This window comes from Bradyrhizobium sp. 197 (assembly GCF_023073375.1).
In the GTDB taxonomy this organism is placed as follows: Bacteria; Pseudomonadota; Alphaproteobacteria; order Rhizobiales; family Xanthobacteraceae; genus Bradyrhizobium.
Genome location: NZ_JADPJJ010000165.1, coordinates 111,044 through 195,251 on the forward strand (window position 1 = coordinate 111,044; position 84,208 = coordinate 195,251).

General features: G+C 62.3%; 85 protein-coding genes, 1 tRNA gene and 2 pseudogenes (1 of these 88 only partly in view). 52 read left to right on the forward strand and 36 right to left on the reverse strand.

Going from position 1 to position 84,208, the window contains the following annotated elements:
- Positions 1-26 carry the 5' end (the start) of an AsmA family protein gene (locus IVB27_RS36725; RefSeq protein WP_247447520.1) on the reverse strand. 1,903 nt of this gene lie to the left of the window's left edge, so only the first 26 of its 1,929 coding nucleotides appear in the window; its start codon is at positions 24-26; its stop codon lies beyond the left edge, outside the window.
- Positions 27-299: 273 nt separating this feature from the next.
- On the opposite strand from IVB27_RS36725, the gene IVB27_RS36730 reads away from it, so the two are divergent.
- The 3 genes from IVB27_RS36730 to IVB27_RS36740 are packed head-to-tail and all read left to right on the forward strand — an operon-like array spanning position 300 to position 2,335.
- The gene (locus IVB27_RS36730; protein ID WP_247447521.1) at positions 300-1,007 is read left to right on the forward strand and encodes a CoA transferase subunit A; all 708 of its coding nucleotides are present in this window, start codon (positions 300-302) and stop codon (positions 1,005-1,007) included.
- 18 nt (positions 1,008-1,025) lie between these two features.
- Positions 1,026-1,676: a CoA transferase subunit B gene (locus tag IVB27_RS36735; protein WP_247343187.1), complete on the forward strand. Its 651-nt coding sequence runs from the start codon at positions 1,026-1,028 to the stop codon at positions 1,674-1,676.
- A 23-nt stretch (positions 1,677-1,699) separates the two neighbouring features.
- Positions 1,700-2,335 (forward strand): GNAT family N-acetyltransferase, encoded by a 636-nt coding sequence (locus IVB27_RS36740; protein WP_247447522.1) that lies wholly within the window; start codon positions 1,700-1,702, stop codon positions 2,333-2,335.
- Between the two features lie 13 nt (positions 2,336-2,348).
- Here the strand turns inward: IVB27_RS36740 and IVB27_RS36745 are convergent, their stop codons facing one another.
- Positions 2,349-3,365: an AraC family transcriptional regulator gene (locus IVB27_RS36745; RefSeq protein WP_247447523.1), complete on the reverse strand. Its 1,017-nt coding sequence runs from the start codon at positions 3,363-3,365 to the stop codon at positions 2,349-2,351.
- Between the two features lie 200 nt (positions 3,366-3,565).
- Here IVB27_RS36745 and IVB27_RS36750 point away from each other — a divergent pair, with 200 nt between their 5' ends.
- Positions 3,566-4,186 (forward strand): response regulator transcription factor, encoded by a 621-nt coding sequence (locus IVB27_RS36750; RefSeq protein WP_247447524.1) that lies wholly within the window; start codon positions 3,566-3,568, stop codon positions 4,184-4,186.
- Positions 4,187-4,365: 179 nt separating this feature from the next.
- The gene (locus tag IVB27_RS36755) at positions 4,366-6,048 is read left to right on the forward strand and encodes a mucoidy inhibitor MuiA family protein (RefSeq protein WP_247447525.1); all 1,683 of its coding nucleotides are present in this window, start codon (positions 4,366-4,368) and stop codon (positions 6,046-6,048) included.
- A gap of 244 nt (positions 6,049-6,292) precedes the next feature.
- On the opposite strand, the gene IVB27_RS36760 is transcribed toward IVB27_RS36755, so the two are convergent.
- From IVB27_RS36760 to IVB27_RS36775, 4 genes are all read right to left on the reverse strand, one after another.
- Positions 6,293-7,192 carry a carbohydrate ABC transporter permease gene (locus IVB27_RS36760; RefSeq protein WP_456648463.1) on the reverse strand — a complete coding sequence of 300 codons (900 nt, stop codon included), beginning with the start codon at positions 7,190-7,192 and terminating at the stop codon, positions 6,293-6,295.
- Positions 7,185-8,141 (reverse strand): carbohydrate ABC transporter permease, encoded by a 957-nt coding sequence (locus IVB27_RS36765; RefSeq protein WP_247343201.1) that lies wholly within the window; start codon positions 8,139-8,141, stop codon positions 7,185-7,187. The genes IVB27_RS36760 and IVB27_RS36765 overlap by 8 nt, the downstream gene beginning before the upstream one ends.
- 139 nt (positions 8,142-8,280) lie before the next feature.
- Entirely contained in the window at positions 8,281-9,624 is a 1,344-nt protein-coding gene (locus IVB27_RS36770) for an ABC transporter substrate-binding protein (protein ID WP_247447526.1), read from the reverse strand.
- Between the two features lie 86 nt (positions 9,625-9,710).
- Entirely contained in the window at positions 9,711-10,754 is a 1,044-nt protein-coding gene (locus IVB27_RS36775) for a C-terminal binding protein (protein ID WP_247447527.1), read from the reverse strand.
- A gap of 251 nt (positions 10,755-11,005) precedes the next feature.
- Here IVB27_RS36775 and IVB27_RS36780 point away from each other — a divergent pair, with 251 nt between their 5' ends.
- The gene (locus IVB27_RS36780; protein WP_247447528.1) at positions 11,006-12,691 is read left to right on the forward strand and encodes a methyl-accepting chemotaxis protein; all 1,686 of its coding nucleotides are present in this window, start codon (positions 11,006-11,008) and stop codon (positions 12,689-12,691) included.
- A gap of 142 nt (positions 12,692-12,833) precedes the next feature.
- On the opposite strand, the gene IVB27_RS36785 is transcribed toward IVB27_RS36780, so the two are convergent.
- Complete coding sequence (locus IVB27_RS36785; RefSeq protein ID WP_247447529.1) at positions 12,834-13,811, reverse strand: Bug family tripartite tricarboxylate transporter substrate binding protein; 978 nt, start codon at positions 13,809-13,811, stop codon at positions 12,834-12,836.
- Between the two features lie 98 nt (positions 13,812-13,909).
- Positions 13,910-14,845, reverse strand: a complete 936-nt coding sequence (locus IVB27_RS36790; RefSeq protein ID WP_247447530.1) for a DMT family transporter — start codon at positions 14,843-14,845, stop codon at positions 13,910-13,912.
- Between the two features lie 105 nt (positions 14,846-14,950).
- Between IVB27_RS36790 and IVB27_RS36795 the strand changes: the two genes are divergently transcribed.
- Entirely contained in the window at positions 14,951-15,340 is a 390-nt protein-coding gene (locus IVB27_RS36795; RefSeq protein WP_524536545.1) for a DUF1330 domain-containing protein, read from the forward strand.
- Positions 15,341-15,353: 13 nt separating this feature from the next.
- Here IVB27_RS36795 and IVB27_RS36800 read toward each other — a convergent pair whose 3' ends face one another.
- A complete protein-coding gene (locus IVB27_RS36800) occupies positions 15,354-16,286 on the reverse strand; it encodes a DMT family transporter (RefSeq protein WP_247447532.1) in 933 nt (310 codons plus the stop codon).
- 426 nt (positions 16,287-16,712) lie between these two features.
- Between IVB27_RS36800 and IVB27_RS36805 the strand changes: the two genes are divergently transcribed.
- Positions 16,713-18,005, forward strand: a complete 1,293-nt coding sequence (locus IVB27_RS36805; RefSeq protein WP_247343225.1) for an adenylosuccinate synthase — start codon at positions 16,713-16,715, stop codon at positions 18,003-18,005.
- Between the two features lie 36 nt (positions 18,006-18,041).
- The gene (locus IVB27_RS36810) at positions 18,042-19,655 is read left to right on the forward strand and encodes a hypothetical protein (RefSeq protein WP_247447533.1); all 1,614 of its coding nucleotides are present in this window, start codon (positions 18,042-18,044) and stop codon (positions 19,653-19,655) included.
- A gap of 81 nt (positions 19,656-19,736) precedes the next feature.
- Here IVB27_RS36810 and IVB27_RS36815 read toward each other — a convergent pair whose 3' ends face one another.
- From IVB27_RS36815 to IVB27_RS36825, 3 genes are all read right to left on the reverse strand, one after another.
- Positions 19,737-20,012, reverse strand: coding sequence for a hypothetical protein (locus IVB27_RS36815; protein ID WP_247447534.1), 276 nt, complete (start codon positions 20,010-20,012; stop codon positions 19,737-19,739).
- 260 nt (positions 20,013-20,272) lie between these two features.
- Positions 20,273-20,503 carry a hypothetical protein gene (locus IVB27_RS36820; RefSeq protein ID WP_247447535.1) on the reverse strand — a complete coding sequence of 77 codons (231 nt, stop codon included), beginning with the start codon at positions 20,501-20,503 and terminating at the stop codon, positions 20,273-20,275.
- Between the two features lie 37 nt (positions 20,504-20,540).
- Positions 20,541-20,786 (reverse strand): hypothetical protein, encoded by a 246-nt coding sequence (locus IVB27_RS36825; RefSeq protein WP_247343234.1) that lies wholly within the window; start codon positions 20,784-20,786, stop codon positions 20,541-20,543.
- Positions 20,787-20,929: 143 nt separating this feature from the next.
- On the opposite strand from IVB27_RS36825, the gene IVB27_RS36830 reads away from it, so the two are divergent.
- Together IVB27_RS36830 and IVB27_RS36835 are read left to right on the forward strand one after the other, a co-directional pair.
- The gene (locus IVB27_RS36830; protein WP_247447536.1) at positions 20,930-21,355 is read left to right on the forward strand and encodes a DUF5413 family protein; all 426 of its coding nucleotides are present in this window, start codon (positions 20,930-20,932) and stop codon (positions 21,353-21,355) included.
- A 63-nt stretch (positions 21,356-21,418) separates the two neighbouring features.
- Entirely contained in the window at positions 21,419-21,976 is a 558-nt protein-coding gene (locus IVB27_RS36835) for a DUF4112 domain-containing protein (protein WP_247343238.1), read from the forward strand.
- 109 nt (positions 21,977-22,085) lie between these two features.
- Here IVB27_RS36835 and IVB27_RS36840 read toward each other — a convergent pair whose 3' ends face one another.
- The 4 genes from IVB27_RS36840 to msrA form a co-directional block, all read right to left on the reverse strand.
- Positions 22,086-22,379, reverse strand: a complete 294-nt coding sequence (locus tag IVB27_RS36840; RefSeq protein WP_247343240.1) for a hypothetical protein — start codon at positions 22,377-22,379, stop codon at positions 22,086-22,088.
- A 213-nt stretch (positions 22,380-22,592) separates the two neighbouring features.
- The gene (locus IVB27_RS36845) at positions 22,593-22,757 is read right to left on the reverse strand and encodes a DUF3309 family protein (RefSeq protein WP_211394774.1); all 165 of its coding nucleotides are present in this window, start codon (positions 22,755-22,757) and stop codon (positions 22,593-22,595) included.
- Positions 22,758-22,865: 108 nt separating this feature from the next.
- Positions 22,866-23,285, reverse strand: a complete 420-nt coding sequence (gene msrB / locus IVB27_RS36850; protein ID WP_247447537.1) for a peptide-methionine (R)-S-oxide reductase MsrB — start codon at positions 23,283-23,285, stop codon at positions 22,866-22,868.
- Between the two features lie 31 nt (positions 23,286-23,316).
- Entirely contained in the window at positions 23,317-24,021 is a 705-nt protein-coding gene (gene msrA / locus IVB27_RS36855; protein WP_247447538.1) for a peptide-methionine (S)-S-oxide reductase MsrA, read from the reverse strand.
- 244 nt (positions 24,022-24,265) lie between these two features.
- Between msrA and IVB27_RS36860 the strand changes: the two genes are divergently transcribed.
- Positions 24,266-25,963: a tetratricopeptide repeat protein gene (locus IVB27_RS36860; protein WP_247447539.1), complete on the forward strand. Its 1,698-nt coding sequence runs from the start codon at positions 24,266-24,268 to the stop codon at positions 25,961-25,963.
- 110 nt (positions 25,964-26,073) lie between these two features.
- On the opposite strand, the gene IVB27_RS36865 is transcribed toward IVB27_RS36860, so the two are convergent.
- Entirely contained in the window at positions 26,074-27,189 is a 1,116-nt protein-coding gene (locus IVB27_RS36865; protein ID WP_247343252.1) for an ATP-dependent DNA helicase, read from the reverse strand.
- Positions 27,190-27,608: 419 nt separating this feature from the next.
- Between IVB27_RS36865 and IVB27_RS36870 the strand changes: the two genes are divergently transcribed.
- From IVB27_RS36870 to IVB27_RS36920, 11 genes are all read left to right on the forward strand, one after another.
- Positions 27,609-28,814 (forward strand): LLM class flavin-dependent oxidoreductase, encoded by a 1,206-nt coding sequence (locus IVB27_RS36870; protein ID WP_247447540.1) that lies wholly within the window; start codon positions 27,609-27,611, stop codon positions 28,812-28,814.
- Between the two features lie 62 nt (positions 28,815-28,876).
- Complete coding sequence (locus tag IVB27_RS36875) at positions 28,877-29,668, forward strand: helix-turn-helix transcriptional regulator (RefSeq protein WP_247447541.1); 792 nt, start codon at positions 28,877-28,879, stop codon at positions 29,666-29,668.
- A 127-nt stretch (positions 29,669-29,795) separates the two neighbouring features.
- A complete protein-coding gene (locus IVB27_RS36880; RefSeq protein WP_247447542.1) occupies positions 29,796-30,656 on the forward strand; it encodes a L,D-transpeptidase in 861 nt (286 codons plus the stop codon).
- A 95-nt stretch (positions 30,657-30,751) separates the two neighbouring features.
- Positions 30,752-31,921 carry a cytochrome P450 gene (locus IVB27_RS36885; RefSeq protein WP_247447543.1) on the forward strand — a complete coding sequence of 390 codons (1,170 nt, stop codon included), beginning with the start codon at positions 30,752-30,754 and terminating at the stop codon, positions 31,919-31,921.
- 370 nt (positions 31,922-32,291) lie between these two features.
- Entirely contained in the window at positions 32,292-33,254 is a 963-nt protein-coding gene (locus tag IVB27_RS36890; RefSeq protein ID WP_247343266.1) for a sulfonate ABC transporter substrate-binding protein, read from the forward strand.
- A gap of 38 nt (positions 33,255-33,292) precedes the next feature.
- Entirely contained in the window at positions 33,293-34,246 is a 954-nt protein-coding gene (locus tag IVB27_RS36895; protein WP_247343269.1) for a sulfonate ABC transporter substrate-binding protein, read from the forward strand.
- A gap of 8 nt (positions 34,247-34,254) precedes the next feature.
- On the forward strand, positions 34,255-35,421 hold the full coding sequence (ssuD, locus tag IVB27_RS36900; protein ID WP_247447544.1) for an FMNH2-dependent alkanesulfonate monooxygenase: 1,167 nt from the start codon (positions 34,255-34,257) through the stop codon (positions 35,419-35,421).
- Positions 35,418-36,224 (forward strand): aliphatic sulfonate ABC transporter permease SsuC, encoded by an 807-nt coding sequence (gene ssuC, locus IVB27_RS36905; protein WP_247447545.1) that lies wholly within the window; start codon positions 35,418-35,420, stop codon positions 36,222-36,224. Before ssuD ends, ssuC begins: the two co-directional genes overlap by 4 nt.
- A 7-nt stretch (positions 36,225-36,231) precedes the next feature.
- Positions 36,232-37,068 (forward strand): ATP-binding cassette domain-containing protein, encoded by an 837-nt coding sequence (locus IVB27_RS36910; RefSeq protein WP_247447546.1) that lies wholly within the window; start codon positions 36,232-36,234, stop codon positions 37,066-37,068.
- Positions 37,069-37,099: 31 nt separating this feature from the next.
- Positions 37,100-37,681, forward strand: coding sequence for a flavin reductase family protein (locus IVB27_RS36915; protein ID WP_247447547.1), 582 nt, complete (start codon positions 37,100-37,102; stop codon positions 37,679-37,681).
- 96 nt (positions 37,682-37,777) lie between these two features.
- Entirely contained in the window at positions 37,778-37,933 is a 156-nt protein-coding gene (locus IVB27_RS36920; protein ID WP_008131268.1) for a hypothetical protein, read from the forward strand.
- A 115-nt stretch (positions 37,934-38,048) separates the two neighbouring features.
- On the opposite strand, the gene IVB27_RS36925 is transcribed toward IVB27_RS36920, so the two are convergent.
- The 9 genes from IVB27_RS36925 to IVB27_RS36965 form a co-directional block, all read right to left on the reverse strand.
- A complete protein-coding gene (locus tag IVB27_RS36925; protein ID WP_247447548.1) occupies positions 38,049-39,197 on the reverse strand; it encodes a M20 family metallopeptidase in 1,149 nt (382 codons plus the stop codon).
- A gap of 259 nt (positions 39,198-39,456) precedes the next feature.
- Positions 39,457-40,842 (reverse strand): sigma-54-dependent transcriptional regulator FlbD, encoded by a 1,386-nt coding sequence (gene flbD, locus IVB27_RS36930; RefSeq protein ID WP_247343288.1) that lies wholly within the window; start codon positions 40,840-40,842, stop codon positions 39,457-39,459.
- Positions 40,843-40,886: 44 nt separating this feature from the next.
- Positions 40,887-41,237 carry a flagellar motor switch protein FliN gene (gene fliN, locus IVB27_RS36935; RefSeq protein ID WP_247447549.1) on the reverse strand — a complete coding sequence of 117 codons (351 nt, stop codon included), beginning with the start codon at positions 41,235-41,237 and terminating at the stop codon, positions 40,887-40,889.
- Positions 41,238-41,240: 3 nt separating this feature from the next.
- Entirely contained in the window at positions 41,241-41,861 is a 621-nt protein-coding gene (locus tag IVB27_RS36940; RefSeq protein ID WP_247447550.1) for a FliH/SctL family protein, read from the reverse strand.
- Positions 41,861-42,952: a flagellar motor switch protein FliG gene (gene fliG, locus IVB27_RS36945; RefSeq protein WP_106942059.1), complete on the reverse strand. Its 1,092-nt coding sequence runs from the start codon at positions 42,950-42,952 to the stop codon at positions 41,861-41,863. Before fliG ends, IVB27_RS36940 begins: the two co-directional genes overlap by 1 nt.
- 32 nt (positions 42,953-42,984) lie before the next feature.
- Entirely contained in the window at positions 42,985-44,595 is a 1,611-nt protein-coding gene (fliF, locus tag IVB27_RS36950; protein WP_247343301.1) for a flagellar basal-body MS-ring/collar protein FliF, read from the reverse strand.
- Positions 44,596-44,777: 182 nt separating this feature from the next.
- Positions 44,778-45,053, reverse strand: a complete 276-nt coding sequence (gene sciP / locus IVB27_RS36955) for a CtrA inhibitor SciP (protein WP_002714638.1) — start codon at positions 45,051-45,053, stop codon at positions 44,778-44,780.
- 236 nt (positions 45,054-45,289) lie between these two features.
- A complete protein-coding gene (locus IVB27_RS36960; RefSeq protein WP_247343304.1) occupies positions 45,290-46,000 on the reverse strand; it encodes a flagellar hook assembly protein FlgD in 711 nt (236 codons plus the stop codon).
- 13 nt (positions 46,001-46,013) lie between these two features.
- Positions 46,014-47,603 carry a flagellar hook-length control protein FliK gene (locus IVB27_RS36965; protein WP_247447551.1) on the reverse strand — a complete coding sequence of 530 codons (1,590 nt, stop codon included), beginning with the start codon at positions 47,601-47,603 and terminating at the stop codon, positions 46,014-46,016.
- A gap of 342 nt (positions 47,604-47,945) precedes the next feature.
- Here IVB27_RS36965 and mnmA point away from each other — a divergent pair, with 342 nt between their 5' ends.
- From mnmA to IVB27_RS36985, 4 genes are all read left to right on the forward strand, one after another.
- Positions 47,946-49,127, forward strand: a complete 1,182-nt coding sequence (mnmA, locus tag IVB27_RS36970) for a tRNA 2-thiouridine(34) synthase MnmA (RefSeq protein ID WP_247447552.1) — start codon at positions 47,946-47,948, stop codon at positions 49,125-49,127.
- A gap of 238 nt (positions 49,128-49,365) precedes the next feature.
- Positions 49,366-50,004 carry a class I SAM-dependent methyltransferase gene (locus tag IVB27_RS36975; RefSeq protein WP_247343313.1) on the forward strand — a complete coding sequence of 213 codons (639 nt, stop codon included), beginning with the start codon at positions 49,366-49,368 and terminating at the stop codon, positions 50,002-50,004.
- A gap of 45 nt (positions 50,005-50,049) precedes the next feature.
- Positions 50,050-50,406, forward strand: a complete 357-nt coding sequence (locus IVB27_RS36980; protein ID WP_247447553.1) for a hypothetical protein — start codon at positions 50,050-50,052, stop codon at positions 50,404-50,406.
- 239 nt (positions 50,407-50,645) lie between these two features.
- Positions 50,646-50,722: transfer RNA gene (locus IVB27_RS36985), tRNA-Met, on the forward strand.
- Here the strand turns inward: IVB27_RS36985 and IVB27_RS36990 are convergent.
- Positions 50,679-52,337 carry a recombinase family protein gene (locus IVB27_RS36990; RefSeq protein ID WP_247447585.1) on the reverse strand — a complete coding sequence of 553 codons (1,659 nt, stop codon included), beginning with the start codon at positions 52,335-52,337 and terminating at the stop codon, positions 50,679-50,681. The genes IVB27_RS36985 and IVB27_RS36990 overlap by 44 nt on opposite strands.
- Before the next feature lie 12 nt (positions 52,338-52,349).
- Entirely contained in the window at positions 52,350-52,562 is a 213-nt protein-coding gene (locus IVB27_RS36995; protein ID WP_247447554.1) for a hypothetical protein, read from the reverse strand.
- Between the two features lie 279 nt (positions 52,563-52,841).
- Here IVB27_RS36995 and IVB27_RS37000 point away from each other — a divergent pair, with 279 nt between their 5' ends.
- The 10 genes from IVB27_RS37000 to IVB27_RS37045 all read left to right on the forward strand — a co-directional run bounded on the left by IVB27_RS37000 (position 52,842) and on the right by IVB27_RS37045 (position 61,827).
- On the forward strand, positions 52,842-53,030 hold the full coding sequence (locus IVB27_RS37000; protein ID WP_247447555.1) for a helix-turn-helix transcriptional regulator: 189 nt from the start codon (positions 52,842-52,844) through the stop codon (positions 53,028-53,030).
- 104 nt (positions 53,031-53,134) lie between these two features.
- Positions 53,135-53,389 (forward strand): hypothetical protein, encoded by a 255-nt coding sequence (locus IVB27_RS37005; protein WP_247447556.1) that lies wholly within the window; start codon positions 53,135-53,137, stop codon positions 53,387-53,389.
- The gene (locus tag IVB27_RS37010; protein ID WP_247447557.1) at positions 53,386-56,547 is read left to right on the forward strand and encodes a hypothetical protein; all 3,162 of its coding nucleotides are present in this window, start codon (positions 53,386-53,388) and stop codon (positions 56,545-56,547) included. Before IVB27_RS37005 ends, IVB27_RS37010 begins: the two co-directional genes overlap by 4 nt.
- 277 nt (positions 56,548-56,824) lie before the next feature.
- The gene (locus IVB27_RS37015) at positions 56,825-57,028 is read left to right on the forward strand and encodes a hypothetical protein (RefSeq protein WP_247447558.1); all 204 of its coding nucleotides are present in this window, start codon (positions 56,825-56,827) and stop codon (positions 57,026-57,028) included.
- A 227-nt stretch (positions 57,029-57,255) separates the two neighbouring features.
- Positions 57,256-57,633: a hypothetical protein gene (locus IVB27_RS37020; protein ID WP_247447559.1), complete on the forward strand. Its 378-nt coding sequence runs from the start codon at positions 57,256-57,258 to the stop codon at positions 57,631-57,633.
- Positions 57,634-57,665: 32 nt separating this feature from the next.
- Complete coding sequence (locus tag IVB27_RS37025; protein WP_247447560.1) at positions 57,666-58,169, forward strand: hypothetical protein; 504 nt, start codon at positions 57,666-57,668, stop codon at positions 58,167-58,169.
- Positions 58,166-58,390 carry a hypothetical protein gene (locus IVB27_RS37030; protein ID WP_247447561.1) on the forward strand — a complete coding sequence of 75 codons (225 nt, stop codon included), beginning with the start codon at positions 58,166-58,168 and terminating at the stop codon, positions 58,388-58,390. Before IVB27_RS37025 ends, IVB27_RS37030 begins: the two co-directional genes overlap by 4 nt.
- Before the next feature lie 680 nt (positions 58,391-59,070).
- Positions 59,071-59,520: a hypothetical protein gene (locus IVB27_RS37035; protein ID WP_247447562.1), complete on the forward strand. Its 450-nt coding sequence runs from the start codon at positions 59,071-59,073 to the stop codon at positions 59,518-59,520.
- 196 nt (positions 59,521-59,716) lie between these two features.
- On the forward strand, positions 59,717-60,661 hold the full coding sequence (locus IVB27_RS37040) for a lysozyme inhibitor LprI family protein (RefSeq protein WP_247447563.1): 945 nt from the start codon (positions 59,717-59,719) through the stop codon (positions 60,659-60,661).
- Positions 60,662-61,470: 809 nt separating this feature from the next.
- Positions 61,471-61,827 carry a hypothetical protein gene (locus IVB27_RS37045; protein WP_247447564.1) on the forward strand — a complete coding sequence of 119 codons (357 nt, stop codon included), beginning with the start codon at positions 61,471-61,473 and terminating at the stop codon, positions 61,825-61,827.
- Positions 61,828-61,981: 154 nt separating this feature from the next.
- On the opposite strand, the gene IVB27_RS37050 is transcribed toward IVB27_RS37045, so the two are convergent.
- Positions 61,982-62,179 carry a hypothetical protein gene (locus tag IVB27_RS37050; protein ID WP_247447565.1) on the reverse strand — a complete coding sequence of 66 codons (198 nt, stop codon included), beginning with the start codon at positions 62,177-62,179 and terminating at the stop codon, positions 61,982-61,984.
- Positions 62,180-62,276: 97 nt separating this feature from the next.
- On the opposite strand from IVB27_RS37050, the gene IVB27_RS37055 reads away from it, so the two are divergent.
- Together IVB27_RS37055 and IVB27_RS43070 are read left to right on the forward strand one after the other, a co-directional pair.
- Positions 62,277-62,447, forward strand: coding sequence for a hypothetical protein (locus IVB27_RS37055; RefSeq protein WP_247447566.1), 171 nt, complete (start codon positions 62,277-62,279; stop codon positions 62,445-62,447).
- A gap of 832 nt (positions 62,448-63,279) precedes the next feature.
- Entirely contained in the window at positions 63,280-63,414 is a 135-nt protein-coding gene (locus IVB27_RS43070; RefSeq protein ID WP_256468492.1) for a hypothetical protein, read from the forward strand.
- A 359-nt stretch (positions 63,415-63,773) separates the two neighbouring features.
- Here the strand turns inward: IVB27_RS43070 and hyoA are convergent.
- The 5 genes and pseudogenes from hyoA to IVB27_RS37080 form a co-directional block, all read right to left on the reverse strand.
- Positions 63,774-67,022: pseudogene (hyoA, locus tag IVB27_RS37060) on the reverse strand (NACHT domain-containing antiphage protein HyoA); the annotation flags it as partial.
- 12 nt (positions 67,023-67,034) lie between these two features.
- Positions 67,035-68,099, reverse strand: coding sequence for a hypothetical protein (locus tag IVB27_RS37065; protein WP_247447568.1), 1,065 nt, complete (start codon positions 68,097-68,099; stop codon positions 67,035-67,037).
- 174 nt (positions 68,100-68,273) lie between these two features.
- Positions 68,274-69,932 (reverse strand): recombinase family protein, encoded by a 1,659-nt coding sequence (locus IVB27_RS37070; RefSeq protein WP_247447569.1) that lies wholly within the window; start codon positions 69,930-69,932, stop codon positions 68,274-68,276.
- A complete protein-coding gene (locus tag IVB27_RS37075; RefSeq protein ID WP_247447570.1) occupies positions 69,871-70,134 on the reverse strand; it encodes a hypothetical protein in 264 nt (87 codons plus the stop codon). Before IVB27_RS37075 ends, IVB27_RS37070 begins: the two co-directional genes overlap by 62 nt.
- Before the next feature lie 447 nt (positions 70,135-70,581).
- Positions 70,582-70,839 carry a hypothetical protein gene (locus tag IVB27_RS37080; protein ID WP_247447571.1) on the reverse strand — a complete coding sequence of 86 codons (258 nt, stop codon included), beginning with the start codon at positions 70,837-70,839 and terminating at the stop codon, positions 70,582-70,584.
- 127 nt (positions 70,840-70,966) lie between these two features.
- Here IVB27_RS37080 and IVB27_RS43910 point away from each other — a divergent pair, with 127 nt between their 5' ends.
- The 4 genes and pseudogenes from IVB27_RS43910 to IVB27_RS37095 all read left to right on the forward strand — a co-directional run bounded on the left by IVB27_RS43910 (position 70,967) and on the right by IVB27_RS37095 (position 76,557).
- Positions 70,967-71,164, forward strand: coding sequence for a helix-turn-helix domain-containing protein (locus tag IVB27_RS43910; RefSeq protein ID WP_354045089.1), 198 nt, complete (start codon positions 70,967-70,969; stop codon positions 71,162-71,164).
- 834 nt (positions 71,165-71,998) lie between these two features.
- Positions 71,999-73,996: pseudogene (locus tag IVB27_RS37085) on the forward strand (ParB/Srx family N-terminal domain-containing protein).
- Between the two features lie 687 nt (positions 73,997-74,683).
- A complete protein-coding gene (locus IVB27_RS37090; protein WP_247407056.1) occupies positions 74,684-74,995 on the forward strand; it encodes a DUF736 domain-containing protein in 312 nt (103 codons plus the stop codon).
- Between the two features lie 371 nt (positions 74,996-75,366).
- On the forward strand, positions 75,367-76,557 hold the full coding sequence (locus tag IVB27_RS37095; protein ID WP_247447586.1) for a DUF932 domain-containing protein: 1,191 nt from the start codon (positions 75,367-75,369) through the stop codon (positions 76,555-76,557).
- A gap of 214 nt (positions 76,558-76,771) precedes the next feature.
- On the opposite strand, the gene relB is transcribed toward IVB27_RS37095, so the two are convergent.
- Positions 76,772-77,053, reverse strand: a complete 282-nt coding sequence (gene relB / locus IVB27_RS37100; RefSeq protein WP_247447572.1) for a type II toxin-antitoxin system RelB family anti-toxin — start codon at positions 77,051-77,053, stop codon at positions 76,772-76,774.
- A gap of 110 nt (positions 77,054-77,163) precedes the next feature.
- Here relB and IVB27_RS37105 point away from each other — a divergent pair, with 110 nt between their 5' ends.
- From IVB27_RS37105 to IVB27_RS37145, 9 genes are all read left to right on the forward strand, one after another.
- On the forward strand, positions 77,164-77,436 hold the full coding sequence (locus tag IVB27_RS37105) for a DUF2285 domain-containing protein (protein ID WP_247447573.1): 273 nt from the start codon (positions 77,164-77,166) through the stop codon (positions 77,434-77,436).
- Between the two features lie 165 nt (positions 77,437-77,601).
- Complete coding sequence (locus tag IVB27_RS37110) at positions 77,602-77,796, forward strand: transcriptional regulator domain-containing protein (protein WP_247447574.1); 195 nt, start codon at positions 77,602-77,604, stop codon at positions 77,794-77,796.
- 307 nt (positions 77,797-78,103) lie between these two features.
- Positions 78,104-78,376, forward strand: coding sequence for a DUF2285 domain-containing protein (locus tag IVB27_RS43445; protein ID WP_345946974.1), 273 nt, complete (start codon positions 78,104-78,106; stop codon positions 78,374-78,376).
- 128 nt (positions 78,377-78,504) lie between these two features.
- Complete coding sequence (locus IVB27_RS37120; protein ID WP_247447575.1) at positions 78,505-78,786, forward strand: helix-turn-helix transcriptional regulator; 282 nt, start codon at positions 78,505-78,507, stop codon at positions 78,784-78,786.
- Positions 78,787-78,808: 22 nt separating this feature from the next.
- Complete coding sequence (locus tag IVB27_RS37125; protein WP_247447576.1) at positions 78,809-79,690, forward strand: replication initiator protein A; 882 nt, start codon at positions 78,809-78,811, stop codon at positions 79,688-79,690.
- 289 nt (positions 79,691-79,979) lie between these two features.
- Entirely contained in the window at positions 79,980-80,444 is a 465-nt protein-coding gene (locus IVB27_RS37130; protein ID WP_247447577.1) for a DUF2840 domain-containing protein, read from the forward strand.
- On the forward strand, positions 80,441-80,953 hold the full coding sequence (locus IVB27_RS37135) for a S26 family signal peptidase (protein WP_247447578.1): 513 nt from the start codon (positions 80,441-80,443) through the stop codon (positions 80,951-80,953). The genes IVB27_RS37130 and IVB27_RS37135 overlap by 4 nt, the downstream gene beginning before the upstream one ends.
- Positions 80,950-81,876, forward strand: a complete 927-nt coding sequence (locus IVB27_RS37140) for a lytic transglycosylase domain-containing protein (protein ID WP_247447579.1) — start codon at positions 80,950-80,952, stop codon at positions 81,874-81,876. Before IVB27_RS37135 ends, IVB27_RS37140 begins: the two co-directional genes overlap by 4 nt.
- A 223-nt stretch (positions 81,877-82,099) precedes the next feature.
- Complete coding sequence (locus IVB27_RS37145; RefSeq protein WP_247447588.1) at positions 82,100-83,863, forward strand: relaxase/mobilization nuclease domain-containing protein; 1,764 nt, start codon at positions 82,100-82,102, stop codon at positions 83,861-83,863.
- Between the two features lie 122 nt (positions 83,864-83,985).
- On the opposite strand, the gene IVB27_RS37150 is transcribed toward IVB27_RS37145, so the two are convergent.
- Positions 83,986-84,208, reverse strand: a 223-nt coding sequence (locus tag IVB27_RS37150) for a transposase (protein WP_247447580.1), incomplete at its 5' end; no start/stop codon positions are given.

Below are 84,208 nucleotides of genomic sequence, written 5' to 3' on the forward strand. Positions count from 1 at the left end.
CCGAGGCGCTTTATTCCTTGGGCCATGGTCAATGGCATGTCCTGATCGGGTTGGTCGTTGGAGCCAGAAGGGCGGGCCGGTAAACCTGCGTGCCCACACCCAACCCCCGCAACTTGATGGGTTTTCTTGTCGCTTTCAAGGCCGCGGACGGTTCTGCCCACGGCGTGGGCAAGCTTCTACCACCAGGCTACCGGGCGGAGAACCCCGTATCATTGACGGCTTCGGACGATTTCGCCTAATAATCGCCGCCAATAAGGCGCGACGCCTGCAAGCCGAAGGTTCACTCGAAGGTTATTTGCATGAACAAGGTCTATCCCGACGCCAGGTCGGCTCTCGAGGGCGTTCTGAAAGACGGCATGATGATCATGTCGGGCGGCTTCGGCCTCTGCGGCATTGCCGAGACGCTGTCGGACGCGATCCGCGAGTCCGGCGTCAAGGGCCTGACGGTCGTCTCCAACAATGCCGGCGTCGACGGCATCGGGCTTAGCCGCCTGCTGGAAACACGCCAGATCAAGAAGATGATCTCGTCCTATGTCGGCGAGAACAAGCTGTTCGCCCAGCAATTCCTCGCCGGTGAGCTGGAACTCGAATTCAACCCGCAGGGCACGCTGGCCGAGCGCATCCGCGCGGGCGGCGCCGGCATTCCGGCCTTCTACACCAAGACCGGCGTCGGCACGCTGATCGCCGAAGGCAAGGAAGTGAAGGAATTCGACGGACAGAAATACCTGATGGAGCGCGGCTTGTTCGCCGACCTCGCCATCGTCCACGCCTGGAAGGGCGACACCGCCGGCAACCTCATCTACCGCAAAACCGCGCGCAACTTTAACCCGATGATGGCAACCGCCGCCAAAGTCACGGTGGCCGAGGTCGAGCATCTGGTTCCGGCCGGCGAACTCAATCCCGACCACATCCACACGCCCGGTCTTTTCGTAAAGCGCATCGTCGAGGTCGGAACGGCCAAGAAGCGCATCGAATTCCGCAACACCCGCCCGCGCACCGCCGCTTAAGCGTATCAGGAGATACACATGGCCTGGACCCGTGAACAGATGGCTGCGCGCGCCGCGAAGGAATTGCGTGACGGCTATTACGTCAATCTCGGCATCGGCATCCCGACGCTGGTCTCGAACTACATCCCGGATGGCGTCGATGTCAGCCTGCAGAGCGAGAACGGCATGCTCGGCATGGGGCCGTTCCCGTACGAGGGCGAAGAGGACGCCGATCTCATCAACGCCGGCAAGCAGACCGTGAGCGAGCTGCCCTCGACCTCGTATTTCTCGAGCGCTGACTCTTTCGGCATGATCCGCGGCGGCCACATGGACCTGTCGATCCTCGGCGCAATGCAGGTGGCCCAGAACGGCGATCTCGCCAACTGGATGATCCCCGGCAAGATGGTCAAGGGCATGGGCGGCGCGATGGATCTCGTCGCCGGCGTCAAGCGCGTCGTCGTGGTGATGGAGCATTCGGCCAAGGACGGCTCGAAGCTTCTGAAGCAGTGCAATCTGCCGCTGACCGGCGAGCGCGTGGTCGACATGGTGGTGACTGACCTGGCCGTCTTCACCATCGACAAGCATGGCAACGGCGGCATGGCGTTGATCGAGCTCGCCGACGGCGTCTCCCTCGACGAGGTCAAGGCCAAGACCGAAGCCGAATTCCGCGTCGCGCTGAAGAACACGTAAGATCTTGGCAAAAGGGGGCGCGCATGACGATAAGGTCTGCGCGTCCTGAAGACGCCGATTTTATCGCACAAACCATCCTGTCATCGCAGCGCGGCTACCGGCCGCGCGGCTGGTTCGACGTTGCGCTCGGCTGGCCTGAAACACAGTGCCGCGATTTCATCGCCCGCGTCGCGGTCGCGCGCGCGGTGTCGATGTGGCACGTGTCGCAATTTCTGGTCGCCGAGATCGACGGGCAGCCGGGCGCCGCGCTCTGCGCCGTGCCTGCGGCGGGCACGGGACCCGCGGCGTGGCGTGCGATCGAGGAGGTCGGTGCTGCGACCGGGCTCCCCGCTTCGGACCTGGACGCCATCCGCCAACGCGGCGCCTACACGCGCGCCTGCTGGGTTCAGGGCGGCGAGGGCGATTGGATGATCGAGTATGTCGCGACCGAGCCCGCCTATCGCGGCCGCGGCCTGGTGCAGGCGTTGATTACGCATGCGCTGGAGAAGGGCCGTGCGGCTGGATTTGCCCGGGCGACAATCTCCTTCCTGATTGGCAACGAGGCCGCCGAGCGCGCCTACGCCAAGGCCGGATTTGTCTTTGCGGAAGAGAAGCGCGATCCCGCCTTCGAGGCGATCATCGGCGCGCCGGGCTTTCGCATGTTCGTGCGGACGATGTGATCGGCCTTGAAATTCAGGCTGCGGCCGCCGCCGGTGGCCGGACGCCTTTGCGCCATGCGGTGATGGTGCAGCCGAAGCGGCCGCGGAACCAGCGGGCCATGGCGCTCTGTGCGGAGAAGCCGAGCTGCACGGCGATGTCGGCCAGCGGCCGGTCAGGGTCGTCGATCAGCTGGACCACGAGATCGGCGCGCTGCGTGTCGTGAATGGCCGAGAAGCTGGTGCCGGCTTCGGCGAGGTGGCGGTGGATGGTGCGGCGGGTGCAGGCGAGGTGCTCGGCCACGCGCTCGACCGTGCAGTCGCCGCTGGCGAGCAGGAGGCGCACGACCTCGTCGACCTTCTCCTCCCAGCTTGCCGGCCGTGTCTCGATCGCCTCGATCCGCTTGCGCAGATAGCTCGCGATCAGCGGATGCGCGCTCGGGATCCGGCGCTCCATGTCGTGTGCCGACAACAGGATCGAATCGTTCTCCGCATTGAAAGTCACACGGCAGCCGTAGAACTCGCGGTAGCGCTTGCGGTCGTGCGGCGGTGGATAATGCAGGTGGACTTCCTGCGGCCGCCAATCGCTGCCGAACAGCGACTGAATGATGCGGTGGACGCTCCCGAGCGCCATGTCGATCGACTGCCGCGGCGCCGTCGGTTGGCGGCCACGCAGATGCAGCGTAACGGTCACGGTCTGCTTGTTGCGGGTGACGTCCAGCTTCATGCCGTCGTGATGGATGGGGATGAAGCGCGAGAAGGCTTCGATGGCTTCGCCGACGGTCGCCTGTTCGCGCACGATCAGGCCAACCGCGCCGAAATTGGTCAGCCCGCCGCGCTCGGCGAGCCGCAAGCCGAAATCTTCGGCCCCGGAAGCTTCTGCCGACAATTCGAGCAGGCGGCGGAGACCGGTGACGGCAATGGGCGTGTCGGGCTTTTCAAGGCAGGCCAGCGGCAGTCTGACCTTGCGCATCATCTGTTTGGGGTCGAGCCCGACCGACCGGGCGACCTCCGGGTAATAGCTCAAGCCTGCGCTGCGAATGAGGTCGGTCATGCGACCCGTTCCTGTCAGCCATTCCCGCAGATGTCCCGAAATGTAAAGTTTCTGTCCCGATCCGTCAAATCCGGAAACAGGGTGGAACATACATAAGTGAAACCGAAGCACTGGCGCGGATGCCGTGCTCACGACGCGGGGCGCTATGAGGCCCTCGGCCGTCTCGGATCATTTGAGCAAGACATTATTGGATCGGGATCATGCCGGGAAACATGCTTTCCAAGGGTGAGGTATTCGTCATCGACACCGACGCCGCCTCCCGAGAACAACTTTCCACCGCGCTCCAACAGAGCGCCTATGACGTGATTTGCTTTGCCGACGGTGCGTCTCTGCTCTCGGAAGCCAAGGCGCGGATGCCGGCTTGCGTGCTGCTGGAAATGCCGCCCGATCGCTCCGGCCTCGACGTGCTCAAGCGCCTGCGTGAGGAAAACTGCATGGCGCCGGTGCTGGTGACTGCGGCTAACGGCAGCATCGCCATGGCGGTTGACGCGATCAAGAGCGGCGCGGCCGATTTCATCGAAAAACCGTTCCGCACCCACGATATCGTCGACCGGATCGATGCCGCCATCGACGAATTCGCACAGCCCGGCTCTCACCGACAGCGCTGGCTGCCCGGCTGCGAACCCCTGGCCGGGCGTGAAGGCGACGTGCTCGAACATCTCGCCGCCGGCCTCACCAACAAGGAGATCGCCCGACGCATGCATTTGAGCGCACGAACGGTCGAGGGCTATCGCGCCGGCATCCTGAAAAAGGCCGGAGCCAAGAACGTCACCGATCTGCTCCGCCGCATCTTCGGCCAGGGTTCGCCCACCCAAGTCTAAAGTCTCAAGTCAAAAGCTTCGCCGCGGGACGCCACGTTCCGCGGCCTTGGTGCCGCCGCGGCCGCGCCCCACGGAAACCCCAATCGAACCAGTTCCTTCGCTGCCGCGTCTCATCACATGGCGCGGCATCTTTTCGCGCGTCCGGCTGCGGCGCGGCGATATCGGCAGGGAGGAAATTTATGCGCATCATCGCAAAATATCTGGCGACGACGAGTCTGGTCCTGGTGACCAGTGCGGCCGCGTTGCCGTCATGGGCCGCAGACGTCGACGCCACATCGGCGATCGACACCGTCACCGTCTATCCCGATGGCGCCACCGTCACCCGTATCATCGCGCTGGACGTTGCCTCCGGCGACAGCACGCTGGTCGCCAAGGATTTTCCGCTCTCGCTCGATCCGTCCTCCCTCCGCGTCGAAGGCGAGGCGGGCGCAAAACTCACCATCGGCACGATCGATGCGCGGCCGCCGCGTGCGGCGCCGCCGGTCAACCTGTCCGAACTCGACAAGCGGATCGAAACGCTCAAGGACGAGCGCTCCGACTTGCAAGGAGCAATCGATGCGGCGGTTGCGCGGCGCAAATTCGCCCAGCGGTTTGCCGAAGCGTCCCCCGCCGGCCTCGGTGAAAAGGGCGAAGCGCGCCCGATCACCGAATGGCGGGCGGCGTTTGGCGCGGTCGGTGAGGAGATCGCGACCGCCGACACTGCGATCCGAGATGCCACGCGGAAACAGCGCGAGATCGATCGCCAGATCGTGCAACTCGAAGCCGAGCGCTCGGCCAAACCGCCGAGCAAGCTCGAGGTGCGGATCGACGTCGCCTCGGCGGCCGCGACCAAGGCAACGCTGCGTGTGACCTATGCCGTGCGTAACGCGCGCTGGCTGCCGCTCTACGACGCCCGGCTCGACACCGGCGCCAAGGACCGCAAGCCGCAACTCGAGCTGGTCCGCCGCGCCGAGGTCACGCAATCGACCGGCGAGGATTGGTCGAACGTGACGCTCGGCGTCTCCACGGTTCGCCTCGGTCGCGGCGGCAGCGCGCCGGAGCTGAACTCGCTTGTCGCGCAGTATTTGCAAGTCCCGAAGCCGCGCGCGTTGGGTTCAGTCTCCGATACGGCGATGCCTGCGGCGGCACCGATGCAGCGAAAGGTGGAAGCCCCCGCCTACGCTGGCAGATCCAGGGAAGATCTTGCGGAGCGCGCCGACGAACAGCAGGCGGTTGCCGAAATCGGCGATTTCCAGGCCACCTTCAGGATTCCGGGCCGTGTCAGCCTCGGCGCCGCCGAGGGCGCCAAGAGCCTGCGCATCGCTTCGATGAACGTGCCGGCCGATCTCATGGTACGCGCGGCACCGGTGATGGACCCGATCGCCTTCCTCGAAGCCAGCTTCAAGCAGACCGACGATACTACGCTGCTGCCGGGCAAGGTCGCGATCTATCGCGACGGCGTCTTCGTCGGCCGCGGCAAGCTCTTGGCCTCCGCCAAAGACGACATCGTGCGGCTCGGCTTCGGCGCCGACGACAAGGTCAAGGTCGAGCGCGCCGTGCTCAAGCGCAACGAAGGTTCGGCCGGTCTCTTGGTCACGACGTCGAAGACCGACGAGCGCGCATTCAAGACCACCGTCCGCAACGGCCACGACTTCCCGATCAGGGTTGCGATCGAGGATCAGCTGCCGGTCAGCGAGAACGAGGACATCGTGGTGGAGATGCTGCCGGCGACCACGCCGCCGACCGCAAGCAATATCCGCGACCGGCGCGGCGTGCTGGAATGGTCGTTCGACGCCAAACCCGCCGAGGTCAAGGACATCAACTTTGTCTGGCGCATCCGCTGGCCGAAGGACAAGAGCATGGTGATCGTGCCGGCTGGCTAGAGTCCGGCCACTGGCGGCGCCGCGCGCATCGACAGGTCACGTCCAGCCGGCTCGGTTTCGAGAGAACCGAGCCCTACTTCGCCTTCAGGAAATCCGCGACGTCGAGCAGCATGAACTCGTCGTCGTCGGCCTCGTTGGGATCGCGGCTGGACGAGAACGGCAGATTGTTATGCGTCTCCTGTTAGCGAAGGCCGTCTTATGCGGATCGCGTGTTGTGAAACCGGGCCCAACGCTGCAGCCGCGGTTACTCCTTTACCGCGCCGGTCAGTGACGACACGTAATAATCCACGAACAGCGAGTAGAAGATCGCGACCGGCAGCGAGCCGAGCAGCGATCCCGCCATCAACGCCCCCCACTGGTAGACGTCGCCGGTGACGAGTTCGGTCAGGATCGCGACCGGCACGGTCTTGTTGGCGCCGCTCTGGATGAAGGCGAGCGCGTAGATGAACTCGTTCCAGGACAGCGTGAAAGAGAAGATGCCGGCTGAAATCAGACCAGGTACCGCCAGTGGCAGCGTGATCCGGCGCAGGATCTGCAGCCGCGTGGCGCCGTCCACCAGCGCGCATTCCTCGAGCTCGTAGGGGATCGACTTGAAATAGCCGATCAGCAGCCAGGTGCAGAACGGCACCAGAAAGGTCGGATAGACCAGGATCAGGGCAAGCGGGCTGTCGAACAGGCCGAACTGCACGACCACGGTTGCGAGAGGAATGAACAGGATCGACGGCGGCACGAGATAAGCGAGATAGATGCCGAGACCGACATAGGCGCTGCCGCGAAAGCGCAGGCGTTCGATTGCATAGGCGGCAAGCGTGCTCGCGATCAGCGACAGCGTGGTCGAGCCGATCGCGACCAGCATCGTCGTCCACAGCCAGCGTGGATAGGCGGTGTCGAACAAGAGATGCTTGATATGGGCAAGCGTCGGCGAGGAGATCCAGAACGGATTGTGCTCCTTGTAGTTCATCAGTTCGGCGTTCGGCTTGAACGACGTGATCGCCATCCAGTAGAACGGAAACAGCAGGATCAGTACGAAGCAGCCGAGCGGCAGGTAGATCATCATCAGCCGCCGCAGCCCGGAATCCCAGGCCATGGTGTCGGGCGCGGCCTTCGCGTCGGCGGTGGCCGGTTGAGCGACAAGATCAGTCATTGTTCTCTCCCTGCTGCCATTTGCGGCGCGCGAGGCCGAAATATGAGAACAGCGTCGCGAACACCAGGAACGGGATCATCGAGACCGCGATCGCCGCACCTTCACCGAGCTCGCCGCCGGCAATGCCGCGCTGGAAGGCCAGCGTTGCCAGCAAATGGGTCGAGTTGCCGGGGCCGCCACGGGTGATGGCGTAGACGAGCTGGAAGTCGGTGAAGGTGAAGATGATGGAGAAAGTCATGACGATGGCGAGGATCGGCATCATCATCGGGAAGGTGATATAGCGGAAGCGCTGCCAGGCGGTGGCGCCATCGAGCATCGCCGCCTCGTAGAGCGAGGGCGAGATGGTCTGCAGCCCCGCCAGCAGCGAGATCGCGACGAATGGAATACCGCGCCAGATGTTGGCGGCGATCAGCGAGAAGCGCGCCGGCCAGGGCGAGCCGAGGAAGTCGATATTGGTCGTGCGCCAATGCAGCACGTCGACCAGGAGGTAGGAGATGATCGAGAACTGCGGATCGTAGATCCACCAGAACGCCAGCGCCGACAGCACCGTCGGCACGATCCAGGGCATCAGGATGATCGCACGCAACAGGCTCTTGAGCGGAAAATGGTTGTTGAGCAGCAGCGCGAGCCAGAAGCCGAGCGCGAACTTCCCGAACGTCGCGATCGCCGTGTACACCACGCTGTAGAACACCGCGTTCCACCACAGGGAATCGGTGAGCAGATACTGGAAGTTCTCCAGGCCGACGTAGACGCCTTTTCTGCCGATCGTTGTGTCGGTGAAGGCGAGCCAGATGCCGAGGCCCAGCGGATAGGTCAGGAACACCGCGAGCAGCCCGATCGCGGGTGCGAGGCACATCACGATCAGGAACGGCTTGTAGTCGAACAGGCGTACCAGCCAGGATGGCTGCCGCTGTGCGAGTACGGGGGAGGAGAGGGTGGTCACGGACATCGGTCAGGCGTCCTGTTCTAGGCTGTCACCATATCCGTCATTGCGAGCGAAGCGAAGCAATCCAGTCTGTCTGCGCAGTTACAGTCTGGATTGCTTAGTCGCTTCGCTCTCGCAATGACGGTCGCTTTATCGTCGGGCGTTATTTCTGGCGCCGGAAGTACCGCTTGCTGCGCTGCTCGGCTTCCGCGGCCGCGGCTTCCGGCGTGGCAGCGCCGGTCGCAACGGACGCGAACATCTGAATCAGCACGTAGTCGGCGCTGACGGCACCGGTCGCCGTCGAGATCGGGCCGGCGTAGCCGTCATAGTAGGTGCTGTTCATTGTGTCCTTGAACAGCTTCACCTTGGGATCCTGCGCCCACACGCCGGCCTCGCCATAGGCGGCGAGCGGCTGGGACCAGTAACCGGAGTTGGCGTTGAGCCAAGGCTCGTACTGGTCCTTTTCCAGCATGTATTGCAGGAAGGCCTTTGCGGCGTTGGGGTACTGGCTGTGCTTGAACACCATGGCGTTCAGGGTCAGGCCCGCCATCGGAGAGACCTTGGCCAAGCCCTTCGGCAGCAACTGATGCTCGCTGTCGTCGGCGATCGCCTTGGTCGCGGGATCGTTCTTCAGCGAGAAATACAGCGAGACGCCGTTGGCGGTCAGCGCGATCTCCTGCGCGGCGTAGGCGCGGTTGTTGCTGACGTCATTCCATGACGTCGTGCCGGCGATGAAGGTCGGGTAGAGCTGCTTGACCCAGTTCAGTGCGGCGATCGTCTCCTTGCTGTTGATGACGACGTTGCCCTCTTCGTCGAGCAGGGCCGCGTTGTGCGACCACAGCGCCCAGCTCGCGAAGCCGTTGCCGTCGCCCTTGGCATTGCCGAGCGCGAAGCCTGCCGGCTTGCCGGCCTTCTGGAGCTTCCGGCACAGGTCGAGGATCCCGGCATGGTCTTCCGGCACCTTGTCGAAGCCCACCGATTGCAGGATCGATTTGCGGTAGATCAGAGGCCCCGCGGTGGCGCCAAACGGCAGCCCGATCCAGGTGGGGCTCTTGTTCTTCTTGCCGTAGCGCTGCGCCAGCGGCAGCCAGCCGCCGTAGCGCTTGCCGAGATAGTCGGCGACGTCGGTCAGCTCGACCAGCTTGTCGACATAGATGTGCGGTGCGTCGGAGAAGCCGATGATGATGTCGGGACCGGCGCCGGAATTCGAGGTCACCGCAGTCTGCTGGTTGATGTCTTCCCAGCCGACGAAATCGACCTTGACCTCGACACCGGTCTCCTTGGTGAATTTTGCCGCATTGGCGCGGAACACGTCTTCGTCGGCCTGGACGAAGCGTACCGGTCGCAGCATGCGCAGGGTTGCGCCTTTCTCGATCGGCAGTTTCGGTGCGGGGACGTCGGCGGCCTTGATCGCGGATTGGGCGTTCGCCGGAGCACCGGTTGCCGCGATCGCGGCAGCGGACAGGCCCAGCGCCAAGGCATCACGACGTGTGATGTCGTTCCTCATCGATTTCTCCCTATATGTTTCCCTTCCCGGCGTTGATCGCCGGTGAAGGGTCTTTTCGGTTTCCGGCGCGCCTGGCGGCCGGCCGCCTAGCTGTTCGGACCGCGGTCCATGCTGACAGGCTGCCAGCGGCGGAGCGCGGTGTCTTGCAGCACCGACGGATTGACGCAGCTTACCGGCCACATGCCCTGAAGCACCAGTGACAATTCGTAGCCCACCCGGCGCTTGCGCGCCTCGTCGAACCGTGCCGAGGCCGAGGCGACATGGGCGGTCAGGGTCACGTTCTCCATGCCGAGCAGCGGATTGTTGTGCGAGGGCGGTTCCTTCTCCAGCACGTCGAGGCCGGCATGGGCGATCCAGCCCTCCTGGAGCGCCTTGATCAGGCTTTCCTCGTCCACGGTGGCGCCGCGGCCGGTGTTGATGAAGACCGAACCCTTCTTCATCTGCCGGAAGTGCTTCTCGGTGAGCATATGATGCACCTCCGGCCGGGCGGGGGCATGCATTGAGACGAAATCGGATTGCGACAACACCTCGTTCAGCGTTGCCGGGATCACGCCGTGGTCGGACATCAGCGTTTCCTGGATGAACGGATCGTAGGCTATCATGCGCAGGCCGAACGGCGCCGCGCGCTTCGCAACCGCACGCGCGACGCGGCCGAACGAGACGAAGCCGAGCGTCTGGCCCATCAGCCGCGGAATCTTCGACAGCGCCGGCCGGCCCTCGGCCCAGCGGCCGCTGCGCACCATCCGGTCCTGCTCGACCAGCCGGCGGAAGCCGGCGAGCAGCAGCATCATGGCATGGTCGGCGACCTCCTCGATGAAGGTGTCGGGGATGTTGGTGACGGGAATGCCGCGCGCCGTCGCGGCCTTGATGTCGACGCTGTCGACGCCGACGGAGCCGAGCGTGATGACCTTGCAGGTCTCCAGCGCATCGATGATGGTCTTGGTGATCGGGATGCCCTTGGCGTAGATGGCGTCGGCGGTCTTCGCGGCGGCGATGAACCCGGCCTCGTCGGCAGGAGCCTCGACGATCTCGGCATCGATCGGATCGAGCGCCTCGCGCTCGTAGGAATAATCGCTGCTCGCGACGGTGAAGCTCGCGCCTTTCGGCGTCACCACCCTGTATTTCGGCATGTCCTGCTCCCGATTTGGTTTCTTGTTGGGACCCGGCCTTCGCGCGGGCCTTTGCGCCTTTTACGCGAAATCGGGCAAGTCGCGTACAATTCCCAGTTGTCGTTGAGGTGATTTATACGACCGGTTCGACGCCTTCTCCGGGCTTCTACGGGGCGTCCCGTAACAGGTTGCTAAGGGGTCCCCACTAAAACTTGATTTAATTTCGACCGACTCACTCGCGCGTCCTTATCCCTTTGTTGCCGGAGCCTCCCGTGAAATTGAGCAATCTGAAGATCGCCCCCAAGCTCGGCATTCTTGTCGGCGTCACCTTGTTTGGCCTGTGTATTTCCGGGGTTCTTGCCGGCTATCTGATGAAGCGCGAGATGGTGAATGCGCGCATCGACCAGGCCAAGGCCATCGTCGAGATGGGTCGCAACTATGCGATTACGCTGAAGAAGCGCATCGACGCCGGCGAGCTGACGAAGGACGCCGCGATGACGGAGCTTCGGCGCTATGGCAACGCGATGACCTACGACAAGGGCGCCGGCTATCTGTTCGGCACCTCCTATGATGGCATCACGCAGCTCGCGCCCGATCCCAAGCAGATCGGTATCGATCGCATGGACGTCGAAACCAACGGCCGCAAGCTGAACCGCGAATTGATGGCAGGCGTGAAGGCCAACGGCGACACGATGCTGTATTATGAATATGTGAAGCTCGGTCAGGACACGCTGATCCGCAAGATCGGCTATGCGATGGCAGTCCCCGGTCTCGACATGTTCATCGGCACGGGCGCCTATCTCGACGATATCGACGCCAAGATGGGCCCGGTCTACTGGCTGCTTGGCTTCGCCATGCTCGGCATCATGATCGTCGCCGGCAGCGTTGCCTGGCTGATCGGCCGCAGCATCAGCCGTCCGCTCGCGCTGCTCGGTACCCGCATGAAGGATCTCGCCGACGGCAAGCTCGAGGGCGACATCCCCGGTGTCGGCCGCAGCGATGAGGTCGGCGCGATGGCTTCGACCGTCCAGATATTCAAGGACAACGCTGTTCGCATTCGCGGTCTGGAAAGGACCGAAGCGGATGCCAAGGATCGCTCCGCGGCGGAACGTCGCAGCACGATGGAGGGCATTGCCAGCGACTTCGAACGCAGCGTCAACGGCATCGTCCGCTCGGTCTCCTCGGCCGCGACGGGCATGCAAGCCACGGCGCAGTCGATGACCGCGACCGCCAGCGACGCCTCTACGCGTGCGGCGACTGTCGGCGCGGCCTCACAGAGAGCGTCGGGCAATGTCGGCACGGTTGCTGCGGCCGCGGAAGAGCTGTCGAGCTCGGTTGCGGAAATCTCCCGCCAGGTGACGCGCTCGACCGAGGTGGCGAGCCGCGCCGTCAACGACGCCGAACGCACCAACGCCACGGTGCAGGGGCTCTCCACCGGAGCCGAGAAGATCGGCGAGGTGGTCAAGCTGATCCACTCGATCGCCGCGCAGACCAATTTGCTCGCCCTCAACGCTACCATCGAGGCGGCCCGTGCCGGTGAATCCGGTCGCGGTTTCGCCGTCGTCGCCTCCGAGGTCAAGGCGCTTGCCAACCAGACCGCCAAGGCGACCGAGGAAATCTCCGCCCAGGTCGCGGCGATGCAGACCTCGACCAGCGATGCGGTCGCAGCCATCGGCGGTATCACCCAGACCATCGCCGAGATGAGCGAGATCACCGCGGGCATTTCCGCGTCGATCGAGCAGCAGGGCGAGGCCACCCGCGAGATCGCCCGCAACATCCAGTCGGTCGCGGCCGGCTCGAGCGAGATCAACACCCATATCGGCAGCGTCGCCTCGGCCGCGGAAGCCACCGGTACGGCCGCCTCCGACGTGCTGACCAATGCCCGCGAGCTGGACAACCAGTCCGGCGCGCTGCGCAGCGCGGTGGATGGCTTCCTCGCCAAGGTGCGCGCAGCGTAAGACAGATTCTCGTGCCCCGGACGCAGCGCAGCGCTTCTTCAGCGGTGCGCTGCAGAGCCGGGGCCCATGCCTGTCGCATTCTGGGTCCCGGCTCTGCGTCGCACCGCTTCGCGCTGCGCCGTGTCCGGGACACGAGACCGTCCTACTGCTTCTCGATCCCCGCTTCCCGGATCAGTTTCTCCCACAACACCAGCTGTTCGTTCACGAACGTGCCGAGCTGCTCCGGCGTGCCCGAAAATGCGTCCATGCCGAGGGTGGCGAGCTGGGTCTTGATTTCCGGCTTCTCGACGATCTTCCGGATCTCGGCGTTGAGCCGCGTCACGATGTCCTTGGGCATACCGGCGGGACCAAAATAGCCCTGCCACGACGAGATGTCGAAGTCCGGCACGCCGGCCTCCTGCATCGAGGGCAGGGTCGGCACCAGCGATGAGCGGTCCTTCGTCGTCACGGCGAGCGCACGTAGCGCGTTGCCCTGGACGTGGGGCAGGCCGGTTAGGATATCCACGAACATCATCGACACGCGGCCGCCCATGACGTCGTTGAGCGCCGGCGGCGAGCTCTTGTAGGGCACGTGCAGGAGGTCGAGCCCGGCATTGTGCGCAAAGGTCGCGCCTGACACGATCGCCGAGGACGAGCCCGAGGCGTAGCTCAGCTTGCCGGGATTGGCCTTGCCGTAGGCGACCAGCTCGCCGACGGTCTTGGCCGGTACTTCCGGGTGGATCACCAGCATGAAGGGCAGGTCGCCGGTGCGCGCGATCGGGGTGAAGTCCTTGACCGGATCGTAGGTCAGGCTTTTGAGCAGATAGGGATTGGCCGAATGCGTGGTGTTGGTGGTCACCAGCAGCGTGTAGCCGTCGGGGGCGGCACGCGCGACATAGGTCGCGGCGATCATGCCGTTGGCTCCCGCCTTGTTCTCGATGACGATGCCGACGCCCAGCGCCTGCGACAAATGCTGCGAGATCAGCCGCGTCGTGGTGTCGGTGCCGCTGCCGGCAGCAAACGGCAGCACCAGCGTGATGTTGCGGCTCGGATAATTGTCGGCCTGCGCAGCGGATGCGGCGGCGAGACAAAGAGCGGCGGTGCCGACGGCACGCAGGTTTCGGATCAACGCTGAAAGCATGTCTGGTCGTTCCCTCTTTTTTCGTTGGCGGGGAACCTAGCGTCTCCTCGTTGAAATCGGAAGGCGCGAGTTTGTCGCCTTGTCTCCGCACCGCGGAATTACTTCACCGCAGAGCCCTGGCGCGAGGCGATCACGACGCCGGCGAGCACCAGCAGGTAGCCGATCAAATGGAAAGGCTGGAGCTTTTCGCCGAGCAGCAGGATCGCCATCGCTGAGCCGAACACCGGCACCAGATGGAAGAACGGCGCGGCGCGATTCGGGCCGATCAGCGCCACGCCGCGGTTGAAGAAGAGATAGGCCAGCGTCGAGGGAAAGATCAGGATGTAACCCAGCGTCCCCAGCGTCACCGTGTCGAATTGCATGACATGGCCGCTCCAGGCCTCCCAGATCGCGGTCGGGAGCAGCATCGTCGCGCCGCAGCAGGTGGTGAAGGAGAGAAACGAGAGCTGGTGGATCTTCGGTCGCCGCGGAATGAAGGCGGAGTAGATCCCGAACGCGACCAGCGAGGAGGCGAACATGATGTCACCCCGGTTGAAGCTGATGCTTGCGAGCGCCGCGAAATCGCCGTGCAGGATGATGACGAGCACGCCGAGCAGCGAGATCGCGATGCCGGCGAGCTGCGCACCCGTCAGCCGGACGCCGAACAGCACCAGCGACCATAGCGCCACGAACAGCGGTCCGGCCGACTGGATCAGCAGCGCGTTCAGCGCTTCCGTATATTGCATCGCCCAGTACGAAACCGCGTTGTTGAAGGCAAAGCCCACCAGCGACAGGAACAGCATCAGCGGCAGGCTTTTGCGCAAATTCGGCCAATCGCGCTTCAGATGCGGCCAGGCGAACGGCAACAGGATCAGGAATACGCCGAACCAGCGGATCGTGGTCACCGTCAGCGGCGGCACATGCGCGCCGACATGGCGCGCGAGCACGATGTTGCCGGCCCAGAACAGTGAGCTCAGGCTGAGCAGCAGATAAGGCTGGTTGTTGAGCCAACTGGCCGGATTGGGGGGCTTTGGCGCGGGCGAAGCGATCGTCATTGGCGTTGGATACAAGCTTGCGCCGGATTTGCGTAGTGACACAAGTCACGTCGCCGCAATGCTACAATGCAGGCATGACCAGAGGAGGCGGCATTGGCGGTTAATATGTTGAACATCGACGGCCTGGGGCGGCTCGATCAGGATGCCCCGGTGGTGATGCTGAATCTGATGCGCTTCCACGAGCGTTCGTGCGACGGCGACGGATCCGGTTGGGACGCATACTTGCGCTACAGCGCCGTCACAGTGCCCATGATCAAGGCGCGCGGCGGCACGCTGCTCTGGACCGGCGACGCCAAGGCGGTCGCGCTCGGCGCGCAGCAGGGAAACGATTGGGATTTCGCGGCGCTGGTCTATTATCCCACCGTCGCGGCTTTCCTCGCCATGATGACGTCAGAAGCCTATGAGACGGAGGCCGACCCGCATCGCGTCAACGGCTGCGCGGAGCACGTCATCATTGCGACGAGCGAGGCGTACAGCAAGTTCAAGATCGGCTGACGTTGGGCGTCAGTTATGTCGCCTGCTTCCGCGACGCCACGAACACGCCGGCCAGCACCAGCGCGAACCCGAGGAAGTGGAACGCCTGCGGGTTTTCGCCGAGGAACGCCATCGCCATGATCGAGCCGAACACCGGCACGACGTGGAAGAACGGTGCGGCGCGGTTGGCGCCGATCAGGCGGACACCACGGTTGAAGCAGAGATAGGCGAGCGTTGACGGAAACACCGCGACATAGAACAGGGTCAGGAGGTTGGGTCCGTCGAGTTTCATCAGGGGACGCGCGGACAGCTCCCAGATCTCCAGCGGAATGAGACAGGCAGCACCGCAGCCGAAAGTGAAGGCGAGGAACGACAGGCCGTGCATCGGCGGCCGCTTCAGTGTCAGCACCGAATACAGCGCGAAGATGATGAGCGCGACGATGAAGATGAGGTCGCCCTTGTTGAAATCGATGTTCGACAGCGTGGTGAAATCGCCATGCAACAGGATGATCAGCACGCCGCACATCGACAGAAGCACGCCAAAAGCCTGCGCCGCGGTGAGCCTGATACCGAGGATGGCCAGCGACCACAGCGCCACGACCAGCGGTGCGGCCGATTGCAACAGGAGAGTATTGAGCGCCTGCGTATGCTCCAGCGCCCAATATTGCAGAGTGTTGAAGGCGCCGATGCCCGTGATCGAGAGCGTGACCATCAGGCCGAGCTTGCCGCGGATCGCGGGCCAGTCCTGCGCCAGATGTTTCCAGGCGAACGGCAGCACCAGCAGGAAGGCGAAGAACCAGCGCAGGAAGGACAGCGTGACCGGCGGGATGTGGCCGGCGGCGAGCCGCCCGACGACGGCATTGCCGGCCCAGCACAGCGCGGTGATGCTGAGCAGCAGGTAAGGCTGGTTGGCGATCCAGCCGTGACCGGATGTCTCCGCGCTTGTGGTCTGGCCGGTGGCGGACATTGTGATTGTTATGGCCCCGCGTCATGCGCCGAAGCCTTCCGGCCCGGCGTTGTCCGGGCCGGCGCGTGGCCCGGCTCCTCTCAAAGACACGGAAATCGAGGCTGCATCAACGGGGGGCGGATGCATCGCGACCATGCAGCGGCAGATGCGGTGCCTTACGCTTTGGTCGAAGCTATCGCACGGCCTCGGAATATTTCTGGATTTTCAGGGGATATCAAAGGCTTGGGATGGGCCTCGGGCCTCGAAAAAGCCCCGTTCTTGCTTGCCTAGAGAGGCTGCTTCCTTTATCCGGTTGGGCTGCCTCGCGTGCGAACGGCCTCTGGCCGGGAATCAGGCTGGGCGCAGGCATGGTCCCGGAAAAGTGGGTACCGGTTTTCCGTTTGGATCATGCCGCTTACAGAGAAATCTTCGAAGGATTACCCGCGAATGGCCAATGTTGTCGTCGTCGGCGCCCAATGGGGCGACGAGGGAAAGGGCAAGATCGTCGACTGGTTGTCGGAGCAGGCGGACATCGTGGTCCGCTTCCAGGGCGGCCATAACGCCGGCCATACCCTGGTGATCAACGGCGAGACCTACAAGCTGGCGCTGCTGCCGTCCGGCGTGCTGCGGCCGTCGAAACTCGCCGTCATCGGTAATGGCGTGGTGTTCGATCCGCAGGCTTTCCTCGACGAAGTTGCAAAACTGAAGGGACAGGGCGTCGCCATCAGCCCGGACAACCTGCGCATCGCGGAGAACGTCACACTGATCCTGCCGTTGCATCGCGAGCTCGATGCGCTGCGCGAATCCTCCAACGCCGCGACCGCGATCGGCACCACCCGTCGCGGCATCGGGCCGGCTTACGAAGACAAGGTCGGCCGCCGTGCCATCCGCTTGATGGACCTCGCCGATCTCGACACGCTCCCGCACAAGATCGACCGGTTGCTTGCTCACCACAATGCATTACGCCGCGGCCTCAATCTGCCGGAGTTCGACGGCAAGGCCATCCAGGACGAATTGACCGCGTTCGCGCCGCAGCTGCTGCCCTATGCCGAGACGGTGTGGCGGCTGCTCGACATCAAGCGGCGCGAGGGCAAACGCATCCTGTTCGAGGGTGCGCAGGGCGCGCTGCTCGACGTCGACCACGGCACCTATCCCTATGTGACGTCGTCCAACACGGTGGCGGCGCAAGCGGCGACCGGCACCGGCATGGGCCCGGGCGCGGTCGGCTATGTGCTCGGCATCTGCAAAGCCTACACGACGCGCGTCGGCCAGGGTCCGTTCCCGACCGAACTCAACAACGAGATCGGCGAGGAGATCGGTCGCCGCGGCAAGGAATTCGGCGTCAACACCGGCCGCAAGCGCCGCTGCGGCTGGTTCGATGCCGTCTTGGTCCGGCAGACTGTCCGCACCTGCGGCATCACCGGTCTGGCGCTGACGAAACTCGACATTCTCGACGGCTTCGATTCGATCGACGTCTGCACCGGCTACATGCTGGACGGCAAGGAAATCGACCATCTGCCAGCGGGCGAGGGCGCCCAGGCCCGGGTCGAGCCGATCTACGAGACCATCGAAGGCTGGAAGGAGCCGACCGCAAACGGCCGTTCCTGGGCCGACCTGCCGGCCCAGGCCATCAAATATGTCCGCCGGATCGAGGAATTGGTGGGGTGCCCCGTCGCGCTGCTTTCCACCAGCCCCGAACGCGAGGATACTATTCTGGTGCAAAATCCGTTTGAGGCTTAACGATATCTTACCGGGACGTGCGCTAGTTGAGTTGAAATGGCTGATTACTATCCGCTGATCGCCCGCGCTATTGCAGCCCTGGACCCCAACGCTCCCGGCGAGAGCCGTCGCGCGCTCTACGAGCGGGCGCGCACGGCGCTGATCGCGCAGCTCCGCAGCGTGCAGCCGCCGCTCTCCGAATCCGAGATCACCCGCGAACGGCTGTCCCTGGAAGAGGCCGTCCGCAAGGTCGAATCGGAAGCTGCCCAGCGTGCCCGCGAGGCCTCGCGCCCCGGTGGCGGCGCCCGCAGCAGCGGCAGCGGCGATGCCTTCCGCCGCGCCAGCACCCGCGCCACCGAGGGCAACTCGCCCGCGCCCCAAACCGCTGCCCCGCCGCGCACCCGTCCGGCTCCGCCGCCGCGCGCCGACCGGCCGTCCTTCAACGTCGATGACCAGGGCGACGCCCCGCGTGGGCCGCGGGCCCCGCGTTTCGACGCGCCGCGCCAGCCGGGTCCGTCGGCACCGCCGCCGATGCCGGAGCCTCCGCCGGCCGGACGTGATCGCGCCAGTGGGCGCCGTCAGCCGGACGTCGGGCCGCCGTTGCCGCCTGCACCGGGCGTACGCGGCTTCCGTGACATCACGGCCGACGCCAATGATCTCGGCGGCGCCGCCGCGCAGGCCAACCGTGCTGCGCGCCGCACCTACGCCAACGTGCCCTCGCCCTCGCCGGAATTCGACCGGCTCGAGCCGAGCCTGGAGAATCGCGCCGCCGGGGAGGCGCCTTATTCCTACGACGAATCGATCGAGGAAGCCGAGCGCTACGCGCCGCAGTCGCAGTCGCCATCGCAGCGTCCGCACATCCCGGTTCTCGACCGCAATACCAAGAAGAAGCGCGCCCGCACCGGCTCCGTGTTTCCGTTCAAGAGCGCAATCGCCGTCGGCATCGTGCTGATCCTGGTCGGTGCCGGCATCCTCTGGGGCAAGCAACTGGTCCAGACCGCGAGCGGCCTGTTCAAGTCTTCGCCGACGCAGGTGGTGGAGGCGCCGAGGGATTCGTCGCAGCCGCAGAGCAAGCCGAAGATTCCGGATCGCGTCGGCCAGCCTTCAGCCAGCGACCAGCCGGTCGCGCCGGTGGCGCAGAAGGTGGTGCTCTATGACGAGGATCCGTCCGACCCCAAGGGCAAGCAATATGTCGGCTCGGTGGTGTGGCGGCTCGAGCCGATCAAGGCGTCCGGCAACCAGAAGGCCGACGTCGCCGTGCGCGCCGACATCGAGATCCCCGATCGCAAGTTCAAGATGACGATGTCGTTCCGCCGCAACACCGACTCGTCGCTGCCGGCGAGTCACACCGCGGAATTGACCTTCATCCTGCCGCCGGATTTCCCGGGCGGCAGCGTCTCCAACGTGCCCGGCATTTTGATGAAGTCGAACGAGCAAGCCCGCGGCACGCCGCTCGCAGGTCTCGCGGTCAAGGTCACCGACGGCTTCTTCCTGGTCGGCCTCTCCAACGTCGATGCCGACCGCAGCCGCAACGTCCAACTCCTGAAGGAGCGCTCCTGGTTCGACGTGCCCCTGGTCTACGCCAACCAGCGCCGCGCCATCATCGCCATCGAGAAGGGCGCTCCCGGCGAGCGCGCCTTCAACGACGCCTTCGCGCAGTGGGGCGACTGAGGTCGCGCCTGACTGTCGTTCACCTTTCCCTCCGGAGAGGTGAACCGGGCATTCAACGATCCAACCGAAATTGAACCGGCGCTATTGCGCAGCAGCTTCTCGTTTGCGCGATCCCGTCGCGGCTGCGTGCTCGCGGTCCATCACGGCACGACAGCCGGGGCTGACCTGCGCCTTTTTGTGAACCATGCAGGCCCTGATCCTGGGGATGTCGGGGATTTCACTCGAGCAGAGCCGCATGGCATCGCCGGAGCACATCTGTTGCGCTTCGGACGAGAAGGCGAGGCCGGGCGATGTCTGGAATGCGACGGCGGTGGTGGCGATGGCGAAGAGAGTTGCGATTGTCTGATAGTGTGTCATGCAGAATGCGTCCCCGAGTTCCGTGGGCTTGAGCCACTTGGTTTTTGGGGCGCCGCACGCGGCTTGATCTGCCGCATGTCACAGCCTTCACGCCGGGACCTCAATCCCGCATGTGGTCGCTCGATCTCTCGTGATGTGCGAATCGAAAAGTGCTGCGCCGCCCGAGCCAAGTATGCGCCATTGTCACGCGGCCGCAATGGGACGCAAAAAGGAATTCGCAATTGTTGCGTACACGTCACGCACAAAAACGGCGCGCGCGATCAGATCAACCGATCGGAGGATACGCTCGCTTGTTCCGCGTCACCCGCGCCAAGCCCTGCGGCGTGTTCCTCGACGGCGGTGACGCCTCTTGCTGTGAGTTCGAACAGATCGCCGTCTTTCATCACGTAACCGTCGGCGATCAGCTGTCCCACCTTGCCTTGCCGATCGTCGGCGAAGGCAACGGACTGACTGATGTCCCTGAGGATCGAGAGCTGTTCGTCGCGCAACATGGCTTCACTCTCCGTTCGAGCGGAATGGTTCCGGTCCTTACATGCCGTGGCTCTGAAACACCTTTTTGCAAGAGCGCGACAGCTTGGCTCTGTTGGCCTGCAAGCAGCCTTGTACCGCCGTGTCGTTGCCGAGCTCTTTTCGGCACAGCCGCGAAGCATCGCGCGAGCAGGCCTGCTGTTCCTGCGGGGTGCCGCCATGACCTTGCGCGCGCGCAGGCAGGCTCGACAGGCCGGTCAGGACCGTCAACGCGATCGTCGTCAGAAAGAACAGTTCGCGGGACATCGGCGGCTCCAAATCTGACAGGTGAGTTTCAAGTCCTGTCTGAACTCGTCGCTATGCCGCTTGTTCCCAAAGGCAGAGCCCGCACGCCGCTATTCAAGGTTCCCGCGGCACTGCTATAACAGGGGGAAGGATGGGGGTGGTTGATGAAACGCTATCTGGTGTTTGCGCTGGTCGGCCCGTTCGTGGGCGGGTTCCTGCTGCTGCTGACGACGACTTATCAGTCCGGCTATTGGGCCCAGACCAACCTCGGCGAGGTCGGCAAGCTGTTCGCAGTGTTCTTCAAATCGCTGCAATACAGCTATCTGTTCGGCTTCCTGCCCTCGCTGATGCTCGGCGCGGTCGACGATATTCTGGTCCACGTCCGCCGGATCGGCCCGGTGCTGCGGATGCTGCTGGTCGGCGTGTTCGCTTTCATCCTGGCTTCCCTGACTTACAGTTCGCGTGGGCCGGATTCGGGCGCGGTGCAGTTCATCCTGTACGGCCTCGTCGGGTTCGTGCCGGCGGTGATTTCATCTTGGCTCGTGCATAAATATGTCGAGGAGCCGCTGCCGGCGGCGGCGCGGAGCTGAGCGCACGACCCCTTGATCAGGGCCGCAGCAACCTCGGCCGCCCTGGCGCGTTGCCTTGAGATCATGACCATGTCCGATGACGATATTCTTGCTCCACGCCGATCCCGTTCGGGAAGCCGCTCGGGCGCGGCTTCTTCGGGCGCCGAGGGGCGTGGGCCGATCATCGACCAGGACGGTCGCGAAATCCGGCCCGAAACGCTGGAGCAAGGCTTTCGCGAATTTCGCTTCGAATTCGGCAAAGATAATCCATTTGCTGGCAGCCCGTTCGGCAATCTGACGCGCGAGCAGCGGATCGCGCGGATCGAGGCGATCGCAAAGCTGCTCGACGTCGCTTTCGTCCTGCCCGGCACCAATATCCGCTACGGCATCGACGGGCTGATCGGACTGATCCCCATCGTCGGCGACATCATCACGACCGCGATCTCGCTGTGGCTGGTGCGTGAGGCCCGCGCGCTCGGCGCGCCCTGGTACCTCACCGCGCGCATGCTCGGAAATGTCGCCGTCGACGGCGTGGTCGGCATCGTCCCGTTCGCAGGCGACGCCTTCGACGTCATGTTCCGCGCCAATATGCGCAACGTGCGCCTGTTGCGCCGCTGGCTCGACAAGCAGCCGCGCACCTGACACTCCCCAAAACGCAAAAAGCGCGACGGCTTATGGCCATCGCGCCTTCAGCGCACATCGGAGACTTACGATAAAGCAGACTTGCGATAAAGCAGGCTTGCGAGAAAGCTTACGCCGCGTCGGCGTCGGCGTTCTCGACGGGCTCAGGCTTGCGGTGACGGGGCAGCGGGAAGGCTTCGCTCTCGTAAAGCGAGCGGATCCCGTTCTGGTCGAAGCGCGCTTCCTCGACCTGGAGATAGGCGCCGTTCAGCGAATCCGTCGGCAGCTGCTCCATTGCGAACTGCACGGCTTCGGCCGCGGTACCAAACCGCCGATAGGTGAAGCCCGCGCGCTTCTTCTTGCGGATCGCGGCGGGAAAGAGTTCGGCGGAGGTGTTGAAGTTGAACGGACGCAGTGGACGCATGGTCAAAGACCTCGTGATCGCTCTGGGGCTTTAAGCGCGTGGGATTTGGACGGGCGGAGGCCACGATCAGGTGGGCCCGCCGCACATGTCATTTTCGTCCTCTAATATAGGCCGTTTTGACAAAATTGCGACCCCTGCGATGAGAGATGATGAATCCACGCATGGCAGGTCCGCGACTTGGAAAGTCGCAATAACATCAATGGCTTGATTGGTTTATAGCTTACCGAGGAGCAGCAGCACGAGCAGCACCACCAGCACGAGGCCGCCGATCCCCATGCCGGAATGGCCCATCCCGTAGCCGTAGCCACCGAAGCGGCCCGACAGACCGCCGAGCAGATAAATGATCACCAGGATGATCAGGATGGTCCCAAGCGTCATGGCATCCTCCCTGGCGGCCGCCGAAACACGATGGTCGGCCGCACCGCCAAAGAAGAAAAGCACATCGTGTCCCCCGGTTCCATGACGGAACCGGGGGACACGCAACGATTATTTCGGCTCGAGCTTCAGCGCCGCCGAGTTGATGCAATAGCGCAGGCCGGTCGGTCCGGGGCCGTCAGGGAAGACATGGCCGAGATGGCCGCTGCACTTGGAGCACAGCACCTCGGTGCGGATCATGCCGTGGGTGACGTCCTGCTCCTCGTCGACATGGCTCTCGACGGCGGGCTGGGTGAAGCTCGGCCAGCCGCAGCCGGAATCGAATTTCGCATCGGATTCGAACAGCTCGTTGCCGCAGCCGGCGCAGGTATAGGTGCCGGCGCGGTGGTCGTGCTCATATTCGCCGGAGAAGGGACGCTCGGTCGCCTTTTCGCGCAGCACCGCGTACTGCATCGGCGACAACTCGCTGCGCCATTGCTCTTCGCTCTTGATGACCTTGTCGTCTGTGGTTTTCGTCTTGGTGTCGGGCATGGGTCTCCCGTCTTTTTTGGTGATCTCGCGATCAGTTGGTAGCCTTGCTGGCACTCACCAGCGTCGGCTTCTCAATGTAGTTATCCGCGAACAGCTTTTTCAGGTTCTCTACCTTCGGGAGATCGTTGTAGGCGATATAGGGCTGGTTCGGGTGCAGCGTCAGATAGTCCTGATGATAGGCCTCCGCCGGATAGAACGCCTCCAGCGCGCCGACCTTGGTCGCGATCGGCTTGCTGAAGACCTTGGCGCCGTTGAGTTGGGCGATATAGGCTTCGGCCACCTTCTTCTGCTCGTCGGAGGTGGTGAAGATCGCCGAGCGATATTGCGTGCCGCTGTCGGGTCCCTGCCGGTTGAGCTGGGTTGGGTCGTGCGCCACCGAGAAGTAGATCTGCAGGATCTTGCCGTAGGAGATCTTCTTCGGATCGTATTTGATCTCGACCGCTTCCGCATGGCCGGTTCGGCCGCTCGAGACAGTCTGGTAGTCGGCCGTCGCCTTGGTGCCGCCAGCATAGCCGGAAACCGCGTTGAGGACGCCCGCAGTGTGCTGGAACACGCCCTGCACGCCCCAGAAGCAGCCTCCGGCGATCACGGCGGTTTGGGTCCCGCTTGCGGGTGCCGCATCCACTGCGGGAGTTGGGATCACGACCGCGTCCTCGGCGGCCCGGGTCGGCGCGGCAAAAGCCAGCGTCAGGGCGGTGGTTGCGGCGAGCAGGGACAGGATGGCAGGTCGGCGCATGGCAATCCTCTTTCGGAAGGTCTGACAGTCTAGGGCGGTTGGAGCCGGGCGAACAGCCTGCCCGGCATTTACAGACATTCGAGATACGGGACGGCCGGACGATTGTTACGGCCGGACGGACACGAGTCTGTGAAAAACGCGGCCTGGGACAGTCCGGCTTGGCGAGGACCGGAACTCCGCGCTAGATGAACCCGCGCGATCGATGATCGACCTAAAGATTGATGGCTGGAGCTGACCTGACAACATGCTGCGCGTCATATCCCTGACCTTTGTCGCCGTGCTCGCCGGCTTGGCCGTCTGGAGCTCGATCGCGGCGGCCGGTTCGCAATCCGGCGACGACCTCGCGATTTGCCGCGACCGCCAGGCGGATGCGCAGGCCAGGGCGCAGGCCTGCGACAATCTGCTCAACGCCGACCGTGTCGCCGGCAAGGACAAGGGCATCGCGCTCTCCGTGCGCGGCAATACGCTGATCAACAAGCGCGACTACCTCCACGCGATCGAGACCTTGTCCATGGCCGTCGATCTCGATCCCGACAACGTCGTCACGCTCAATTTGCGCGGCCTTGCCCATGAGCGGACGGGCCAGGACGACCTTGCGATGGCGGACTACAACCTCGCGCTCCAGAAGCGTCCGACCTACGGTGTCCCCTACAACAACCGCGGAATCATACAGCTGCGCCGGGGTGCGCTGCAAAGCGCGCTCGACGATTTCAACCTGTCGATCAAATACGCGCCCAAGTTCCTGCTCGGCTACACCAACCGCGCCCGCGTCCGCACGCTGATGAAGGATTTTGACGGTGCGATCGCCGATTTCGCGGAGGCCGAGAAGATCGAGCCGGCCGCGCAGCAGATCACCAGCAACCGCTGCATCACCTACGGCATGATGGGCAAGTTCGACCAGGCCTTCGCCGACTGCAGCCGCCTGATCGAGAAGCAGCCGAAGAACACTTACGCGATCAACAATCGCGCCGACGTCAACATGTTGAAGGGCGATTTCGACGCCGCGCTGAAGGACTACAACACGGCCATCCAGATCAACCCGAACAACGTCCGCGCACATTCAGGCCGCGGCCAGATCTACGAGCGCAGGAAGGATCTCGCCCAGGCCCGCGCCGACTATCGCGCGGCAGCCTATTCGCTGACGAAGTTCGACGAGCTCGACGTCGCGCGCGCCCGCGCGATCGCGCGGGAACGGCTCGCCGCGCTGACACCGCAGGCGCCGGCCGGATCAACGGGGCGCCGTGTGGCGCTTGTGATCGGCAACGGCGCCTACAAGAACGTCCACGCCTTGCCCAACCCGCCCCGCGACTCGAAAATGATCGCAAGCGTGCTGCGCGATGTCGGCTTCCAGACCGTGATATCCGTCAGCGACCTGACCCGCGACAAATTCTTCGAAGCGTTGCAGACGTTTGCCGCCGAGGCGGAGAAGGCGGATTGGGCGGTGGTCTATTACGCCGGCCACGGGTTCGAGATCGGCGGCGTCAACTATCTCGTTCCTGTCGACGCCAAGCTCGCTGCGGACAGGGACGCCGAGACCCAGGCGGTTGCGCTGGAGCAGGTGATTGCCGCCGTCGGCGCCGCGCGAAAGGTGCGTCTGGTGATGCTGGATGCCTGCCGTGACAATCCGTTCGCGCCGACCATGCAGCGCACGCTGTCGCTCAAGTTGGTCGACAAGGGCTTTTCCAACATCGAGCCCGGCGCCGGCTTCATGGTGGTCTACGCCGCCAAGCACGGCGAGACCGCGATGGACGGCGATGGCGGCGCCGACAGCCCCTTCGCCACCGCGCTCGCCCGCGAGATCAAGGTGCCGCGCGTCGAGATCCGAAAACTGTTCGACATCGTCCGCGACGACGTCTGGGTTGTGACCAAGCACGAGCAGCAGCCGTTTTCGTACGGCTCGCCGCCGGGGCGGGAGGATTTTTATTTCGTCGCGGGGAAGTGAGAGATCTTAGGTGCGTACGGCGGATTAGCGAAGCGTAACCCGCAAACTTCGTTCCGCATTCGCTGAAGCATGGTGGTGGGTTACGCCTCCGGCTAACCCACCCCACGGTCTCACACCACAATGCTCAGCCGCTTCGCCGCCCGCGTGATCCCCGTGTACAGCCACCGTGCCCGGCTCTCCTGAAACGCAAAGCTCTCGTCGAACAGCACGACGTCGTCCCATTGCGAGCCCTGCGACTTGTGCACGGTCAGCACATAGCCGTAGTCGAACTCGTCATAGGGCTTGCGCTGCTCCCAGGCGATCGCCTCGACGCCGCCCTCGAAGCAGTCGGCGCGCACCGAGACCTTCGTCACCTTGTGGCCAAGATCCTCGTCCGGCGACAGCCGCATGCTCAGGATTCTCGATTTCGAGCGCGTGGTGTTGCGCGACTTCACGCGCCACAGGCCGCCGTTGAACAGGCCCTTCTTGCGGTTGTTGCGCAGGCACACCAGCTTGTCGCCGGCGACCGGAAAGGTGTCCTCGATGTTCTGGCGCTGACGCACCCGCATATTGTACGCGCGCCGCGTGTTGTTGCGGCCGACCAGGACCTGGTCGGCGGCCATGACGCGATCGGGATCGAGCTCCTTGCGCGACACCACCTCGCTCTCGCCGTAGCGGCCGATGTCGAGCTCACGTCCCTCGCGGACGTCCATCGACATCCGCACGATCGGGTCGTCCTGGGCCTGGCGGTGCACCTCGGTCAGCATCGCGTCGGGCTCGGTATTGGTGAAGAAGCCGGCGCCCTGGATCGGCGGCAGCTGCGCGGGATCGCCCAGCACCAGCAGCGGGCAGTCGAACGACATCAGGTCGCGGCCCAATTCGGCATCGACCATCGAGCATTCGTCGATCACGATCAGCTTGGCCTTCGAGGCCGGGGCGTCGTCCCACAGCTCGAAGCTCGGCTGCTCCTCGCCGGATTCGCGGGTGCGGTAGATCAGCGAATGGATGGTGGAGGCCTCGTCGCAACCCTTGTTGCGCATGACCAGCGCCGCCTTGCCGGTGAAGGCAGCGAATTTCACCTCGCCGTCGACGCCGTCGGCGATGTGACGCGCCAGCGTGGTCTTGCCGGTGCCGGCAAAGCCGAACAGGCGGAACACCGGCGGCGTGCCGTTGCGGCCGGGTTTTGCCTTCAGCCAATCGCCAACGGCTTTGAGCGCGGCATCCTGATGCGGGGTGAATGTGGCCATGTCTGTCTTGAGGAGGGGCGAAACGGAGCGATTCGCAATCCCCAAAACTAACCATTCGCACCGCCGGTTCAAGCGCGGGACGATCGCATTTAACTGCCGTTTCCCTGCCGCCCATCCTTCGAGACGCCCGCCTTTGGCGGGCCCTCAGGATGAGGACGGAGTGCGCGGCAGCGCTTTCGACAGGCAAAGATGCCGCTCAGCCTCGTCCTGAGGAGACCGCAAAGCGATGGTCTCGAGGGACGAGGCGCTCGCTCAGGCCAAGCGGCCCAAACATGCGCTTATGGCGCACACTGCTACGTGCGGTCGAGGAATCGTTCTCCCGCACGACGGAATTGCTGCTCCGTAGACAGCGCCGCCTCGCGCATTAAGATGAGCGCAAGAACAATAAGCGGGCAAGAAAACTTGGGAGAGACGTCGTCATGAAGTTCGGCATCTTCTATGAGCTGCAACTGCCAAGGCCCTGGGTGGCCGGCGACGAGCTCAGGCTCTACCAGAATGCGCTGTCGCAGATGGAACTCGCCGACCGGCTCGGCTACGACCATGCGTGGGTTGTCGAGCATCACTTCCTCGAAGAATACTCGCATTCGCCCTCGCCGGAATCCTTCCTCGCGGCGGCCAGCCAGCGCACCAGGAACATCAGGCTTGGCCACGGCATCCTTCAGCTCACCACCAACCATCCCGCCCGCGTTGCCGAGCGCGTCGCCGTGCTCGACCTGCTCTCCAACGGCCGCTGCGAGTTCGGCATGGGCGAGAGCGCGTCCATTACCGAACTCACGCCGTTCGGACGCGACATGGAAACGAAGAAAGAAGTTTTCGAGGAAGCGGTCAGTGCGATCTTCCCGATGTTCAAGGACGCGGGCTCCGAGCATCACGGCAAGTACTTCGACATCCCATTGCGCAATGTCGTGCCGAAACCGGTGCAGAAGCCGCATCCGCCGTTGTGGATGGCCTGCTCGCAGCTGCCGACCATCGAACGTGCCGGCCGTTACGGCTTTGGCGCGCTCGGCTTCCAGTTCGTCAGCGCGGACGCCGCGCACGCTTGGGTGCACGCCTATTACAACGCCATGACCAAGCGTCTGGCAAAGCTCGCCGACTATGAGATCAACCCGAACATGGCGTTGGTATCGTTCTTCATGTGTGCCAAGACGGACGAGGAGGCCCGCGCCCGCGCCGACGGCGCCACCTTCTTCCAGTTCGCGCTGCGCTTCTACGGCGCCTCGCAGAACCGCCAGCGTCCCGCGCCCTACACCGTCAACATGTGGGACGAGTACAACAAGTGGAAGCGCGACAATCCCGAGGCGCAGGAGGCCGCGCTGCGCGGCGGCCTGATCGGCTCGCCCGAGACCATCCGCAGGAAGCTGAAGCGCTTCCAGAGCTCGCATATCGACCAGGTGATCCTGCTTAATCAAGCGGGCAAGAACAGTCACGAGCATATCTGCGAATCGCTCGAGCTGTTCGGCCGCGAGGTGATGCCGGAGTTCCAGAACGATCCCGCGCAGGAAACCTGGAAGCAGGGCGTGATGAGCGGTGAGATCAAGCTGGAAGAGATCGACACGGAGGCCTTCACCGACCGCTACGGCAAGCTCGCCGTCACCGTCGCGCCAGCGAAGGCGGCGGCGGGGTAGGGCGTCTTCCGGCCCGCGATCTTTGCTGATAGGCTTCGGCAAAACGCGGCAGGGAGAGAACGATGCGGTCCCGCGGGACAGGCTCAGGCTCAAGCTTGGCGGCCGGCGACATCGCGCCCGCGGTGCTCGCGATCGGCCGCCCCGACTTTCCAAATGTCTTGATCGACACGCTGCGTCGGCAGGCCGATGTCGGCCATTGCATGGTGTTCGCGTTGAGCCGTGCCGGCGCCGCACACTGCCTGCTCGATGCCGGCAACATCCCGATCGGCGGCGATCTCGGCGCGGCCTATGCCGGGCAGTTCCACGAATCCGACCCCAACCGCGATGCGCTGTTCGAAGGGAAGGGGCGCGCGCCGATCGTACTGCCGGCCTTCGCGCCCCGCATGTACGGCGCGCGCTACCGAAAAATGTTCTTTGTGGATTCCGGCATCGTGGACAAATGCGCGACCGCGATCTGGGTCGACGACACCTGCTTCTACGTCAATTTCTATCGGATCGCCGCCCAGGGCCGCTTCAGCGCCGAGCAGCATGAGCGGCTCCGAACCATTGCACCAGCAATTGGCGCGAGCGTGGCGCGCCATTTCCAGCAAGGCGCGGCGACCACCGATCAGACTCTCGCCACGCTGTTTGCGACGCGCACGCCGCTCGCCAGCCTCACCTCGCGCGAGCAGGACGTTTGTCGTCGCATCCTCTCCGGCTTCAGCTCCGAGGCGATCTCGCAAGCACTCGGCATCAGCCTGCATTCGACGCTGACCTACCGCAAACGCGCCTATGAGCGGCTTGGCATCTCCTCGCAGAGCGAGCTGTTTGCCATCGTGCTGCGCCTGCTGGCTGGCCCCCGCAGCCTGAATTGAGGGTGCTTCAGGTCCGCGAAGAGTTCGGCGTTAACCATCTCCACGGTTCCAGTCTGAGCGAGATCGCTTCGAAGTTTCTTAAATTTTGCCGCGTACCTCTCTTGGGCATGGTGACCTGGGGAGAGAGATGAGTAAGCGGGCCAAACGTGGAAAGGCAGAGACGTTCGCGCTGCCTATGGCCGGGAGAGTTGCGATTGGCGCCGTGGCCATCGCGGCATTGGGGTACAGTTTGCTGTCTCGCCCGGCGAGCGTGCAACCGATCCGAAAACCGTCTGCAAACCAAGCCATGGCGTCGTCAACTCCGGTTTACGTGTCAACTCCAGTTCATGCATCAGCGCCGGCTCCGGCTCCGATTCCGGCCCGGACGCCTCAAGTCGAACCACCAAAAGCTGCTGACGGTCCCGGAGCATTTGTTCGGCAGGTCATTGACTACACCAGCCACCAGGCGCCGGGCACCGTGATCATCGATACCGGAAACACGTTCCTTTATTTCGTTCTGAACGACAGGCAAGCGATGCGCTACGGCATCGGTGTTGGCCGCGAAGGTTTCACGTGGTCCGGTGAACAGACTGTGGCCCGTAAAACAGAATGGCCGGATTGGCGTCCGCCTGCGGAGATGGTTGTGCGTCAGCCTTATCTGCCGCGGTTTATGGCGGGCGGCCCCGGCAACCCGCTCGGCGCTCGGGCGATGTATCTGGGCGAGACCGAGTATAGAATTCACGGCACCAACAAGCCCGATACGATCGGGAAGCGGGTTTCGTCTGGCTGCATCCGCCTGACCAATGAAGACGTCGTGGACCTTTTTGAGCGGGTGAAAATCGGAGCGAAAGTGATCGTGCTTCCGACAACCGCTGCCCGTCGACCATCCGAGGGAGCACCGCCCGACGCCGCTTCCCGATCGCCGGACCCGGCATTGCTGTCGAACCGACCCTCGGCAACTAACGCGCAGATGCAGTCATCTGGACCGAAGATTGCCGAGGCCCAGTAACTCCAACTCCGTCCGTCCCTATCGCTAGGGACAGACCCGGGTCGCGGAGTTCGCTAGTCTGTCCTGAAGCACAGGAGAATTCAGGGGAGGCCGTCTTGAGCACCGCGCCGCGCATCGACATCGACCCTGTCGCGTTCTGGGCCGACCCCTACCCGATGCTCGCGACAATGCGTAAAGAGGCGCCGATCGCCTTCGTACCGCAACTCGGCTCGACGCTGCTGACGCGCCGCGACGACATCTCGATCTCCGAGAAGCAGATCGACGTGTTCTCCTCGCACCAGCCGGCCGGCCTGATGAATCGGCTGATGGGCCACAACATGATGCGCAAGGACGGCGAGGCGCACCAGGTCGAGCGCCGCGCGATGTTTCCGACGGTGTCGCCGAAGACGGTGAAGGCGCACTGGACCGCGCAATTCCAGGCGCATGCTGACCGCATCATCGATGCAATCGTTCCGGGCAGCCGGATCGACTTCATGCGCGACTTCGCGCTGCCGTTCTCCGGCGAATGCCTGAAGTCCATTACCGGCCTCACCAATATCGGCTTTGGGGACATGGATGCATGGTCGCAGGGCATGATCGAGGGCATCGCCAACTACACCGGCGACGCGACCGTCGAGGCGCGCTGCCATGCGGCGACATCAGGCATCGATGCGGCGATCGACGACATCCTGCCGGTGATGCGCAAGCATCCTGACCGGAGCATCCTTGGCGTGCTGCTCGCTTCGGGCATGTCGATGGAGAGCGTGCGCGCCAACGTCAAACTCGCGATATCAGGCGGCCAGAACGAACCGCGCAAGGCGATCGCCGGCACGGTGTGGGCGCTGCTGTCCCATCCCGAGCAGCTCGATCTCGTGCGCAAGGGCGAGGTGACCTGGCTCCAGGCCTTCGAGGAATATGCCCGCTGGATCTCGCCGATCGGCATGTCGCCGCGGCGCATCGCAAAGCCGTGGAGCATCCGCGACGTCTCGTTCGAACTTGATGAGCGTGTGTTCCTGATGTTCGGCTCGGCCAACCGTGACGAGAAGCATTTTGAGCGCGCCGACCAGTTCGACGTGCGGCGTGATACCGCCAAGAGCATCGCGTTCGGCGCCGGTCCGCATTTTTGCGCCGGCGCCTGGGCCTCGCGCGCCATGATCGCCGATGTCGCGCTGCCGACTTTGTTTGCACGTGCCCAAAAGCTCGAGCTTGCCGACGACGAGCCGGTGCGGATCGGCGGCTGGGCGTTCCGCGGGCTGCAGAATTTGCCGGTGAGGTGGCTGCATTAGCCCGCCAGAGGCGGGTCCATCCCGAACGCCGCCACGATCTCATCTTGCCCCCGTTTTGCCCGACGAGTCAAACGAATTTCGGATATACGTAAGTCATTGTTTTCGCACGCCCCGGCTACTGTGCATGGGGTTGTTTTCGCGGTTTTTGGTCCGGTCACGAGTCGTGAGACCCAACGCGCTCGGCATTCACATCCGCGTGCAGAAAAATTCCATCTTCATTCGCTCCACCGCTTGAAAGATTAATCGTGCGCGCGGCACCGGGCGCAGTGCTCGCATCGCTATTTTCTCGCGCGTCTCGACACCTCCGATAAGTCGCACCATCATTTGGGCAAGATGAATGATGACGGCCACGTGCGGCCGGGAGTGCGGAATGCAGCGTCGGGACTTTCTCAAATTATCCGTCGGAACTGCGGCAGTCGCTGCATTCGCCTCGCGCGCCAAAGCGCAAGGAACGTCACAAAGCGCGGTGAAGGAAATTCGGGTCGGCTACCAGAAGACCGGCGTGCTCGTCATCACGCGCCAGCAGGCGTCCTTGGAAAAACATTTCAATCCGCAAGGCATCGAGGTGAAATGGGTCGAGTTTTCCTCGGGGCCTCCGATGATGGAGGCGATGAATGTCGGCAGCGTCGATTTCGGCTCGGTCGGCGATTCCCCGCCGGTGTTCGCCCAGGCCGCGGGCGCGGCAATCGTCTATGCCGCCGGCCAGCCCATCACCAACGGCCAGGGCATTTTGGTGCCGAAGGGCTCGCCGATCCGCACCATCGCTGACTTGAAGGGCAAGCGCATCGGCTTCACCAAGGGCTCCAGTGCCCACAACATCGTGGTGCAGACGCTGGAAAGGGCCGGTCTCACCTACGCCGACATCACGCCGGTCTATTTGACGCCGCCGGATGCCGGGCCTGCCTTTGCCAATGGCAGCATCGAGGCCTGGGCGATCTGGGATCCGTATTTTGCGATCGGCGAGACCAAGCAGGGCGGCCGCATCCTGATCAATGCACGCGAAGTCACCAAGACCAATTCCTTCTACATCGCCAACCGCGATTTCGCGAAGAACCACGGTGCGATCCTGCAACAGATCGTCGACGTGACGACGGCGGCCGGCAAATGGGCCGAACAGAACCGCGACGAGGTCGCGAGATCGCTCGCCGCGATCACCGGCGTCCCGCTGGATATCCAGACCGTCGCAGCCAATCGCGCGAACTTCGTGGTCGGCCCCGTCACCGACGACATCGTCGTCACCCAGCAGGGCGTTGCCGACCGCTTCTACAAGCTCGGCCTGATCCCAAAGCCGATCGTCGTTCGCGACATCGTCTGGCGCAACCCGGCAGCCTGATCGTGCCGACCGATCTTCCCATCCAGAAGGGTTTGAACATGAGACGTATCATTCAGCGTCTGATCGCGGCCATCGTGCTGTCGATCGGCATCGTCGCCGCCGCGGTCGGCACCTCCTACGGTCAAGACAAGGTGGTTCGCATCGGCTATCAGAAATACGGCAAGCTGGTGCTGCTCAAGAGCAAGGGCACGCTGGAGCCGAAGCTCGCGGCCAACGGCTACAAGGTGGTGTGGACCGAATTCCCCTCCGGCCCGCCGCTGCTCGAGGCGCTCAATGTCGGCGCGATCGATTTCGGCAACACCGGCGAAGCCCCGCCGATCTTCGCGCAAGCCGCCGGCGCCCCGATCCAGTATGTCGCCTACGAGCCGCCGGCCCCGAAGGGCGAGGCGATCCTGGTGCCGAAAGACAGCCCGCTGAAGTCTGTCACCGATCTCAAGGGCAAGAAGGTCGCGCTCAACAAGGGCTCCAACGTCCACTATCTCCTGGTCAAGGCACTCGAGAAGGCCGGCGTCAAATATTCCGAGATCGAGCCGGTATTTCTGGCGCCTGCCGATGCGCGCGCCGCCTTCGAGCGCGGCGCGGTCGATGCCTGGGTGATCTGGGATCCGTTCCAGGCCGCCGCGGAAGCGGCGACCGGCGCACGTACGCTCGCTGACGGTACCGACATCGTGGCGAACTACCAGTTCTATTTCTCCTCGAAGAAATTCCTCGAAGCCAATCCTGAGATCGTCGACGCCGTGCTGGCCGAGCTGAGCGCGGTCGACGATTGGGCCGAGGGCGACATTCACGCGGTCGCCGAGCAGCTGGCGCCCGCGATCGGCCTGCCGGTCCCCGTGGTCGAGGTGGCGCTGAAGCGGCAGGCCTACGGCATCAAGCCGATCACCGACGCCGTCGTCGCCGATCAGCAGCAGGTTGCCGACGCGTTCTTCGCGCTCAACCTGATTCCCAAATCCATCAAGATTTCCGACGTGGCGCGGAAGCCAGGATCATGAGCAAGCACATGAGCAAGCAAGCAAACGCCAACATCCTCTGGTTCCTGCCGACCCACGGTGACGGCCGCTATCTCGGCACCGGCTTCGGCGGCCGCGAAGTCAATTTCAACTATCTACGCCAGATCGCGCAGGCCGCCGACCAGCTCGGCTATTTCGGCGTGCTGCTGCCGACCGGGCGATCTTGCGAGGATTCCTGGATCGTCGCCTCTTCGGTCGCGCCGTTCACCGAGCGGCTGCGCTATCTCGTGGCCGTCAGGCCCGGCCTGCAATCGCCGAGCGTGGCCGCGCGCATGACCGCGACGCTCGATCGCATCACCAACGGCCGGCTTCTCGTCAACGTCGTCACCGGTGGCGATCCCGTCGAGAATAAGGGCGACGGCATCTTCCTCGGCCATGACGAGCGCTACGAGGTCACCCGCGAGTTTCTCAACGTCTATAGCGACCTGCTCGCCGGCAAGACCGTCAATGTCGAGGGCAGGCACATCCATGTCGAAGGCGGCAAGCTGCTGTTTCCGCCGGTGCAGTCGCCGCGGCCGCCGCTCTATTTCGGCGGCTCGTCGGATGCCGGTATCGACATCGCCGTCGACGCCGTCGACAAATATCTCACCTGGGGTGAGCCGCCGGCGCTGGTCGCGGAGAAGATCGCCAAGGTGAGGGAGGTCGCCGCAGCACGTGGCCGAAAATTGTCCTTCGGCATCCGGCTCCACGTGATTGTCCGCGAGACCAATGAAGCGGCCTGGCAGGCTGCCAACGAGCTGATCAAGCATGTCAGCGACGAGACCATAGCCACGGCACAGAAGAACTTTGAGCGGATGGATTCCGTCGGCCAGCAGCGCATGGCACAGCTGCATGGCGGCAAGCGCGACAAGCTCGAGATCGCTCCGAACCTGTGGGCCGGTGTCGGCCTCGTGCGCGGCGGCGCCGGCACGGCACTGGTCGGCGACGCCCAGACCGTCGCGGCCCGTATCAAGGAGTATCAGGACATCGGCATCGATACCTTCATCATGTCGGGCTACCCGCATCTGGAGGAAGCCTATCGCTTCGCCGAGCTGGTGTTCCCGCTGCTTTCGCTGGAGCAGCCCAGCAACGTGACCAAGCTTCACTTCAACGGCGGCCCCTTTGGTGAGACGGTCGGCAGCGACTTCCGTCCGCAGCACAAGGTGTCGCAGTCATGAGCCTGATCGACAGCGTTTCGTTCCCGCGCAGTTTTCGCCTGCCGCGCCTCGACGGCCTGATTCAGTGGATCGTGCCGCTCGCCATCATCGCGATCTGGCAGGTTGCCAGCGTCACTGGCTTTGTGCCGACGCGGGTGCTGCCGGCGCCGACCGACGTCGTGCTCGCAGGCTGGAAGCTGCTGCTCTCCGGCGAGCTCGTGCGCAACATCTGGGTCTCGTTCTGGCGCGCCTCGATCGGCTTTTTGATCGGCGGCAGCATCGGCTTCGCGTTCGGTCTCGCCAACGGCCTGTCGCAGCTCTCCTCAAAGCTCACCGACACCACGCTCCAGATGGTGCGCAACGTGCCGCATCTGGCACTGATCCCCCTGGTCATCTTGTGGTTCGGCATCGACGAGAGCGCGAAGTTGTTCCTGGTGGCGCTCGGCGTGTTCTTCCCGATCTACCTCAACACGCTGCACGGCATCCGCACCGTCGATCCCCAGTTGATCGAGATGGGCCGCATCTACGGCATGAACGATGGCGAGCTGTTCCGACGCGTGATCTTCCCGGGCGCGCTGCCCTCGATCTTCGTCGGCATCCGCTTCGCGCTCGGCATCATGTGGCTGACCCTGATCGTCGCCGAGACCATCGCGGCGTCTTCGGGCCTCGGCTACATGGCGATGCAGGCGCGCGAGTTCATGCTGATCGACGTCGTCGTGCTCTCGATCCTGATCTACGCGCTGCTCGGCAAGCTCGCCGACAGCGCCTCCCGCGCGCTGGAGCGCCTGACGCTCTCCTGGCACCCCGCTTATTGGAAACGTTGAGAGTGACATGCAGACAGCCCTTCGTAGCTCCCTTCCGGAAACCGATCTCGCCAGCCGCGCCAATTTCGCGCCTCAGGTCCATGTGCTGCGCGAGGAACGGCCGGCGCAGACCAGCGGCTTGCCGCTCAGCATCCGGGCTTTGCGCAAATCCTACGGCGACAATGAGGTGCTGCGCGGCATCGATTTGCACATCCCGGCCGGCCAGTTCGTTGCGATCGTGGGCAAGAGCGGCTGCGGCAAGAGCACGTTGCTGCGCCTGATCGCCGGCCTGGAAAAGTTTGACGCCGGCAGTATCTCGCTCGGCGACGCGGTGAAACCCGAGGATATCCGCGTGATGTTCCAGGAGCCCCGGCTGTTGCCCTGGGCTCGCGTTCTCTCCAATGTCGAGGTCGGTCTCGGTCGCGATCGTTCATCCAGTGACGCGCACACGCGCGCCGAGAAGGCGCTGACCGAGGTCGGGCTGACCGACAAGCGCGACCAGTGGCCCTCGGTGCTGTCGGGCGGCCAGAAGCAGCGCGTAGCCCTTGCCCGCGCGCTGGTCTCGCGTCCGCGGGTGCTCGCTTTCGACGAGCCGCTTGGCGCGCTGGACGCGCTGACCCGCATCTCGATGCAGCGGCTGCTGGAGCGCGTCTGGCGCGACCAGGGCTTTACCGCGATCCTGGTGACCCACGACGTCGCCGAGGCGGTCGCGCTGGCCGACCGGGTGCTGGTGATCGAGGACGGGCGGATCGCCCATGACGTCGTGGTTAACACGGCCCGGCCCCGCGAACGCGGCTCGGCCGAGCTCGCGGGTCTCGAAGGCTCGATCCTGAGCCACCTTTTGTCGGCGGACGATCGTACCTAAATAGAGAGGGGCCCCGTTTGGGGGCGATGCCATGAATGTAGTGCCCCGCGATCTCATGACCGAAATTGCCGTCACGTCCGCCGATTTCCGCGGCGCCATGCGCCACCTCACCGGCGGCGTCAGCGTCATCACCGCCGGGCGAGGCAAAGACATTACCGGCATGACGGTCACTTCCGTCGCCTCGCTGTCGGTCGAGCCGCCGACGCTGATCGTCAGCATCAATCGCGATGCCTCGTCCTTGCCGCTGATCCGGCGCCACGGCGCTTTCGGCGTGAACATCCTCGCGGCCGATCAGCTCGACGTCGCCGAGCGCTTTGCCGGCAAGGGAGGGCTCAAGGGTGCCGATCGTTTCGCGGGCGCCCGATGGGTAACGGCGGTTTCGGGTGTTCCGCTGCTGGTCGGCGCATTGTCCGCCGTCGATTGCGAGGTCGAGGAGATCGTCGAGCGCCATTCGCATGGCATCGTCATCGGCCGTGTCCGGGATGTCAGGAATTCGACCCGCAACGCTGCGCTGGCCTATTGGCACGGCCAGTACGTGGCGGTCGATCAGGACGAAGACGCGGCCAGGCTTGCGGACGTCAGCGTTCCCACCCACCTCCGGCGCAGCATTTGATCGCCGCCGGACGAGGGGCGCACAGGCTGGCCTTTTCGCTTTCATCGCTCTAGAAGCACCTCGGCCTCCCGCCGGGGGCGGCAATGGAGCGCAATGATGAAACGCGTCGCGACCTGGGCCTTCTACGCCATCGGCGCGCTCGCGATCGCCTATCTCGCGCTCTACGCCTATGCCATGTTCAGCGGCCAACCGATCGTGCCGGGCGACCCCATCCACATCTTCCGCAAGCCGGACGCGCCGAGTTATTCATAGAATACGGCAGGTCTCGTAGGGTGGGCAAAGCGAAGCGTGCCCACCACTTCTATCCAACGAAAACCAATGGCGGGCACGGCGCAAGTGCGCCTTAGCCCACCCTGCGGCACCTACATCACCCCCGCAAAATCGCCAGCGCCAGCGCCTGTGCGCGAGGCACGATGCTGTCGAGCTCGAGATATTCCTCCGGCGTGTGCGCGAGCCCGCCGACGGGGCCGAGGCCACAGATGGTCGACGTGCCGACCGCGGCGGTGAAGCCGGAATCGGCGCAGCCGCCAGAGAACTCACCCTGGAGCGTCGTGAGGCCGGCCTGCTTTGCGGCGGCCTGATAAGTTTCGAACAGCGCTTTCGAATCCGCGCTCTGCACCACCGGGACGAACTCGCCTTTGACCGTCAGCGTCGCACTCGTGCCCGGCACGTAAGACGTCGCGATGATCGCCTCGATCGCGGCCATCACCCTCGCACGATCCGCGGGATCGACGTAGCGCATGTCGATCTGCCCCTCCGCGTAAGGCGCCGTCGTGTTGACGGACTGCCCGCCCGAGACGAGGCCGACGTTCAGCGTGATGCCCTTGTCGAGATCGGTCAGCGCGTGGATCTGCACGATCTTGTGCGCGAGTTCGCCGATCGCGCTGACGCCGGCGGCGAAATTGGCGCCGGAATGCGCGGCTTTGCCAGCGATGGCGACATGCATGAAGATGCCGCCCTTGCGCCCCGTCACGATATTGCCGGTCGGGCGGCCCGGCTCGGAATTGAACACGGCGCGCGCGGCGCGTCCTTCGCGCTCGATCACCGGCCGGGAGGAGGGCGAGCCGATCTCCTCGTCCGAGGTGATCAGCACCTTGATCGGGTGCGGGCTGCCGCCGAATTTATGGAAGGCGGTCGCCACGAATATGTTCATGACGACGCCCGACTTCATGTCGGCAACGCCCGGACCATAGGCGCGCTTGTCTTGAATCGTGAACGGACGCCGCCCGGCCTCGCCCTTGCCGAACACGGTGTCGCGATGTCCCATCAACAGCACCGGCTTCTCGTTGCTGCCGGGCTTTGCGACGTCGGCATGGATCGCATCGCCGAAGGTGGCGTTGTTTTCACGCCGGAACGGGATGCCGTGCTCGGCAAAATGCCGCTCGAACCGCGCCCCGACCGCATCGACGCCTTCCTTGTCATAGGACCCGGAATCGATGTTCACGACATCGCGCAGCAGGTCGATCATCGCCTGCCGCTGCGTCGCCAGCCAGTCCGTGATTTGAGCTTCAGACATGTTTACCCTCGCGTGGTTTTCATGCGGGGTTATAGGGCGTTGCCTGCGGATGGCCTAGTCACGTAGCGCGGTCCCGTTATGCGAGAACCGCCCTCAACGCCGTCATTGCGAGCGACGCGAAGCAATCCAGTCTGTCACCGCGGAAAGATCCTGGATTGCTTTACTGCGCTCGCAATGACGAGGGCGGTAGCCTGCATTCAAACAAAAATGCCCGGGACTTGGCCCGGGCATTCGCATTCTCTCGATCAGCGTAGAGCGCCTACGCCCCCACCATCGGCATGCGCGGATATTCACCCGGCGTGCCGGCGGGCGTAATCGGGATGCCGCCGTCGGAATATTCGTTGAGCTTGTTGCGCAGCGTGCGGATCGAGATGCCGAGGATGTTGGCGGCATGGGTCCGGTTGCCGAGGCAGTGCTTCAGCGTCTCCAGGATCAGGTCGCGTTCGACATCGGCGACGGTGCGGCCGACCAGGGCCCGCGTTACCTGCTCGGCGGCCATGGTGGCATGCGCCACGGCCGGCGCGGTCTTGGCGAGGTCGAGGCGGTCGCCGTCCGGCGTGAGGATGGCGTCGGCGCCGATCTCGTCGCCCTGCGCCATCAGGACCGAACGGTGCATGGTGTTTTCGAGTTCGCGGACGTTGCCCTGCCAGCGGTTGGCGGAAAGCACGCGTCGCGCTTCCGCCGAGATCGGGCGCATCGGCACGCCGTTGGCTTCGGCGTATTTCTTGACGAAGTGCTGGGCGAGCTCGAGAATGTCGGCGGGACGCTCGCGCAGTGGCGGGATCTTCAGATTCACGACGTTGAGCCGGAACAGGAGGTCCTCGCGGAACGTACCTTCGCGTACGGCCTCAACCAGATTGCGGTTCGAGGTCGCGATGATGCGAATGTCCACCGGGACAGGCTTGGTGCCGCCGACGCGGTCGATCACGCGCTCCTGGATGGCGCGGAGCAGTTTCGATTGCAGGCGGACGTCCATCTCCGAGATTTCGTCGAGCAGCAGCGTGCCGCCGGTTGCCTCCTCGAACTTGCCGATGCGGCGGGCGATCGCGCCGGTGAAGGCGCCCTTTTCGTGGCCGAACAGTTCGGACTCCAGCAGATGCTCGGGGATCGCGGCGCAGTTGATCGAGATGAACGGGCGCTTGGCGCGGGCCGAGCGGGTATGGACGTAGCGGGCCAGCACTTCCTTGCCGGTGCCGGATTCGCCGGTGACCATCACGGAAGCGTCCGAGCCCGCGATCTGCTGGGCGAGCTTGATCACCTTGGCCATCGCCTCGTCGCGGTAGACCAGCTCGCGGGAATCGTTGGCGACCGCGGCCAGCACGGCTGCGATCAGCTCCGGGTCCGGCGGCAGCGGGATGTATTCCTTGGCGCCGGCGTGGATCGCGGCAACCGCGGCGCGGGCGTCGTTGGTGATGCCGCAGGCGACGATCGGAGCATGGATGTGCTCGGCTTCGAGCCGCATCACGAGGTCGCGGATGTCGAGGGCGACGTCGACCAGCAGCAGGTCGGCGCCTTTGCCGCCACGCAGCACGCGCATTGCCTGCTCGTGATCCTCGGCGTGGGTCACGGTGGCACCGTTCGCCATCGCGATCTTGGTGGCGGTGGTGAGCTGGCCCTTCAATGTGCCAACGATGAGAAGCCGCATATCAGTCTCCTGTCCGTCTGGTCGCGCTGCCGCGCGTCATCGCTTTAAGCGCGTTCAGTCTTGATGATTTCGGTCATGGTCACGCCGAGCTTGTCCTCCACCAGGACCACTTCGCCGCGGGCGACCAGCTTGTTGTTGACGTAGATGTCGATGGCTTCGCCGACGCGCCGGTCGAGCTCGAGTACGGTCCCGGGCCCGAGCTTCAACAGCTCGCTGACGTCCATCTTGGAGCGGCCGAGCACGGCCGAGACCTGCACCGGTACGTCGAACACGGCCTCGAGGTCGGCGGCGGCGCGCATCGCATATTCGTCCTCGTTGTAGCCGACGTCGGTGCCGGCAGGCGGCATCGGGCCGTTGAGATCGGGCAGCGGGACCTGTCCGTCAGTGTCGCTCATGGCTTAGCTCCCCCTGCGGGACGCAACATAGCGTCCCACCATTTCGTCGATCTTGGCTGTGATGGCGCCGCGCTCCAGCACGACGCCGCCATCGGCCCATTCGATCCGGCAATCACCGGTCGCAATCTCGGGCTCGGCCAGAATCACCAGCCGGCCTTCGAAGCCGCTCTGCTTGGCCAGCCGCTCCATGTTCTCGCGGGCCGCGTCGTAGAGCGCGTCGTTGATGCGGATGACGAGATGCGGCGTCGCGACCAGATGCGAGAAGCAGTCCTTGATCAGCGCGACGATCTCGCCGAGCGGCTCGGCGGCGACCAGATCGGCGCACAGCTTGCGCGCCACCGCCACCGCCACGTCGACCGCCTCGGTCTCCATCTTGGTTTCGATGTTGCCGATGCCCGAGGCAATGCCCCGGATTCCGATGTTGATCTCTTCCATCGCGAGCGCGACGCGGCGGTCGCTCTCGGCCTTGGCCTCGCGCTGGCCGGCGGCAAAGCCGTCTTGATAGGCGCGCGCCTCGGCTTCCGCGATCTTCTGGGCGATCTCGGCCGCAGTTGCGGCCTTCTCGCGCGTCCGGTCGGGCGCGGCGAAGTCGTTGTCGAACAGGAATTTTGCCGGAGCGCCCATCAATACACCAGCTCGTCGTCGGCGCGGTTCTTGGTCAGCATGATCTCGCCCTTGGCGGCGAGGTCCTTGGCGAGGTTGACCAGCAGCGCCTGGGCCTCGTCGACGTCGCGCAGGCGGACCGGACCCATCGCCGCCATGTCGTCCTGGAGCATTTTGGCCGCACGCGAGGACATGTTGCCGAAGAAGAAATTGCGGACGTCCTCGTTGGCGCTCTTGAGCGCGACGCCGAGCTTGTCCTTGTCGACGTTGCGCATCAAGGTCTGGGCCGAGCCGGAATCCAGCTTCACGAGGTCGTCGAAGGTGAACATCAGCGCCTTGATGCGCTCGGCCGATTCGCGATTGTCCTCTTCCAGCGAGGTGATGAAGCGGGTTTCGGTCTGGCGGTCGAAATTGTTGAAGATTTCCGCCATCACCTCGTGGGCGTCACGGCGGCGGGTCTGTGACAGGTTGGACATGAATTCGGTGCGCAGCGTCTTCTCCACGCTCTCGATCACCTCCTTCTGAACCGCCTCCATCTTCAGCATGCGGTTGACGACGTCGAGCGCCAGATCCTCGGGGAAGATGCCGAGCACGCGCGCGGCGTGTTCCGGCTTCAGCTTCGACAGCACGACCGCGATGGTCTGCGGATATTCGTTCTTGAGATAGTTGGCGAGCACCTCTTCCTGCACGTTGGAGAGCTTCTCCCACATGTTGCGGCCGGCCGGACCGCGGATTTCGTCCATGATGCCGTTGACGCGCTCGGGTGCAAGATATTGCTGGAGCAGCCGCTCGGTGGCGTCGAAATTGCCCATCAGCGCGCCGGAGGCCGACATCCGCGAGACGAATTCGAGCAGCATGTCCTCAACAGTGTCGACCTCGACGGTTCCGAGCGTCGACATCTCCAGCGAGAGCTGGCGCACTTCGTCGTCGTCGAGCAGCGACCAGATCTTGCCGCCATATTGCTCGCCCAACGCCAGCATCAGGATTGCGGCACGCTTCGGCCCCGCCACGGCTTCGACCTTCGCACCTCCACGGCTGCCGGCACGCTGACCAAGCGTGGAGATCACGCTGGTGATGTCGTTGGAGTTGGCATTTTGCAGGGCAGCGGCCATGTCAGATCACTTCTTGATTCACTTGACGCGGATTATTTGGCTGGTTCGGTCAGCCACTGGCGGATGATGGCGACGGTTTCGTTGGGGTTGCGCTCGGCGAGCTCGCCGACGCGATGGACGGACTGGGCATGGACCTGGCCCTGGATGGTAGCGACGTCGATCGCGCTTGCGGCGGCGCCGGGCAGAAGCGGCTGGCTGCTGGGCGCTGCATCGTCGCTCGCGGCGGGGCCGGTCAGAACGCCGGAGATGGCGGCTGCGACTTCGTCGGATGCCAGGATGCGCTTGACCAGCGGGCGGATCACCAGGAACAGCACGATCAGGCCGAGCAGCATCATCACGCCGAGCTCGACGAAGTACATGACGTCGTCCTTGGTGAACTGGAGCATGCCGAGGAGGCCGGAGGGTTCGGCGATCGGGGTGGTCGAGGGGGCGTCGGCAAAGCGCAAATTGACGACCTCGACCTGGTCGCCGCGCTTCTGGTCGAAGCCGATCGCCGAACGCACCAGCGTGGCGATGCGGTCGAGCTGATCCTTGGTGCGGTCCTGGTAGGCCAGATCGCCCTTGTCGTTCTTGGAGTAGATGCCGTCGACCAGCACCGCGACCGAGATCCGGTTGACCCGGCCGGCCTCGGTCACTTCGGTCTTGGTGGTGCGGGAGATCTCGTAATTGTTGGTCTCTTCGCTCTTCTTGCTCTGGTCTTTGGCCGCGACGCCGCTGTTCTGCTGGTTGCCCGGCAACTCGTTGTTGACGGTGACCTGGCCGTTGTTGTCGGCGGTCATGCTCTGCTCTTCGCGGGTCTGGCTCGAGCGCAGCACGCGGCCTTCGGGATCGAACTTGTCCGAGGTCTGGGTGATCTTGTTGAAGTCGAAATCGGCGGAGAGCTGGACCCGGGCGCGCCCCGTCCCCACCACGGAGGAGACGATGTCCTCGACCTGCTTGCGCATCCGCTTCTCGAAGGCGGTGCGGCGCTCGTCGCCGATCTGCTGGTCCGGATCGGTCTGGGCGCCGTCGGCGAGCAGCTGCCCGGTCTCGTCGACGATCGAGACCCGCTGCGGCTTCAGGCCGTTCACGGCCGAGGCGACCAGGTGGCGGATGGCGCGGATCTGCTGGGCTTCGAGCGCGCCGCGGACCCGGACCACGATCGAGGCAGACGGCTCCGGCGCCTCGCGCGAGAATAGCGGACGCTCGGGCAGCACCAGATGGACGCGGGCGGCCTGGATGCGGTCGATGGCGCGGATGGTGCGGGCGAGCTCACCTTCCAGCGCGCGGAGATGGTTGATGTTCTGGACGAAAGAGGTGGTGCCGAGCGCGTCCGACTTGTCGAACACCTCGTAGCCGACCCCGCCGCCCTTGGGCAGGCCGCCCTCGGCGAGCTTCATCCGCAGGCGGGTGACCTTGTCCTTGGGCACCATGATGATGGTGCCCTCGTTGCGCAGCTCGAACTGGATGCCCTGGCGCTCCAGGTCCTTGATAATGCCCGAGGAGTCCTCGACGCTGAGGTCGGTGAACAGGGTCGTCATCTGCGGCGTGGTGACGCGCATGATGACGAACGCGAAAAATCCGACAAGCGCGGCGGTAACCGCGATCATCGCCCCGAACCGGGCGGCTCCGATACCCTTCAGAAAGTCCGCAAGACCTTGCAAGCAACCGCCCCGATAGATTCGGCTGCTTTCACAGGAAAGGCCGACTGGGCAATTATTGCCTAGGTGATGGTTTCGATATGGTTAACGAAGGTTAAGAGCTGCGACAAAAGTAGCGCCATGAAAAAAATCGGCCTCGCGAGGCGAGCCCGATTTTCGTCAAAAGCCGCAGATTTCCGGATTGCCTACTGGCGGTATTGCTGGATGCGGGTGGTGCGAAGCCCCGCCAGACCGTGCTGGTCGATGGAAAACTGCCAGGAAAGGAATTCGTCTACCGTCAGGGTATAACGGCTGCAAGCCTCCTCAAGGGAGAGAAGCCCGCCACGCACAGCGGCGACGACTTCGGCCTTGCGGCGGATAACCCAGCGTTTGGTGCCGGGTGCGGGCAGATCTGCAATCGTCAGCGGACTGCCGTCCGGCCCGATGACGTATTTTACCCTCGGGCGATGGGGTTCTGTCATGGCGTACTCACAAACTCTCAACCACTGAACTCACGCCACAACCATAGGCATCGCGGCTTAAAAATCCGCTAAGCCTAAGGCTTCAATACAATTCTCGTTGAAAATGGCTGGAACGCAGCCGTCTCGACCGGCGGGAAGGGTGCATCCAGGCGGGCCGAGGGGGTATTTTAAATACTTTACTAACGAACGAGGCCTGCGCGGGGCGTCGCAAGGCCTCTCAACCGTGCACCCAGGCCTTAATTGCTGGCCGTGGCGATGATGCTCTTCACCTGGCTCAGGGTGTAGCTGGCGCCGTCGATGGTGAGCAGCGGCGGCGACTGGGTCAGGTCGACGGACGAGACCGTGCCCTGCACCTGCGCGGCGATACCGACATTGTTGTTGGCGACATCCTTGCCCGTGGCCGAGATCGTGTACTTGCCGTCGGGCCATTGCGTGCCGTCGTTGCCCATGCCGCTCCAGGTGAACGGAACGTCGGCGCCGGCGCCGGCGGTATATTTGCCGGTGAACACGGTCTGGCCGCTGGCATTGGCGACGGTGATGTCGACCGTCGCGTCGCTGGGCACGTTGAGATGCCAGGTCGCCGACGAATTCGTCATGGACGCCGTAGTGCCGTCAACCAGGGCGGTTTTGCCGACGAAGCCGAGCGCCTGGGTCGCCTGCGTGGTCTGTTGCAGGGTGACCAGCTGGGACAGCGAGTCGTTGGTCTTGAGCTGCTGCTCGACGCCGGCGAACTGCACCAGCTGCTGGGTGAACTGGTTGGTGTCGAGCGGATCGAGCGGGTTCTGGTTCTGCAGCTGCGTCGTCAGCAGCGTCAGGAAGGTCTGGAAGTTGCCCGCCAGCGTCGCGCCGGTGGTCGAGCCCAGGCTCGAGCTCGACGTGGAGGATTTCGTCAGATCGGTCGTGCCGGAGACGACCGAAGGAGCGGTGGCGCCAGTCGTGGTGGTCATGTCTCGATACTCCTCACACTCTGATGTCGACGCCGCTGCTCGATCCGAGCATGCGGCCGTAGCTGCGCCCGACCGGGGCTGTGGGAACTGCTTCCTCGTCGCTGATGATCAGCCGGCGGGCATTACCGCCATTGTCGTTGTTCTGGCCGGAGTTCTGGCCGGACGAATTCTGGTCGCGCAGGCTGAAGGACAGCCCGTTGCTGCCGGTCTTGAGGCCGGCATCGTCGAGCGCGCGCTGCAATTGCGGCGCGTCCTGCCGCAGCATCTGCAGCGTCTCCGGTTTCTCGACGGTGAGATGCGAGGTGACCTGGCCGTTGCGGTCGACATTGATGCGGACGTCGATGCGGCCGAGGTCGAGCGGATCGAGGCTGATGTCGAACCGGGTCTTGCCGGCGCGTGCGGCGGCGGCAATTTCGATCGGCACGCCGCTGATCGGAATGGCGTTGGCATTCGCCGCGGTCGCGGTGAGCGTCGCGGTCGTGGCCGATGTCGTATTGGTCAGCGGCGCCTGCACGGCAAAGGCCGCCTGCGCGCTGGTGTCGGTCGTGGGGACAGCGGCCTGCGTGCCCGCATGGGCATGCGGTGTTGCCGTCGCCGGTGTCGCATCGGCCGTGCGGTCGGAAGTCCCAGCCTTGGCGTCGGCCGCGTTCGCATCGATTGGCGGCTTGTCGGCTTGCGGATGCACCGCGTTGGCGGACGCTGCCGTCGCCGGAGTCTGCGCGGCGTTCGCCTTGCCGGTGTCCTGGCCGATATTGGAGACGTCGCTCCCACCTTGCGCGGTCACGACGGCCTTGAACGAAGTTTTTGGCGTGCCCTGGTCGACGGCGGCGATCAGGCCGCCATTGGTCTTCGCATCGGTCGCGGTCGCGTCGGTCGTCCCGGTTGCGGCATCGGCCAGCGTCGCCGAGGTAGCGGCATCGACCTTGGCGCCCGCGGTCTTGGCGCTCTTGTCGCCCGGCGTCGCGGTATCGGTCTTGGCGCCGGCGATCTGCGCCGCGGTGGATGCGCTGGCGGCGATGCCGGCGGCGGCGATCGTCAGCGGCGAGGAGGCGGTGCTGGCGGCCTGGTTCGCGGCCGCGTTCGGATCGATCGCCACGACCGGCGCGGCCACTACGACGCTGGGATCGGGCACGGCGGCCAGCGTCGCGTCGACTTGCGCGGTTGCGGCGGCATTGACAAGGCCATCGGTGCCGTCGGTCTTCTTATCCTTGGTGTCGCCGGACTTGTCGGCCGATTTGGCGTCGGAGGTCTCGGACTTGTCCTTGGTCTTGCTATCCGCCTTGGCGGGATCGGCCGTTGTGTCGTTCTTGGTATCGTTCTTGGCCGGCGCGGAATTGTCGGTGTCGTCACTGGCCTTGCTCTGCGAGGACGGGTCGGTCGCCGAATGATCGCGCGGGCTGTTGTCCGAGGACGACGAGGAATTGGTCCGGCGCGGTGCGGTGTCCGGGGACGACGCGCTGTCGCTGATAGCTTGAGTGTTGCTGTCGACCAGCGAACCGAAGGAGTCGTTGGACGTGTCTTTCGACGCCTGCGACCGGGCAGGCTTTTGCTGCGCGCTCTGGACTTGCGCGCTTGCCGCTACATCTGACGTACGACCGACCACAGGTGCCCCCTCGGAAACATCTTCGGCATAAGAGGTAGCAAGGAGCGGGCCAGCCCCGCGCCTCGGTGTTTTGTCAAGATAAATCAATGATTTGAGGAATCGTCCCCGCTGCCGCAAGGCCTTTCAAAGCCCCGTCATTTCTGCCTCCCCGGCAAGAATTGCCCTAACTTGCCGCGCCCATGATTGCTTCACCGGAAGGCCGCCTATATTAAAGAGACAGCTCTCAGCCGCTTTCGACCGGGCAAGCCGCCCTTCGGGAACCAAAGTTCCCGAGGATCGTCGATGTCCCGCCGGAAGCATCAGCGGATCGCCCAACGCCGCCGTCACAACGCTTTAAGGCCCATGCTCAACAGTCTGGATCTCGAAGGCCGTCCTGAGGATACCAGGGTCGTCGTTGCCATGTCGGGCGGCGTCGATTCTTCGACGACGGCTGCGCTTTTGAAGGCGGAAGGCTACGACGTCGTCGGCATCACGCTGCAGCTCTACGACCATGGTGCGGCGACCCATCGCAAGGGCGCCTGCTGCGCCGGCCAGGACATCCACGACGCCCGCGACGTCGCGGCCAAGCTCGGCATTCCCCATTACGTGCTCGACTACGAGGACCGCTTTCGCGAGTCCGTCATCGACAATTTCGCCGACAGCTACGCGCTCGGCGAGACGCCGGTGCCGTGCATCGAGTGCAACCGCTCGGTCAAGTTCCGCGACCTGCTCAAGACCGCGCGCGAGTTAGGGGCGACCGCGCTCGCCACCGGCCATTACGTCGCCTCGCGCCGCCGCTCCGACGGCTCGCGCGCTCTGGTGTGTGCCGCCGATGCCGATCGCGACCAGAGCTACTTCCTGTTCGCGACCACGCAGGAGCAGCTCGATTACTTGCGCTTTCCGCTCGGCGACATGACCAAGCCCGAGACGCGCGAGCTGGCGCGGCGCTTCGGCCTCGCGGTCGCCGACAAGCACGACAGCCAGGACATCTGCTTCGTGCCCACGGGGCGCTACACCGACATCATCACCCGCTTGCGGCCGAACGCGATGGACCCCGGTGAGATCGTCGATCTCGATGGCCGCGTGCTCGGCCGGCATAACGGCATTGCCAATTTCACCATCGGCCAGCGCCGCGGCCTCGGCATCGCCGCCGCCGCGCCGCTGTTCGTGGTGCGGCTGGAGGCCGCCAACCGCCGCGTCGTTGTCGGCCCGCGCGAGGCGCTGAAGATGCACCGCATCGTGCTGCGCGACGTCAACTGGATCGGCGACGGCGACATCGACCGCGCGATCGGCGCCGGCCTCGAAATGTTCGTGCGCGTGCGCTCGACCCGCAGCCCCCAGCCGGCATGGCTGCGTGGCGCGAACGGCCATTACGAGGTCGAGCTCGTCGCAGGCGAAGAGGGTGTCTCGCCGGGCCAGGCCTGCGTGTTTTACGACGCGCCCTCGGGCCAGGCGCGTGTGCTCGGCGGCGGCTTTATTCAAAGCGCCGCCGCGAAGGCTGCGACCGGCACGGCACGTCCGCTCGCCGAAGCCGTGCGCGGCTAATCCATGAAATCGGACCGCACTCTCGCGACACCGGAAGTGCGCCCCCTCTCCCGCCTGCGGGAGAGGGTTGGGGAGTGGGCTCTCTCCACCCGCGATATATCGCGAGCGGATAAAGCCCTCACCCGGCGCTACGCGCCGACCTCTTCCGCAAGCGGGAGAGGTGCCAGACCGCGCGCGGGGCTGACTTCGATCTCACCAATAATCAATTCTCGATAGAGTTTGGCGTAAGGGCAGGGGCATGGCAGCAGACATCTCGCGGGCCGGGGTCGAGAAGGCCTATGGCCGCTGGGCGCCGGTCTACGATCTCGTGTTCGGCAAGGTCTTTGACGCTGGCCGGCAGTCGACCATCATCGAGGCCGACCGCATCGGCGGCCGCATCCTCGACGTCGGCGTCGGCACCGGGCTTTCGCTATCGGACTATGCGCGCACCACAAAGATCTGCGGAGTCGACATTTCCGAGCCGATGCTGCGCAAGGCGCAATCGCGCGTGCGTGCGCTGCGCTTGAGCAATGTCGAGGTGCTCTCGGTGATGGATGCGAAGAATCTCGCCTTCCCCGAAAACTTCTTCGACGCGGTGGTCGCGCAATATGTCATTACCGCCGTGCCCGATCCCGAAGGCACGCTCGACGAGTTCGTGCGCGTCTTGAAGCCCGGCGGCGAGCTGATCCTCGTCAACCACATCGGGGCGGAAACGGGTTTTCGCAAACTCTCCGAACTCGCGTTTGCCCCGCTCGCCCGCCGTCTCGGCTGGCGTCCGGAATTTCCGTGGCAGCGACTGGTCGACTGGGCCGCAAAACACGGCGGCGTTACGCTGGCCGAGCGCCGCCCGATGCCGCCGATGGGACACTTTTCGCTGATCCGCTACCTCAAATCGTAATGTTCGGGGTGGGAACAGGGCGTACACCCCGCGCGTTCTCCGCCCATGCGCACAAGATCAAACATCATTCTGGCCAGCCTCCTGATCGCCGCCTCCGGCAGCGCGATCGCGCAGGCCCCGCCCGCCCCGGCGACGCCGCCGCAAGCGACCGCGCCGCCATCCCCGCAGCACGCCACCAGCTGCACGCCGCAGGATCGCCCCAACCGCCAGGCCGACGGCACCACCACGGGCCAGTCCCGGGAACCGCTCGGCGACAAGCTCGCCAAATCGGACGGCGTGCTCTGCCCGCCCTCCGGCGTCGATCCCGAGATGCACGCGCCGGCGCCCAGCACGAACGGCGCCATGCCTGTCATCCCGCCCCCCGGCAGCCCCGGCGGTGACCCGACGGTAAGGCCGAAATAGGCCAATTCTGTCTCCCGATCTCGTCATGGCCGGGCTTGTCCGGACCAGTCCGGCCATCACGGGTGTGGCTGGAAATCTGGTCCCGAAATAGGTCCAATTCGCTCCCCGAAGCGGACTTGTCCCGCCGTAGCTTCAGCAAAGGCGGAAGCTTACGCAAACGCGGATTGACAGCCCGCCGCCCCCTTCCTTATATGCCGCGCGTTCGCGAGATCGGCCGTATCAGGCCCTCGCGACCCTGTGGCGGGGTAGCTCAGCTGGTTAGAGCACGGGAATCATAATCCTGGGGTCGGGGGTTCGAGTCCCTCTCCCGCTACCAACGTTCCCCCCGACATGGCCATATTTGGAAACAGGCCCGAATTGCCGCAAAGGACGGCAAGGCGGCCCTTGATGTCGATCCGCACACTCCGATCATCCTCAGCGTTGGCTTTGGTTCCAGCACCGCCCGGTCGGCTCGGGCCGGCATGCACGATGATCGCCATCACCAGCTCTCGCAGAGTCGCGAACTCCATCGGCGTGCCCTGCTCCAAATGATCGGCTAGTTCCACAACAGCGCGCTTGTAACGGTCGAGCGCCTTGGGGTGCAGGGCGATGACGTTGTCGATTTCCTTGGCGGCATCGAGCCCGGCGATGACCTTGGTCTTGTCAGCCTCAAGCTCCTGCATGCGGGCGACGAACTGTTCAGGCGGCATGCCGGTGACAACGATAGAGTCAACGATCCGCTTCATCTCGCGCTCGATCTCGCCGAGCCGCCGTTCCAGCCGGGAGCGTTCGGTGCTCGCCTCTTTCTTGAGCCGCTTGCGCTCGGCGTTATAGGCATCGACAAATGCAGTGATCACCTCGGGATGCGCGAGGTGCCGGCGGAGCCCCCTGACGGCGAGCGCCTCGATGTCGTCGAGATAAACGCGGCGACCATTTCCGCACGATCCGCTTTCCCTATGGGTTGAGCACTGCAAGCGGAGACCTTTCGCGTCGCTACCGATTGACGCCATGCCGCCGCCGCACGAACCGCACCTGATCAAACCAGAAAAGACCCGCTTCGGCGCGCGCGCCTTTTGCGCGGTCGCCGGTGTGGCGTCACGGCGGCGCTCGGCCTTGATAGCTTGCGCGCCCCTGAATGTCGCATCATCAACGATGCGCAGATGCGGCGCCTCAACGATCTTGTACTGGTCCTTTGGATTGGGACGCGAGAGACGCTTGCGCGTCACCGGGTCCTTGATCATGCGGACCTTGTTCCAGACGATCCGGCCGGCATACAGATCGTTCAGAATCAGCCCGCCGCCGCGCGACACGTTGCCGTTAATCGTTGATGCGTTCCATTGGCGCCCACGCGGCGGCCGCACACCGCGCTTGTTGAGGTCGTTCGCGATTATGCGCGGCGTCTTGCCCGAGATGTAATCGGCGAAAATCTCGCGCACGATCTCGGCCTCGGCTTCGACGATCTCCAACTCGCCCGGCGTGCCCCGCACCGCGCGATAGCCATAGGCTCGGCCGCCGGCGTGCCGGCCATCGCGGATCACCCCCTCAAGTCCGCGCCGCGTGTGGATCACGAGATTTTCGATGAACATCTCGCTCATCAGCGCACGCAACGCGCCGTCGAGCTTGCCGACCTTGCCGGATACGGTGTGCAGTGACACGCCAAGGTGATCGAGATGCTTGCGGGCAGTGTGATAGTCGGCCTGATCGCGAAAAACGCGATCCAAATCTTCGGCGACGATCACGTCGAATAGCCGTGCCTCGGCGGCGCGCATCAAGGCTTGGAAGCCGGGACGGTTGATCGCGCCGGTGCCTGAGATGGCCCTATCCTCAAACGTCGAGATCACCGCCATGCCCTCGCGACTGCAAAGGTCGCGGCACGATGCAACTTGATCGTCGATCGACTTCTCGCTTTGCAGGTCGGAGGAGAAGCGGGCGTAAATGGCGGCGCGGATCATCGTCTTCGCTCGTCACAGGTTGGATGCTTGGCGGGTCGCGATCTCGACCTGATGATCCTCTCGTGCCAGCCGTTTGGCAAGCTCCCGCACATAGCGGAGAATAGCCTCGTCGGGCCGATCCAGCGGTATTATAGGAGTCATGCTGCCGTCAGACGCAGTCGCGGCCGGCGCCCGCAACGGGCGATCCAGCGTCAACGACTCATCATCCTGATGATTGCGCTCCACCAGGAAGCATCAAGCAAAGTGCACTGCTTCGCACAATCCACTTATGAACCAGAACATGCTGCTCGCCGCTGCTGCCTGTTCAAAACACACCTTTCGGCGCGATGATCCCGCCGTTCAGCCGAAGATGAGTTATGAACCAGCACGTCGCCTCATGACGACGTGCTTGTTCATAACTCACTTCTCAAATCGCGAATTAGGCCTAGTGAGGATGCGTCCTGACGTAACAGGGCGCACGTCCAAATGAATTGGCGTGCTTACTCTAGAAACAGGAGCACGACCATGTCAGTTCGCAAGCTGTTGTTATTTCCTGAACTGCACGACCACGGCGTTCCCTTCGGTCGCCGGTACATCGATCGTCTCGAAGCTGAGGGAAAATTCCCGAGACGCGTTCCGATCGGCGCCAAGCGCGTGGGTTGGGTTGCCACCGAGATTGAGGGTTGGGTCAGTGCCGCGATTGCACGGCGCTAGCGCAAAGTTTGCGACGCAGGTCGCGGTCGACAGCGTGGCCTAGTCGCGGAAAGAAAAGGCGGCCTGCCAGCCGCCTCTCAATCGTCCTCTCAGGAATTTTTAGAATGTTTGTCAATGATACAAGGGCGCCCGCGCACTCACAACCATTGAAGCAACAGCGCCAGGCAGCCGCCTACGTGGCCTCGGCGCTGAAGGTCATTCCGCTCGCCAAGAGTGCGGATGATCTCCGGACTTGGTGGAACGAGGAGCAGCAGCACAGGGATAAATATGGTCTCACCGAGGCTCAAGCTAACATCCTGATCGGAGCCTGTAGGGAGCACGTCCGCAGCCTCGGCGAAACGCGTGGGGTGCAGCCGTGAACGCAAACGCTCCCAATCGGCCCGTCGGTGAGCCGGTCGATGCCACTCACGACACGGCGCGCGCACCCCTGATCACGCTGATCGTCAAGCACGATGAGCCGGACCTGATGTCGAAGCGTATTTCGCTCGATGCCGACGGTAAGCTCAAGAGCGATGGATCGGAATGCCGAATGGTCACCGGCGAAGCCTTCCGCATGCTTGTTAAAACTTCAAACGACCTGGCGATCTTGATCCAAAGCTGCACCTCTGACGTGGCTATTGCACTTGGTGATTTGAAAGACGGCATCCGGTCGCGCGTCCGCATCACCACGAAGAACTCGCTCGACAAGAACCCGGGCGCCATCGCCCGGGCGCGAGGCTTCATCGACTATCGGCCGGGACAGCCGGCTTATGCACTGATCGACTTCGATACCAAAGGCATGCCAAACGAAGTCAAAGCTAAGATCGACGATGCAGGCGGCATGTGGAAGGCGCTGCTGGCGGTCGCACCCGCTCTCGCCAACGCCGCGCGGGTTGCTCGTGCCAGCACCAGCGCCGGCCTGTATCGGAGCGACACCGGCGAGCCGATCCCCGGCTCGGACGGCGCACATCATTATGTCCTTGTCCACGATGGGGCCGACATTGAGCGTTTCCTGACAGACCTGCATGATAGGTGTTGGCTGCACGGGTTCGGCTGGCACATGATCGGCAAGGCGGGGCAACTGCTCGACCGCTCCATCGTTGACCGCATGGTAGGCAAGGGCGAGCGCCTTTGCTTTGAAGGCGCGCCGGAGATCGTCCCGCCACTCGCGCAGGATCAGACGAGGCGCGCGCCTGTCGCATTCGAGGGTGAGGCCATCCGCTCGGATCGGGCTGTGCCCCGGCTGACTGAATACGAGCGGCACTGCGTCTATGACGCCAAAGCCAAAAGCGCGAAGGCTCTGGGCAAATCTGCGGCCGAGGTTCGGAACAAGCATGACAAAGAGCTGGCCGAAAAGCATTCGGCCAAGACCGGCACACCCATCCCGACCGCGCTTCGCCTGATCAAGGCACGCCATCGCGGCGTGCTCTATCCTGATGTCGATCTGGAGTTTGATCATCTGAGCGTCGTCACGGTCGGTGCCGTGTTGGCCGACCCGGATCGCTACGTTGGTGAGACGCTTGCCGATCCCATGGAAGGCGTCGATTACGGTCGCGGCAAGGCCATCGTCATGAAGAGCGACGACGGCAACCTGTTGATCCACTCCTTCGCACATGGCCGTAGCATCTACTTTCTCCGACATGATCTGAAATCTGCGAAGGCCGCCTTCGCGCAGGCCGCCGGCGATGGCAAAGTCGATTACGCGATGGCGATCCTCGGCCAGGCCGAATTCGAAGAAGATGAACTTGAGGAGTTCGTTGCGCTGGTGTCGGAGTCCACGGGCATGGGTGTCCGCGCCCTGAGAGCGAGAATTAAGAGAGAGCACAAGGAACGCAAGGCTGAGGCGTGCAAAGTCTCCATGGAGGCTGAGGCGAAAGCCGACGGCCGCATTGTTCGTCTTCGCCCCGAAGTCGATGGCGAGCTGGTGCCAACGGTCACGTTCCTCGATGGGGTTCTTGTGAATGATCCGAGCGAGGAGCCGCCGATGCGTAATGCGTCGCGCGCCTTGGTACGAGTGGAAGAGAAAGAGCCTTGGGCGCTGCATCAGTTCACGTCTGGTACCGCGAATGCGGCGGGGGAAGACACGGAGACCATGCGGCCGCCTGCCGAGCCGGTGCTGGTGGAACTCACGACGACCGGTGTCGAGCTGCTGCTTGAAAATTACGTGCGGTGGGTTGCGCAGAAGCAGAATGGAACGACCTATTTTGCTGCGTTACCCAAGCCGTTCATCATTGCCCTCATGGAGTATGCGAACAGTGCGATCCCTGTTGTCAGAGCGATCAACACGTCCCCGCTCGTCACGATCCCGGGGCGTGTGATCGACGGCGTTGGGCTCGACCGGCGCACCGGTCTGGTGCATCGCATCGATCCCGTCCTGCGCGCATGTTTGCCGGCCCGCAAGCCGACGGATGAGGAGATCAAACAGTCTTTGAGCTTCCTTCTGGATGAATGGCTCGTCGATGTCGCGCTGGACCGTGCGGGCAAATGCATCGCAATCATGCTGGCGCTCACCTTACTCCAGCGTGCGCTCTTGCCCGAGCGTCCGGCGTTCTTTGTGACCGCCGGCCAGCGTGGTGGTGGCAAGACGACGCTGATCATGATGATCATTTCAGCCGTATTGGGGCGGCGGCCCGCAGCAGCGGCATGGTCCGATAGTGTCGAGGAACGTAAGAAGGCGCTGTTTTCATATCTCCGACAAGGCGTTGCAACGTTGGTCTGGGACAACATCGCTCGCGGATCAACCATCAGCTGCCCGCACATCGAGGCGGCGCTTACCGCCACGGAAATCTCCGACCGCGTGCTCGGGGTTTCCGATTTTGAGACGGTGCCGGCGTCAACGGTCCAAATCTTCACCGGCAACTCGATTGCACCGCGCGGCGACATGGCAAGCCGGTCGTTCGTCCTGCCGCTGGATGTGGATCGGCCGGACCCCGAAAACCGCGACTTCAAGCACGCGGACCCCTTGGCATGGACGCAAGCGAACCGGACGAGAATTCTGAGCGCGTTGTACACGATCTTGATCGGCGGCGCCTTGCAGCGCCCGGATGGTCAGGTGCCCAAGACCCGCTTCAAGTTCTGGTGGGGGCTGATCGGCTGGCCCGTGGAGTATGCGGCGGGTCTGCTCGGCATGAATCTGGACTGCACGGAGCTGCTGCGCTCCGGAGAGGCCGGCGAGGAGGAGGCGAGCGCCACTGCCAGGGTACTAACTGTCCTCGGTCAGGAATGGCGAGGCAAATGGTTCACGACCCGAGACGTCGTGAGCTTCATCAAGGACCGCCACTCGCTTCTCGATGAGGACAAGGGAACCCGCGCCGAGGCGTTGTTCGATGCGCTCTCCGAACTGATTGGGAAGCCGCTCGAAAATCCGACAGCCCGCAGCATCGGCAAGCTGTTTCAAAAGCACGTAACCAACCGAGCTGCGTGGATCGAGGGTGAGAACCGAGTGGCGGTGTTGCGCAAGGTGCCGCTCGGCTTGAACAAGGACGGCAACAAGTACGAGGTCGTTGTCCAAACGTCTGGTGGCACACCCGATGAGTAGTGGGGGCGGGAAAGACGGGAAAGACGGGAAAGTTTACAGCCTCGTTTTTTGGGAGATCGGTGAATTTGGAGGTTGGTTTGCCAAATGACATCATCGCCGGGCAGCGAGCGGCTAGAGCTTTCCCGTCTTTCCCGTCTTTCCCGACACATGGTCCGCAAGCATTAGGTTCCTCCCAGCGCCCCGGCCAATGCGGGTCGCGCGGCCGCCCCTGGCGTGGCTAGGATGGATGGCTTTTCTAGGGAACCACAACAACAAGGCGTCGGAGATCAAAGGACCCATGAAGAACCTGTTCTCGGTCAACAAAGCCGCTGATCTGCTGGAACGCGACCGGGCGACTCTGGTCCGCGCCCGGGGGGGTGGACTCGAAACCGGCCTGCAAAGACCCCAGAACCGCACCGGCTCGTCCTTATGCGATGCGATCAAAATTCCGAGAAGGGGGTTCCCCATTCGACGGCATTTAGCCCGGGAGGTCCAAAAATGAGAGCCAACCTTTCATCCACGGCCGCCGCTCAGCGTATGCGCCGGTACCGCGACCGCCTTAAGCGCGGCAAGTGCATTCTGCCGGTTGAAGCCGACAGGGGCCAAGTTGCCGACCAACTCGTGGATCTAGGGAGCCTTCGAGAGTGGGATGCCGAAAGCTTGACCGAAATCGGACGCGCCTTCTTGTCGCTCGCAGCGAAGAAGCAGTTCCGAGCGTGAGTTTGCGGCGTGACACGTAACGTCGTCGGCGAAACCTATCTGCTAAATTCGAGGTTGGTTTTGTGTTCTCTTGAAAGGCACCGAATGGCAAGACAGAGAGTTGTTTTCGCGGGGCCAACAGATGCCGATCTCTGGAGTTGGGAGATTAGCCTGGGCAGGGCGCTTGCCGTCGGACACACGAGCAACGTTGATTTTTATCGAGACAAGATCAACGCATTGAAAGCGGCAGGTCCGCGCCGGTCTGGCACGGGACGGAAATTCACCCACGTTGAACTCATTGAGATGAAGATCGCGCGGGCGTTCATGGCATCGCACGCCGACAACACCCGATATCTCATCGGCGAGCGTGCGCACCAAATCGCCCTTGAATTGCGATCAGGAGGCTGAAGTTAGCCATGCACCCACGACTTCCACCTTCCTTGATTTCTGACGAGCATCGTCAAGGATACAAGGCGTTCTGCGAGGGGCAAGTCCACGCCGTGCCCGACGAAGACCAGCGGCGCATGTACGATCTCGACGTTCAGTTTCGCAGCGCGGCCATTGGCTACATCGACGCGATCATGTCCCAATTCTCGGACGGTCTGGGCGAAACGAAGGATTTGCAGGTCTCGTACACCTTTGGCCAGTACCTCCGATCGATGGGCATGTTTGCCGCGCTTTGGACGGAGATGCGAACGGCGATCGCCTTCAATCGCGAAGAGCGGATAAAGCTTGAGAAGCGCATCGCGGAATTGGAGCAGGCACCGCAGATTTCCTACAACGGCATATTCGCGCCGGACAAGCAGTACAAGCCAGGGGACCTCACGACATTTCGAGGCTCGCTCTGGCACTGCATCGTCGCCACAATAGGCGTGACGCCGGGTGACGGCTGTTGTTGGACTTTGGTCGTGAAGCGGGGGCGGAATGCAAGGAACTCAACATGACAACAATTGAAGCAGCCCTGGAGTTTGCACGCAGGGAATTCGATCGAGCAATTCGCAACGAGCAAGAGAAGTTTCGGAACTTTCAGACGATGTCGGGGACTGATCCCGCGCGCATCGAGATGATCCTCAAGGAGCATCTGGTGGAATGCGAAGTCCATCGCGAAAAGTCGCTTGTCGAAATCGAGCGAAGCATTCGTGTTGCTGCGCGGACACTGCACTGAAGGGATGCGTTAGAGGCGCGGGGTGAACTGGACTGCGAAACTCCAGTACGTCCGCTTCCGGGGGACTGAGAGACATTCTCCGGCCGTGGCGCTAGGGCAGCTTTTGACCTGACCCAGAGCGGACTTTCCGGGCCGCCGCTTTGAGCTACAAGGCGACCTCGACCACTACTCCGTGAGACTAGCTTACCTATTCTTGTGTTGCGCTTGAACGAAGTGCGAGCGATCTTCAGAACGACAAGTTTTGCTTGCATCAATTTCGTGGGGCGATTGGCATGAGTCACGTCAACTTGTCCATCGCATGTTTATGCGGCCTGATTGCACTCCATCTAGCATCTGTTGAGCCGGCGCGCGCTCAGCAAGACACCAGTGCTTTGGAGGCAGTCGTAAGAAGCCGAATTTGTCCGGCTGACAAGACACGGTATGACGAACTCACCTATCGAGGGTATGGCTGTAGCACCGTATGCACGAAGCCGGAGCTGAATGGCACTCCGAATTGCGGGGGGCAACCTGGCAGCCTTGTTGGATATGACTCTCAATGCCAACGAATAGTTGACCAGAACAATAAAGTCATCAGAGCCTATAACCAGTTCGTCAGTTCGTGCAGCAGGACACGCTCGGACGGAGCTGACAACACAAAGCCGGCCGACAAGTCATCTCCATGGGCGAAACGTGCCGAAGATATGAAGGCCAAGGCGGAGGGAGCGGATGCAAGAAATCAGCAGAACGCAAGGGCCGCAAATCAACGCGTGCGCGAGATCGAAGAGAAGGAGAGGCTAAGGCTTGAGAGTGAGAGAACGAAGCTTCAGGAGGACCTCCGCAGACAGCAGGAGCAAAAGGAACAAATTGCTAGAGAGGAAGCTGAACGGCGCAACAAAGAGCAACCGAGTGCCTATCCCCCGGAAGTTCGCCTTCGTCACTTGGCGGACAGGTGCAGCAGGGCGATGGGAGGAATTGGAAATACCTTGGACTATTACCTGAGAGCACCTCACGAAAAGGGACAACGATGGAGCGTCTATGTAACACTGTGCGACCACTGCGAACATTACATTACCGGTGCTTGCGCCGAACTCGAGTCCGCAACAGGCATTAACAAACAGAACTGCTCCAACTACGACGAATGCCGAAAGTGACGAGAGCAATTCAAATGGAACTCATCGCGATTGCGTCTAAATGCCCGGTGTCAGTCCATGCATGGACCATGGACGAACAGCAAGTCATAATCCTTCACACGGGCGGCGCGACGGTCTTGAGTTTCGAAACAAATCCACCAGTGCTGGCGCAGCAGCACATTCACTTTGTGACATGCTGCATGCTTGGAGCCCGGCAATGCTTAGACTTCCGGTGTTAATGAATTTGGCGTTGCTGGCGTTGTCATCTTCCGTGGGCGCCGCAAGTTTCGACTGCAAAACGAACCGAAAGCCTGATGAAGTGGCAATATGTAATGACTCCACTCTTTCAAGCTTGGATAGCGAGCTAGCGGCAATCTATGTACGGCTGCGCGCGAGCTTCGCACCAGAGCAGGCGTCGGCTCTAAGAGAAACTCAACTCTCTTGGTTGCGGTCGCGGCGAGCGTGCGGAAACGACCGGGGATGTCTGGTAGGCCTTTACAGAGATCGCATCGACTCTCTCAATGCGCACGCTTCGCCACAGCAGCATACGAATCCTAATCCTCAAGCGATACCCGCAGAGGTGCCGCCAGCGCCAACGCTGGAAGGTATAGCCGCTTCATCGCAAGATCCCGATCGGGAAGAAACCCAACTCATATTGGAAGTCATCGCGAATGCGTTCAAATGCCCGGTACCGGTAACCACATGGGGTGGCCTAAGGAACGATAAATTGCAGTACACTGAACACTTTGTGCATACGTTTACTGGCAACGCAACGGTTCTGAGCTTCGAGACGAGATCTACCTATGTCGCAGAGTCGAGAAGGGAGACGTTGCAACGGCGTTCGCTTCCCATTAGCGAACTCGGCAAAGTAAAAATCGTTATGAACTACAGCCGGGACCCGACCTTGCCGCTGATAGGGATAGAGTGCCGAGATCGACCCGGCTGCATGGAAGAATGGGTGGAGGTGCTCTGCCAAGTTGATGTGGGGCCGGGCATCGATGCATCTAGGTCGTGCCGGACCACCAAGCGGCAGCCGATGCGTAAGTTGAGCGACAGGGACAGCGGTACTGACAACATATATATTTGCGACAAAGAGACCGCCTCAACTTTAGCGGAGGCGCTGACAGCCTTACGTGACAAGGCGGGGCAGCAACACAAGTAAGTTAAACGATTTGGTGCAGTTCGGCGTTTAAAGGCCGAGTACTGACGCGCACGCTGTGATCCTCGCTAATTGGCGACTTCCGCTTATGGCCCATCTCTGACCTTCGCGCCGTCCCCGCGTTGGGCTGCTCTCGGCCGCATACCGGACATACGGCTAACGGGATAAGAAGCACCAAGCAGCTCACGGGGCGGGATGTGAACGCCTCGATGTCGTGCAACTGCCATCATGTGCACGAGATTGGGTGCAGTAATCGCCGGATCGGAAGGCGCGGCGGACGTACCCGTGCCTGATGATCTTGAAAGGCCCCGACGTGCACGCGTCGGGGCCTTTGTTTTGCTGGCCGTTCTCAATCGCTAAAGTTATCCAGGTGATAACTTCGTTTGCTACCGGCAGTTCGTTAGAAACAGCGATCATGCTCCTATGCTAGTTACAGTAACCAGCTTAGCCAACTTTCTGCAATCTCTCCTCAGAAGCAAAAAAATTTAAGACGCCAAGATCAAACGGTTGCATCGAAAAAAACCAACCTACATACGTCGTTACCTCGTTACTCCTCTATCGGTTGGTGGACGATTGGGCTGCATTGAGGCTATTCATTCGATCAGGTTGATCGAGCAGGTTTCTCGCACCATCCCGCGCCGATATAGACCAGCGCCAATAGCGACGAGCGTCCGCATGCGGACAAACGTCCATAACGGCCAGCGTCTAAAGGCCAGCGTAAAGCGAGCATCAACCGAAGGTGCGGCCCGCATAATTTGCGGGCCGCACTGGCAACGTCAGGAGCTGGGCTTAACTCCTTCGGAGGCGGCAGGATGGACCAATACGAATGGGAGAGGCTGGCTAAGCAGCAGGAGCGACTGCATCCTGATCTAGATGCCCATCTAATGGAGACGCCGCACGGTCTCATGCTGAACCACCCGCTGGTGCAGGAATGCCACGGTTTTGTTGACCTGGAGCACGCGGCCATTCTCAACCAGCGCTATCGCGAAAAACTCCAGGATGTGGATGAAGCCCTTGCGGGACGCAAATGGATACTTTCATTCACCTGCACGAGCGACCCTATCGAATTACTGCATTCATGGAGGTCGCCCACGAACTCTCAAACAAGGACTATTGGTTTCTGCTTTCCGATGTTTGGACCGACAGCGAGAATATCTGGCAGAACCTAGACGACTGGCGCGAGCTATGGAATGAACCCCCGCGCTCGCAAGAAATACGCTAGCGGCTGGTCCAATTGTAGCCCCCGCGCGTGATCAGGCGCACGCGGTCACCATCGCGCTCCAGGCGGAGGCGATAGCCATATTCGGCCGGCCCATCTGCGGCTCAACGGCGACGTTTATTCCAATGCTCCGCATCGGGAACGATTGATGGTGTGCGCTCCAATTCGCGAAGCCGGTCGATTTGCGTTTTGAGGCGCGCCGGTAGTTCCGGCTCTGGTTTCAGCAACGCGCGTAGCCTCTCGCCGATCTCTCGAACGATGGCCCGGCTGTGTACGTAGTCAATGTCGATATGGTTGCGCATGACGGAGCCTTCGGTTGGCAAAAACGCCGTCCGGCTGGCCGATATCGGCCTAACACTGCTCCCCGCGACCCAATCGGGGCGCGGCTGACGCTTTTGAATGAAACTGGAGACCGCCACTTTTGGCTATCTGCGCGAGCGCTTGTATTCAGAGCAGCGGGTCGCTGGCAACGACCTTTGGCTATCCGCGACATGCGCCGTGTTACTACCGGCGAGCGACGGCCTCAGTTTTTCTAAAGCCTGGCGGACGCTTTCGTTCCTTGATTTCTGATTGCGACCGCGATGTTCCATTCCGAAGGAGGAACCTGCCCCAGCGGCTAGTCGCTGGCGCCATGGAAGCAACTTCCGATGCGGCCGAAAACATTGGGCCGCAGCGTTCGGGAACCATTTCTGAGAGTGCCCGGTTAGTTCATGGGGCGATAAAGGGGACCATCGTCATGAGGACCAAATATCTCGCTGCGATTGCAATAGCTGTTTTTGCTTGTAGTGGGCTGGTCGTGAATTCCGTCGGCTCGCTTCATCGCGAAAAGCAGTCCACGCTGGCCGCCATACAAGTGGCGGACCGATTAGCTGGGTCCTTGGATCCGTATTTGATACGGTCTGGTGGCTAAAACGGCCGGTGTAACTCAGAAATGTATTGGCGGCGCTGCCTTGAGTCATGGGGCATCGCGCCCGTTCGGCAAGCAAGGCTGTAACGCCTTTGCCTCACATCCCATCCCGCGCGCATCCATACGTCGCATTCCTCGTCTGTCGGATTGAACGCTGCCTCTGCCTACGCCGCAACTTCGTGTCCGTTACTTCCGATGTTGGCCCTTAGCAGAACGGCGTACAAGCCGCTGCTATGTCTGTTCTCCGGCCGACATCGGACGTGACCGCGCATGTCCGCATCCGGTTCATGCATGGCGATGTTCAGCGCGCAATCTGGCAACCGCCATTGCAACGCCCCACGGCGCGCGCATCCAGACATCGTGCTCGTTAAGGAAACGGTTACTGGTCACTGTCACCATTTACATATAGGTGTCGCCAAATGCGGCAGCGCATTCTGAGAACGGTTTAATACTTCGACACGCCCGGTTGGCGGTCTCTTGCAGGAGACGCCCCCAATGTTTAAGGGCTTCACGGTCTTCGTTGTTGCGCTGATCAGTACAGCGCAGGTGGATCAATATCTAACCCACGGTCAGTACACCGACGCCGCCATGGCTATGCTGCGGCAAATCAGGCATGCGTTCGGTTTTTGAGGTGTCCCTCCGGGATAACTTTGAGGCGCGTGATGGAAGGCATCGCGTCGGCTGATCTCGACGCGGATGAGCAACGCGCCCTTGCGATATTGGGAGCCGGACTTTCTATCGAGCTGTGTGACCCCGTTGCACTCCTGACCCTAAGGCGGCTCGGTCTGACCATAGGATCATCTCATTTGACCGCTGCTGCGCACGAGTTGCGGAGAGCCGTCGTTTTAGGCAAACTCGGGAAGTGTGATCTCTGCTTGAAGGTATGAATGAGCCTCGGGAGGTATTGCAGATGTCAGGGGCTATTGAGCGGATCGTGGAGGGTTCGTCCCGACCACAGCGCCATCGCAGATGTTCTTAAAGCCGGAATTTCACTCGAACCTTTTTGAAAGATCGATGCCCATGACGGTGAGGTCTTCGACATGCGGGTACCTATCAGCGATAGACGCCCAGTGATCTTGGAGTGCTGCGAGCAATTGGGCGAAATCCACCAAGTCTCCGGACGGAAGCTGCCATCGCCGCCCCTTTTTGCGGTTCACCAATACGAAGATGCCACGCGCTGATCGATTGTCACGCAGGTAATCGCCTGATAGTTGGACTTCCAGTCGCTCGAATAGGTGTGGCCCCGTCCAACGCTCAGCTAACTTAAGTTCAGCAGGCACGGGGGCGTCAAAACCTGCTCCGTGAAAACGCAAGTCCGGCCGCTTGGCGTCCGCAAATTCTTCTTCCTGCGTGATTGTATATCGACCTCGGGCTTTTTCGCGGAGTGCGTGCGCGAGAAAGTTGCGCATCTCGGGTTCTTCCTCGACCCGTTGGAGAATTCTCGCCACACTGTCATCGCCGTTCTCAAGGTCATCCTGGAGGTCAAGCAGCCGCGCTATCGCTAGGTCAGCAAGCTCGCGATGGTTTGTCGGCGTGCGATCCAGATGTTGGTGAAAGTCTCGTACTTGGGCAGGCAACCAAGGAGCTAAGTCCGCATCCTGTTCTGCCTTACTGCGTGCAAATGATGTGAGCCACGGCCGGGAGTCGGCGTTAGGATGTTGGATCGCAATTTCCGATAGCGAGACAAATGCTTCTTTTCCCGGGATCTGCTTAAGCTGATTGAAGAGCGCGTTTCGTGCGCTTTGAGCGTTGTCACGCAAACCCGGCGAATAGACCCCGCCGCCTATTCGGTTGATATCCTCATCTTCGCGAATATAGGTTTGCATCAGTAAGAACAATTCCTTTAGATGCTTAGGCGTAGCGAACCTTTGACGTACGCGTCTGGTCTCCGACCGTTCTGTTCCTGCCAATCTCGTAACGAAGTTCATTGCGAAGTGTGTTTGGTCAGCGGGGGATGCTATGTTTGACAGCCGAGCCGTTAGCCGTGGAATGGATTGCTCCGGGGCAACGCCGGTCCAAGCAGCGAACCATATCGCAGCAATCTCGTCACTTGCTGAGCGCTGAGCGTTGGCTTTCGCGAGTGCGGCCAAGTTCTCGTCCGATACCGAACTGCTCCCTTGAACGATGGTTAGCAGCTTCCCCAAATTGAACAGATTCTCAACTTTGGTTGTTCGCAGGAGATCCAGTATCGCAGGAGCAATCCAGTCCCAAGCCCATTGTCCGGACCAGCTCACGTCACTGAGTAGATAGTTAGATTCTTCGCGAGGCCGTTCTGACAATATCTCCTCCGTTATTTCGGCGAGAAGGAAATCGCCGACAATTTCGGGATAGGTCGCGAATAGCTTGGGAAACCACGGAGGGAAACCGTTCAACTCATGAGCAGCATAGCGGCAAGCGAGTACTACCTCCTCCTTCGCCAAGTTCGAAGGCCAGTTTGAAGTTTCAGCCGCCTCGATAGCCAGTCCGGCCAGGCCGAATATAATGAATATCGGGGTGGAGTTCGCCGGAGCGCCTTCAGAGCGCAGTATGGGCCGGTACTTGCGCCAGTATTTTGTTACGCCTTCTCGATACGCCTGCGCTATCTCTTCTCCAAATTCGGGCGCTAGTTCGCGCCACCGACCAGCCGTCCATCGATTGCTCTGGTCGGCCGTCTCGCGAAGGTGTTCGTGCAGATACCATTGGGCGGCTGAGATGTCGGACTGAGCCTTGAGCTGGGGCGCCCGAACAAGCTCAATATTGGAGAGAATGAATTCTCTGGACTTTGCGCGATTGTTACGTTCCCGTCTATCTCTGTCGGCAGCGCGTTTCTTCCATTTCTTTTCTTCGCGCTCGTGCTCGCTTACCGGGGGAGCGAGCATTAGCTGTAGCCGCTCTTCGAGTTCGCTGTTGCTGTGCACGAGTTCGCGAAGTCGATCTCGCCACGACTGCGGCCTGCTCGCTTTCGCGTAGATGTCGAATGCAAGAGTAAGGGCAACTAGCCTATCGTCTTGTTGGTCCGACGTGCGAATAGCATCAGCAGCATAGTCGAAATCATCCGCGCCGAACTTCCAATGAGCGATCCCGGATGCCTGCCAGAAGCTGGTCAGTCGGTGTTCCTGCTTGATGAAGAAAGCACTCTGGCGCGTCTTGCGCACATCATACCAAAACGCTGCCCGGTTGAGCTCAGTCCAGGCAGGGATCAAATTGCCAAACTCGACTTTGACCTCGCGGAGGTCGTCATCCCATCTCCTGACCGCCCCAAATTTATAAAGGATGCCAAGGGCAGCTTCACCCGTTGCTTCTGCTCGTCTTTCCGTAATCAGTCTCTCTGCCGCGACTGAAGCGGGATTTATTAACCATGAGTGCTTCTTCGAGGCATCGCAGTAGCCTCGTTCGATGAACGGAGGTTCTTCCAGAAGGTGGTTCAATCCCTCCGCGAGCTTCGGAAGAAGCTCGATTGGTGTTGTTTTCACAAAGCTCATCACAGCGTCCGTCAGCGAATCCACCGTAAATGGCCTCTTTGGCGCTGCTTTAGCTAGAGACGCAAGGAGCCACGCCATTGTGTCCGGTGTGGGATTCGATGCAGTGACAATCTCGCTGAGCCAGTCGCGATTCAAAGCTGGCGCTTCGCCCAAAAAGTTTATTCGCAAGTCATGCAGGTCTTCGGTCGTTCCAGTAGCGCGAAGAGCGCGTATGGCAGCGATGCGCGCGTGCTCCGCTGTGGTGGGAGAGAGGGCTAGAAGTTTCACTTCCTCCTTGAGCGAACCGACACGTCCTAACCACACCATCCTTATGAGGAAGCTGACCAGTTCCCAGTTTGAAGCATACGTTTTTAATAGGGCGCGAATGTCTTCCGACAAGTCTGGATTGGCGAATCGCTGCGCGGCGGCGTACTCAAGAGCATTCCGACCCGCTTTCCCGGAGGCGAGTTCCTTGCATACCTCAGCTAGTGTGGCCTTCTGAATTGCTAGCGGTAGGGCGCCAGGATCGCCACCTTCAAACAGCACCTCTGGCGCGATGCGAAGAACTCGCTCGCGAATACGGTCATCAAGGATGGCGAGCCATGGCAATACTGGACGCATGGTGGGTACGACAACTTCGAGGCCGTACTGAACGCGGAAAAGCAGGGCCTCGACCTGACGTCTGGACGCAGATCTCTCAAGCAACTGCGCTAGCCATTCGGCAGCCAGAAACTCCCGAACTGAGCGATGATGGAAACGGACAGTCCCGTAAATCGCCTCATCGAATATGGGACGAGAAAGGAGCGTCTGCTAGTCGCGGTCGTTCCAGTCGGACAAAACCATCCGAACAGGGATGCCCTTGTTATTATGAGAGCCATCCGGCACCTGGATAGTCGGCTCCTTCCCTAAGATGCAGGCTGCTGCGAGCAACCGTGCGCCTTCCCGCGCACGCACGGCCGAAAGTGGCTGTGCCTCACGATGGTTTTGATCTCGCTCTTCCAGGCGGCGCAGAACGCTGTTGTGCATCAGTTCGATCCGCGTGCCGATGCGGTGCTCTTTTTTCCAAAACTCAATTAACTCCTCAAGGTCTTGCGGTCTGGTCGTGAATGATTCGGCGTCAGCGCGCTCGATCTCTTCCAAAAATGCTTGCGTATCAGTCACCCCGCGCGCTTGCGAGAACACCTTTATTTGTGATGCCGAGAGGTCGTCGAGAGTGACGATGCGTAAAGCTGACGGCGTGTCCTGCTCGCCTGAATTCTCTGTGATGAACGTCTCGACGTCGAGAGCATCCTCGTCGAGCGAATCCTCTTGCTGCGGCTTGTTCGTTGCGAGCCTTGTGGTCTCCGGAGCGAATGGAAGATGACTTTCACACAATTTGGCGTCTGTCCTAGCGCGCCAAGCACTCGTGCGACCGGCGAGAACGATGTGCGCACGGGCGGCGGCGGTCTGCACGCGGCGGCCAAGTTTGCGGATAGCTAGTTCGAAGTCGCCGGGATTCCGAAGCCGCGCTTCATCAACCGAGTCGAGCAGTAGCCATCCCTCATCGGTTGACGCGAGCCACTCGTTGAATTCTTCGAACGTTCCAACCTCAAATGCATCTTCAAAGTCGTTCGGAATATGCTCAAGGCGCATGAAGAATGCCTTTTTCTGCTCGGCGCGGAGGGATTTGGCCGTTTGGCGTAATTCCTCTGTCTTGCCGGTGCCAGCCTCGGACAAGATGACCGTGCGAAAACCCTTGAGGAGGTCGTCCCAATTGAGACTTGGTCCGATGGAGAGTGCTCGGTCTAAATCGAACGCATCGCTGTCACGCGCATGTTTTGCGAGTTCGTGAAACGAACGTTCCAACTGGACAAAATCATTTGGCAGTTTGAGCATGGCCCGAACTCTATCAGAGTCGCGAGCCGAGGGAGCGAGGCGCCGACTGGGGTTGAGCCGCTAGTACACTATAAGGACACTAGACCAAGTTCCTCTTTTTGTATCAACTGGTTAAGTGGATCCACCTTCTCCCACAAAGGGGAGAAGGAAGGGCATACCAGCTACCGCCAACCGTTAGGCCACGGAGACCAAGAACTCGGCCGAAAACGGTCGGGGGGAACGTAGGTAGCGCTCTCCCGCTACCACGTATCCCCCACTATTGTGGTGGGCCTCCGGAAAGACCTCCCCGCCTATCAGGCTGGCCAGTCTACCTTTGACTTCGACCTCGAAGCCCTTCCAAGGTCCCTTTGGATGGACCGTGACGCTGTGCACGAGGGTCCGAAAATCTTCCACTAGGGAACCGCGGTCGTCCTCTGCCTTCGAATGGCCAGACATTGTCTCGGCAAGCGCGTTCACTGAACTGATGTAGCGATCCAAGGCAGATGGGTGGAGCGCGACGGGAACGGGGACTTCTTCGAGCGCGGCCATTTCGGCCTCGACGCGCAGCCGCTCTTCCTTGAGCTCCCCGATCCGCTGCTTGGCGTCCTCCTCAGATATGACGTACTTGATCACAAGATCAATGTTGCGTTGCCGCTCACCTTCGATCCGGTCACGTTTCGCCGCCAGTCGCGCACGCACCGCGACCGCGTCCCCCGCAAGCCGCTCTCGTTCGCTGTTATAGCCGCGCACATAAGCCTCGATCAGCCGCGGATCTTTTAATTCCTCGGCCATGCCACGAAGCACAAGCCTTTCGATATCGCGCAGATAGATGATCCTGCGATTTGAACAAATGCCGCCCTCGCGAACCGCAGAACAACGAATCCTAGTCTTTCCAGTCTTGTCACGGTCATGAACCGACATTCCGGACCCACAACAACCGCAGCGAAGAAGACCGGAGAGGAGATGCGGCGCCCGTCGCTTCACGTGGCTGGCCAAGTGGCTCTTCTTGGTCTTTAAAGCGTGAGCCTGCTCCCAAATCGACTGTTCGACGATGCGTACCTGAGGCGCCTCGATGCTCTGCCACTCATCACGAGGGTTCGGGCGAGATAATCGCTTGCCCGTATCAGGATCTTTGACCATCCGGACTTTGTTCCAGACGATACGGCCGGCATAGAGTTCGTTGAATATGAGCCCGGCACCACGCTGGGCGTTGCCATTGATCGTCGACGCGTTCCATCGCTGGCCTCGCGGTGGACGAACGTTTTCTCGGTTGAGATCGTGTGCAATGTCCCGGGGCGTTCGTCCCGCGGCATATGACGTGAAAATGCGCCGTACGATCTTAGCTTCGTCTTCGACTATTTCAAGTTCACCGGGTTTGCCGGGAACGGCTCGATATCCGTAGGCACGCCCACCGGCGTGTCGACCGTCTCGTATCACACCGGCCATGCCGCGACGGACCTTCTTCGCTCCGTCTTCGCGCTGCATCTGTCCAACGAGGCCGCGAATTCCAATCAAAATCGAGTCCGCAGTGCCATCATGAACGGCTTGGATTTCGATCCCTTGGAAAGATAGCCTTTTGTGGATGCCGGCCAGGTCTTCCATATCACGTGAAAGCCGATCCAGCGCTTCCACAATGACAACGGTGAAACGTTGTTGGCGCGCCGCATCCATAAGCTGCATCAAGCCATCGCGCCCGAATACAGAGGCCCCAGAACGAGCCTTGTCCGCGAAAGTCGCAACGACGTCGAGTTGATGACGGGCCGCATAGCCCCTGCACAGAGCAATCTGATCTTCAGTCGACTTTTCGTTCTGAAGCTCGGTCGAGAACCGAGCATAAACTGCTGCGGGCTTCATATTGAACACCACCGCTGATGCGCTTCTCGCCGGCGGCATCAAGATGATCTTTCATCAGCCGCTCACTCTCAAACACATGATCGCGCCTCGCGTCGGCTATTGCAAGAGCTTCAACAAACTTGACCAGAGCAGGATCAATGTCACGTGGGGTTACACATCGTGGTGCATGATGAAACACTTCCCTCGTCTTCGTACGTTTCATCCCGCAAGATGCTGCGTGGAGTCCACGAATGGCAGGCCGCTTACACGTCGGTCGTAGAATTGGATACGATTGAAAGCGGAACGGACACACTCTCAGAAGCGGAAAAATCAGGAGCGGAGCTTTTGTTCTGGCAGCGGTCAGGTCGGGAATTCACTGGCGTCACTTTGTGCAAAGCCCCGCAACCAGACCGATATGAGCGGCGGGCTAAGCGATCGGCTTCGTTGATGTGGCTGTCTTTTGTTTCAATCCGATCGCGTTCGTTGCGCTGCGGTTGGGTCGTTTCTGGTGCGAAACTGGTGCGGTCACCTGCTCGTGCAGATGAGTCGGGATTGACATCGATAGCTCTCTATCGCTGAACTCTCTTCAGGATGATCATCAAGCGGATCGATTTGGCTCCCTCTCAAGGCTGAAACAGGGGTTCGATTCCCCTAGGGAGCGCCAGCAAACTCAGGCACTTAGGTAGCCATCAGCCGCGTTCGTTGAATAACGGTTGAATAAGACGCTGGTGATCAGCGGCGAACGCTTGCGGAATTTGCTGCCGACATTCGCCAAATAGCCTCGGCGCGATGCCTCACAGTGGCTGGCGCATTCGCGAAAAATTTTCGCGTCGCTCTTTGATGTCCGGAAATAGTCAAACCGCCGCTGACGTGCGCTGTCGTACGCGAGCGCCCTCGGCTGTTCGCATTGACGTTGCTCGTCGCACAATCAACTCTTGTCCCGTCGAGCTTTCTGCGAATAGGAGGTCCACGTGAGCTACAATCGACGAGAGAAAACTGGCGGACACCAGTCACACGTCAGTCTATCCGCCCCGAAAGCCGCAGAACGGAGCACGATGCCATTCGCCCAGCGGCTCACCTGCACGATTGACGATGCATGCGAAGTTACCGGCTTGGGACGCACGAAGCTTTACGAGTTGATAGGAACTGGGCGTATCGCCACGACAACGATCGGACGTCGGCGACTAGTAGTGGTGCGCTCACTTCTGGCGCTGCTTGACACCAGCATGTCGAACCAATGGTCGTGCGACTGAAGGGAGCGCCCACTTTGAACGCACTTTTCCTCAGGCGCTCATTTTGATAACACGACCGTGTTCACTTAGCCGGTCGAGCGCCCAGCATAGGAACAGCTCCTGATACGGCGAATCGCTTTGTCCGTTATTCGTTCCGGCTGCTAGCACATGGCTGGGATTCGCAATGGCAGGAACTCAGGGTTTGGAGTGCTACCGCCCGCGAACCCGCGAGAAAATCCAAAGCCTCAGCTAGCGCTTCATTTCCGTTTGTACGCGTCCGGCAAGTGCCGGACCGGGCTCTCGTGAACCGAGCCGCGTCGCGTCTCGGCCGTGCGGCTTCGATCCCTCGCGCAGAATAATGTGTCGCTCGCCGGAGGCACTCGCTCTCGGTCCCGCCGTCATTTCATTCCGGCGTCGCTATCACTGCCCTTCGTTCGGGCGCCTTCTTAACCGGTCTCGCGACTGCACTCGGTCCCGGGTCCCGCCGCTACGCGTCGGCGCTATGCTGACCCTCCTGCGGGTGCCTTTTTCTCTGCCGGGCATGGCTTGCACCAGCCAACATGCCCCATCTTCTAGATCTAAGGGGCTCCGCCCCTCGCGCGCGCCAGGGTAAAGCGCCGGCTCGTGCCGGCGCCGATCCGAGCGGTCTCCCCAGTCTTCCGCGCTTTCTCAGATTCTCAACACTGGAAATCCTGGCACGCGCTTGTGCAGACCCGCTCTTCGAGCGGCCCTCTCGGGCGGGCGATCCCCCTCCGCTCGGGTCGCCCTGGCACTTGCTACCCCTGGTCTCGCCGACGGGCAGGGGCGCAGGCGCGGAGTGCGCCCTGCACCCATGAAAGCAAAAGGAGATCGATCATGTCGGCCAAGCACGTTGAACAACTCCCCGAGAACGGAACGCAAGTTCTCATTCCGCTCAACAAGCTCAAGAAGTCCCCGAAGAATGCACGCAAGACGCCGCACAGCGATGCGGCGATCGAGGCCTATGCGGCGAGCATCGCCGCCAAGGGTATTCTGCAAAATCTGGTCGTCGAGCCGGAGGTCGATGGAGAGGGGACCGCTACGGGTTTCTATTTTGTGACCATCGGCGAGGGCAGGCGGCTTGCCCAGCTTCTGCGGGTGAAGCGGAAGGAAATCAAGAAGACCGAGCCGATTCGGTGCATCGTCGATACCGCGAACGATCCGCACGAAATCAGCTTGGACGAGAATGTCACCCGGGAAAACATGCATCCGGCCGATCAGTTCGAGGCGTTCAAGAAGCTGGCGGAAGAGCGCGGCTTCGGTGCCGAAGAAATCGCCGCCCGCTTCGGTGTGACGCCGCATGTGGTACGGAAGCGCCTGCGGTTGGGCGCAGTCTCTCCGAAGCTGATGCAGGTCTATCGCGAGGGCGATCTGGCCCTTGAGCAGTTGATGGCCTTTGCCATCACCGATGATCACGCCCGGCAGGAAAGTGTTTATGAGCGGCTATCCTATAACCGGGATGCCAGCACCATCCGTCGCATGCTCACCGAAACCCATGTGGTCGCAACCGACCGCCGCGCGCGCTTTGTCGGTATCGAAGCGTACACCGAAGCAGGCGGCTCGATCCTTCGGGACCTCTTCACCGAGGATCGCGGCGGCTATCTGGAAGACGTGGCGCTGCTTGATTTGCTGGTCACGGCAAAGCTTGGTCGCGAAGCCGGCGGTCCGGGCGGCCGAGGGATGGAAATGGACGGAAGCCCATCTCGATTTCCCACACGCCCACGGCATGCGGCGGACCTATCCGCATCCGGTCGAGCTTTCGGTGGATGATCAGGCCGCTCTTGCAACGGTACAAAAAGAATTCGACGGCCTCACCGAAAAGCACCAGACCGCCGACGAACTTCCCGATGAAGTGGATGCCCGGTTCGGCGAACTTGAGGCCGAGATCGAGCGGCTGGAGGCCAAGCGGCAGGCGTACGACCGCGACGACGTTGCGCGCGGCGGTGCATTCGTGATCCTCAATCACGATGGTGCCGTGCGGATCGAGCGCGGTTTCATCCGGCCCGCGGACGAAAAGCCGCAATCCGAAGCGGAGCAAACCGCAGAAGCTTCAGCGACAGGCGATCCGGAGCTAGATGATCAGGCAGTACAAGATGAAAGCGGGGAGGGTGCAGGTGCAGCCAACGAGGAAGAAGACGACCGCCCATTGGCTGACGTTCTCGTTCGCGACCTCACCCCGCATCGAACCTTGGCCTCCGGCTTAATCTGAGTGAACAGCCGGAAGTCGCCATCGTTGCGGTTACCCATGCACTCGCTGCGCAAATCTTCTATCTCGGCGCGGACGCCCATGTCGTCGGTATCCAACCAATCAAGACGGATTTGGCAGGCCATGCGGACGGGATCGAGGACACGCCCGCCGGCAAGGCTTGGGCGGACCGCCACGCCAATTGGGCAAGGCAGATACCGCGCGAAGTCACGAGCCTCTGGGCGTTCGTCGCCGAGCTTGATCCCGACAGCCGCATGGCCTTGTTCGCCCATTGTGTCGCGCTGACCGTCAACGCGGTCAAACTGCCGTGGGAGCGAAGGCCCCGCGCTTTGGCAACAGCCGACCGCCTGGCGGAAGTCGTTTCCCTCGACATGACCGGCTACTGGCGGCCGACCGTGCGCAGCTATCTCGGTCGCGTCACCAAGGCACGCATTCTGGAGGCTGTCTGCGACGGTGTGAGCGGCGAGGCTGCCGAGCGGATGGCAGATATGAAGAAGGTCGATATGGCGGAAGCAGCCGAGCAGTTGCTGAGCGCGACAGACCGGCTGCCTCCTCTGCTGAGGACAGCAAAGCCGCAAGAGCGCACCGATGTACAAGGCGGTGACGCTTATTCGGAGGCTGCCGAGTGATTTTTTGGCCGGGGCCGCGCATGCGGCCCCGGCCATCTGCGGCCAATTCAATTGAGGCAAAGCAGCGACTCAGAGACGCAAGCGCGCACCTGGACGACGGAGCACGGGCCGTTCCGATCAGTGCCGATCGTAGCGAGCCGCTGACACAGGATCGTCGTCTAGCCCCCTTCATCAGCAGCGATGGGCCCTTCGCCGGGTCCTTGATCAATCGACTGCCGCCGTCCGGATTGTATTTCGGCGGGGGCCATCTACCAGCGGCGCTCCGATGCGCCACGACCGCATGCGAAATTGGTCGCTCATCGTTCTCTTTGGCGCGTCTTTACCGCCGTTGATGCTTGGGCGTCAGCGTGTGTTCGACCGATCAAGCCGCGTCCTTGTGCTGCTTGATTGCCGGCAGCCATGGTGGTCTCCGCCAGTTCTTTCACGGGCGGCGTCCAACGCAACCTCGAATGGGCTGATCAAGCCCGAGGGACGGCAAGAGCCTCGATCGCCTTCCCGCAACGGCTACGCCTGCTTTTTTCCCCTGCCGCAAAAGAGGCGGCATTCCTCGCGGAAAGCAAAAAAGCAGGCTTACCGCCGTCCTCCGCTGCGCTGCGGGCCTGACGGCTGCGGGCCGATCGCTCCCCGGGCCAAGGATCGCCATCGAGGCCGCGATGGGCGCGGCCCGAGCAACCAACGGAGACCACCATGGCTACCATCGGCACTTTCACCGCTTCGGACAACGGCTACGTCGGCTCGATCAAGACGCTGACGCTCAACATCAAGGCAAGGTTCGCCCCGTCCGAAAAGGACAACGACAAGGCGCCCGACTTCCGAATCTTCGCCGGTACCACCGAATTCGGTGCCGCCTGGAAAAAGACCGCCCGCGAGACCGAACGCGAATACCTCTCGGTCAAGCTCGATGATCCGAGCTTCCCGGCGCCGATCTACGCCTCGCTGGTGAAGGTCGAGGGCGACGAGGGCTTCACCCTGATCTGGTCTCGCCGCAACGGCGACTGATCCATCCGGATCATCCGCCCCGCCTCTTCGGAGGCGGGGCTTTTTGCGTTTTTGTTACCGCCTGGCAGGGAGGAGGAAGAGCAATTTTTTGGAAGTGAATCGCTAAGGGCTCCGCCCTCGCGCGGGCAAGGGTAAAGCACGCTGTGCGTGCCGGCCGGAGCGGTATCCCCGGTCTTCCGCGCCATGATTCATGACGACCAAAGTCGTCAAGGCGCGTGCAGACGCGCGCTTATCAAGCGCGCCCTTATCAGGCGGGTGATCCCCCTCCGCTTCGGCCGCCCTTGCCCTTGCTACCCCAGGTCTCGCCGACGGGCAGGGTTGCAGCGCAGCGCTGCGCTTCAACTCAGCCCATAGGAGAAACGACCATGAGCATGATGACTTTATCGCAAAGCGAACAACCGGTGTCCGGCGGCTTTCGTGTGGACGTGTCGCGCGGCCAACGGATTGGCCGTGTGTCGTCGGAATGGTTCTCACGACCGGATGACGAACGTTATTTGAACCTGCCCGACCTCTATAACGCCGTGCGCAGCCGCGCCGAGTGCGCGCAAGCGCGGACGGTGGAAAGCCGGGCCATCCGGGTGGAGGCCAACAGCAACAATTCCGAGCGACTGGCCTTAATGGTACCGGGACGTGACGAGCCCGTTGTGCCCACCCATTGGAGCTTTGGCCAGTTGTGCACGCTGGTCGGCGCGCCAACGTCCTATTTGCGGCAGCTTCCCGCAGCTCTGTCAGGCATCAACCTGCAACATGGCTTGCTGTCACACCGCGCCGAGCTCGTGAAAACCCTCGAGGCCGATAACGGGCGGATCGAGCTTCGTGCTGTTACCGGACCGGACTACGGCCGTATCTGGGACCATGAACTTGTCGCCGCTGTGACGAGGATAGCAGGCAACGGCACCGGCGATACCCGGTGGAAAGTGCCGGGCGTGCTGGATTGGTCCACGATGACCCACAATCCCTTTGTGGAAGTGACCAAGGACACGACGACGCTTTACGCCAGCGACCGCGACGTATTCCTGTTTCTGGTCGATGACACCAATCCGATCGAGGCGGGGCGACTGCGAGACGGATCGCCGGATTTGTATTTCCGGGGATTCTACTGCTGGAACAGCGAAGTCGGCAGCAAGACGCTGGGCATTGCGAGCTTCTACCTCCGGGCCGTCTGCATGAACCGCAATCTATGGGGTGTGGAGAATTTCGAGCAAATCACGATCCGGCATTCGAAATTCGCCGCACAACGTTTCGCACATGAGGCGGCGCCAGCGCTGACGAGCTTTGCCAATTCCTCGCCCGCGCCATTCGTGGCCGGGATCAAGGCCGCGCGAGAGCGAATCGTTGCTCGCACGGACGAGGACCGAGAAAACTTTCTCCGCAAGGGCGGATTTTCCAAGTCGGAGACGACGAAGATCATCGAGACCGTTCTAGGCGAGGAGAACCGCAAGCCGGAAAGCATCTTTGATTTCGTGCAGGGGATTACGGCGCTGGCCCGCACCAAATCGCACCAGGATGCAAGGCTTGAACTCGAAGGGAAGGCAAAGCGCTTGATGGAGCGCGCCATCTGAGGGGACGAGCCGCGCAATCGGAACCGGTTGCGCGGCTACTTCCCGATAGCCTATGCGTTGCCGCCGGTCCGGCAGGCCGGACCGGCGGCAACGACGCGTGTCCGCGTCCGGCGCTCGCCGGGCCTTCGGCCCGGCTCGCGATAACAAAGGAACAAACTAGAAAAGTGAGACAGTCGGCATCCAGCCACTGCCAAGGTGGAAGAGCCGGTAACAGTTACTTCTTTTTGCGATCCGGTCGGATCGGTTTGCGACCCTTGGGTAATGTCTTGGGCGTCGTCGCTCCTTTAGGCGGCTGGAGGAAGAATTCCGATAACTGAACACCAAGCGTTTCCGCCAATCGGTCCAGCAGATCAATCGTCGGGTTCTCCGATTGCCGTTCGAGACCGCTCATGTATGAGCGATCGATCCCGGCATCGTATGCCAATTGCTCTTGCGGAATGCCGCGATCGACGCGTATCCGGCGGACATTCCAGGCCACGAGCGCACGAGCTTTCATGCGCAAAAGCAGCCATTTGGTAGGCCATCAAACCACTGGCTATAACCGATCTATTTCGATAGTTTAGTCCATAAGATAGGCTCAGGCTTCAATGAAGTGCCGTATGCTACATGAATAGACCGCCAGTGGACCCCGACGTTGCAGATGCGGCGCCAAATGAATCGGCGATGACGACCTATGACGAACAGCATGTCGTCACGTACATTCGCCTTCTGCAGGCGGAGGGTGAGGGAGCGGACTGGCGGGAGGTGGCTCGTATCGTCCTACATATCGATCCGGAGCGAGAGCCTGATCGTGCGCGTACTGCATATCAGAGTCATCTTGCGCGCGCCAAATGGGTGACCGAGCAGGGGCGCCTCTTGCGTGGCGCCGGCTCAAAATAGAAGAAAATCGCTGACTGAAGACTTGCAGCCAGAACTATTTTCTTCCGCTAACCGGTGGTCATTCTTATGCACCACGTGGTGCCAAACTAGGGGCTTCCTACAACCGCTTCGTTCATAACTATTGCGCCGCAATCCTTGTTAGCTGCGTGCAATGGGGCGGAAACAATGCCTGAATTCGACTGGCGATCGCCGGATTCATTTAAGAGCCTAGAGAACGCTGAGATCACTGAAATCGCCTGGGTAGGCCTTCGTATGAACGTGGACTATCAGCGTGACTACGATGCGATCATCGCTAGCAGCTCAGATGGCGGGGTGACCGAGGAATTCAGGAGGAGGTGGGGCCTCTGCTTTCGCGCATGACCCGCAGAGGTCATTCCGCGAGCAGACAATCTTTTGGGCGCCCGAGGTTCTGCCGACCGTCGTTCCGGTCGCTGTAACCACTTCAACGCTTGGTCACGGCCCAACGTCTCAGCCACCGTTTGATCTTGCAACTGGCCACGTGCGCCGTGCCGCTGACGGCTGGCACGCCGTGCTGCAAATCGGTTCGGCGGAGCATCGCATCTGGTCGAAACAGCCGCTGACCGCAGGCGCTCGCTATGCGGCCGAGTTGCCATTTGACCGCGATTTCGAGGCGCGCGCGCATGCCGCCACGCGGCTGTGGCGCGCGATGAATGGACGCGCGCCAGGACCTCCGTTTCATCGCGTGCCCAAACAGCGGCGCGAACGACTGTGCGCAGCTCTTCGCGCGGTCGCCGCGTATCTCGCCGGCGCGACTTATCGCAGCATCGCAGAAGCTTTGTTTGGCAACGCGCGCATATCGGATCGTGGTTGGAAAACACACGATCTGCGCAGCCGAACCCGTCGCCTTGTACAAAGCGGCCTCGCATTTGTGCGCGGCGGCTATCGCAAGCTGCTTCGGCCCAGGCGTAGGGACGAGTAGCGCCCTTCCTGGGGTGCCGAAAATCGACCCCCCGATCGGCATCCCCCTCCGAGACTGCGCTTCTCCATGATGACCGCACACACGCCGGCGCCGCCATACGCGGTGCGCCGTCACCTTGGAGTGCTCAAATGCCCGATCCGATGGCCGGACTGCCCCCGCGCTTCCTGCGTACACCGGAGGCCGCGCGATATCTTGGCCTCTCCGGTCGCACACTTGAGAAGCACCGCACGTACGGTACTGGGCCAACGTATCGGAAGATCGGCGGGCGCGTCGTCTACGCTCTGGATGATCTGAAAGCATGGGCTGATCTCGGCGCCAAGACGTCAACCTCGGATCCCGGCAGGGGCACTGTGCTGCCGGCCAAGAAGCACCCGGGTCTGCGCCCGTATGCGGGCCAAGAACGTCGCTGATCGCCGCGTGAGAGCAGTGAAAATGCGGCGCAAACACCATTCCGAGCGTGACCAGCTTGAGCTCTTTCGGGCGCTGCCCGGCGATCTCGCGCCGCGCGACGCGCAGGATCTGATGGCTTATCCATTCTTCTCGCTCGCAAAAACAAGGCGGATTGTACCGATCGATTTCCGTACCGGTGCGATCGCAATTCGTGTCGAAGCCGTGCCGGAACACGGCATGGCAACCATCTGGGATGCGGACGTTCTGATCTGGGCCGCTTCCCAGATCGTCGAAGCCCGTGACGCCGGATTGAAGACGTCGCGCCTGATGGCTGCAACGCCTTACGAGATTTTGACGTTTGTCGGCCGCGGCACCAGCGCACGCGACTATGACCGGCTGAAGGCGGGTCTCGACAGACTTCAGTCAACGACCGTGCTGACATCGATCCGCCAGCCGGCAGAGCGGCGACGGCATCGCTTCTCCTGGATCAACGAGTGGAAGGAGACGGCCGATGCAAGTGGTCGTCCATTTGGGCTCGAGCTGATCCTGCCGGACTGGTTCTACGCGGGCGTCATCGATGACGCGCTCGTGCTGACGATTGATCGCGCCTATTTCAATCTGACGGGCGGACTTGAGCGGTGGCTCTACCGGCTCGTGCGCAAGCACGGTGGGCGCCAGGAAGGTGGCTGGAGTTTTGACCTGGTGCACCTCCATGCCAAGTCCGGCATCCTCTCCCCGCTCAAGCATTTTGCCTACGACGTACGTCAGATCGTGCAGTGCCAGACATTGCCCGGCTATCAGCTCGTGCTCACACGCGACCCGAACGGCACCGAGCGTCTGAACTTCGCGCCAACGCCCGTCGGTCCACTAACGGCGCGCCTGCGCCGGCGCGGTCTCATTCGAAATTCGGAGGACAACCTGTGAATCAGCTCGTGCTATCGGGGACCGCAACCCGCGTGCTATCGGGGACCCGATCCTCGTGCTATCGGGGACCGGAATCGAGCTTAACTGCTTGTTTTTCAGCGCTTTCCAGCCGCTCTAACTTTACTAACCAGAAATCCTTCGGATTTCTTCTAACGGACCAGACCACAAGCCGCATTGGGGGCGAGTCGCAACGGCGGGCCGTCAGTCCTGCTTGCCTTCAGAAGCCGCATACGCACTTCACTGACTGCAAAGCTCACGGCTACCGGTCCCAGCTTCGAGGAGCGGCAGCATGAGCGACCTCACCGAAGTGGAAGTGTTGTGGCTCGAGAAGCGCATCGAAAACCGTATTCGGTTCGGTCGTATCGTCAAGGAACGGAAGCTTGATCGCCATCGGCACGTCCTGTCATTTGCGCCCGGCAGCATCTTTGCCTTCGTCCGTTGGACCTCCAACGACTTCGGCACGATCATTTCGCAGGTCGACATCTTGCGCGCGGTCGCGCCGGGACAGCGCTGCTCGACCGTGCCGTATGTGACGCCCGGCGGCGAGATTTTGCTGCGACTCTCCGGCTGGCCAAAGGTCGAACGCGTGCTGCAAATGACCGATGCCATCGAGGCGCTCGCCATCGATCCAGCCGACGTCGCTCCCGATCATTGGCATCACGTTCATAACCGTCTGTCCGTCAACGAAAACCCGCGTCCCTACACGAAGGCGCGCCACCAGGCTTGGCTCCATCGCCAGAGAGTAATGCGATGACGAGCCGCCTGATGACGCTGACCACGATGTTTGCGGTAGCTGGCGCACTTGTCGCGACAATCGTGCTGGACCCGCTTCCGCTCTACATCTGGAATGCATCGGCGAGCGTGCCGGTCGGCCTCTATCGTTTACGGCCAGCGATGCGCTTCCATGTCACCGAGCTGGTCGCGGTTCAGCCGCCGGATCCGCTCACGACTTTCCTCGACCTGAACGGCTATCTGCCGGTCGGCGTCCCCATGCTCAAGCGGGTCTTGGCGCTGCCGGGGCAGACGGTCTGCAGAAGCGGTCTCACTATTTCGGTTGACGGCATTGAAATGGGCGAGGCGCGAGATCGCGACGGGCGCGGGCGGCCGTTGCCGAAATGGCAGGGTTGTCGGGTGGTTGGCGACGGCGAGCTGTTCCTCATGAACTGGCAGTCGGATGACTCCCTTGACGGCCGATATTTTGGTTTCCTTCCGGCGTCGGCCGTGATCGGCCGTGCCCTCCCGGTGTGGACGTGGGAGGAATGATCGTGCGTGTTTTGCGCTTCCGTCCTGCCATTCCTCTGTTCGATCAAGTGCAGGACCATTCCTCCGTCCCGACCAAAGCTTGCAAGGCCGACGCGAGCAGCGGCGGTCCAGGGCGGCCGAAAGGCCGGCGCGAAGCGGCTTCAACCTGGACGGGCGCGAGCACGGCGGCACGCTTGCGTTTGTCCGAGGGGAGCTTGCGCGCTGTCGTACCGTTGTTCATTGCGCTGACCGCGAGTAACGCCGCTGCTGTCGCCGAGACGCGACCCGCGGTGCCTTCGGCGCGTCATCGAGCTAGCGATCCGTTTGCGGAGTTTGTCGAGCAGGCCTCTCGCCGCTTCGGCGTGCCGGTCCGCTGGATACGCGCAGTCCTGGACGTCGAAAGCGACCAAGACGTGCGTGCGAGGTCCCCGAAAGGTGCCGTGGGACTGATGCAGATCATGCCAGAGACATGGGCAGAGCTACGTCTGCGCTACGACCTCGGCGGCGATGCCTACGATCCCCATGACAACATTCTTGCGGGGACAGCGTACCTTCGCGAGCTGCACGACCGGTACGGTTTACCGGGCTTCCTAGCGGCCTACAATGCAGGACCTACTCGCTACGAAGAGCACCTGGCCGGCCGTCCATTGCCCGCTGAAACCCAGATAGATCTGCAGAAGCTTGTGCCGATCATCGGTGGCGACATTGCAGGTTCCTCTGCAATCGCGAGTCTGCGGTCCTCGATGGGAGCGCTCTTCGTGGCGCGCTCTGAAAGCTCGAAGACCGCTGCCGGGCTGCAACCTGGGAGTCCCTCGAACCGAGCTCCGACGACTACCTCCGTTCAGGACACCTCGGCCATTGTGCCACGGGCAACAGGGTTGTTCGTCGCGCGATCTGACGTGGGAGGCTCGCGACGAGCGAATGCGCAAGCTCGCCTGCATTAGTGCGGCTTGGCGAGGAATGGGCGGAAAGACAAGCGCAGTGGGGAGGCACGACAGCAGGACGGCGAGATAAAAGGGGCTCGCCGGTCGAACCGCAAGCCATTGACATGGCTTGGGTTCGGCCGTGCCGGTCGGTCGGGGCACGTGCCGCGCCTTGCGTTTTCAACAATGCCATCAAGACCATTTTCGGCACTGTAGGCGCTTTCGCTCGCTTGGAGCGCCGGCCATGACCGCAGGTGATAGCGAACTGCGTATTCGACCCGGGCGCATCCGCAGCACACGCGCGCCAAAGCCAAAGAGTTTTATTAACCAGGTGATACGCGCCGCGAAGAAAGCCGGCCACACCTCGGGTCGAGCTGGGGCGGGCAAGCGTTCTGCAGCCTACGGGCGCTCCACCTTCGGGCGCGGCCGGCTTTCCTTTAGCCGCAGCCGGTTATTCAGCCCGGCGCGGCGAGTTGTGGTGAAGGCGCGTGTTGTTCGCCACAAAGGACGAGCCTTCCGCTCAGCACCACTGACGGCTCATCTCTCATATCTGAAGCGCGATGGCGTGACCCGGAGTGGCGAGCGGGCGGAGATGTTTGATGCCGGCAGCGACCGTGCCGATGGCGCGGCTTTCGCGGAACGGTGCCAGGACGACCGCCATCATTTCAGGTTCATCGTCTCGCCTGAGGACGCCGGCGAGATGACCGACCTCAGGGCCTTCACCCGCGACCTCGCCAAGCAGATGGAGACCGATCTCGGCACACGGCTCGATTGGGTGGCCGTCGATCACTGGAACACGGACAATCCTCACGTCCATCTTCTCGTTCGGGGAGTTGACGAAGAAAGCGCCGATCTCGTGATCTCCCGCGACTACATCAGCCGGGGCCTCCGTTCACGCGCCGAGGAACTAGTCGCCATCGAACTGGGACCAAGGCCGGAGCACGAAATCCGCAATTCTCTGGAACGGGAAGTCACGGCAGAGCGATGGACACGACTAGATCAGCAGATCCGGGTGGCAGCCGACGAAACCGGCTACATCGATCTTCGCCCCGCGAATCCCAGCCGTTCGGATCCCGAGATCCGGCGCCTGATGGTTGGCCGCCTTCAACACCTGGAAAAGATGGGCCTCGCGGCATCAGCTGCTCCAGGGGAATGGATGGTCGGGGTGGAAGCCGAGCGTAACCTGCGCGACCTCGGCATGCGCGGCGATATCATCAAGACCATGCACCGTGCCTTCACCGAGCGTGGGGAAGCGCGCGGCGTTTCCGACTACGTCATCGAAGGGGGACAGCCGATGTCCCAGATCGTCGGACGGCTGGTCGATCGGGGATTGCATGACGAACTGCCTGGCGAGGCCTATGCCGTGATCGACGGAATAGACGGACGCGCGCACCACATCCGCTTCCGCGGAATTGAGGCCTTCGAACATGCACCGCCGGTCGGCGGAATTGTCGAAGTGCGACGCGTCGGTCAAGCCGGCGATCCGCGCCCCGCCCTGGTGCTGGCGATCCGCTCCGATCTCGATCTCGGTGAACAGATCACCGCGAAAGGGGCGACCTGGCTCGACCACCGCTTGGTCGAGCGCGACCCCATGCCACTCGCCATGGGGGGATTCGGCCGCGAGACCCGCGACGCCATGGAGGCGCGTGCCGAGCATCTGGTTCGGGAAGGCCTCGCGCGGCGGCAGGGCCAGCGCATCATCTTCCAGCGCGACCTCCTGAACACGCTACGCCGACGCGAGTGGGACGAGGTGGGAACAGGGATCGCTGCCGAGACTGGGCTTCCGTACGTGAAGGGGGCCTCCGGTGAACACGTGGCAGGCACCTATCGCCAGCGCCTGACGCTCGCCTCGGGACGCTTCGCCATGATCGATAACGGGCTCGGCTTCCAGCTCGTACCCTGGTCGCGCGAGCTCGAAAAGAGGCTCGGCCAGCACGTCACCGGCATCGTGAAGGACGGCGGCGGCATTGAATGGGGTTTTGGTCGCAAGCGCGACCTGGGCCTCTAGCAGTCTGCTGAAAAACCTTGAAATGGAGAATTTTCATTTTTCCGCCGGTCGTTTTTGGAGCGGCGCGGTAGAGTTGGATGTAATTTCGAGCTTGTTATTGAGTGTGCCCCGGCGCGGGGTGGCTATGCGGCGAGCAGTTTTGGAATTCGGATCAGGTTATAGGCGATCAGATTAAGCAGGAAGTCGGCGGCGACGCGAGCGATGCCCCGATGTTTGGTCTTGCGCATGGTGCCATGCTGCTTGCCCCATCCGAAAATGCACTCGACCATCGCCCGGCGTGATTGCGACATGCCGTATCCCGGATGCCGCGTGGTTCGTTCGTCGATCGCGCTGTTACGGTTCTTG

Excerpts from the sequence above, each read along its gene's own strand:
- IVB27_RS36975 (WP_247343313.1), top strand. The coding sequence starts at position 49,366 with ATGGCAGCAGACATCTCGCGGGCCGGGGTCGAGAAGGCCTATGGCCGC.
- IVB27_RS36880 (WP_247447542.1), top strand. The coding sequence starts at position 29,796 with ATGAGTAAGCGGGCCAAACGTGGAAAGGCAGAGACGTTCGCGCTGCCT.
- IVB27_RS36835 (WP_247343238.1), top strand. The coding sequence starts at position 21,419 with ATGACCATGTCCGATGACGATATTCTTGCTCCACGCCGATCCCGTTCG.
- IVB27_RS36870 (WP_247447540.1), top strand. The coding sequence starts at position 27,609 with ATGAAGTTCGGCATCTTCTATGAGCTGCAACTGCCAAGGCCCTGGGTG.
- IVB27_RS36775 (WP_247447527.1), bottom strand. The coding sequence starts at position 10,754 with ATGCCGAAATACAGGGTGGTGACGCCGAAAGGCGCGAGCTTCACCGTC.
- IVB27_RS37065 (WP_247447568.1), bottom strand. The coding sequence starts at position 68,099 with ATGCTCAAACTGCCAAATGATTTTGTCCAGTTGGAACGTTCGTTTCAC.
- IVB27_RS36890 (WP_247343266.1), top strand. The coding sequence starts at position 32,292 with ATGCAGCGTCGGGACTTTCTCAAATTATCCGTCGGAACTGCGGCAGTC.
- IVB27_RS37005 (WP_247447556.1), top strand. The coding sequence starts at position 53,135 with ATGTTTGTCAATGATACAAGGGCGCCCGCGCACTCACAACCATTGAAG.
- IVB27_RS43445 (WP_345946974.1), top strand. The coding sequence starts at position 78,104 with ATGAATGGACGCGCGCCAGGACCTCCGTTTCATCGCGTGCCCAAACAG.
- IVB27_RS37000 (WP_247447555.1), top strand. The coding sequence starts at position 52,842 with ATGTCAGTTCGCAAGCTGTTGTTATTTCCTGAACTGCACGACCACGGC.
- IVB27_RS37070 (WP_247447569.1), bottom strand. The coding sequence starts at position 69,932 with ATGAAGCCCGCAGCAGTTTATGCTCGGTTCTCGACCGAGCTTCAGAAC.
- IVB27_RS36740 (WP_247447522.1), top strand. The coding sequence starts at position 1,700 with ATGACGATAAGGTCTGCGCGTCCTGAAGACGCCGATTTTATCGCACAA.
- fliG (WP_106942059.1), bottom strand. The coding sequence starts at position 42,952 with ATGGCCGCTGCCCTGCAAAATGCCAACTCCAACGACATCACCAGCGTG.
- msrB (WP_247447537.1), bottom strand. The coding sequence starts at position 23,285 with ATGCCCGACACCAAGACGAAAACCACAGACGACAAGGTCATCAAGAGC.
- IVB27_RS36810 (WP_247447533.1), top strand. The coding sequence starts at position 18,042 with ATGGCTGATTACTATCCGCTGATCGCCCGCGCTATTGCAGCCCTGGAC.
- IVB27_RS37035 (WP_247447562.1), top strand. The coding sequence starts at position 59,071 with ATGAAGGCCAAGGCGGAGGGAGCGGATGCAAGAAATCAGCAGAACGCA.
- IVB27_RS36750 (WP_247447524.1), top strand. The coding sequence starts at position 3,566 with ATGCCGGGAAACATGCTTTCCAAGGGTGAGGTATTCGTCATCGACACC.
- IVB27_RS43070 (WP_256468492.1), top strand. The coding sequence starts at position 63,280 with ATGTTTAAGGGCTTCACGGTCTTCGTTGTTGCGCTGATCAGTACAGCG.
- IVB27_RS36875 (WP_247447541.1), top strand. The coding sequence starts at position 28,877 with ATGCGGTCCCGCGGGACAGGCTCAGGCTCAAGCTTGGCGGCCGGCGAC.
- relB (WP_247447572.1), bottom strand. The coding sequence starts at position 77,053 with ATGAAAGCTCGTGCGCTCGTGGCCTGGAATGTCCGCCGGATACGCGTC.
- IVB27_RS36960 (WP_247343304.1), bottom strand. The coding sequence starts at position 46,000 with ATGACCACCACGACTGGCGCCACCGCTCCTTCGGTCGTCTCCGGCACG.
- IVB27_RS36745 (WP_247447523.1), bottom strand. The coding sequence starts at position 3,365 with ATGACCGACCTCATTCGCAGCGCAGGCTTGAGCTATTACCCGGAGGTC.
- IVB27_RS37015 (WP_247447558.1), top strand. The coding sequence starts at position 56,825 with ATGAAGAACCTGTTCTCGGTCAACAAAGCCGCTGATCTGCTGGAACGC.
- IVB27_RS36730 (WP_247447521.1), top strand. The coding sequence starts at position 300 with ATGAACAAGGTCTATCCCGACGCCAGGTCGGCTCTCGAGGGCGTTCTG.
- IVB27_RS36820 (WP_247447535.1), bottom strand. The coding sequence starts at position 20,503 with ATGTTGCGCGACGAACAGCTCTCGATCCTCAGGGACATCAGTCAGTCC.
- IVB27_RS37030 (WP_247447561.1), top strand. The coding sequence starts at position 58,166 with ATGACAACAATTGAAGCAGCCCTGGAGTTTGCACGCAGGGAATTCGAT.
- fliN (WP_247447549.1), bottom strand. The coding sequence starts at position 41,237 with ATGAGCGACACTGACGGACAGGTCCCGCTGCCCGATCTCAACGGCCCG.
- IVB27_RS37055 (WP_247447566.1), top strand. The coding sequence starts at position 62,277 with ATGAAACTGGAGACCGCCACTTTTGGCTATCTGCGCGAGCGCTTGTAT.
- IVB27_RS36910 (WP_247447546.1), top strand. The coding sequence starts at position 36,232 with ATGCAGACAGCCCTTCGTAGCTCCCTTCCGGAAACCGATCTCGCCAGC.
- IVB27_RS36770 (WP_247447526.1), bottom strand. The coding sequence starts at position 9,624 with ATGAGGAACGACATCACACGTCGTGATGCCTTGGCGCTGGGCCTGTCC.
- msrA (WP_247447538.1), bottom strand. The coding sequence starts at position 24,021 with ATGCGCCGACCTGCCATCCTGTCCCTGCTCGCCGCAACCACCGCCCTG.
- IVB27_RS37140 (WP_247447579.1), top strand. The coding sequence starts at position 80,950 with ATGATCGTGCGTGTTTTGCGCTTCCGTCCTGCCATTCCTCTGTTCGAT.
- IVB27_RS37095 (WP_247447586.1), top strand. The coding sequence starts at position 75,367 with ATGATGACTTTATCGCAAAGCGAACAACCGGTGTCCGGCGGCTTTCGT.
- IVB27_RS36865 (WP_247343252.1), bottom strand. The coding sequence starts at position 27,189 with ATGGCCACATTCACCCCGCATCAGGATGCCGCGCTCAAAGCCGTTGGC.
- IVB27_RS37045 (WP_247447564.1), top strand. The coding sequence starts at position 61,471 with ATGGACCAATACGAATGGGAGAGGCTGGCTAAGCAGCAGGAGCGACTG.
- IVB27_RS36895 (WP_247343269.1), top strand. The coding sequence starts at position 33,293 with ATGAGACGTATCATTCAGCGTCTGATCGCGGCCATCGTGCTGTCGATC.
- IVB27_RS37105 (WP_247447573.1), top strand. The coding sequence starts at position 77,164 with ATGAATAGACCGCCAGTGGACCCCGACGTTGCAGATGCGGCGCCAAAT.
- IVB27_RS36785 (WP_247447529.1), bottom strand. The coding sequence starts at position 13,811 with ATGCTTTCAGCGTTGATCCGAAACCTGCGTGCCGTCGGCACCGCCGCT.
- IVB27_RS36760 (WP_456648463.1), bottom strand. The coding sequence starts at position 7,192 with ATGACTGATCTTGTCGCTCAACCGGCCACCGCCGACGCGAAGGCCGCG.
- mnmA (WP_247447552.1), top strand. The coding sequence starts at position 47,946 with ATGCTCAACAGTCTGGATCTCGAAGGCCGTCCTGAGGATACCAGGGTC.
- IVB27_RS37090 (WP_247407056.1), top strand. The coding sequence starts at position 74,684 with ATGGCTACCATCGGCACTTTCACCGCTTCGGACAACGGCTACGTCGGC.
- IVB27_RS36805 (WP_247343225.1), top strand. The coding sequence starts at position 16,713 with ATGGCCAATGTTGTCGTCGTCGGCGCCCAATGGGGCGACGAGGGAAAG.
- IVB27_RS37145 (WP_247447588.1), top strand. The coding sequence starts at position 82,100 with ATGACCGCAGGTGATAGCGAACTGCGTATTCGACCCGGGCGCATCCGC.
- IVB27_RS36860 (WP_247447539.1), top strand. The coding sequence starts at position 24,266 with ATGCTGCGCGTCATATCCCTGACCTTTGTCGCCGTGCTCGCCGGCTTG.
- IVB27_RS37120 (WP_247447575.1), top strand. The coding sequence starts at position 78,505 with ATGCCCGATCCGATGGCCGGACTGCCCCCGCGCTTCCTGCGTACACCG.
- IVB27_RS43910 (WP_354045089.1), top strand. The coding sequence starts at position 70,967 with ATGCCATTCGCCCAGCGGCTCACCTGCACGATTGACGATGCATGCGAA.
- IVB27_RS37130 (WP_247447577.1), top strand. The coding sequence starts at position 79,980 with ATGAGCGACCTCACCGAAGTGGAAGTGTTGTGGCTCGAGAAGCGCATC.
- IVB27_RS37110 (WP_247447574.1), top strand. The coding sequence starts at position 77,602 with ATGCCTGAATTCGACTGGCGATCGCCGGATTCATTTAAGAGCCTAGAG.
- IVB27_RS37040 (WP_247447563.1), top strand. The coding sequence starts at position 59,717 with ATGCTTAGACTTCCGGTGTTAATGAATTTGGCGTTGCTGGCGTTGTCA.
- ssuC (WP_247447545.1), top strand. The coding sequence starts at position 35,418 with ATGAGCCTGATCGACAGCGTTTCGTTCCCGCGCAGTTTTCGCCTGCCG.
- IVB27_RS36800 (WP_247447532.1), bottom strand. The coding sequence starts at position 16,286 with ATGTCCGCCACCGGCCAGACCACAAGCGCGGAGACATCCGGTCACGGC.
- sciP (WP_002714638.1), bottom strand. The coding sequence starts at position 45,053 with ATGACAGAACCCCATCGCCCGAGGGTAAAATACGTCATCGGGCCGGAC.
- IVB27_RS36920 (WP_008131268.1), top strand. The coding sequence starts at position 37,778 with ATGAAACGCGTCGCGACCTGGGCCTTCTACGCCATCGGCGCGCTCGCG.
- IVB27_RS36925 (WP_247447548.1), bottom strand. The coding sequence starts at position 39,197 with ATGTCTGAAGCTCAAATCACGGACTGGCTGGCGACGCAGCGGCAGGCG.
- IVB27_RS37135 (WP_247447578.1), top strand. The coding sequence starts at position 80,441 with ATGACGAGCCGCCTGATGACGCTGACCACGATGTTTGCGGTAGCTGGC.
- IVB27_RS36815 (WP_247447534.1), bottom strand. The coding sequence starts at position 20,012 with ATGACACACTATCAGACAATCGCAACTCTCTTCGCCATCGCCACCACC.
- IVB27_RS36830 (WP_247447536.1), top strand. The coding sequence starts at position 20,930 with ATGAAACGCTATCTGGTGTTTGCGCTGGTCGGCCCGTTCGTGGGCGGG.
- IVB27_RS37050 (WP_247447565.1), bottom strand. The coding sequence starts at position 62,179 with ATGCGCAACCATATCGACATTGACTACGTACACAGCCGGGCCATCGTT.
- IVB27_RS36765 (WP_247343201.1), bottom strand. The coding sequence starts at position 8,141 with ATGTCCGTGACCACCCTCTCCTCCCCCGTACTCGCACAGCGGCAGCCA.
- IVB27_RS36795 (WP_524536545.1), top strand. The coding sequence starts at position 14,951 with ATGTTGAACATCGACGGCCTGGGGCGGCTCGATCAGGATGCCCCGGTG.
- flbD (WP_247343288.1), bottom strand. The coding sequence starts at position 40,842 with ATGCGGCTTCTCATCGTTGGCACATTGAAGGGCCAGCTCACCACCGCC.
- IVB27_RS36990 (WP_247447585.1), bottom strand. The coding sequence starts at position 52,337 with ATGATCCGCGCCGCCATTTACGCCCGCTTCTCCTCCGACCTGCAAAGC.
- IVB27_RS36940 (WP_247447550.1), bottom strand. The coding sequence starts at position 41,861 with ATGGGCGCTCCGGCAAAATTCCTGTTCGACAACGACTTCGCCGCGCCC.
- IVB27_RS36845 (WP_211394774.1), bottom strand. The coding sequence starts at position 22,757 with ATGACGCTTGGGACCATCCTGATCATCCTGGTGATCATTTATCTGCTC.
- IVB27_RS36735 (WP_247343187.1), top strand. The coding sequence starts at position 1,026 with ATGGCCTGGACCCGTGAACAGATGGCTGCGCGCGCCGCGAAGGAATTG.
- IVB27_RS36755 (WP_247447525.1), top strand. The coding sequence starts at position 4,366 with ATGCGCATCATCGCAAAATATCTGGCGACGACGAGTCTGGTCCTGGTG.
- ssuD (WP_247447544.1), top strand. The coding sequence starts at position 34,255 with ATGAGCAAGCAAGCAAACGCCAACATCCTCTGGTTCCTGCCGACCCAC.
- IVB27_RS36980 (WP_247447553.1), top strand. The coding sequence starts at position 50,050 with ATGCGCACAAGATCAAACATCATTCTGGCCAGCCTCCTGATCGCCGCC.
- IVB27_RS36790 (WP_247447530.1), bottom strand. The coding sequence starts at position 14,845 with ATGACGATCGCTTCGCCCGCGCCAAAGCCCCCCAATCCGGCCAGTTGG.
- IVB27_RS36825 (WP_247343234.1), bottom strand. The coding sequence starts at position 20,786 with ATGTCCCGCGAACTGTTCTTTCTGACGACGATCGCGTTGACGGTCCTG.
- IVB27_RS37125 (WP_247447576.1), top strand. The coding sequence starts at position 78,809 with ATGCGGCGCAAACACCATTCCGAGCGTGACCAGCTTGAGCTCTTTCGG.
- IVB27_RS37075 (WP_247447570.1), bottom strand. The coding sequence starts at position 70,134 with ATGAAACGTACGAAGACGAGGGAAGTGTTTCATCATGCACCACGATGT.
- IVB27_RS36915 (WP_247447547.1), top strand. The coding sequence starts at position 37,100 with ATGAATGTAGTGCCCCGCGATCTCATGACCGAAATTGCCGTCACGTCC.
- IVB27_RS36840 (WP_247343240.1), bottom strand. The coding sequence starts at position 22,379 with ATGCGTCCACTGCGTCCGTTCAACTTCAACACCTCCGCCGAACTCTTT.